The organism is Aeoliella straminimaris, assembly GCF_024054565.1.
In the GTDB taxonomy this organism is placed as follows: Bacteria; Planctomycetota; Planctomycetia; order Pirellulales; family Lacipirellulaceae; genus Aeoliella; species Aeoliella straminimaris.
On the sequence record NZ_JAMXLR010000043.1, the window covers coordinates 1 to 92,500 of the forward strand.

The 92,500-nt window shown below is 61.5% G+C and carries 68 protein-coding genes and 1 tRNA gene (1 of these 69 cut by a window edge); 22 read left to right on the forward strand and 47 right to left on the reverse strand.

The window, feature by feature from the left end; all coding sequences use genetic code 11:
- Positions 1-191: 191 nt before the first annotated feature.
- Together NG895_RS13030 and NG895_RS13035 are read left to right on the forward strand one after the other, a co-directional pair.
- Entirely contained in the window at positions 192-1,214 is a 1,023-nt protein-coding gene (locus NG895_RS13030) for a TauD/TfdA family dioxygenase (protein ID WP_252852943.1), read from the forward strand.
- A gap of 103 nt (positions 1,215-1,317) precedes the next feature.
- On the forward strand, positions 1,318-2,754 hold the full coding sequence (locus tag NG895_RS13035) for an excinuclease ABC subunit UvrC (protein ID WP_425267229.1): 1,437 nt from the start codon (positions 1,318-1,320) through the stop codon (positions 2,752-2,754).
- 8 nt (positions 2,755-2,762) lie between these two features.
- Here the strand turns inward: NG895_RS13035 and NG895_RS30605 are convergent, their stop codons facing one another.
- A complete protein-coding gene (locus NG895_RS30605) occupies positions 2,763-4,754 on the reverse strand; it encodes a BPL-N domain-containing protein (protein ID WP_252852945.1) in 1,992 nt (663 codons plus the stop codon).
- Between the two features lie 413 nt (positions 4,755-5,167).
- On the opposite strand from NG895_RS30605, the gene NG895_RS13045 reads away from it, so the two are divergent.
- Positions 5,168-5,662, forward strand: a complete 495-nt coding sequence (locus NG895_RS13045; RefSeq protein ID WP_252852946.1) for a division/cell wall cluster transcriptional repressor MraZ — start codon at positions 5,168-5,170, stop codon at positions 5,660-5,662.
- A 165-nt stretch (positions 5,663-5,827) separates the two neighbouring features.
- On the opposite strand, the gene NG895_RS13050 is transcribed toward NG895_RS13045, so the two are convergent.
- The 3 genes from NG895_RS13050 to NG895_RS13060 are packed head-to-tail and all read right to left on the reverse strand — an operon-like array spanning position 5,828 to position 9,173.
- Positions 5,828-7,000 carry a leucine-rich repeat domain-containing protein gene (locus NG895_RS13050; RefSeq protein ID WP_252852947.1) on the reverse strand — a complete coding sequence of 391 codons (1,173 nt, stop codon included), beginning with the start codon at positions 6,998-7,000 and terminating at the stop codon, positions 5,828-5,830.
- Positions 7,001-7,025: 25 nt separating this feature from the next.
- Entirely contained in the window at positions 7,026-7,469 is a 444-nt protein-coding gene (locus tag NG895_RS13055; protein WP_252852948.1) for a DUF1844 domain-containing protein, read from the reverse strand.
- Between the two features lie 9 nt (positions 7,470-7,478).
- On the reverse strand, positions 7,479-9,173 hold the full coding sequence (locus tag NG895_RS13060) for a CTP synthase (RefSeq protein WP_252852949.1): 1,695 nt from the start codon (positions 9,171-9,173) through the stop codon (positions 7,479-7,481).
- Positions 9,174-9,389: 216 nt separating this feature from the next.
- On the opposite strand from NG895_RS13060, the gene NG895_RS13065 reads away from it, so the two are divergent.
- Positions 9,390-11,432 (forward strand): acyltransferase family protein, encoded by a 2,043-nt coding sequence (locus NG895_RS13065; RefSeq protein ID WP_252852950.1) that lies wholly within the window; start codon positions 9,390-9,392, stop codon positions 11,430-11,432.
- A gap of 153 nt (positions 11,433-11,585) precedes the next feature.
- On the forward strand, positions 11,586-12,437 hold the full coding sequence (locus tag NG895_RS13070; protein ID WP_252852951.1) for a DUF3472 domain-containing protein: 852 nt from the start codon (positions 11,586-11,588) through the stop codon (positions 12,435-12,437).
- 34 nt (positions 12,438-12,471) lie between these two features.
- On the opposite strand, the gene NG895_RS13075 is transcribed toward NG895_RS13070, so the two are convergent.
- From NG895_RS13075 to rpsP, 6 genes are all read right to left on the reverse strand, one after another.
- Entirely contained in the window at positions 12,472-13,695 is a 1,224-nt protein-coding gene (locus NG895_RS13075) for a DUF1444 domain-containing protein (protein WP_252852952.1), read from the reverse strand.
- 143 nt (positions 13,696-13,838) lie between these two features.
- Positions 13,839-14,261, reverse strand: a complete 423-nt coding sequence (locus NG895_RS13080; RefSeq protein WP_252852953.1) for a YraN family protein — start codon at positions 14,259-14,261, stop codon at positions 13,839-13,841.
- A gap of 5 nt (positions 14,262-14,266) precedes the next feature.
- Positions 14,267-15,733, reverse strand: a complete 1,467-nt coding sequence (locus tag NG895_RS13085; RefSeq protein ID WP_252852954.1) for a Gfo/Idh/MocA family protein — start codon at positions 15,731-15,733, stop codon at positions 14,267-14,269.
- 198 nt (positions 15,734-15,931) lie between these two features.
- Complete coding sequence (rplS, locus tag NG895_RS13090) at positions 15,932-16,294, reverse strand: 50S ribosomal protein L19 (protein ID WP_252852955.1); 363 nt, start codon at positions 16,292-16,294, stop codon at positions 15,932-15,934.
- 48 nt (positions 16,295-16,342) lie between these two features.
- Positions 16,343-17,077: a tRNA (guanosine(37)-N1)-methyltransferase TrmD gene (trmD, locus tag NG895_RS13095; RefSeq protein WP_252852956.1), complete on the reverse strand. Its 735-nt coding sequence runs from the start codon at positions 17,075-17,077 to the stop codon at positions 16,343-16,345.
- Between the two features lie 9 nt (positions 17,078-17,086).
- Entirely contained in the window at positions 17,087-17,503 is a 417-nt protein-coding gene (gene rpsP, locus NG895_RS13100) for a 30S ribosomal protein S16 (RefSeq protein ID WP_425267230.1), read from the reverse strand.
- Positions 17,504-18,108: 605 nt separating this feature from the next.
- Between rpsP and NG895_RS13105 the strand changes: the two genes are divergently transcribed.
- Positions 18,109-18,768, forward strand: coding sequence for a PilZ domain-containing protein (locus tag NG895_RS13105; protein WP_252852958.1), 660 nt, complete (start codon positions 18,109-18,111; stop codon positions 18,766-18,768).
- Positions 18,769-18,845: 77 nt separating this feature from the next.
- Here NG895_RS13105 and NG895_RS13110 read toward each other — a convergent pair whose 3' ends face one another.
- From NG895_RS13110 to NG895_RS13140, 7 genes are all read right to left on the reverse strand, one after another.
- A complete protein-coding gene (locus NG895_RS13110; protein WP_252852959.1) occupies positions 18,846-19,205 on the reverse strand; it encodes a hypothetical protein in 360 nt (119 codons plus the stop codon).
- Positions 19,206-19,350: 145 nt separating this feature from the next.
- A complete protein-coding gene (locus NG895_RS13115) occupies positions 19,351-20,274 on the reverse strand; it encodes a TRAFAC clade GTPase domain-containing protein (RefSeq protein WP_252852960.1) in 924 nt (307 codons plus the stop codon).
- A 125-nt stretch (positions 20,275-20,399) separates the two neighbouring features.
- Positions 20,400-21,722 carry a formylglycine-generating enzyme family protein gene (locus tag NG895_RS13120; RefSeq protein WP_252852961.1) on the reverse strand — a complete coding sequence of 441 codons (1,323 nt, stop codon included), beginning with the start codon at positions 21,720-21,722 and terminating at the stop codon, positions 20,400-20,402.
- Positions 21,723-21,766: 44 nt separating this feature from the next.
- On the reverse strand, positions 21,767-22,297 hold the full coding sequence (locus NG895_RS13125) for a hypothetical protein (RefSeq protein ID WP_252852962.1): 531 nt from the start codon (positions 22,295-22,297) through the stop codon (positions 21,767-21,769).
- Positions 22,298-22,475: 178 nt separating this feature from the next.
- A complete protein-coding gene (carA, locus tag NG895_RS13130) occupies positions 22,476-23,594 on the reverse strand; it encodes a glutamine-hydrolyzing carbamoyl-phosphate synthase small subunit (RefSeq protein ID WP_252852963.1) in 1,119 nt (372 codons plus the stop codon).
- 142 nt (positions 23,595-23,736) lie between these two features.
- Complete coding sequence (locus NG895_RS13135) at positions 23,737-24,096, reverse strand: hypothetical protein (protein WP_252852964.1); 360 nt, start codon at positions 24,094-24,096, stop codon at positions 23,737-23,739.
- A 52-nt stretch (positions 24,097-24,148) separates the two neighbouring features.
- Positions 24,149-25,378 carry an aminotransferase class I/II-fold pyridoxal phosphate-dependent enzyme gene (locus NG895_RS13140; RefSeq protein WP_252852965.1) on the reverse strand — a complete coding sequence of 410 codons (1,230 nt, stop codon included), beginning with the start codon at positions 25,376-25,378 and terminating at the stop codon, positions 24,149-24,151.
- 585 nt (positions 25,379-25,963) lie between these two features.
- On the opposite strand from NG895_RS13140, the gene NG895_RS13145 reads away from it, so the two are divergent.
- Positions 25,964-26,983: an exo-alpha-sialidase gene (locus NG895_RS13145; protein ID WP_252852966.1), complete on the forward strand. Its 1,020-nt coding sequence runs from the start codon at positions 25,964-25,966 to the stop codon at positions 26,981-26,983.
- 162 nt (positions 26,984-27,145) lie between these two features.
- Here NG895_RS13145 and NG895_RS13150 read toward each other — a convergent pair whose 3' ends face one another.
- From NG895_RS13150 to NG895_RS13235, 18 genes are all read right to left on the reverse strand, one after another.
- On the reverse strand, positions 27,146-27,571 hold the full coding sequence (locus NG895_RS13150) for a hypothetical protein (protein WP_252852967.1): 426 nt from the start codon (positions 27,569-27,571) through the stop codon (positions 27,146-27,148).
- A 275-nt stretch (positions 27,572-27,846) separates the two neighbouring features.
- A complete protein-coding gene (gene aspS / locus NG895_RS13155) occupies positions 27,847-29,619 on the reverse strand; it encodes an aspartate--tRNA ligase (protein ID WP_252852968.1) in 1,773 nt (590 codons plus the stop codon).
- Between the two features lie 107 nt (positions 29,620-29,726).
- Positions 29,727-30,770, reverse strand: coding sequence for an NAD-dependent epimerase/dehydratase family protein (locus NG895_RS13160; protein WP_252852969.1), 1,044 nt, complete (start codon positions 30,768-30,770; stop codon positions 29,727-29,729).
- Positions 30,771-30,998: 228 nt separating this feature from the next.
- Positions 30,999-31,532, reverse strand: a complete 534-nt coding sequence (locus tag NG895_RS13165; protein ID WP_261360902.1) for an REP-associated tyrosine transposase — start codon at positions 31,530-31,532, stop codon at positions 30,999-31,001.
- A gap of 200 nt (positions 31,533-31,732) precedes the next feature.
- Positions 31,733-33,427: a fatty acid CoA ligase family protein gene (locus tag NG895_RS13170; RefSeq protein WP_252852971.1), complete on the reverse strand. Its 1,695-nt coding sequence runs from the start codon at positions 33,425-33,427 to the stop codon at positions 31,733-31,735.
- Positions 33,428-33,531: 104 nt separating this feature from the next.
- Positions 33,532-35,280, reverse strand: coding sequence for a flotillin family protein (locus NG895_RS13175; RefSeq protein WP_252852972.1), 1,749 nt, complete (start codon positions 35,278-35,280; stop codon positions 33,532-33,534).
- Positions 35,281-35,329: 49 nt separating this feature from the next.
- The gene (locus NG895_RS13180; RefSeq protein WP_252852973.1) at positions 35,330-35,920 is read right to left on the reverse strand and encodes a hypothetical protein; all 591 of its coding nucleotides are present in this window, start codon (positions 35,918-35,920) and stop codon (positions 35,330-35,332) included.
- A 201-nt stretch (positions 35,921-36,121) separates the two neighbouring features.
- Positions 36,122-37,012 carry an ATP-grasp domain-containing protein gene (locus tag NG895_RS13185; protein ID WP_252852974.1) on the reverse strand — a complete coding sequence of 297 codons (891 nt, stop codon included), beginning with the start codon at positions 37,010-37,012 and terminating at the stop codon, positions 36,122-36,124.
- A 296-nt stretch (positions 37,013-37,308) separates the two neighbouring features.
- Complete coding sequence (locus NG895_RS13190) at positions 37,309-38,226, reverse strand: SIMPL domain-containing protein (RefSeq protein WP_252852975.1); 918 nt, start codon at positions 38,224-38,226, stop codon at positions 37,309-37,311.
- Positions 38,227-38,296: 70 nt separating this feature from the next.
- Positions 38,297-41,818 (reverse strand): HEAT repeat domain-containing protein, encoded by a 3,522-nt coding sequence (locus NG895_RS13195; RefSeq protein WP_252852976.1) that lies wholly within the window; start codon positions 41,816-41,818, stop codon positions 38,297-38,299.
- 3 nt (positions 41,819-41,821) lie between these two features.
- Complete coding sequence (locus NG895_RS13200; RefSeq protein WP_252852977.1) at positions 41,822-43,138, reverse strand: multiheme c-type cytochrome; 1,317 nt, start codon at positions 43,136-43,138, stop codon at positions 41,822-41,824.
- 60 nt (positions 43,139-43,198) lie between these two features.
- Positions 43,199-43,945, reverse strand: coding sequence for a DUF4159 domain-containing protein (locus NG895_RS13205; protein WP_252852978.1), 747 nt, complete (start codon positions 43,943-43,945; stop codon positions 43,199-43,201).
- Positions 43,946-43,974: 29 nt separating this feature from the next.
- Positions 43,975-46,770: a coiled-coil domain-containing protein gene (locus tag NG895_RS13210; RefSeq protein ID WP_252852979.1), complete on the reverse strand. Its 2,796-nt coding sequence runs from the start codon at positions 46,768-46,770 to the stop codon at positions 43,975-43,977.
- A gap of 24 nt (positions 46,771-46,794) precedes the next feature.
- Entirely contained in the window at positions 46,795-49,062 is a 2,268-nt protein-coding gene (locus NG895_RS13215; protein WP_252852980.1) for a vWA domain-containing protein, read from the reverse strand.
- Between the two features lie 10 nt (positions 49,063-49,072).
- On the reverse strand, positions 49,073-51,154 hold the full coding sequence (locus NG895_RS13220; protein WP_252852981.1) for a vWA domain-containing protein: 2,082 nt from the start codon (positions 51,152-51,154) through the stop codon (positions 49,073-49,075).
- 3 nt (positions 51,155-51,157) lie between these two features.
- Positions 51,158-52,060 carry a DUF58 domain-containing protein gene (locus NG895_RS13225; protein WP_252852982.1) on the reverse strand — a complete coding sequence of 301 codons (903 nt, stop codon included), beginning with the start codon at positions 52,058-52,060 and terminating at the stop codon, positions 51,158-51,160.
- On the reverse strand, positions 52,057-53,061 hold the full coding sequence (locus tag NG895_RS13230; RefSeq protein WP_252852983.1) for an AAA family ATPase: 1,005 nt from the start codon (positions 53,059-53,061) through the stop codon (positions 52,057-52,059). Before NG895_RS13230 ends, NG895_RS13225 begins: the two co-directional genes overlap by 4 nt.
- A gap of 274 nt (positions 53,062-53,335) precedes the next feature.
- A complete protein-coding gene (locus NG895_RS13235; protein ID WP_252852984.1) occupies positions 53,336-54,808 on the reverse strand; it encodes an arylsulfatase in 1,473 nt (490 codons plus the stop codon).
- A 258-nt stretch (positions 54,809-55,066) separates the two neighbouring features.
- Between NG895_RS13235 and NG895_RS13240 the strand changes: the two genes are divergently transcribed.
- From NG895_RS13240 to NG895_RS13275, 8 genes are all read left to right on the forward strand, one after another.
- Complete coding sequence (locus tag NG895_RS13240) at positions 55,067-56,143, forward strand: ABC transporter ATP-binding protein (protein WP_252852985.1); 1,077 nt, start codon at positions 55,067-55,069, stop codon at positions 56,141-56,143.
- Between the two features lie 426 nt (positions 56,144-56,569).
- Positions 56,570-57,577: an AAA family ATPase gene (locus tag NG895_RS13245; protein WP_252852986.1), complete on the forward strand. Its 1,008-nt coding sequence runs from the start codon at positions 56,570-56,572 to the stop codon at positions 57,575-57,577.
- Between the two features lie 70 nt (positions 57,578-57,647).
- A complete protein-coding gene (locus tag NG895_RS13250) occupies positions 57,648-58,508 on the forward strand; it encodes a DUF58 domain-containing protein (RefSeq protein ID WP_252852987.1) in 861 nt (286 codons plus the stop codon).
- Positions 58,505-59,356 carry a hypothetical protein gene (locus NG895_RS13255; RefSeq protein ID WP_252852988.1) on the forward strand — a complete coding sequence of 284 codons (852 nt, stop codon included), beginning with the start codon at positions 58,505-58,507 and terminating at the stop codon, positions 59,354-59,356. Before NG895_RS13250 ends, NG895_RS13255 begins: the two co-directional genes overlap by 4 nt.
- Positions 59,353-60,273 carry a vWA domain-containing protein gene (locus tag NG895_RS13260; protein ID WP_252852989.1) on the forward strand — a complete coding sequence of 307 codons (921 nt, stop codon included), beginning with the start codon at positions 59,353-59,355 and terminating at the stop codon, positions 60,271-60,273. The genes NG895_RS13255 and NG895_RS13260 overlap by 4 nt, the downstream gene beginning before the upstream one ends.
- Positions 60,267-61,301 (forward strand): VWA domain-containing protein, encoded by a 1,035-nt coding sequence (locus NG895_RS13265; protein WP_252852990.1) that lies wholly within the window; start codon positions 60,267-60,269, stop codon positions 61,299-61,301. The genes NG895_RS13260 and NG895_RS13265 overlap by 7 nt, the downstream gene beginning before the upstream one ends.
- A gap of 49 nt (positions 61,302-61,350) precedes the next feature.
- Positions 61,351-62,076 (forward strand): hypothetical protein, encoded by a 726-nt coding sequence (locus tag NG895_RS13270; RefSeq protein WP_252852991.1) that lies wholly within the window; start codon positions 61,351-61,353, stop codon positions 62,074-62,076.
- A gap of 127 nt (positions 62,077-62,203) precedes the next feature.
- Entirely contained in the window at positions 62,204-66,547 is a 4,344-nt protein-coding gene (locus NG895_RS13275; protein ID WP_252852992.1) for a hypothetical protein, read from the forward strand.
- Between the two features lie 176 nt (positions 66,548-66,723).
- Here the strand turns inward: NG895_RS13275 and NG895_RS13280 are convergent, their stop codons facing one another.
- The 3 genes from NG895_RS13280 to NG895_RS13290 are packed head-to-tail and all read right to left on the reverse strand — an operon-like array spanning position 66,724 to position 70,659.
- A complete protein-coding gene (locus tag NG895_RS13280) occupies positions 66,724-67,137 on the reverse strand; it encodes a hypothetical protein (protein WP_252852993.1) in 414 nt (137 codons plus the stop codon).
- A 1-nt stretch (position 67,138) separates the two neighbouring features.
- Positions 67,139-68,029, reverse strand: a complete 891-nt coding sequence (locus NG895_RS30610; protein ID WP_252852994.1) for an MBOAT family protein — start codon at positions 68,027-68,029, stop codon at positions 67,139-67,141.
- 50 nt (positions 68,030-68,079) lie between these two features.
- Positions 68,080-70,659, reverse strand: coding sequence for a hypothetical protein (locus NG895_RS13290; protein ID WP_252852995.1), 2,580 nt, complete (start codon positions 70,657-70,659; stop codon positions 68,080-68,082).
- A 518-nt stretch (positions 70,660-71,177) separates the two neighbouring features.
- On the opposite strand from NG895_RS13290, the gene topA reads away from it, so the two are divergent.
- Positions 71,178-73,943, forward strand: a complete 2,766-nt coding sequence (topA, locus tag NG895_RS13295; protein WP_252852996.1) for a type I DNA topoisomerase — start codon at positions 71,178-71,180, stop codon at positions 73,941-73,943.
- A 909-nt stretch (positions 73,944-74,852) separates the two neighbouring features.
- Here the strand turns inward: topA and acpS are convergent.
- Genes acpS through NG895_RS13310 form a run of 3 tightly spaced genes read right to left on the reverse strand, consistent with a single transcriptional unit; the run spans position 74,853 to position 76,937 of the window.
- Positions 74,853-75,236 (reverse strand): holo-ACP synthase, encoded by a 384-nt coding sequence (gene acpS / locus NG895_RS13300; RefSeq protein WP_252852997.1) that lies wholly within the window; start codon positions 75,234-75,236, stop codon positions 74,853-74,855.
- Between the two features lie 18 nt (positions 75,237-75,254).
- Complete coding sequence (locus tag NG895_RS13305; protein ID WP_252852998.1) at positions 75,255-75,752, reverse strand: hypothetical protein; 498 nt, start codon at positions 75,750-75,752, stop codon at positions 75,255-75,257.
- 18 nt (positions 75,753-75,770) lie between these two features.
- Entirely contained in the window at positions 75,771-76,937 is a 1,167-nt protein-coding gene (locus NG895_RS13310; RefSeq protein ID WP_252853044.1) for a trans-sulfuration enzyme family protein, read from the reverse strand.
- A gap of 484 nt (positions 76,938-77,421) precedes the next feature.
- On the opposite strand from NG895_RS13310, the gene NG895_RS13315 reads away from it, so the two are divergent.
- Together NG895_RS13315 and NG895_RS13320 are read left to right on the forward strand one after the other, a co-directional pair.
- Positions 77,422-78,021: a glycine zipper domain-containing protein gene (locus NG895_RS13315; RefSeq protein ID WP_252852999.1), complete on the forward strand. Its 600-nt coding sequence runs from the start codon at positions 77,422-77,424 to the stop codon at positions 78,019-78,021.
- Positions 78,022-78,287: 266 nt separating this feature from the next.
- Positions 78,288-78,701, forward strand: coding sequence for a hypothetical protein (locus NG895_RS13320; protein WP_252853000.1), 414 nt, complete (start codon positions 78,288-78,290; stop codon positions 78,699-78,701).
- Here the strand turns inward: NG895_RS13320 and NG895_RS13325 are convergent.
- Genes NG895_RS13325 through NG895_RS13335 form a run of 3 tightly spaced genes read right to left on the reverse strand, consistent with a single transcriptional unit; the run spans position 78,698 to position 83,261 of the window.
- Positions 78,698-79,504, reverse strand: coding sequence for a fumarylacetoacetate hydrolase family protein (locus tag NG895_RS13325; protein ID WP_252853001.1), 807 nt, complete (start codon positions 79,502-79,504; stop codon positions 78,698-78,700). The two genes, NG895_RS13320 and NG895_RS13325, sit on opposite strands and share 4 nt — an antisense overlap.
- 25 nt (positions 79,505-79,529) lie before the next feature.
- Positions 79,530-81,200: a hydantoinase B/oxoprolinase family protein gene (locus NG895_RS13330; RefSeq protein ID WP_252853002.1), complete on the reverse strand. Its 1,671-nt coding sequence runs from the start codon at positions 81,198-81,200 to the stop codon at positions 79,530-79,532.
- A 39-nt stretch (positions 81,201-81,239) separates the two neighbouring features.
- On the reverse strand, positions 81,240-83,261 hold the full coding sequence (locus NG895_RS13335; protein WP_252853003.1) for a hydantoinase/oxoprolinase family protein: 2,022 nt from the start codon (positions 83,259-83,261) through the stop codon (positions 81,240-81,242).
- Between the two features lie 93 nt (positions 83,262-83,354).
- On the opposite strand from NG895_RS13335, the gene NG895_RS13340 reads away from it, so the two are divergent.
- Positions 83,355-84,512 (forward strand): M20/M25/M40 family metallo-hydrolase, encoded by a 1,158-nt coding sequence (locus NG895_RS13340; RefSeq protein WP_252853004.1) that lies wholly within the window; start codon positions 83,355-83,357, stop codon positions 84,510-84,512.
- Positions 84,513-84,599: 87 nt separating this feature from the next.
- On the opposite strand, the gene NG895_RS13345 is transcribed toward NG895_RS13340, so the two are convergent.
- The 3 genes from NG895_RS13345 to NG895_RS13355 form a co-directional block, all read right to left on the reverse strand.
- A tRNA-Leu gene (locus NG895_RS13345) sits at positions 84,600-84,683 on the reverse strand.
- Positions 84,684-84,838: 155 nt separating this feature from the next.
- Positions 84,839-85,165, reverse strand: a complete 327-nt coding sequence (locus NG895_RS13350) for a rhodanese-like domain-containing protein (protein WP_252853005.1) — start codon at positions 85,163-85,165, stop codon at positions 84,839-84,841.
- A 212-nt stretch (positions 85,166-85,377) separates the two neighbouring features.
- Positions 85,378-86,541, reverse strand: a complete 1,164-nt coding sequence (locus tag NG895_RS13355) for a DUF1559 domain-containing protein (protein WP_261360933.1) — start codon at positions 86,539-86,541, stop codon at positions 85,378-85,380.
- Positions 86,542-87,014: 473 nt separating this feature from the next.
- On the opposite strand from NG895_RS13355, the gene NG895_RS13365 reads away from it, so the two are divergent.
- The 3 genes in view from NG895_RS13365 to NG895_RS13375 are tightly spaced (at most 51 nt apart) and all read left to right on the forward strand, a layout consistent with a single transcriptional unit that may run on beyond the window.
- Positions 87,015-90,350: a PD-(D/E)XK nuclease family protein gene (locus NG895_RS13365; RefSeq protein ID WP_252853006.1), complete on the forward strand. Its 3,336-nt coding sequence runs from the start codon at positions 87,015-87,017 to the stop codon at positions 90,348-90,350.
- Complete coding sequence (locus NG895_RS13370) at positions 90,347-90,493, forward strand: hypothetical protein (RefSeq protein ID WP_252853007.1); 147 nt, start codon at positions 90,347-90,349, stop codon at positions 90,491-90,493. Before NG895_RS13365 ends, NG895_RS13370 begins: the two co-directional genes overlap by 4 nt.
- A gap of 51 nt (positions 90,494-90,544) precedes the next feature.
- On the forward strand, positions 90,545-92,500 hold the 5' portion of the coding sequence (locus tag NG895_RS13375; RefSeq protein ID WP_252853008.1) for a UvrD-helicase domain-containing protein. The gene runs 1,524 nt beyond the window's last position; only the first 1,956 of its 3,480 coding nucleotides appear in the window; the start codon lies at positions 90,545-90,547; the stop codon falls past the right edge of the window.

Sequence of the window (92,500 nt, forward strand, 5' to 3'; positions counted from 1 at the left end):
CGGCGCTCCTCCCCGTACGGCGCTCCGCCAACAAAACAACAACCGCAAAGTGACAAGTGGGGATGCCTCTTTGTGCTGGCAGTTCTCCTTGGTCCTATCGTGGCTAATATATTCTATAGCCTATGGAGGTAGCCCTTCGATGCGGGCGGTCAGGTTGCCAAACAAGGTTCGGTTGGCGAAACTTGTTTACTATGAGCAATTCAACACTCCGTCCCATCGAAATCGACGCCGCCTGGAAGGGCGACGAGCTACTCGACCGTCCAGAGTGGGACTATCGATTCACGTCCGAAGAAATCGACGAGCTGCTGACGGCCGCCCGTCAGATGCAGATCCGGGAGGACACCACGGAGGTGGTGCCCGACCGGATTGGACTGCCGCGGCTTGCCCCGCGACTCGAGCAGATTCAAGAGTTGCTCGAGCAGGGAGCGGGAGCGGTCCGCATTACAGGTTTTCCGGGCGAAGACGTCAGCCTCGATTGCGCTCGCTGTGCGTTTTGGGCCGTGTCTCGCCATATCGGCACGCCCGTCTCGCAAAGCGCGAATGGCGAGAAGATCTTCAGCGTTCGAGATGCCGGGTTCGCAAGCGACGATAAACGGGCCCGCGGTCCCAATACACGCAAGCCACTCAGCTTTCATACGGATCGTTGCGACGTGATTGGCTTTCACTGTTACCGCCAGGCCCAGTCCGGCGGCGAGAACCAACTCGTCAGTTCCGTGGCGATCTACAATCACCTGCTGAACCAACGCCCCGACCTGGTGGAAGTGCTGATGCAGCCTTATTGGTACCAGCGGCACAACGTCGATACCGGCAATGCGATGGCTTTTTGCGAGCAACCCATCTTTTCGATCCACGAGGGCTACTTTGCTGCAAGTCTGATGCGAGTCCTGATCGACAGGGCGTACGCCAGCGGCGAAACGCCCGAGATGACTCCCCTGCAGCGCGAAGCACTCGATACGATTCAGCAGGTCGCCGAGTCGCCCGAGTTCCATTGCACCTTCCGGCAGGAGCCGGGTGAGATGTTGTTCTTGAACAACTTCGTGACGCTGCATCGCCGCACCGCCTTCACCGATTACAGCGAGCCCGATCGCAAACGCCACCTGCTGCGCATTTGGCTCTCAGTGCCCAACTCGCGGCCCTTGGATCCTAGGTTTGCCGCCAACTACGGGGCAACGGCCGCAGGTGCCATTCGTGGCGGAATGAAACCCGCTAGCTAACCGCAATGCGTAAGACCGTGCGGAAGCGCCACAACGCCACGCTCCTCTAGCCTCTCAGCCGCCCTCCGCCTAAGGTTAACAGGGATAGCTGTAACCTGGACGACTGAACATGGCGGACAACCCTACTGGCGAACCTTCTGCAAATGAAGCGGCTGACGGCGGGCTCATCGAGTCGACCCCGGCCGGCGATACCGGTGCGCCTGCAGTGGAGTTGCCCAAGTCGCAGGCGGAATTCTTTGCCCGGGCGGCGGACAAGGTTCGCAGCAAGTTCCCCACCACGCCGGGTGTCTACCTGTTCCAGGACCAGCAGGGGCGGGTCATCTACATCGGCAAGGCGAAAAATCTCAAGGCCCGGGCCGGCAGCTATTTCCTGCAGGCGGCCGCCGACGAGCGCCGCACCGCTCAGCTGGTCCGCGAGGCGTACGACATCGACTTCCTGGAAGCCGAAAGCGAGGTCGACGCCCTGCTGATGGAAGCCCGGCTGATCAAGGACATCCAGCCGAAGTTCAACCAGGAACTCCGCGACGACAAGACGTTCCCATACCTGCAGGTGACCACGCACGAAGACTTCCCCCGCGTCGAAATCACCCGCGAGCCGAAGTCGTCGGGCGTGAAGCTGTACGGACCATTTACCAACGTCAGCAGCTTGCGGGGTGCCCTGCAGGTACTGCAACGGGTGTTCAAGTTCCGCACCTGCTCGCTCGACATCGACGACGGCGACGAGCGGTGGCGCTGGTTCCGCCCTTGCCTGCTGGCGTCGATCGATCAATGCACCGCGCCGTGCAACCTGCGGATCAGCAAGGAAGAGTACCGCAAAGACATCAAGCGCCTGCGGATGTTCCTGGACGGCAACCGCAAGTCGCTGGTCAAAGAGATGCAGAAGGAAATGCAGCAGGCCAGCAGTGAATTGAAGTTCGAGAAGGCAGCCCGACTGCGCGATGAGATTCAACTGCTCGAACGCGTGAAGGAACGGGGCGACCTGGAGCAGCACGAACAACCTGAAGTGTTCTACATCGATCCCAAGAAGGGTCTCACCGGGCTGAGAAAGATACTGGGTCTGGCTGAGACCCCGCGAACCATCGAGGGGGTCGACATCGCTCACCTGGGCGGCAGCGAGACGGTCGCCAGTTTGGTGCAGTTCATCGACGGCCTGCCGTTCAAGCCGGGCTATCGGCGGTTCCGCATTCGCGAAGTCCAGGGCATCGACGACTATGCCAGCATCCGCGAAGTGGTCGCCCGTCGTTTTCGTGGGTTGCAGGAAGCCGAGCAAGTCTTTCCCGACATCCTGCTGATCGATGGCGGCAAAGGCCAACTCGGCCGCGGTATGGAGGCGTTTCGCTCGCTTGGCATCGAGCCGCCCACGGTGTTGTCGCTGGCCAAGAAGGAAGAGCTGATCTACGTGGCCGGCCGCGACGAGCCTTTGCGTCTCAGCCGCCATGCCTACGCGCTGCGGCTGTTGCAATACGTCCGCGACGAGTCGCACCGCTTCGCCCAGCACTATCACCACCTGCTCCGCCGCAAGCGGACGCTGGGCGAATAACTGCTCGATTACTCGCCGCCGGCCTGCACGCCCGTGCCGCTGGCCCACCGCACGCCTGCCGCGATCAGATGGTTGGGGCCATCGAGCTTCTCGGGGTGAGGGCTGTAGCAGATCACGCGGCCTTCGCCATGCATCGAGCGAACAATGGCGTGCGTGTGGGGCATCACCTCGGCCACCGCGCCCCGTTTGCCAATGCCACTCTGGTAGCTCGCCAGCACCTCATAAGCAGGCAGTTCCGCATCCAGCCCGCGAACCAGCAGTGGCCCCTGTGCATAGTGAACTTCGGCCGCGGGATTGGGATGCGTGAGAGCCTCCTGCCCCGACTGGGTGAGCCCCAGGTGCACGGTGCCGGTACCTCGATCCCAGTGGGTGCGGTCCCAGACCCGGGCGTTCAAGATGCCCAGCGACCAGGAATAGTGCGTGGTTGCCAGGTAGGAGCCAGCACAGATGCCGACGTACCCCCCGCCCGCTTGGACGAACTCTCGCACCCGGCTAAGCCCAGCATCCTGCAGGTGGCTCGACTGCGAACTCGCACTCCCGCCCGGCATGATCAGCACATCGAATCGCTTTAACACGCCGGAACGAATCTGCTCGGGCGTGACCCGTTCGGCGGCGAAACCACTCTTTTGAGTGAGAATCCGCAACAGGTTTTTCGGTCCATTGGCCGAACCATCGCTGTGGTCGTAAATCGCAACGCGGGCCAGGTCCGACTTGGCCGCGTTGTCGTAGGCCACCAGCTTGCCTTCGGTGGCTGTGAGCTTGGCTTGCTCGATCTCGGCGAGCATGGCTTGATAGCAGGCGTCGGCCAGCTCGCTATGCAGCGCATCGACCTGCGAGTCGTCCACTTGCGAGTCGGCCCACTCCTCGCGGGCTGCGGAAACTCTCTGCAGGTGCTTGGCCTCCAGCGGAAGCACATCCTGCCAGACGTCGGCCAGCCCTTGGGTGCGGATCTGCCCTGGCTGTCGCGCGCGATTGATGTCGTACAGCGTACGGGGCAGTTCGCAAAGCTCCGCTCCTTTGGCACCTTCCAACGGATCGGCCACCACCGACTGCGTGGGAAAACAGGGCACCGCGATCGATAGCTTGGGATCGCCCAGCATCACCCACATGGTCGTCAGGCGAGGGTCCTCGCCAGGGCGGACACCATGAAACACGGCGGCCGACACCGTTTTGTTGTGACTGATCGAGGTCCGATTGCAGATGGCGGGCGGCATCTCGCTGGCGTCGCTATTCAGCGACCCGGGCACAGCCGCGCCGGTGTCGTCCATCAGGTCGCGAGTGAATCGCTGCACGACAGTCTGCGTGTCGAGCTTGCCAGCTCCACAACTGGCCAGCAACTCGCTAGCTCGCACGTAGCGTTTGCCGGCGGTAAGTGCGCCGACGCTCTCCACCGCAGGACAGGCGGGCAGGTCGTGGGCCGTGGTGGCGAAATTGGTGCGGACGATGTAGCCGTCCGGGGCAATCTGGGCGTCGTTGGCATCGAACATCTTATAGGTGCGGGCCCCTACTTCGAACATGACCGCGCCACCGGCGGCGTCGATTACGCCAAAATTACCGCGGGTCTTGCGGCCCGTCTTATTGGTGGCTTCCAGCAACCGCTGCACGTCCTCGACTTTGGCGCACGTGAGCAGAGCCTGCTTGATGAAGCCACCGTTGCCAGGTCCCTTACGCGGCTTCGGTCCTTGGAGGAGATCCCTGCTCAGCGAATTCTCGATGCAAAGTCCCGCTTCGTTGACCCCCATCCAAGCCGCCGCACGCTTGCCGGCATCCGCCACCGCCACGGCCCGATAGCGACCCTCGCTCAGCAGGGCAACTTCGTTGCGTGGCTTGTCGGCACAGTCGCGGTTTTTCCACAGAATCGGACGCCCGTCGACGGTCGCGCGACCACTGATGACGGCCGTGGTACACGCCAGCAAGTCGGCGCAACCCGCCCAACAACTGAGGACTAGCAACGTAGCGGCACACCAGTAACGCGCCGCGCGGATTGAGCGTGGGAACACTTGGATCTTCCTTGCGTTGAGGTCCATGCTGCTCCGCGTCGGGAGGCCGTGGGGCAGTTGGTCCGTTGGGAAGGGTGCCTGTCTGGGCCACTGGGGTGGGAACTACAGTCTACCAGATGTTGGGGAGTCACCAGGAATACTAAAAATGCAGCGAATGGTCGAATTGTACAGGCTGCGAAACGGCGGGGTTTCCTGCCCACACAGCCCCTCAAGCGGCCAAATCCGTGGGAAACGTGCCCTAAGTGCTTGCATTCACCCCACCGACCGTTATGATTGGTGGCAGCACGTGGGAATCGTGCCCCAGCGGGCCAAGATTCCCGCATTGCGACTGGGAAATCCGCCCACCAAGGCAACGAAAGGAGTCGAACTCACAACGCGTGGCCGCCGGACGGTTAGCACGCACGATTACTGCCATGCCGTCTGTCGAAGGTCTCTTACTCGGTGAAGTCGCCCGCACGCTCGACGACCGTTTTCGGTTGTCGCTGCCCAACGAGCTGGTGAGTGGCTTGGTTGAGAGTGAGACGAAGAATGCCACCTGCCTGCTGGCCAAGGAACGCCCGGGCTGCTTGAGCCTGTGGAATCTCGACCGTTGGCAGAAGCATCTCGACGACGGTGTTGCGCTGGTGAAAAGCAAGATCGAAGCCGGCAAGCTCGACGGTCGCGTGGCCGAAGTGCAGCAGCTCGGAAGACTGCTGTCGACGCGCCACCGCGAAATCCCGCTCGCCGGGCGTGGCCGACTGGTCATCCCCGAGGGCTTTCGCGAGTTCCTGGGAGTGGAGGCCGGCGGCAACGTGATGCTGGTAGGAGCCGCCGTGTGCGTCGAGATCTGGAATCCCGACCACTGGTCCACCGCCATTGGCGACCAGATGCCGACGTTCCGCGAATTGTTCGATCAACTGTCCAGTTAACCCACCCCCAGTTAACCCACATCAAGAACCACCCTCGCCGAGCTTGTCTCGGCAATAACCACGCCCAGTTATCCTTAGCGTGACGCGTTGTTACCCCGTCCGTTGTCACCCGGCGCGGGATGCAAGTCGCCGTGTAACGCAATCGCGAAGAGAGCTGGGCGTGGTTTATTCTTGCGCGTTCTGCCCCTCCAACTGCAGCTGCATCTCGCGATAGCTCGCAAACATCTGCTGGTGGTTTTGAATCATGCTCAGGGCTATCGCACGCGAGCGATTGCCCACCTGACTCCAGCTATTTCTATCGATCCCCAGTCGCTGTTCACGAACCAGAAGATTGGCCGCCGGGTGTACTTGAAAAAATTGGTCGACTGCCAACTCACTATCTAATTGGTGGAAATTCACACCAAGGCCGGTCAATCGCGGCAATTTAGCATCGCCGGAGATTGCACTGAGCGTTATGCGTGTCCCGGCGATGTTCAAGAAAGTCAGCTTCGAAAGAGCCAGGACGTGGGGTATTCCTGCATTGGTCACCAGAGTCGAACTCAGATCCAGATGCGATAACGACTCGGCCGCGGCCAGTTCTACGAGCCACTCGTCGCTGATCGCAGTGCGACTCAGATTGAGCTGCTCGAGCCGAGTATTTTCAGCCACGGCGCGCAGCCCGGCTCGCGTAAGCGACGTCGAGTTGAGGTCCAGCTTCTTGAGCCGAGTAAAGGAGGTGGGCTTGGCCAAGCGGGCAAAACCTGTCCCATCCATCAGGCAGCCCTGCAGGCGGAGATGCTCGAGCGCAGGCAGCGAACCTAGCACCTGCAACGTCGAATCGTCCAGGCCCGCGTGAGCGAGCGAGAAACTTTGTAGCCGAGGCAGGCGTTGGAGGCAGACCAGATCTCTGGAACCAAGGTTTGCGCCACTAATCTCGATGGCCCGCAAGGTTTTTATTCGACACAGAGTCTCCAATCCCTGCCCACCAAACTGCGCGACGCGGACCGCGACTCTTTCGATATGGCGATTCTGGACCAGCTTGCCGGCATCTGCATCGGCAAACGCACCTGTCAATTCGACTTCTCGCAGTTGCGGCAGGCGGCGGATCCAATGGAACTCGCCCGGAACCGAGGCAAACGTGACGCGATCGAAGTAGTGCGGCCCCAATCGCTCGCGGAGCCAGGGGTAGCCGGTGCTCTCTTCGATCTTCACCCAGCCGCCAGCGGCTTCGATGGCAGCGACGGCCCGTTGCTGGTCAACAGCACTGCGATGCCAGATGGCGAACATGGCCACCACCAGGCACAGTAACGTGATCAGGACGGCGGCCGTGCGGAGCGAGAATCGCGGCACCAGTCGCATGGCATCCGTTCCTGCGTGGGGGGGACTAGCCTTCCGTTGACCCTGGGTTGGTAGGCGGCGGACCCGCCGAGCTTTTCGGCATCTGCACGAACGCCATCTTCAACGTGTGCAGCAATTCGCCCACGCCTGCGGTTTCCTCGTCCGACACATTGCCTTTAGTCAGCTCGCACAGCATTTCGATGGTGTCGATCAGGTACTTGGCCTGATTGCGGCGGGGCGTCACCTCGCCGGTCAGCGGGTGCGGCATCTGTCCCAGGGCCATCATGGCCTCGGTGGCCAGCGTGGAAATGAGCACCGTAAACGAGGCCGGCGGCATGGGCGGGTCGACATCGCTCGCGGCGCCGGCCGGCTGTTCCGCGGGAGCTTCGCCCGCTGGCGGATGTTCACTGGCTGCTTTGGCGGCTTCGCGTTCGGCCTCGACCTGCGACTTCCAGTCCTCGTCGATAATGATCTTTTTTTCTTCAGACATCGTTACAAATCACGAATTGGTGGGCTGGGTCACGTCGCTCGATGGTGGAGCGGCGGCGTTCTGGCTAGCCGCTTTCTTTTCGCGGCGTTGCCGACGATGGTCCACCGCCGCGGCGATGAAGCCTGCGAACAGCGGTTGGGCAGCGATCGGCTTGCTCTTGAACTCGGGATGGTACTGCACGGCCAGGAACCAGGGATGATCGGGAATCTCGATCACCTCCACCAACTCCCCGTCGGGACTGGTGCCGCTGATCGAGAAGCCATGAGACGCAAACTGCTGGCGGTAGGCGTTGTTGAACTCGTAGCGGTGACGATGCCGCTCGGAGATCTCCTGCTCGCCGTAACACTCGGCGGCCTTCGAACCCTCGGCCAGCACGGTAGGCTGAGCCCCTAACCGCATGGTGCCTCCCTTGTCGGTTACCGAACGCTGTTCGTCGAGCAAGCAAATCACCGGGTGGTCGGTATCCTTGTCGAACTCGGTGCTGTGGGCGTTCTCCAAGCCACACACGTTGCGGGCGAACTCGACCACGGCGCACTGCATGCCGAGGCAAATGCCGAAGAACGGAATCCCGCGTTCGCGAGCATAGCGAATGGCCTCGACCTTGCCCTCGATGCCCCGCTCGCCGAAGCCCCCCGGCACCAGCACGGCGTCGCAGCCGCTCAACAGACGTTCAGGCCCTTCGGCCTCGACCTCTTCGCTGCGAATCCGCGAGATCCGCACCCGCGCCATGTTGGCGATGCCGGCGTGATCGAGGGCTTCGTAGATTGACTTGTAGGCGTCGGCATGTTCGGCGTACTTGCCCACCACGGCCACGTGGATTTCGTGATCGGGATGACGGAGCCGATGCAGCAGCTCGCGCCAGTCGTCGAGGTTGGGCTCGCCGGTCTTCAAACCGAGCCGGTCGCAGATCAATCCATCGAGCTTGTTGTCCACCAGGCTCAGCGGCACCTCGTAGATGGAAAAGTCCTTATCGCGTTCCTCGATCACCGCACCGGGCGGGACGTTGCAGAACAGGGCGATCTTCTCGCAGTCCTCGCGGCTAATTGGTTGTTCGGTGCGGCAGATCAGCACGTCCGGCTGGATACCGATCTCGCGCAGTTGGTTCACCGAGTGCTGCGTGGGCTTGGTCTTCAGCTCCTTGGCCGCCTTCAGGTAGGGCACCAGCGTCAGATGGATGTACAGGCAGTTTTCCTTGCCAACGTCGATAGGGAACTGACGAATGGCTTCCAAAAACGGCAGGCTCTCGATGTCGCCCACCGTGCCACCGATCTCGGTGATCACCACGTCGGCCGCGGGCTCGTCCCCTTTTGCCTCGCCGACGCGGGCGATGACGCTCTTGATCTCGTTGGTGATGTGCGGAATCACCTGGACGGTCTTGCCCAGGAACTCGCCCCGACGCTCCTTATTGATGACCTCCAGATAGATTTGTCCGGTGGTGTAGTTCGAGTAGCGATTGAGTCGGCTATCGGTAAACCGCTCGTAGTGGCCCAGGTCGAGGTCGGTCTCGCTGCCGTCGTCCAGCACATAGACCTCGCCGTGCTGGTAGGGGCTCATCGTGCCGGGGTCGACATTGATGTAAGGATCGAGCTTCTGCATGCGGACGCGAAGCCCGCGTTTTTCCAGCAGCATACCAATCGAAGCACTGGTCAGGCCTTTGCCCAACGAGCTAACCACACCACCAGTAACAAATATATGCTTGGTCATCGGCCGAGTGCCTTCCTGGCGAGGGGGAGAATTGGAACGCCTGCTAGCAACAGATTCTAAACCGAAAACCCTCGATTGCCGAGGGGTTTTGTCCGCAAGCGGTGGCAGCGGTTTTTTGTTGCGGATACCTGTTGGCGTTGTCGGGTGGCAGCCCCACTGATATGCTTCGCCCCCCTGGTTTTCGGAGACACTCGTCGACACTCGGGTGGGCAAGGCATGGACGCAAAGTTGACAAAACAGCACTGCTATCGACCCGATATCGACGGACTGCGGGCCGTGGCGGTGCTGCTGGTCATGCTATTTCACGCGGGCCTCGGCTTCGCCGGCGGCTTTGTCGGCGTGGACGTCTTTTTTGTGATTTCGGGCTTTCTGATCACCGGAATCATCGTTCGCGAGCTCGATGCGGGCACTTTCCAGTTCACCAAATTCTGGGGACGCCGCATGCGACGGATCCTGCCAGCGGCCTCGCTGGTGGTAGTGGCCGCGCTGGTGGCCGGTTACCTGCTGCTGATACCACGCGATTTTTACGCCTTGGCCCAATCGGCATTCGCCCAACAGGGCATGGCGGCCAACGTCTACTTTTGCCTGGCGACCGACTACTTCGACGGCCGGTCGGACGAATTCCCCCTGCTGCACATGTGGTCGCTGGCCGTCGAGGAACAGTTTTATCTGATTTTCCCCTTCCTGCTGGTGGGACTGCACCGTTTCGGCAAGAAAGTGATGCTGGCGGCCGGCGGCCTGCTGATGCTGCTCAGCTTCGTGTACGCCATCGTCGAGATGCGAATTTCTCCCACCTCGGGGTTCTTCTTGCTACCAGGCCGGGCCTGGGAGTTCCTGCTGGGGGGTCTGCTGGCCGTTGTTCCAGTCCCCACAGCGACCGCCGCCAACCCCACGGCCAAGCCAGGTTTGCGCTGGGAGCTATTGAGCCTGGTGGGACTGTTGAGCATCGTGGTCTGTGCCGTCGGGTACGACATGAACACCGAGTTCCCCGGCATCACAGCACTTCCCCCCTGCTTGGGCGCTGCGGCTCTGATCTACGCAAACACAGGGCGGCTGACGTTCATCGGAAGTTGCCTGTCGTTCCGCCCCATGGTGGCGGTGGGGCTGGTGTCGTATTCGCTCTACCTGTGGCACTGGCCGGTGCTGGCCTTCCTGCGGATCGAATCGCACGGCGAGATGCCCCTGGCCACTCGCGTGGGCGGCCTCGCTTTGGGCTGCTTGCTCGCCGTATTGGCTTGGCGACTGGTGGAGCAGCCCGTGCGCGTGGGCTTCAGCCGAGCGCGGTTTTATCCCACTCTGGCGACGGCCGTCGCCTCGGTGGTGGTGATTGCGGGCACGGCGCTGGTGATCCTGCTGCAACATGGTCTGCCCGGTCGATTGCCCGACGCGGCCGCCCGCCTGGCTGCCGACCAGCGCGTCGACAAGCACTACATAGGTCAGGTCGACGCCGTGGCGCAAGGCGATTTGCCGCTGCTGGGAAATTCAACCGACGAGTCGCTTGAGCCACATTTCGTCGTCTGGGGCGACAGTCATGCCTTGGCCCTGGCAGAAATGTTCGACGCGCTCGCCGAGCAACATCACCTGAGCGGCCGCATGGCGGCCCGGGCGGGGAACCCTGGCCTGCTTGGCGTGTCGATGCCGTTGGCAAAGCGAAGAAACCAATCGCACCGCCTCGGCGACTGGAATCACGAAGTGCTCGACTACATCGATCGCCACGCGGTGAAGCACGTGGTGCTGGTATCGCGCTGGACCGATTACATTCATGGCAATATCGATGGGCGCAATCGATCACTCATTACCGATGCGGCGGCCGACGAAGTCACGGCCGAATCGGCCCGACAGGTGTTGGCGCGGTCGCTGAACGAAACGGTCGACCAGCTCTGCCGCCGTGGCGCACGGGTCTACATCGTCAAGCAGGTGCCGAGCCTCGGTTTCGATCCCGAACGCGAAGCGGGGCTGGCCAAGTGGCGGGGCGACTCGCTGCCGCTCGGCCCATCCCTGGCAGAACACGAGAACTTCCGCCGCGAGGCCAACCGGATTATCGATCAGGTGGTCGCCGCGCACGACGCCGCGATCGCCCTCGATCCCAGCTCCTCTTTCTTCGAGGGCCAGCAACGGGTTGCGATTGCCGACGAGCATGGCGTCTTCTTTTCCGATGCGACGCATGTGTCCGCCTATGGAGCGAGCAAATTTGTCACCGCAGAGCTCGACCGCGTGTTTGTCGAGATGGCCTCGGCAGAAACCCGAATTCTGCGCTGAATCGGCCATTCGCTGACCACAAGGCATCCGTCGGTCGCGGCTACGCCCTGGAGCGGGTTTGCCGCCAATGCCACTGGGCGTGACAAAATCCCATGGTCGCGCGCCTGGGGGCCAACTAAATTGTGTCTTTTTCATCCCCCTCAGGAAGCCACAATGAAGCTGCACTGTATTGCTGTAATGGTACTTTTGTCCTTCGCCGCCGGTGTGGCTGGCGCAAGCGAGCGGCTGACTGGCATTGCCTGTCGTTCTGTGCACCTGCAGTACCCGGGCCCCGAGTCGGTGCTGTTTTACAACGAGATGACGGTCAAGAAATCGGCACCGGGCAGCTACTTCATGGCCTGCGGCTTTGGCGGCGGGTATTTCGGTATTCAGCAATTGGCCGACGATCGCAAGCTGGTTCTCTTCTCGGTATGGGAACCGGGCAATCAGAACGATCCCAACGTCACGCCGGAGGATCGCCGGGTGAAGGAACTGGGCCACGGCGAGGGAGTGCGCGTCAAGCGTTTTGGCGGTGAGGGCACCGGTGGCCAGTCGTTTTATGACTTCGACTGGAAGCTCGGCACCACCTACCGGTTTGTGGTCACCGCGCGGGTGGACGAAGGTCGCACCATCTACACGGGTTACTTCCACATTCCCGAACAGGAGCGTTGGCAACAGATGGCTGTGTTTTCCACGCCCACCAACGGCCGCCTGCTTCGTGGTTACAACTCGTTTGTGGAGGACTTCCGGCGGAACCGAGATTCCACCACGCACACGCGAAAAGCAGCGTACGGCAATGGCTGGGTGCAAACGGCCGAGGGCGACTGGCATCCGCTAGCCACCGCCAAGTTTACGGCCGACTCGAACCGATCGACCAACATCGACGCGGGCCTGGCCGATGGTCGGTATTTCCTGGCCACTGGTGGCGACATCTCCAACGAGGGAGTGCCGCTGTGGAAGAATGTCGATGCACCGGAGTCGGAGGCCAAACCACCGCAAAACCTGCCCAAGCAGGCAGCCGAGTAGGTTGCACCGCGAGCGTGCCGAGCGGCCGCCGAGTTCAACCCGGGCCCATCCAGTCGGGTGTGCCCAGATCCTCGAGCACTTGCTGGTCGGGAAATCCGTCGACACGGTACCTTGCCGGGTAGCAATCCTCGGCAGTCATCAGGTGGCCGGCCACCCGCTCCACTTCCTCCCACCTGGCGGCCGCCGCCAGATGTTTGGGCATGCCATTTTCGTCGGACGCCATGAACATGATGTAGTCCACCCGCGGTAATCGCGCCGGCATGGCCGCCGGCCAAATGGTATAGCTCCGCACGACGCCATCTTCGCCCTGCATGGCCGAGTAGCGCGAGAGAAAGGTGCTTTCGTCGCCGGCCTCGGCTCGCTTGCGGAACAATTCTTCCTGCCGCTCGTAGTCGGCCATGACGCCCTGCACGCGCAACAACTCGAATGCCGATCGCAACGGATGGTCCGGCTCAGGCAGCCACGGCGACCACAATCCCTGCGACAAACGGAACGCGGCGCTACTGATGCGGCGTTCGTGCTCCAGCCCTTGCTGGGCCATGGCGACCATCGTCTCCAGGGCTTCGCCGTTATCCTCGCCTGTTACCAGCAGCAGTTCGCGGTTGGGCACCATGGCAACCGGTGCTCCGCGGACGTCGAGCATTTCGATGACGTCGGTCAGCAAAATTCGCGCCGCGTCGTGGCTGTCGCCACTGGAGAAAACATACAGCTCGCCCATCTGGGCACACTGCTGAGTCATTTCGCGGAGGTTCTGCCGAGCCACCTCGATTACCTCGAACAGGGTGACGTCCCACGCCGCCAGGTCTTCCTCGCTCAGCGAGCGGATGGATGTCGGCATGTCGTACACCGGGGCGATCGCCAGGCACTCGGCAAATTCGCTGTAGATCAGCCCTTCGGCCAGAGACAGTTGGTCGGAGCAGAGCGGAATATCGACTTCGAAGTAGCTGCGGTCCCGCACGGTGACCAGCACATCGGCCTTGGCGTCGTCGAATGCCTTGGGCAGTTCGAACTGCGAAGTAAACCACGTGCTCAGAAACACCCGCACCACGTTTTCGCGGTCTTCTTCGCTCGCCCGTTCGTACTCGGCGAAGGCGTTGCCCAGATAGAACGTCTGGTCGTCCTCGTCGCGGCACAGAGTGAACGATTCCGCATCGTACGATACTTGCCGAGTTTCGCCTCCCTGCTTCAAACGGTCGAGAAGCATCTCGGCAAACTTGTCTTGGGGAGTCTTGGCGCCAAAGGCGTCCAGCAGTCCCATGCGCGGTCTCCTTGGATGTAGTGCTGCTAACTCCCGTCAGCTTACACGAAATCCGCCTCTGCGCCACGCGAGCGCGAAGTTGCCGTGAAAAGGGCGGGCGCCATCCAGACCGCAGCGGGAAGATGCGTCCCCGACAGGTGGCCTCAACGAAAGAACTGCCCCTGCCCCTCGGGCTCGAAGGCACTGGGCACGTGCAACAACTGCGGCTCTTTGGCATTCTCTGGCCAAACCAGAGCCACCACGTCGAATCGAACGGAATACTCCAGCAGCCCGTGATGCTTGAGAAACGCCAGGGCGGTTCGCACGATCCGCCGCTGCTTCTCCTCGTCCACCGCCGCCGCGGCGTCGGCCAGGCTGTGGGCGCGTCGCGTTTTGACTTCGACAAACACAATGGTTTCGCCCTGCACAGCCACTAGATCGAGTTCGCCGTAGCGGGTCCGCTGGCCGCCAGCGACGATCTTGTAGCCTTGCCGGCGGAGCCAGCGAGCGACGTACCGCTCGCCACGCTGGCCGAGCGGCTGCGGCGTGGGCCGCAGCCGCTTGATCCAGCTGGTGAGCGCTGACATGGGCGTCAAACCTCCGAGACGGAGGGGACTTCGAAGCCTGGATTCGTCGGATCCTTGAGCAGGATGTTCGCTTCGTCGGCGCGGTCGCCTACGAATACTTCCTTGGTGGCATCGAACTCGAGCCACGGGCCGACGTTGTAGTTGGCCGAGTCGGTCAGACCACCATCCTTCTTCATCATTTCGTGAAGTTTGAGGAAGTGCTCGGCCGCATCGGCATTGTCGCCAAACTTCACGGCCTTCTCGTTGAACGGCACTTCCTCGCCCAGGCGGTAGCTGTCGTTGATGATGTGACCCACCACACAGGAGTAGTGGGCGTCCTCGACGCCACCGTTGACCAACGTGGGATCGTTCGCCTTGATGGCCGTGATGAAGCTGGCCCAATTTCCGCCGGGGGTAACTTTGCCCCTGGGCAACGACAGCGATTCAAACTTGTCGCTACCTGGCCGCTTGATCTTGTAGCGACCTTCGCCAACGATCACGCTACCATCTTCCAGGTAGTACTCGTTGGTCACCTTCGTCTTGTAATTCTCGTGTTCCCAGTTGCGAACATTGAACATCATGTACTGGCCGTTGGGATACTCGGCCACGCCAAACATGGTGTTGGGCGTTTCGCCTTGGTCGTCCCAGCCGAAGCGACCGCCGATGGCCATCGCCCGGGCCGGATGCGTCTGGTCGGGATCTAGCGCCCAGCGGGCGACATCCAGTTGATGCGTGCCCTGGTTGTTCAGTTCGCCATTGCCGGTCTTCCAGAACCAGTGCCAGTTGTAGTGCACCAGATTTTCGTGATAGGCGTCCAGCACCGCGGGGCCTTTCCACAAGGTCCAGTCGAGATTACTCGGCGGCGACTTGGGATCCTTGAAACCAATGCCACGCCGCGGCTTGCAGGCGTAGCCGTAGGCAATCTTCAAGCGAGGCAGGGTTCCGTTGTGCAGCGCTTCGTGCAGGCCGGCGATCCCCGCATCGCTACGACGCTGGGTGCCATGCTGAATGACGACCTTGTGCTTCTTCTGGGCCTCGACCACCACGCGACCTTCGGCGATGTCGTGGCTCATCGGCTTTTCGACGTACACGTGCTTGCCGTGCTGGGCAGCCCAGATGGTCATCAGCGAGTGCCAATGGTTGGGCGTGGCGATGCTGATGGCGTCGATGCTGGGATCTTCCAGCACCTTGCGGATGTCGGTCTCCGTCCGGCACTTGTGCTTGCCACCGGTCGCCTTGTCGACGTGCGACATCCGCTGCGACAGCACGTTCTGATCGGGGTCGACAATGCAGGCAATCTCCACGTCATCGCGACGGCCAAAACCATCGATATGGGCTTTGCCGCGGCTGTTGACGCCCACAATAGCCATGCGGACACGTTCGTTGGCACCTTTGACCTGGCCCGAAGCATGGGTGCCGGTGATCAGCAGGGACGCCCCTACTGCGGAACTGGTCTGTAAGAATTGACGCCGCGAAGTAGACCGCTTAGTCATCTGACGGATATCCTTGAGCAAGGTGAGAAAATGGCGGGGAGAAGCCGACAGTATAACGTCGACACCGGCAATAAGACAAATTTGCCGGCGCTATACTTCTATAGAGGTAACGCCCTCTGGGGGCTCAATCTACCTATTTTTCCCGACAACACCTTGAGATATCCGAAATATGCGAACTAGCACGAAGGGATTTCGGAGTTACTTGCTCGCGTCCCGGCGACGCTCCTTCAAGCGGACCGCCTTGCCGACACGGTCGCGGAGGAAGTACAGCTTGGCGCGGCGGACCACACCCGATCGCTTCACTTCCACCTTGGCGATACGGGGCGAGTGCAACGGGAACTTCCGCTCCACACCCTCGTTGTTCACGATGCGGCGGACGGTGAACATCTCGCGACTGCCCGAACCGCTGCGGGCAATGACCACGCCGGTGAAGACCTGAATGCGTTCTTTGTCGCCTTCGAGAATCTTGGTGTGCACGTCGACGGTGTCGCCGATTTCGAACTCGGGCACCTCGGTCTTGAGGCTGGTTTGCTCGACCAAATCAAGAATTTGTTGGCTCATGACTTTGTACCCTCGAAATATCTCGTTTATCTTTTTGTGCCGACGATCTCAGTTGCCGTCGGCGCTGTTGCCAGGATTGTCGCTTGGTTTGTCACCGTTGCCCGGCAGCAAATCGGCACGTCGTTGCCGCGTTCGCTCCAGGCTGTTTTGCTTGCGCCACTCGGCGATCTCGGGATGATTGCCGCTCAGTAGCACTTCGGGCACCGCGTGGCCGCGGTACTCGCGTGGTCGGGTGTATTGGGCGAACTCCAACAGGCGGTTTTCGCTGCTGAACGAGTCCTGCTTATTGCTTTGCTCGTCTCCCAGCACGCCCGGCACCAATCGCACCACAGCGTCGACTACCACCATTGCGGCCACTTCGCCTCCGTTGAGCACGAAATCGCCAATCGAAAGTTCGTCCGGCTGAAGGATATCGACCACCCGCTGATCGAATCCCTCGTATCTGCCACACAGCAGCACCAGTCGCTGCTCGTTGCTGTATTCTTCCGCCACTCGCTGATCGAACCGCCTGCCGCTGGGGGTGAGCATAATCACTCGGCCGGGCGAGGAGTCCATCTGCTGAACGGCTTCGACGCACTCGACTACCGGTTCGGGCGACAGCACCATTCCAGGTCCGCCACCAAAGGGTCGATCGTCGACGTTCTTGTGTTTTCCTTTGGCCCAGTCGCGAATGTTGTGAACTTCGACGCTCACCAGTCCGCGCTCGATGGCCAGGTTCAACAAGCTTTGGCTGAGGTAGCCCGGAAACATCTCCGGAAACAGCGTCAGCACGTCGAACCGCATGGCGTGGGTTTACTCCGCCGCCTTTTCCTCGGTTGCTTCTTCGGTCTTGGCCTCTTCACCACCTTCGGCCGGGGCCTCTTCGGCAGGGGCTTCTTCAGCAGGAGCTTCCGCGGCCTTGGCGGCCGCTTCTTCAGCGGCGATCTCTTCGGCCGTCTTCTGCTTGGCTACCGGCTCGCCACGTTCGGGCACGGCTTTGGGCTGGGCCAATTTTTCCATGGCTGCCGAGTTCGCCTCGGCGTGGGTTCCATTGGTGCCGTACTTCTTGATCAGCACGGCGACCTTCTCCGACGGCTGGGCACCGACCCCCAACCAGTAGTCAACTCGCTCGCCATTGAGCTTCACGCGAGCGTCCGTGTCCAAGACCATCGGATCGTAAGTGCCGAGTTCTTCCAGCACCTTACCGTCGCGCGGGGCGCGCTTGTCCATCGCGCAAATGCGGTAAAACGGGCGATGGGTACGTCCCATCTGTTTCATGCGAATGCGAACTGACACCTTTTGGCTCTCCAGCTAGTGAATCTGGCTTAACAGGGAATCGCATATTATTGTGGGGCGGCTACCACATTTGCAAGGGCTCGGTACCGCCCGAATCGCAGGAAATTGAGATTTCCAATTGCACCGGTGGCGAGGACCGCCGCCCGCCTGGAGTAGATCGCCCATCTTGCCCCGACTGAGCAAGCGGCACTCTCGAATCGCATCCGATGGCACCCTCGGACATCCGCAGTCCGTCTTCCCAGCGAAGATGAGCTGCGGCTACCGCAGATTAACCGCAACGCCCGCGTTCCCCCAGCTACAGAGGGGTTATCCCTGCTGCACAGCCGCTACCAACCAACTGTTGGGCAGGGCCCCACCCGTCGGATCTCCGCAAAAGGCACGCTGCAGTCGACACAACCGTTCACGCCTTCTAGCGAAGTGAAGCGTCGGCGAAGCTCGCCGGCGGAAAGCTCGCGCTTTACCACCACCTCCGAGCTAAATTTTCACCGTCCGGGGGGACTGATCTGTAACGTGTTACCCTGAGCCTACGGGAATCCCGCATGTCAAGCTTCCTTTCGAATGAAGAAGCCATTTCCCTGCTGTTGAAGAACGCCAACGCCCCGGCGAGCAGCTACTCGCCAATGATCGGTCGATGTCGGAACTGCAGCCGCGAGTTGCAGTGGGCGGCCCCGAGCGTCAAAGCATGGGCATCGGCCGTGCCCTGCCCTGAATGCAGCCAGTACTACTTTACAGAAGGGCGGTCGACGCATCCGCCGACGTTGCTTCCGGAGTTCATGGCGGGCGAATCGGAAGGCAATCTGTCCGACTGGCTAACCAAGCTGCAACTGGTGCGTACCGAACAGCCGGGTGCCGTCCTGTTGGTTCGGCAGGTGGTTGGCAGCCACCGGCAGGTAGACGAACGTCGGGAACACATCCGCTTCGAAGTCGACAATGGCGTGGTGGGAATTCCGCTGGACGAACAAGGGCGCCCCACCGAAATGGCGGTCGATGTCACCCTGATGAATCTGTCGATCTCGGGCATGCAGCTAGCCGCCGTCGGGCGCTGGAACGCACCGTTAATCGCCGTAGACTTTGCCAAGCTGGGCCTCCCTGGAGCTCAATTGATCGCTCGGGTGGTCTGGCAAGCGACTCAGCACGCCACGAGCCGGTTGGGCTGCAAGTTCCTGATGGGCCCGAAAGCTCAACTACCGCTGGAATAGCGGCTGCCTGGGTAGCGAACGATTCGCGGCGGACCGACGCCACCAGCCAGACCGTTCCCCCCAAGGATCAAAGCGCACTATTCGTCGGCCATCAAACCGAGGACCTCCAGCGCCGCAAAGGCCCGCGTGAGGGACTGCTCGGGACTGGAGCGGGTGGCATCCCATACCATCAGGGCTCGCTTGGCATACTGTGCTTGGCTCTCTTCGACCAGCGGTGCCGCCACTTCGCGCTGCACAGTTCGCCAGAGTTGTCGCGAGCGATCCAGCGCGGCGGGGTCGCCGTCGAGTGCGGCAAAGATGGTGTTGTCCAACTCTTCGAGTTGATCCAAATCTACCGAATCGAGTTCCACTCCCTCGGCACACGACGATACCGCTCCGTAGGCGACAGGCCTGGACGGTTGGTTCAATCGACGTTTGCGGGAGCAAGAACGGTTCATCGCGGAGATCGGAAAGCTAGAGTCGAGGGAAGTGGGTGACGCGGCAGAAATGGCCGACCCGTCACGCTGCCACAGCAGAAAAGACGCTGATCAGCGACACCAGGTTCACAGCAATCTACCAACCACGCGGTTCACCGCGATGCGGTTAGGGCATCTGCTCGACGAGCCAGGCAAAGGGCTCCAAGATGCCGGCCGGCTCGACCCGCAGGGGGACCCGGCAGCGGCGGCCGCCCACGAGTTTGTACCCCGTGGCACCGGTAACCGAGGCAGCAAACACCTTGGTCATGGGGAATCGCCGGCGACAATCCTGCCATAAGGAACTGGCATGATTCTCCGCAAACGTCATCGGATCGTCCGCACAGGCGGGCGTCGTATCGGCCTTGGAGAAGATCATGGCCAGTGGCAAATTCTTGGCAGAATTCGTCCAGTGCTTCTTCTTGCGGTCCTTCTTGTTGCACTCGTCAATTAACGAGAGCATCTTCAAGGCGATGTAATCGTCGTCGTGTTCGCCGGACTGCAACCGCTGGGCATCGGCCATCACCATCACGGCCGAGCACTTGCCCAAAATCGCCCGAATGGCCGGGAAGCTTCCCGGCTGCTCGAGTTCCTCGACGAAAGCGTCGCCTGAGAAGTCGGCGAACGCCACATCGCTACGTCGACGACGCCGGCCGCACTCCACACGACAATGCACCCAGCAAGTAAGCTCGGGGTCGCGGGGCGTTTTGTCCGGATACCACCCGGCCGCCAGGGCAGTAGTGGTGGCTTGTTGCAGCGAGATCGATCGCGGCCCCAGCAGCGTGGTTCGCAGCGATGCCGACTCGCGCATCAGCATATCCATCAGCATGCCCAGGTAGCTGGTCTTACCCGTGTTCGCGGCACCAATGCAGGCAATCAGGTGGGCCGGGCGTTTGACCTCCTGGTTGATGCGAGCAATGGACAGCGGCGCCGCACAGTTGTGGCACACCTCGGCCGACACCCGATTTTCGTGCTGGCAGATAGCACACTCCAACGGTGCTGCCTGCCCCGCCAGCAGGTACGTGTCCAAGGGAAGTCGAGTGAGTGTGGCCATGGTCTTCTGGGGGCTAGGGGCCTGGGTCCAGGGTTGCGACAATCGCCCAAGTGCGAATGGCTGTCGAACACAAGCCTGTGGTGATTTGTAGTGGTTTATAAGTCAGTCGCTTAACCTTGATTGGTTCATTCTTCAATTGCCGCGGGTGGTTCTTCGCTCGACTCGGTATCGTTCAGTTCCTGGTCGGCAATCACGTCGAACGACAGGGCCAGGCGAAAACCAATGTTGTTTCGGCGGGCCAGGGGGCGTTCGCCACTGCGGAAGTGGCACGTGGCCTGGTTCTCGAAATAGGTATTGAAGGCACCGCCGTGCAACACCTGCATCGAGTGACCGTCGTTCGAACTGGTCGCATCCCGGCTGGTTGCATCCAGCGACGAGGAAGTCCATTCCCATACGTTACCAATCAGTTGATAGACGCTGCCCAGCGATGCCCCGAGTTCGAACGAGTCGACAGGCACGGGACCTCGTCCGCCACTGGCCCACAGCGCGGCTTTGCGCGATTCGAAGGTGTCGCCCCACGGATAACGGCGTTGCGATACCCGACCGGGCGAAGTCTCGACGGGCCACGCCCCCGCCTTGGTCCACTCGGCGTCGGTCGGCAGACGTTTTCCGACCCAGCGAGCGTAGGCACAGGCTTCGTACCAACTGATGCCAACTACCGGAAGCTGTTCGGCACCTTCGAGGTGCTGCCCATTGTGCCAACCCGCGGGAGCCGGAACGCCGGTACGGTCGACGAACTCGAACAGAGCGGGCAACGCCTCTTCGGGCCATAGCTGAAATTGCTCGTAGCCACAGTCGTCGACGAAGTGCTGATATTGCTCGTTGGTCACACAGAATCGGTCGAGATAGCAGCCCTCGATGTGTACCAGGCCCACGCAGTCGGCCGACACGGGAGCACTGCCCCAGTTGGCCCGTTCGGCGTATTCGCCCAGTAGCACGCGTCCGGCGGGGACCACGGACATCTGGTCGTCCAAAACCGCCAGTACTTCTGCTAGTTCTTCATCCGATAGCTGCGATGCAGTTTCGTGCCGCAGCAGCAGGGAGTAGCGTCCCTGGTCGATCATGGTCTGCACCAGATCGGAGGTGGCAGTTGGCTTGCGCATTGCCTTGCGAGCACGGTGCTCGGCCGGCGATTCGTGGCGCGGCGGCTCGGGCGAATCGGGATCGGATCCGGGAACCTCGGCATGCCGGCGACGAGTGATCTCGGCGCGCACTTGCGATGGCAGTTGCGCCCCTCGCCGCGACACCAGTTGATGCACTTTGGCCGCCGCGGCCACCCCCACGCTACGCCACAAGGCGCACAGCGCCACGGCGCCGATGGCCATCATGGCAACGTTGCGATAAAGGACTCCCAGCAGGAAGGTGCTGACGGCCGCCACCGGCAGCGCGATGGATACCCATCGCCGCCACGATGGTACCAAGGTCTCTTGTTGCAGGGTGACTTGCATGGCTGTTGTCGCAAGAGAAAGGGAGGAAGGCTAGGATTCCGTAGTTACCGCGAACGTCGAGCGGCTTGCTGCTGACGCAGCTTCTGGAATTGCTTGGCCACGGCGCTCACCGAAGGGTCAAGAAACTCCGCACTCGACTTGGTCTTACTACTACGGCTTGAGTACTGCTCCGTATCGGTGACTGCCGCGCTGGCCACGACGACAGGATCTTCCATTTCGCTCAAACGTTGACGCAAATCGTCCAACTCGGCCCGCGCTTGATCCAACTCGGCGGTCATCGCCAGGTCGGTCGCTTGTTGCTTTACCAGTTCCTTGCGCCGCTCTTCCAATTCGCAGCGATTTTGTTCGATGTCCTCTGCCTTCGACGTCAGTTCGACCTCCCACTGCTGCAGTTGCTCCTCATACGCTTGCAGGCTCGCAAGCGATTCGGATATCTGTGCAGCATATTCCTCCTGTTCATGACTCCAGGCGTCCATGCACCTGCGGATGATGTCGTCGGGCTCGGGCACAGTTGACTCACTGGGCACCTTGGGCATCCCATCGCTCACACGGAACTTGCCGCGCTCGCAATCCAATGCGTGAGTGCCGTTTGTAGGAAAAGGTAACTGTCGACTTCCGGCCGCAGGAGCCTGACCGACTCAACCGGCGACGACAGGAGGGAAAAGGGTGCGGCTCGAGGTGTACTTCACGCGCACATCGGGCAACATCAGAAGACTAGGTTACGATTTGCCCACAGGCAAATCTTCTCCCCTATCACTTGGACATCGAGTCGTAAAAGCGCTCGAACAGATAGTGGCTATCGTGCGGGCCGCTGGAGGCTTCCGGGTGGTATTGCACCGAAAATGCCGGAAGTTCGCGATGCCGGACGCCCTCGACCGTGCCGTCGTTCAGGCTACGGTGTGTGATTTCCAGCGAGTCGGGCAGAGTCGACTCGTCCACGGCGAAGCCATGGTTTTGGGAAGTGATTTCCACTTTTTCGGTCAGCAGGTCGTGCACCGGCTGATTCGCACCGCGGTGGCCGAACTTCATCTTGAACGTCTTCGCACCACAGGCCAGCGACAGCAGCTGATGCCCCAGGCAGATGCCGAACACCGGCTTCTTGTCCAACAGGTCGCGGATCGTATTGATGGCGTACTCGATCGGCTCGGGGTCGCCAGGTCCGTTGGAAAGGAATACTCCGTCCGGATCGAGTTCAAGGATTTGCGCGGCATTGTACCCGCCCGGCACTACCGTCACGCGGCAGCCCATGTCCACCAGGTGGCGGGGGATGTTCCACTTCATGCCAAAGTCCATCGCCACGACATGCGGACTGTCGGCATTCGCTTCGCGAGCGTCCGACTCCAGCTTGGTCCAGGTGCTCAGCGGCTCGCTCCACTGCTTGGCCTCGGTGGCGGCCACTTCCTGTACCAGATCGCGGCCCACCAGGCCGGGGCTGGCCTTGGCCTTCTCGACCAGGCTGGCGTCGTCCATATCGACGGTCGACAGCACGCCCCGCATCGAGCCCTGCGATCGTAGTCTCCGCACCAGCGCCCTGGTGTCGATCGACTCGATGGCCACGATGCCGTGCTCTTCGAGGTACTCGCTCAGGCTCCGTTCGCAGCGAAAGTTGCTTTGGGTGCGGCTGTGCTCGCGAACGATGAACCCCGCCAAATGCGGTTTGGCGCTCTCCACGTCCTCGGCATTAACCCCGTAATTGCCGATCTGCGGGTAGGTCATCGTGACGATCTGCCCGCGGTAGCTGGGGTCCGTGAGAATCTCCTGGTACCCGGTCATCGACGTGTTGAAGCACACCTCGCCATCGACCTCGCCGTCGGCTCCAACCGAAGTGCCGGTGAAAACGGTTCCATCTTCCAGAGCGAGTTTGGCAGTCATGGCAGGCGAGCGGACGCCGTCAGGCGTCTGGTGGGTTTAAATCGGGATTCAAGCGTTGCCGCAATGGTACGCGAGTAGGCGGCCCGTATTCAAGCCGCCAAAAGTGCCGGAGAGCCACGCCTCGGCCGGTCTGGGTGGCTGCTCAGCCGTAGAACCAATGGTCGACATAGCGACCCAGGTGCATGCCGATGACGATCATCCAGATTACCGAAATTGCAATCTGCCACCGCCCCAGCAGGGCCGGAAGGATTGCCGGCCAAAATAATAACGTGAGCAATACGCCGTAGGGCAAAAACTGCCTCCAAGCTGCCAAAGGGATTTCCGGCTCGCGCCGCTCACGAGTATCCGATCGAGCCCCGCGAATCAATCCAGACGCCATGGCGCCCCCATAGACCGTGGGCCCGAACGCCCCAACCAAGCCAGCCGCCGACACCAGTGCCACGACGCTCAGCACCGTTAGTGCTACGTATAGCCCCGTCCAGATCAGGTCGACGTAGCTCATAGGGTTCTCCCTTTGGTTAGTGTCTGCCCCCCCGGCCGAGATGGAAGATAGACTACGCCTCCGCCACGACTTCCTCCTGCTTACCCCACTCCTCTTCCGCCTCCTTCAAGCACTGTTTGATTTGCCGCACGGCTTGCTTCAGGCGGTTTTCGTTTTCAACCAGGCTCATCCGCAGGAAGCCTTCGCCGGCGGGGCCGAAGCCGCTGCCGGGGCTTACGGCCACGTTGCCCTTCTCCAGCAGCATCATGGCGAAGTCCATGGTGCTCATGCGGCTCTTCCAGGGCTCGGGGATCGGCTGCCAGACGAACATACCGGCCTTCGGTACGTTGGCTTCCCAGCCCATTCGCGCCAGGCCATCGCACAGCGTGTCGCGGCGGCTTTGGTAGATCAGCGATTGCTCCTCCACGGCTGCATCGGTATGGCGCAGGGCCACAATAGCGGCAATCTGGATGGCCTGGAACATGCCGTAGTCGTAGTAGCCCTTGATGGTGCCCAGGGCGTTGATCATCTCGCGGTTGCCGCAGCAATAGCCCACCCGCCAGCCGGCCATGTTGTAGCCTTTGCTCATGGTGGTGAACTCGACGCCCACGTCGCTCGCTCCCTTCGAAGCCAGGAAGCTGGGCGGGTGATAGCCGTCGAACGCCACGTCGGCGTAGGCGAAGTCGCTGATCACCATCAGGTTGTACTTCTTGGCCAGCTTCACCACCTCGTCGTAGAACGCCTGCTCCACCACCACACTCGATGGGTTGTGAGGATAGCACAGGATCAGCAGCTTCGGCCGCGGGTAGAGCGTTTCGCAGGTGTAGGCAATGTCGCTCAGGAACTTCTCGCTGTTGGCCACCGGCAGCGTGATCACGTTGCCCGAGGCGAGCGCCACCCCGTACACGTGCACCGGAAAGTAGGGTGCGGGCACAATGGCCGTATCGCCGGGGCCCATCATCGCCAGGCACATGTGGCTGAAGCCCTCTTTCGAGCCCAGGCACACCATCACCTCATCCGTGGGGTCGAGGCGGACGCCATACTTCTTGAAGTACTTGGCCCCCACCTCGCGGCGCAGGTTGGCAATGCCGTTCGACTTGCTGTAGCGATGGTTCCGCGGATCGCGGGCCGCCTCGGCCAGCTTCTCGATCACCATCGCCTGCGGCGGATCGCTGGGATTGCCCATCCCGAGCTCGATCACGTCGTCGCCGGCCGTGCGTTTGTCGTAGATCATCTTGTTGATCCGACCGAACAGGTACGGCGGCAATCGCGTCACACGCTGGGCAACTTGAATTTGGGACATCGCTGGGAAGGGGTCAGGATTCAGGGGTCGGGATTCGGGGGTCGGGGGTCAGGTTCGAAGGACCGGCAACTCCAAACGCTGGTTCACAATAGCCGATGAGCTACGCCTCGTCGGAAACAAGCCTCCCGCGGAACATCAGTTATCGGCAGTTTTGTCGCACTGTTTTGTCGCACTTTCGCGCAATAACGATTCACTGCGACAAAACTCCTTGCTCGATTCAACTGCGACATTTCGTAAGTCGTTTCTTCGTCGCAACTTGCGGCACCGACTTTGGGTTTTGTCGCAGGAGTTGTTGTACTCGGTTCACCGCAGGTGCGACAAAACCCTTTTTCCCGCGGCATTACCATGGACAGACCGCTCCGCATTCCTGGTTGTAGCCGACCGGGTGTAAGAATTCTATTGGAAACCGGCCCGGTGGAGGAGGATCCAGGTCCGCAGAATCGCCAGTTTTGCTCGCCTAATGCCTAAGCGTCTCGCAGACGAGCGACGGCCTTGTCTTTTGCTCTTTCGAAGTGGCCACGTCCGGTCGCGGGATGAGTTACAATTTCGGTCCCCCCGGTCGATGAGTCCACCGAGAGACTTCTGATGTGCAAGACACCCGTGTGCTTCCTAGCTGGGCTGTTGATCTCGTCGAGCGTCGCCTTGGCCAACGAGACGCAGCAAGAACCCGTTGTTGTCACTTTGATCGGCGCCGAGCGTATCTGGGATCAAGCGCCGCACAACGCCTTTACCGACCTGATCGAATGGCGGGGCCAGCTCGTCTGTGCGTTTCGCGAAGGCCGGCAACACGTTTCGTCCGATGGGGCCATTCGGGTGCTCACCTCCAAGGACGGGCATGACTGGCAATCGGCTGCTCGGCTCGAGCTCGCAGGCTACGATCTCCGCGACGCCAGCTTGTCGGTTATGCCCGATGGCCGGCTAATGATTCTGGGGGGTGCCGCACCTCGCAAGGCCGATGGGGAGTCGGCCCCCACCGGATCGTTCACCGCCACCGCCACCAAACGCGACGAGTGGAGCACACCAGAGATTGTGGTCCAGCCGGGGCGTTGGCTATGGCGCGTCACCTGGCGTGATGATACCGCTTGGGGCGTCGAATACCCAGCGTCTGTGGGGCAACCGTTCACCAGCTTAGTGACCCTCAAGGGGGACAATCACGTCCAGACGCAAGTCGAACGTTTGTTCGGCAAAGGACACCCTAATGAGGCAACGATCCGCTTTGACTCCGACGGGACGATGGTCTGTTTGCAGCGACGCGACGGGGTGGCGGACGATCGTACGGCGTATCTCGGCACCAGCCTTCCACCTTACACCGACTGGAAATGGCGCGACCTGGGGGCCTACGTCGGTGGCCCCAACCTCATCCAGACCGAGGCGGGCCACTGGCTGACCGCTGGCCGCATGTACGTCGATGGCAAGCCAAAGACCGTGATCGGCCGACTGGATGTCGATGAGGCCAAGCTGACCAAGCTCTGCGAGCTACCCAGCGGTGGCGACTGCAGCTATCCCGGCCTGGTATTCGACGACAACCGCCTGCTGGTGAGCTACTACTCCTCGCACCAAGGCAAAGCGGCGATCTATCTGGCCAAGTTGCGGGTGGAGGAGTAGCCGCGCTGAAACACCCGCACCTAGCCACGCAGAACTGGTGGTTGAATCGACCTAGGCTCCCCCTACCACCAAGCGGTTCCAGCATTCAGCCCAGACGGCTACGCTGGGTGCCTGGGGGCGAGCTCCGCGAGGTGCCAAAATTCTCACACTGCAGTGGTCGCCTCAGTCCGGCACTCGCTCCCAGAGAAAGTCCATCCCATTGAGCAGCGAATTCGCTGTAACCGTGTCCTCGTCCTCAAAGGTAAGCTCGAAAGCATGGTCGTAGTTGCTACTTAGCAAGGTTCGCGCCACCTCTTCGTACCAGGGATCCGGAAAGTGAATCCGGTTGTCCTCCATGTACCATTTCCCGCCCCCCACCTCTCCATCGATCACCTCTCGCCGACCAGAGGTAAGCGTGAGATTCCAAGCATGCTCCTGTTGGTTCTCGTCGGTGTAGCTTAACCGCCAGGTACCCACGAGCTGCCGTTCGATGCCCATCGCCGGCCGCCAGTGCCACCAGGCGACGGTGCCGATAGCGATCACCACCACCAGTAGGGCGAGGCGGAGCCCCCACCAGAACAGGCCGCGGCGTTCTCGCTGGGTGGTCATGAGATTGCTTTATAGGCGCGAGAGGAGTCTCCACGGTTAGTCATAATACCGCGAAACCGAAGGCCGCACCTACCGCGAAGCGGTTACGGCATTTAGCCCAGGGTTGCTGCTACGCCGCTACCCTGGGGAAGAGGTGGTTTATCGATCAACTACCCAGCGTAGCGGCTCACGCCCGGGCACTGGGCTGAAAGACAGAACGCCTTCGGCGTAAGCCGACTCGAGGGCTCGTGGAACTCGACCCCAGGCACCCGAATGCTCCCCGGAGATCGCAGCGTCTACAAGTCCAGCTTGATCCCCAGCTCCCGCAGCTGCTTGGTGTCGACCGTGCCGGGGGCTTCGGTCATCAGGTCGGTGGCTTTCTGCGTCTTGGGGAAGGCGATTACGTCGCGAATGTTGTCGAGGCCACCGAACAGCATCACCACGCGGTCGAGGCCCAGGGCCAGGCCGCCGTGCGGTGGGGCACCGTAGGCCAAGGCATCGAGCAAGAACCCGAAGCGGTCGCGGGCCGTTTCTTCGTCGATGCCCAGCAGGCCGAACACCTTGCTCTGCGTTTCGGGATCGTGGATACGAATGGTGCCGCCGCCCGCTTCGTGGCCGTTGATGATCAGGTCGTAGGCCTTGGCGCGGCACTTGTGCGGGTCGCTCTCCAGCAGATGCAGGTCCTCGTCCAGCGGTGCGGTGAACGGGTGATGCGTGGCGAACCAACGCTTCTCGTCGTCGTCGTACTCGAACATGGGGAAGTCGACCACCCAGCTGAAGTTCATCGCCTTGGGGTCGTACAGCTTCATCTCTTTGCCGATCTTCGTGCGCAGGGCGTGCAGCACCTGGCAACTGGCTTGCCAACCGTCGGCCGAGAACAGTATCAGGTCGCCCGGCTCGGCGTCGAGTCGCTCGGCGAACTTCACCAGCACTTCGTCGCTGAAGAACTTGGCAATCGTCGAGCCGAGTTTGCCGTCGTCTTCGCAGCGGAACCACGCCAGGCCCTTCGCGCCATAGCCTTTGACGAACTCGGTGAGCCCATCGATGCCGCGGCGGCTGTAAGTGTCGGTGCCCTTTTTGGCGTTGATCGCCCGGACGAAGCCCCCCCCGTCCGCGACGCTCTTGAATACACCAAAGTCGCTTTCGGCCGCCAGGTCGGTGCAGTCGACGATCTCCATGCCAAACCGCAAGTCGGGCGCATCATGCCCGAACCGCCGCATCGCCTCTTCGTACGTCATGCGGGGCAGGGGCAACTCGAGTTCAATGTTCAAAACGTCCTTGGCCAGCTTCTGCATCAGCCCGTCGACCATGCCGATCACGTCTTCGGCGTCGACAAAGCTCATTTCGAGGTCCACCTGCGTGAACTCGGGCTGACGGTCGGCCCGCAGGTCCTCGTCGCGGAAGCAGCGGGCGATTTGAATGTAGCGGTCGTAGCCGGCGATCATCAGGATCTGCTTGTAGAGCTGCGGCGACTGCGGCAACGCGTAGAAGCTGCCGTTGTGCACGCGGCTCGGCACCAGGTAGTCGCGAGCTCCTTCGGGCGTGCTGCGGCCGAGGATCGGCGTCTCGACGTCAATGAAGTCGTGCTCCTCGAAGTAGTCGCGCATCCGCTTGGTAATCCGGTCGCGGAGGAGCATCGTCTTCTGCATCGCGGAACGGCGAAGGTCCAAGTACCTGTGCTTCAGCCGCAGGTCCTCGCCCGGCAGTTCGGTGATCTTCTCCGACGGCGAAACGTCGGGCGTCTTCGACTTGTTGAGCAACTGAAAACTCGTGACCTGCAGCTCGATATCGCCGGTGGGCAGCTTTTCGTTGGCTTTGCCTTCCAGCCGGGGCGCGACAATGCCGGTGACCTGAATGACGTACTCGTTTCGCAGCGACTTGCTCTCTTCGATCAGTTCGGGCGTCGTGTGCGGCGGGTTGAAGACCACTTGGGTGATGCCGTACCGGTCTCGCAGGTCCGCAAACAGTCCGCCCCCGTGGTCGCGGTAGCTATCGACCCAGCCACATAGGGTGACTTCTTTGCCGGTGTCGGAGGAGCGAAGTTCGCCGCAGGTATGAGAACGGAGCATTTGGGAATCCGGAGTTCGGAATGTGGAATTCGGAATGAGCGGGCAGATAGCCGCAGGGAATTGAGCGTAACCAAACTGGCGATTGTAGTTGCAGTTGGGAAGAGCGGCTAGGCGACCGTCGACTCCGCATTCCGCAATCCGCCTTCGGCAATCCAATTTCCCAGCCGCTGCATGCCTTCGGCCATGGAGACCCGCGGCTCGTAGCCCAAATCGCGGCGGGCGGCCGAGATGTCGAAATAGTGGTCGGTCGACAGTTGCAGGGCCACAAACCGCATCATACGAGGTTCGGCGTCCCACCGGCGGGCGGCCCAATGCGTGGCTTCGAGCCCTGCGCCCACCCAGTAGGCGGCCCCCCGCGAGATCTGCTTCTCCACGGGTGGCAGCCCGGCCAGGGCCAGGATCTGGTCGACCCAGTCCCAGCAGTTCACCGGTTCGCCCTGGCTCAAAAAGTAGGGTTTACCGGCCACCGGCGAGTCGGCGAGCGCCAGCGAGTCGGCCGCCAACAAATGGGCCTCCGCAGCATTCTCGACATAAATCGAGTCAACCAGGTTCGTTCCTGTGCCCACCCGGCGAAGTTGTCCCGCGTGGGCACGCTGGACCAACCGGGCGACCAAATGATGATCCCGAGGTCCCCACACCAGGTGCGGCCGCAGGGCGCAGGTCCGCAGGATGCCGTTGTTGGCCACGTGCTCGCCATTGGCCGCTAGCACCATTTGCTCAGCAATGGCTTTGGAATGCGGATAGTGCGACAGCCAGCGATCGGGGTACGGCGCCGACTCGTCGACGCCCTTTTGATCGGCACCGGCAAACGTCACACTGGGACTGCTGGTGAACACCAACCGCTCGACGCCCAGTTGCTTGCAGGCACTCAGAATATTGAGTGTGCCATGAATGTTCGCCCGGAAATACTGAAACCACTTGCCCCACACGCCGACCTTGCCGGCGGGGTGGATCACGCAGTCGACACCCTCGCACGCCTTGGTAACGGTGGCCAGATCGGCCAGGTCGCCCTGGACCATCTCGACACCCTGCTCCACGAGCTCCGGATAATCCCCGCGCGCCAGTCCCCGCACCGAGTCCCCCCGGGCGATAAGCTGTTCGACGATGTACCGACCGAGGAAACCTCCCGGGCCGGTGACGAGGACTTTCATAAGGGGGAAGGCGGAAGGAGGAAGGCGGACATCGTTGTGTAACGGTTTTCAGTGCATACCGCAGCCGAGGATCTACGTGTCGTCGGTAGCATGGGGGAACGCTAATCTACGCTAATCGACGCTGATTTGATAAGTGTCGATTCGGAGACTAGCGTTCGCTGTCCAATTGCTGCCTCGTTCCCACGCTCCGCGTGGGAACACGATAGTCGGCCGCTCTGCGGCCATGGACTACCAGTCCGACCTCACATCAATCAACCCAGCCACCCCAGCATAATTACGTGCGCTCGAATATCGCCAGTGAATCGGATCGTCCACGTAGCCCCTTTTTACCGGATTGTTGTGGATGTACTCGATCTTCTGCTGCATCATTTCGTCGCTAGAGATCTGCTTGGGCTTGATCCCTTCCTGCCAAAGCTGGAATTCACGGTCGGTCTTATGGGCCGACTTTCGAAAAGCTAGTTGCTTGAGCAATGTCTGCGCATTGGCCTGCTTTAGCAGGTCGATAAGATTTCTGGCTGTGTACGATTTGAAATCTCCGACTTCTTTGGCCAAATCATCGCTTGACGCAATAAAATGCAGATGATTTTCGAGTACTACGTAAGCAAACAGCTGCATGCGATGGTTAGCTTGGAGGTAGGACCATGAGTCCAAGACCACCTGCACCGCCTCGGGACGTGTGAACACAGGCAACCAGTCGACGATCGTACAAGTCAAGAAATGGGGATACGCCGAATCGTGAATCTTGTACCGAGTGCGCGTCATGTGCCGTCCCCCATATGCCCCTCACCTCGTTCCCACGCTCTGCGTGGTAACGCAATATCCGGCCGCTCTGCGGCGATGGGGTCTATCATAATTGCAGTTACTTTCCTGGTGGCTCTTCCACGACCGCAGAGCGGTCATCCAGTCTGTTCCCACGCAGAGCGTGGGAACGAGATTGAATCTGATAAGTGTCGATTCGGAGACTAGCGTTCCTTCTTCAGTTGCTTCGCCGCCCACTTGGCTAGCTGCTCGCGGTTGATTTTGGCGTTGTGGCGGATGTCGGTGGGGAGAAGTGAATGTTCTAGAATGTGCTCAATGTGTTTCAGATGCGGATCCTCGGACAAGTACTTGCGAATTTCGCTCCTGACGATCTTCCAAGATGCCCGTCTGACCTTGATGCCCGGAGGCGCCGGTGGTCGCTCGATCACAATCGCGGCCCGTTGGGCTTCCCGTGGTCCAATACCAATCAATGCCGACCTGCCAACGTAGCGGTACGTATTCACCACCTGCTCCACACACTCCGTAAACAACGTCCCCTCGCTGGTCACCACCCGCTGGCTTTTCCGCCCGCAGTACCAGAAGCGGTTTTGCTCGTCGAGGTAACCGACGTCGCCGATGCGGTGCCAGACGGAGTCGCCATCCGTGATTTTTGCAAGTTCGTTATGCGTCGCGGAGGTTGGAAACCTCGACTCCCGTCGAGGGCTATTAGGGGTTAAGTATTCCCGCGAAACCTGCGGTCCTCGCACGATGAGCTCGCCGACTTTGCCTTGGGAAAGTTCCTCGGTTTCTTCAATCTTCGCGATCGGCTCGTCGGTAATCTTGATCACTCGCCACTCCACGCTATCGACCTTGCGACCGACGCAAACGCCCGCGCCGGTGCGAGTCTTCTCGGCGGTGTCATTGAGTATCTCCTGGGCTTCGATCGTCGAGACCGGCAGGCTCTCGGTGGCGCCGTAAGGCGTATGCAATTCTGCGCCGGGGCAGACGTGCGTGAGGGTCCGCTCGATGACTTCCGCGCCGACTGGCGCGCCGCAGCTGAAGACCTTTTTGAGCGTCGGGATCGACTCGCCCGTCTGCTGGCAGTGACGGCTCAGCAGGTCCCATACCGCGGGCGAGGCAAACGACTGGGTGACTTGGCACTGGTTGGCGGCCGCGAGTAGCTTCTTCGGGTCCGCACTCGCCGGGCGGCTGAAGTCCATCTCCGGCAGCACCGTGGTGATGCCCATCGCGACGTTGAACAACCCAAACAGCGGGAAGCAGGCGAGGTCCACGCCGCCCGCTTCCAGACCGTACATCCGCTGGATCTCGGCCAATTGTGTGGTGAAGGTCTCGTGCCGGTACACGACGCCCTTCGGCGGGCCGGTGCTGCCCGAAGTGAATACGATCGCCGCGGGATCGTCGGCCGATGTGTGGGGTAAGTCCACGTTCGATCTTTGGCCGAGTTCATATAGCTTGGTAAGTGGCTTACCCAGCGGTAACCACGTGGGGCCTACGTTCACATTGAGCTTCGCCTTGGGAAACTCCCTGCGTTTCACCAGTCGCAATGCGTGCCCCAATGGAATCGCCACAAAGCCTTCCGGTTCGGTCGAGGCCAAACAGCGGACGATGTTTTTGCGCCCTAGTCCCGAGTCGACCAGCACCATCGTGGCGCCGCTGCGCAAGAGGGCGAACACGAGCGTCACGAATTCGATACTCGGCTTTACCAATAGCGCGATCCGCGTGCCCGGCTGGACGCCGAGTTCGATAAGCCCCCGGGCCAGGATGCTGGCTTGCTCGTCCAGTTCCGCGGCGGTGATCGACCGTCCCGCGCCCCACGCTTCGACCAGGGCTTTCCGCTCCGGCGCAGCGGTGGCCGCCTGGTGCAGGGCATCGGCGACGTTCACGCGGGGCTTTTCCATCGGACCATTGTGTTCGGAGAGGCGAGACAATGGTAGGCACCAACAAAAGAGCCCCCGCCAGACTTGGCGGGGGCTCGGGAGCGGTTCTCAAGTTTTCTGGCCCGTTAGCTGCGTGGCGGCAGGTCCTGTTCGTCGTCGCTCGGCGCGTCGCCCGCAGCATCGATCGGAGCCATCGCGCCGTTCGAGGTAGCTTTCACCGGCTCGTCGCGGCCGGTAGAGCCTTCGCCGGCCAGCTTGGCCAGGGCATCGGGGATTTCGACGCCGCCGATGTCTTTCATCACTTGCAGCATCGGAGGCAACGTGCCGGCCATGCCGTGCAGGAAGTCGGCAGTACTGCTGCGGCCGTTGCTGCCCTTGCCGTTCTCCCACACCACGACCTTGTCGAACTTGATGTTGCTGATCGCCTTGGCGCTGGACTCGGCCAGGTTGTCCAGGTGCTCCAGCATCATCAACTGGAAGGCTTCCTTCGCGCCACCGCAGGCGGCGACAATTTGCTTCAAACCTTCACCCTTCTTGGCCAGGATCTCGTACTGGCCGCGGGCTTCGGCTTCCAGCTTGGCGTAGATGGCGGACGCTTCACCTTCGGCTTCCAGGCGGCGCTTCTCGGCTTCGGCCTCGGCCTCGACTACCTTGCGAGCCTTCTCGGCTTTGGCAGGTGCTTCCAGTTCGGCACGCTTCTCGGCCTCGACGCGCTCGGCTTCGGCCAGCGCGGCCTTGGCCATCGCACGGTTTTGAATCTCAATGACCGCCGCCTCGGCTTCGCGTTTGCGGGCTTCACCCTTTTCGTAGGCTTCGGCCCTTTCGACCAACAGAATGGCTTGCGATTGGGCAATCTTGGCCTCGGCGATGTTTTCGCCATCCACGGCCGAGGCGTTGGCGTTGGCCACGGCGATACGCTTTTCCTGATCGGCTTGCTTGACCTGCACTTCGCGTTGGTACTCGGCCGTGCGTTCACCAACGGTTTGCTCCTTGAGCATGTTGGCCACCTCGACCGCACGGTCGCGCTCGGCCGCCTTCTCGCCGATGGTCTGCTCTTTTTCGAGCTCGGCGATACGGACCAACTGCTCTCGCATGGCTTCGCGGGTACCGATCTCGCGGAGCTTCTGGGCGTTGGCCACCTCGACGTCCTTTTCGCGTTCGGCGTTGGCGACGCGGATTTCACCCTTACGCTGCTCGTCGGCCACGTCACCACGGGCTTGCTGGATGGCTTCGCTGGCCGCCTTCTGACCGATGGCATCGATGAAGCCCGACTCGTCGGTGATGTCGGTGATGTTCACGTTGATCAGCACCAGGCCGATCTTCTTGAGCTCCGGCTCGACCGAGTTCTGTATATGAGTGAGGAAAGTATCGCGGTCGCGGTTGATGTCCTCAATCAACATCGAGGCGATCACCTGACGAAGCTGACCAAAGATAATCTCCTCGGCCTGCTTGCGAATCTCCTGCGTGGAGAGCCCGAGCAGGCGAATCGAGGCATTGTTCATCACCGCTGGCTCCGTGCCAACAGCGACGGTAAACACGCTGGGCACGTTGACGCGGATGTTCTCACTCGAGAGTGCCCCGCGGAGCGGAATTTCGATCTGGATTGGCTCCAGGCTCAAGTACTCGTACGACTGGATCACCGGCCATACGAACGAACCGCCACCGTGCACCGTCTTCGAGGTGGTGCCCTCGCGCCCCGTACCGGCACCGTAGACCACCAACACTTGATTACTGCTACAACGCTTGTAGAGCGACTTCACGAAAGCAAAACCCATCAGCATGAGGGCTGCGATCGCAAAGAGCATCAGGACGACAAATACCGCGAACGGCACGTTGTACCCGAATAAATTGACAGCTATCACAGGCTGAATCATCACTTTTATCCCCTTATTGAATTGAGCAAATCGGCGGCGCCGATCAGTTCTAGATCTGCCGTGCTACGCGGAGCGTTTCGCTATTTACCACTTCTGTTACCATTACGTTCTCGCCCGTTGGAATTGGCTGCTCGTCATCCGTGACGGCCAGGTACTCCACGGTTCGACCCTGCATATCAACGTGTACTTTCCCGGCTCCAGAGTCAGCCTCCGGTATTCTCAGATACACAATCGCGGGTAAGCCGACGGCGTTCTGTACGCGTTGCGTTCCGCTGGACTGAAGACGTAGCAGTTGCTTGAACATCCAATACACGGCGTACATAGCGCCAAACCCTGCAGCAGCGGCCAACACCAACGATATGGGGGGTGACAAATCGGCCGACCTGGCCGTTAGTCCGACCAGACCGAAGAAGGTCGCAGCGGCGGCCAGAGTTCGTATCGATACGATCTCGAAAAACCAGAAGCTTTCGCCGTGGTGATGACCATCGCCATCACCGTCGCCGTCGAAGTCCAGGCCTGCATCCGCACCACCGTCGTCAAAGTCGCCACCTTCCTCGCCACCCAGAAAGGTAAGAAGCAACTGCAGACCAAGCACAAGCCCACCGGCGACTGCGACGTAAAAGTAAAAGTGTTCCAACATGGCTATGCCTTTTTCGAAATCTACGGTTACAGAATCATGCGTTCTGTTGTGAGGAGTTCGTCGGGATTCCGCCAATCTTGGCGAAAATCGCACCCGAGGATTGTGCCGCTGGTAACGGTTTTGCCGCAGGTTGTGGGCAATTACGGACAAGGTGTAGCCGCTTGGCTACGGGGGAGCTCTGATTTCACCCGCCACCTCCTTTCAGTCCACCAGCGACTCGAGCCACTGCAGCACTAAGCCCGATACGTCCACTTTGGTGGCCCGGCCCAGCGCTCGCCAGCCCGGCACGGCGTTTACCTCGATGGCGAACAGTCGGCCGTCGCGGGCGGGCAGTAAGTCTACGCCAGCAAGCGGCGCACCGACCGCCTGGGCGGCGAGGTGGGCCATTTGCAGTTCGTTCTCGGTTGCCTGATAAGCCTCGGCCCGGGCGCCGCGACTGACGTTGGTCCGCCAGTCGAGTTGGTTACGCCTTCGCATAGCTAGCGGCTTATCACCTACCAACATTACGCGAATATCGTAGCCTTCGTGTTCAATAAATTCTTGCAGGTAGATCACGCCGCCCAGTTGCTCGACCAGCTTGAACGCCCGCAGCGCGAAGGATTCGTCGGCGATCCGCGTGATGCCCCGCCCTTCCCCGCCGAACAGAGGTTTGAGCACCACGTCGCCACCGAGTTCGCCGAAGGCCTGCATGGCGGCGTCGGCCGTCTGGCAGACATGCGTCCTCGGCACGAGCAGCCCGGCTCGGGCCAGGCGGCTGGTGGTGAGGTACTTGTCGACCGCCGCCTCGATAGCCTTGGGGGGATTGATGACGAGTGTGCCGGCCGCCTCGATGCTAGCCAGGGCGTCCATGCGAAACACTACCTGCTCGAGCGTGCCCGGCGGCATGGTGCGTACCAGCACGCAATCGGCAGCGGACAGCGAACTGGCGGATACCTGGGACCGGAAGCCGCTGAATACCGAGATCTCGCCGCCACCGACCGCCGACTCGATATTGCTGAACGGCGCCGGCACCACCATATGCCGATGGCCGGCCGCCCGCTGGAGGTCGCGGAGATACCAGCTTTCGGCAGATCCCAGAAAGACGATGTGCATGGCGAGCGCCACGAAGGAAGCAAGCGAAATCAGCCGGCGCAAACGGTCGCACCAACAACCGCCATTAGATCAACTTGCCCCAGGATTGCCATCACCCCAGGGCATGCGCACTGCGCAACCGGCGAGGCGAACCCCATTCCGGTGGAATAGGTCATGCCACAAGAGCGAAATAGGGGGGAGAAGCGCCCACGGCCGACGGCTTGCTGCCCGGCAGTCGATCCTGGTCAGCTTTTGGCGCCCGCGTGGCCCTGTGGACTTGGGGGGCTGCAGGTCACGTGGGCGCTATTTTTCAGGCGTTACTTGATGGCGAACGTCGCCATGACACTGGCGCTGAGCGAAAGCCCATCGGGCGTGGTGGCGATCACTTCGTTTTCATTGGGCTGCTCACTGGTGGAAACGCCAGTGTAAGCTTGCATGTACCGCATGTATTGGTATTCGAAACCACTGGACGAATCACCAGGCCCGGACGCCAGGGACTGAAGTGGTCCCAACTCGACGCCGGCCGCGGTGGCCAGCATCTCGGCCTGCGATTTGGCCTTCGCAAACGCTTTGGCCATCGCCTGCTGCCGGGCTTCGTCCGATACTTGGGCCACGTACAAAAAGGTCGGCTTGCCAGGCGTTTCCGACTCGCCGCCGTAGATGTTGCCCATCATCTGCTGCATCTCGGCCTGCATCTCTTCCTCCTCGGGCGTCATTTGTTTGGGTTCGTTGAGCCCCGCCAGATCGGCTTCGACCACTTTGTCCTTCAACTGGCTGACGAAGACCAGCAGCTCTTGGTTGTCTTCCTGCTCCAAGGACCATTCAGCGGTGACGTTACAAACAAAGGTGACGCTCTTGACCGGCTTCAATCCCTCGGGCACGCGTCCCACGCTGCGCATCTGCATCATGGCCATCTGTTGCATCTGCTGCTGCATGTCCGAGCCCTCCGCGGGAAACGTGGCATCCGTTACCTTGATCGAGTCGGCCGTAGCGCCCAACGATTCGAGCTGCAGGCGAGCCGCCTCCTGGCGGTCGGCCAATTTCTGCAGGGCCTCTTCGGCCGTGCCGGCCTTCTCCGTCAATTGAACGCGCATCCGCAGGATCGTTGGCTTCTGTTTTTCGGTAGCCGAGCCGCTGCCAACGATCGCTCGTTGCTCCGTCTCTTGGGCGTAAGTCGCTGCTGAGAACAGCAGCGAGAGGGCGAAAATCATCGACGGGGCGAACCTGTGTAGCATCAGATACTCCAAAGTTGTTAATTGCATAGCTTGAAAATGTCCGTGTACAGACCGTGCCGACCGCAACCGATCACTGCAGTTGATCCATGCCCCGTTCGTTGCGAATTTCCTTGCGGAGTTCCAGAACCTCGGGAACGCTCATGATGCGGATCGTCCAATAGAAATCCGCCACCTGGTAATCTTCCAGTCCTTGATAAATGTCCCGCAGCAACTGGGTGTGGTCGGCATTGTTCAGTACAGCGATCGCCCGATAGGCGAGCTTGTCGAGTTCTTCCGAAGGTTCGCTGTTGGCTCGGTAGTCGAGCAGCGGCTCCAGTCCCTTGGCATCTTCGAACAGTGTGAGCAAATAGCCGGCGTAGGCCGCCATCTCGGGATCGTCGGCGTCCAACAGTGGCCGCACGTGCTTCGACTCGAGCCGGAATGGCGGCGCAGGCACAATGGGCTGCCCGGTGTTCGAGTAGATGGTGGTCGATGGCCGCTGGACGAACAGCCCGGTGGCCGGCAACTCGGTCATGGCGTCGGCTCCCATTGCCAGAAACCGCAGCGCCACTCGGCGACGATGGTCGTCGTCGCCCGTTAGCGCGGCAATGGCGGCCTTGTTGCTTTGGTTGCGACTGCCGACCAGCAGGGAGATCTGGAAAGCGTCGCTCCGCAATGCCGCGTCGGCCGACTCATCTTCCATCAACCGCTCGGCCCCCTCGCGGGCCGCATCGGGGGCAAACTGGATCAGCATGTTGATCGCAGTTAGTCGCTTGATCGCGGTCCCTTCGTCAATGTGAGCCGAAATCTTCTCGGCCAGCTCGTCGCGGTGCCGGGCGGGCAGACTGTCGGTGTCGTAGTAGCGATTGCCCAGGTACCCCTGCATGATGGCCCGCTGGGTGGTGTCCGCCGTTTCGGACGAAGCATCTTCGCGGTCGAGCAACTGCCAGTACAGCTCGGTGGCCCGGGGATCCCGCATCTTGGAGAGCTGGTCGAGCACGTTCGCACGCAGCGTGTCGACATCTGCCAGTTCGTACAGCTTGAGAAACACGTCCGCGCGGTCTTCCCACACCAACCACCGTAGTACGGCGGATGCCTCGCGCAGGCGTTTGGGATCGTTGGCTGCCTCGGCCAGCAACACCGGCACCGCTTCGGCCGACTCGCCCAGCGGCACCAAAGCCAGGGCGGCCGCCGTGCGCTGCTCGGCATCGTCCGACTCCATCATTTCGCGAAGCGGCTGGCGGAGTTGCTCGGTCCATTCGGGCCGGTTCTCGCCGGTGTATACCCCGCGAAGCCATTCGTCGACCGGGTTGGGACGCTCGGGTTGCTCTTGTTCGTCGGCTGACGTTTCTGCTTCTTGCCGACCGGGCTCGGGCGGTTGCTGGTTGTTAGCAGGGGACACCGCGGGCGCCTCGCTGGACTGCTGGTCCTCCTGCCACAGGGGCTGGGCCTGGTCGTCGCTGGACGCTTCCGTCGCTTCGGCGGCGGCGGGTGCTTCCTCTGCTGTATCCTCAGCGTCAGTATCCTCAGCGTCGGTCTCATCCGCATCTGGCAATTCTGCCGGCGGGGCAGGTTCGCTTCCGAAGAAACTACCAAATAGCCTCGAGATGATCCCGCCACGGGGAGCGGGTGCTTCGGGGACGATCAAGTCTGCTTCCCCAAACGGATTCTCGCCCGAGGGCGGTACACCAAACAGATCGGCTTCTCCGGAAAACGTGACCTCCACCACCGTGCCCGGCCGATCGGTGTCCAGCAGTCCCATCATCGCGGTGGTTCCGGCCAAACGGACCTCGCCGGCCGGGTCGCTGATGGCGGCGATCAATTCGTCTTCGATGCCCTCGTCAGTAGTCGCACACAAACCACGAATGGCGGCAGCACGCACCTTGGGATCGTCGCTCTTGAAGAACCGCTGCAGGTGTGGCACCGCCGCCTCGCGCATTTGCGAGCCGCGGGCCAGCATCTGCACAATCTGCGAAGCGAGTGCCGGGTGTTTCATGGCCGCTTCGACCAAGGGCTCGACGGCCTCCTTGCTGTTGACTTTCTGGAGCGACTCCAGCGCCTTGCTCACCACAAACGCGTCGGGGTCCTTAATCGTTTCGAGCAACGCGAGTTGGGCCTGGCGGGTGCCGTCGTCCGACTGCACGCCGGGGCCATAGATGTAGTTGTTTTTCAGCGTCTTGCCGATCGCTTCGGCCGCCTCGGCACGAACTTGCCAACTATCGTGCTTTAGCAGCTTGATCAAGGTTGGGCGGGCTTGCTTGGCACTGGTCTCGCGGAAATAGCGAATGGCGTGCACCAGCAGGTTCGGGTCGTGCTCCTGCTCGACGTAGTCCATTACCCGCTTCAGCATGGTGGTCGACCCATCCTCGGCCAGTTGTTTGAGCACCGCCGCGCGGACGTTGGGCTCGGGATCGCTGAGCAACGAGGCGAGTGCCTCGGTCGCCTGCTCACCTTCCAGCTTGCGAAGGCCGCGGAGACTGATCTCCCGCACCAATGGATCGGCATCGCTGAATAGTTCCAACAACAGGGCTTCGTTGTCGGCTGTGCCCATCTGGGCGATCTCTTCGGCGGCCTGATGCCGGATGCTGGCGTCCGCGTCGGCGAGTCGCTCCAGGCCCCCCGGCCAATCGAGCACCAGTCGCCCAGGGGCGGCCAGCCGATACCGCAGAGCCACGAGCCGCTGGCGGGTCTCGTCGGTTTCCGCCGTGGTGAGTTGCTCCAGCACCTCGGGCAGGGCGCCGCTGCCCAGCCGGGCGATGCGTTCGCGAATGGCAATCACCTCGTCGGGCGGGACCGTGAGCATTCGCTGAATGTCGTTGCGAAGGGTCTCCAGCTCCTGGTTGGTCAGGGTCCGTGCCACGCCAGGCGTCAGCCGCGCGTCGATGGTCGTCATCCACTGGGTCACCTCGTCCAACTGCTCGTCGGAGAGCGTCTCGGGCATCCAAGGATCGATCGAACCAAGCGGGGCCTGCCATTCGCTCATCAGCTCGAAGGCAGCCAACCGCTCCGCGAGGCTGCCATCGCGAAGCGTCTTGATCACGGCGCCGGCCGATGCCTTGGGGTACGGCAACAATCGCTGGATGGCCGCTTCGCGGAGCGAAGCGTCACGAGCGTCAAACTGCCGCACCACCCGCACCACTTCCAGCACGGTGGGCTCGTCGTCCGACATCAGCGCCGCGTCGACCGTGATGTCCAACGAATCGCGGGCCTGCTTCAGCCAGTTGCGGAGCGGCTCGGCTTCCAGAAACCCGTCTTGCGAGGCGACGAGCCGGCCATGCGGAGTGAGCACTCGCAGGGCGGGCACGGCGCTAATGTTCAGCTTGGTGGCCAGTTCGGGCTGGTCGTCGATGTCGATTTCCAGCAGCGTGACCGTCGCCAAGTCTTCCTGCACCTCGGGCTTGGCAATCTCGACATCCAGCAGCTTGCACCACGCACACCACGGCGCACCAGCACGCACCAGGATCGGTTGCTGCTCGGCCAGCGCTTGTTTGGTCGCCTGGTCGTAATCGGCAAGCCACTCGAGCGGCGCATCTTCCGCTACGGCAACGCCCGCCATCGCGGCGATCGCCAGGAATCCGAACATCCGATTGCGCAAGTGGAAGTCCCTCTTCATCGTTCACTCCGATAGAGCGGTTGCCGGCTGGGTTCCGTGGACAATTTTCTGCCAGTACTCGCCGTAGTTGAACCGGGGACTGTTCTCCCGGTCGTGACACGTGATGCACTGGTTCTTGGATTGCTCGGCGTAGGCAGTTTTGACGTGTGGCGACTCGACATGAGCCAACGACGGCCCGTGGCAACTTTCGCAACCCACGTTCACCAGATCCGGCGTCGCCGAACGCGACACAAACCCGCCCGGCAGGCCGTAGCCCGTGGTATGGCATTGCTGGCAGTAAGAGTCGACCTCCGCGCCGGTGGCGGTAAGCGTGGCCCAGGCGTGGGCGTGCTTGCTGTTTTGCCAGAGCTGGCAGTCCTGTTGGTGGCACTTCTCACAACTCGCATCGCCGGCAACACGAAACCCCTCAGGCGGAGCGAGCGGCAGGTTGTCGACGAAGCTGGTCTCCGCGGGCGTAAGATCGCGGGCGTCGAGTTTCACGTAGTACGCGTCGAGGTTGTCTTTTTGTTCCGCGTCGTCGCCGTAGGCCTGGTCGAGTTCGACGATCTTCCCGTCCCACGACTTCGAGTCGCCCATCGGCGCGTCGAGCACCGCGATGAACTTGCCCTTGTTCGTCGCCGAGGCTACCAGGGTTGGCCCGCGATGCGTGGGCAACACGCTTTGACCGGTCGGCCCTCCCAATACCAAATCGGCCTCGGGCAGGTTGTCCGCCAGGTCCAGCAACTGCGGTTCGGGCAGGTAGGCGAGCACCACCAGCGTGTCGTACTTGCCCGCCAGCGCTTGAATTGTCCCACGTACCGCCTGCAGTGGTGGATCGACGGTGATTTTGTCCGTCGCGTAGTCGGGCGAGACGACTCCCACGATGGCGAACGTCCTGCCCGCCCGCTCGATGGAGACTGCTGGGTTCGCGATCTGGCCGCCATCGGCTAGCCGAGCGTTGCACGAAACCAGCGGCACACGGGTGCGGGCGGCCACTTTGGCCAGATATTCGGCACCAAAAGCCAGCTCTGCCCCGCCCAGATTGTGCGCGGCGACGGCGAGCAACTTCTCGCCGTCGAGTATGGCCTCGAACTTCAGCCGGTCGTACTCCGCGTCGCCACTAGCGGCGCCGCCGGCGTCGACATACAGCACTTCGCCTTGCTCCTTCAGATCGGCAATAAATGTTCCCCGTCGCAGCAGGCCACCCGACTGATTGGCGGTGCAGCCGCAGGGCACGATCCACCCCGCGGTGTCGCCACTGGCGACCAGGGTGAGCTTCGCAGGTGTGTTGCTGCTGGGCTGGCAGCCAACGCAGTTACACAGGCACCAGGCTAGTGCCAAGAGCAGCGAAGTCGTGCGTGGAGAGCGAATAAGGCGCAAGGGGTCAGCAACCGCTAGAGTCTAGAACATCAAGGTGTACGCCAGGATGTTGACGTTCACTTCCATGGCGTTGGTGATTTCGTTGCCGCCACAACAGCAGCAACCTTGCGTGTGAGCGGTGTCGTTCAAACCGTCCTGCGAGTATGCCACGCCCAATCGACCTGCGATCTCGATGCCCTCGATCGGCCGCGGCTCGCCATGCTTGGCTTTCAGCTCGCTGATGTCGGTAGCGGTGTGGTAAATGGCGTGGCTCATATCGAGCGGGCGGAGCGGGTGCTCGGGAAAGATGGTGGCCATCTCGCGGCGGAACGCCCGATCCCATTCCTGCGACGAACAACCGGACGAAGCCAGCAAAAAGCCGCCCCGCTCGATGTAACGACGCAGGTTCTGCCGCTCCTCTTCGGGCAGCGTGAAGTCGCCCTCGCCGGTCATGATCACCAGCGGGTAGCCATAAATCTCGCTGCTACTGAGCTTCACCGCCGAGAACCGCCGACTGGTAGAGATGGACGTTTTTTTCTCCGCCTCGATCAGGAAGTGATCGGCAAAGCACTGGCTGCTTTTCACGCCGGCGTACACCAGGTTGGCCACCTGCACCACGCTGTCGGGCTCGCCGCCCACCTGCCGGTGGTCGGGAATCTGCTGGACCTTGGAGGTGTTCTCCTCCGGCTTCTTGTCCTCGCCCGCGGCATGATGCACCCGCGCAAGTGCCACCAGAGCGAAGGCTATCGCCAGCCCAACTCGAGTTGTGAGTCGATTTCGAGTGCGCATGTCGCGTCCCTTTCGTTGGTTTGTGGCGTTCATTGCTGGTTCAGCTCCTCGGCCAACTCCTGCAGGTAGCGACCCACCCGGCGGCGATAGCGGAGCGGCACCGAGCCCTGGCTGCTGCTGGCCGCTTCGGAAGTAACGTTCATGTCTACCCGGCTGGGATCACGGCCGTTGCCGCCAATGCCGTAGCCGCTGCCATCGCCCTGGCCGTTGGCCGCGGCGTTGCGAGTGCCTTGGCCCTGGCTCATGCCCGCCTGGCCCAGACTCTGCATGCCGCCATACATTCCAACGTTGGCGCCACCGCGACGAGCGCTGTAGCCCCCGCCGCTGCCACCGGCGCCCTGGCCAAAACCACTGCCGACGCCGCCCAAACCGGCTTCGCCTAGCAGTTGCTGTAGCGTGTTGCCCATCTTGCTGCCGAGCGTCGGATTGAACGACAGGCCTCCTTTGCATTGCCCCCCCATCCCCTTGCACTGTCCCAGCAGGCTTTCGAGGATGTCGGCCGCTTCGGTGGCCTTGGCGAGGGCCTGGTCGCCATTGAATTCCAGCAATCCCACCTCGGCGTCGAGCATCGCTTCGGTGGCGCCACTCTCCAGCACCGCCGAAGCGAACTTCAGAGCCGTGTCGCGGAGCTTATCGAGTCGCTCGTCACTGGGCAGCCGCTCGGCGCGCAGCTCGATGTCGGCCACCAATTCGTCGAGCTCTTCGCGAATTTGGCGCTGCTCGCCTTCCAGATCGCGCATGCGGGACTTCATGGCAGGATCGTCGGGCGAATCGAGGCCTTTGAGCACCGCCATCCGCTCGGCCAGGTCTCGTTGCCGCTGGACGAGCATGATGAACTTCGCTTCGTCTTCGAGCAGAGGGTAGACCTTCGAGAGCAAATCGAGTGGCAGACTCGCCTGCTGGTCGAACTGCTGGCGGCTTTCGCTGAGTTGGTTCGCCATCTTCTGCATTTCCTCGGAGGCCTCCGAGTTGGTGGCCGGCTTCTTCTTGGCGAGCGACTGGGCGGCTTCGGCGGCCTTGGCCAGGGCTTCGGCGGCCTTCTTCAGCTCGTCGGTCAGTGCCTCGTCCAGGTCGTAGGGCAGCAATTGCTCGGCCGCCTTTTCGACCGCTTCGGCTTCCTTGCCCATCTGGTCGGCCAGCTCATTCAGTTTGTCGCGAATCTCGTCCGCCAGCTCCGAATCGGGCGGCAGGTCGGCCAGTTGCTCTTCGAGCTCCTTGATCTCTTCGGCCATCTTCTCCATTCGCCGCGCGGCCTGCTGGTATTTGGAGGTCAACACCTCCAACCCCTGCTGCTGCCGCACCATCCGCTCGAACTCCTCTTGCGAAATGATCCGCACCGTGGCCACCGGGCTTTCGCTCGCTTTGGCACCGGCCGGATCGTTGTCTTCGACGCGGGCAAACACTTTGATCTCGTCGCCGGGTTGCAGACGATAGTCGGGCAGCGGCAAATACACCACCTCATGCAACCGGCGGGGCGGCAGCTGTTCGATGTTGAACTCCAGCGGCAACGGACGCGAGTTGTTCAGGCTGCGGTATAGCTGCAGGCGCGCGACTCCGTAGTCATCTTCGGCCGCGATCTCGATCGGCAAGTTGATGTTCGGTGTAGCGAGCGACATCTCGCGGGGTTGCAGCATCCGCACGAACGGCTTTTGATCCTCCAGCAGCGTGATCGTCCCCGCAAACGGTTCGAGCGACTCCTGATGCTCGTTGTCGGCAACCGTTACCACAAACCGGCCGCTATGCATGATGGTAAAAGAGCCCGTTACCTCGTTATCCCCTGCAGCCACTGGCTTCAGGTCCACCATCTGCGCACCCTGCTCGGTGACGACTTCCACTCTGCCGGCCGACAGCGGGCGATTGCTCTTGGCCCACAGTTGGACTTCGGCCCCCGCCAGGCCCGACAGGCCACCTTCGGGTAGCGGCCCCTGATACATGGCCTGCCGGGCGTACTCGGGTTGCGTAACCTGAAAGCGGACCGCCTCGATGTTCGGTACCGTGATCACTTCGATCTGGAAGCGTTTGCTGCGTGCTCCTTCGGCGCGGACAAAGTAGCTGCTGGGCTCGGTAATGCGCGACAGCGCGGCTCGCCACTTGCCGTCGCCCTCGGGGAACATGGGCACTTCGTCCTGCTGGCCGTCGGTCTCGAGCACCAGCGTGGCTTGCTCGACCGGTTTGCCGGCCAGCGAAGCGCGAACGTCGAGCCCCTGTCCGTAGATCACCTCGGTGTTGCCGGGCGTGACTTCGAACTCCAGGCGGGAGAATGGCGGCACGTCCGCGTAAGGACTGGCGAAACGGTGCCACTGCGTGATAGCCAGCGTCGGCAGGCAAAGGCCAAGTATCAGGACGATGCCACCGAGCGAAAACAACACCGCGGCCGCACGTTTAGCCGGATCGGCCGGCACGGCAGACGAAGTTGGCACCTTCGCTCCGAGCACCGCCGCGCGGCTCACGGCCATTTGACTCAGTCCCGCGCTCAGCGAATGCGAACCAGCCACAGCGGGCGTGCGAGAGAGTTCCCAACCGCTCAGCACCATGCCCCCCAGACCACCAGCCGTGTCCAATTGACGGGCGGCATATTCGTCGTTGGTGTGCTTCCAGGTTCGCCAGACGAGCAGTCCCAGCGCCCCCAAACCAACGATGCTGGCTACCATCATGGCAGCGATGCGGACTTGGGGAGCGAGCTCCCACACCAGATCGAGCCACATGGCTACCAGCAACAGACCGGCAGCGGCCACGATCGCCCAGCAACAAGCGGCCGTACCATCGATCCACCACTGCCGCTGACGAACACGCATTAACAGCGAGCTGACGCCGACGTTTTCCATGTCCCTACCCTCCCGGTTCGTTTGCTAGACAAGGCCGGCTCGACGCCTGAACCCCCAGCTTACCGCCCATACTCCCAGCACGCAAACAAGCACCCACCAACGATCCCAGGCGGGCACGCGCTCGACTCGCGTGGGAAAATTGTCCTCGAGTTGCTGCTGCAGTTTTGCGGCCAGGGCGGCACGATCGCCTGGTTCGATTACTTCGCCACCGCTGCCCTGCGCGATCATCCGCATCATGTCTGGCCGCGCCGCAATGCTCAGCCGCTCGGATAAATTGCCTTTCACGTCAAACGCCGTGGTGGCGCCCGATTCATCCCCCGGAGATCCTACTACTTTTGCCTGATAGCGCCCTTCTGGCAGTTGACCAAACACCACGCGGAACTGCCCCGGCGTATCGCCGGCTGGCGAGGTGGGAAACCGCTGAGGTTGGTCCAGCGCGTCGCCCGACAGTTCGACCTCGAGCGGCTCGCCCGCCTGGGTTTCACGCACCAACAGTGTGGCCGTGGCACGCTCCGTGGGATCGAACGTCACCTTGTCGCTCCGCACGGCGCGGGTCTCGTTGGGGAGCAGACCGGTGCTCGAAACCAACCAGCGAACCAGGCTCCGCCACAAGTGGCCGTACACGTCGTCGCGATCTTGATGCTCCACCGGCAGGAAGGCCCATCGCCACATGCCAGCCCCTTCGACCACCACCACCCGGCCCGAACCAATCGGCTGGTAGGTGATCACCGGCTCGGTGGCCGACGACGAACCGGCCGCCGAGGCCAGCACCACGGCCAAGGGTTTTGGGCTCTCGGGATGCGCCATCGTGGCGAGCGACGGCAACGATTGCAGGCCGCCACCGGTGGCTGGCAGCCATGCCATGCCCTGTCCCGACTCGGTGAGTTCAACGCGGAACCGCTGCTCGGTAGCAGGGGACCAGCGAACCGGCATCAAACCGCCAAGCCGCTCGCTGAGCACCGAAGCAGGTGGCCCCCGCATGCAAACCATCGCCCCTCCTTCCTCGGCCAGCCACCGCTTCACTTGTTCGATGCGATTGTCGTTCAGATAGACCTCGGCATCGCGTCCCAGCACGACCACCTGAAAACCATCGAGCCAATCGGGATCGGCGAAAAGTGGATCGACGCTGTCGAGCACGTCCCAGGTCTGCTCGCGGGTCGTCGCCGTGGCGTCGCCCTCGGCGGTATCAGTTTCCTCACCTGCGGTGTTCGCCGAAGCGGCCGATGTATTGTGGATTTCCCGCCGGATGAACCGATCGTCGCCCACGCGGACGATGCTCGTCAGGTCGATCGCCTGATCGCTGGCCAGCATCCGCAGCAGGAACTTCGAATCCCAGTACGGCTTGCCCTCCAGCACCAGCACGCGGACCGGTTCGTCCACCACTCGCACCAACAGCGTGGTGCTGTTGTTGAGCGTGGTGACTTCGTTGGGGTGCTCGCTTACTTTGACTTCGAAGCGATAGAGTCCTGCGTCGGCCTGCTGCACCTCGAGCGTCGCTTCGGCGGTACCGTCAGGCTGAAGGGCGACTTCTTGCTCCTCGATCGTTTCGCCATCGAGCACCAGCGAAACCGTCACGCGGTCGGTGAGCCTGCCCCGCTGGCGGAGCGTCACTTCGACCGGCAGCGTCTGCCCAGCAAAGGCCATTTCCTGCGGCAGGGCGAGCGACACTTCGAGGTCATCGACATTGGCCTGGCCGCCGATGGTCTGGGTGTAGATCGGTGCGGCCATCGCCCGAGCCTTTTCGACGCTGGCCCGAACACGATTCGCGCCGCCGCCCGCGTTGTGGATGCCATCGGACAGCAACAGAATCGCCTGGCCCTGCGGACGTTCGTCGAGCGAGTCTTCGATGGCGGTCGCCAGGTTCGTGGCATCCGCGTCAAGGTTCTGCCCATCGAACTGCTCGAGTTCGATGGTGTCGCTGCCGCCGTCGAAAGCCCGGACGCGCAACTCAAAACGGCTCTCCAGGTCGTCGGCCACTTCGTTGGCGACCTGCACCGCTTGCCGGTAACGTGTCTGCTCGCCCTCGGTAGTTGCCATGCTGGCCGAGCGATCGACCAGTATCGTTAGCAACGGCTTGCCAGCCGGCGGAGGAAGTTCTTTTACCCAGGTGGGGTTGAGCAACATGATCATCGGCAACGCCGCGGCCAAAGACATCAACGTCACGATACCTCGCCGGGCGGACTTCGTTGCCCGCTTACGAAGCACGAAGGCGTACGCCACGATGGCGGCCAGCACTGCCAGCAGCAGTGGAAACCAGAGGGCCAGCGGGATGTACGGATCGACGGTCAGCATGCGTAAAAGTTCAACTCTTAAAGGCAATCAACGTGGCGACTTCTCCCACCATGCACACGGCGCAGGCCACCAGCAGCCAGGTCCATAAGGTGTCCTGCTCGGGATCGGCCGAGCCCACCGCGCGGAAGTGGCTGGCCCTTCCACCGGAGAGACGTTCGGTCAGCACGTCAGGGGCCAGGCTTTCCAGCGAACTTTCTTCGGCATCCGCCGCCACGGGCAGGGCGAACACGGTTTCGTCGCCGCGGACCACGCGGTACACGCCCGGCTGCTCAGGCGACGTCCACCGCCACACCACACCGCCGGTGTCGGTGGTGAGTTCGCCTACTTCGTCCTCTTCACCGGTTTGGCCAGCGGGAGTCTTGATGGTGAGTTCCTCGACCACCGTGGCCGCGCTCGGAAGCCGCACTACCAAAGGCTCGCCGGGCGTGGCGCGGACTCGCATGTCGCGGCCTTCGAGCAGTCGTTGCACCAACTGGTCGAGCAGCGGGACGAACGCCGCACTGGTGGGCAGGTTCGAACGCGCCAGGTCGGCGTTCAGCACGGCCAGTTTGCCGGCGTCGGAAGAAGTGAGCACCAGGCAGGCCGTTCCATCGCTGTAGGTGGCCAGCAGGTCGTCGTCCAGCGAGTTTTCGATCCGCCGCGACGTGAGCCCGCCCCCGAACCGCAGCGGCTCGGTCATCGATTTGACGCTCTCGCCAAACACGCGAAACGGCACGTCGCCCGCGCGATAGCTGGCCAGGAACAACCCACTGCGGGCCGTGGCCTGCGAGGGCGGCGTGAACTGCACCGGCATCTGCAACCCGCCGCCCAGTTTGTCGACCAATAGCTGCAGGTTCGTGGCGTCGATTGGCTCGCTGGCCACGTACAGCATGCCCCGCCCACGCCGCAACAGTCCACCGAGATAGCCAATGTCTTCGTCTTCGATCTTGCCGGGATGGTCGATCACCAGGAGATCCGCCAGGCCCAACTCGGTGCGATCGAGATCTGCGGGATCAAACCGCGTGCCGGCCAGGGGTTCGAGTGCTTTCTCGAGGAAATAGCCAGCACTCGGCCGACGATTGCGTGCCTCGCGAGAGATCAACGCGTAGGTCGGCGCGCGGCGGACCTCGGTGGCCAGGCCCCGCGTATTGTCAGCGGCCAGGGCATCTTCCACGCCCAGCAGGCGGGCCTCGCCGATCTGCCAGCCGGCGCTTGGCAAACGAATCACCTGCGTGAGTGTGGTGCGAGTGCCCGGAGGACAGGTGCCCTTCAGCTGGAAAGCCGCGTCGGCAATGGTCACCTCGACCGTCACGGGGCGGGGCGTCTCGGAGTAATTGCCCACCACGACCTCGAGTTCCCCGTCGCCGCCCGCGGCACCGAAGCTCCGCACCTGCGCGTCGAGGATGCCGAGGTTGACCGGAGTCTGGCCGGCGGTGGCCGACTCGAGTTGGATGTTGGTCCGCTCGGGCAGGATGGAGAAATCGGCCCGTGCCCAGTTCGAACGCTGAAAGTCGCTCACCACGACCAGTTCCAGTCGCTGCGAACTCCCTTCGGCGTAGGGGGCGAGTAGCTCGGCCGCCCGCTCGATGGCCTGGTTGATGTCGAGTCGATCTCCCTGCACTTCGGCTTTGGAAAGTTCGTCGCGCAGCACGTCGAAATTCTGGCTCAACCGTTCGAATACCGCACTGGGCGTCGCGCCGGCGAAGACAAGGTTTGCCCGCAGGCCCGGTTTGTAACGCAAATAGTTCTGGGCGGCCGAGCGGGCACGCTCCATGCGCGCCACCCCACCATCCATGGCCGCCATGCTTTGACTTACGTCGAGCACCACCACACGGGCCGCGGCTCCTGAGGTGGCATCGGACACCAATGGTTGCTCGCCAAAACGGGGGCGTGCAATCGCCAGAGCCACCAGCGCCACGGCGGCGGTCCGCAGAGCGAGCACCAAAAAGTCTCGCAAACGATGACGGGCCTGGCGCTGCTTGAGCGACTGGCGGACGAACTTCAGCGTCGAGAGCGGCATCCGCACCGGGCGGGCTTTGGTGAGCCAATGCACGGCCACCGGCAACCCAATTGCCAGCACACCAAGCCCGATTGCCCAGGGATGCAGGAACATGCCTCAGCCCGCCCTTTCCATCAGAAAACCTTGCAGCACCTGCAAGTAGGGCACGGCGGTCGACGCCAGGCGGTAGTCGCAACCGTCGGCCAGCGCCAGGCGGCGGACGACACTCATGTGCTCGGCAAAATGTTTCTGGTACTCGGTGCGAATATCGGCCGGCGTGCAGGCGATCACGGCGTCGTCTTCCATGCCCTCGAACCGGAAGGCCGCCCCCATTGGCAAGCGTTCCTCGTCGGGGTGCACCAGGTGCAGCACCACCACTTCCCAGCCGCGCTGACGGTAGAGCCGTAGCGCGGCGAACACGTCCTCCACGTCGTCCATCAGGAAGTCGCTCAACAGCATCAACACACCGCGGTTCTTCGAGCGTTCGAACAACCGGCGGAGCGATTCGGCCATCACCGTCGAGGGCTGCGGCTGAAGCTTCGCGATGGCTTCCTGCATCACCGCTACGTTGGTCGCCGCCGAGCTGGGCGGGCAGTATTCGCCGAGATCTTCGCCCAGGACGGCCACGCCCACCTGATCCTGCCCCTGCGTGATGAGGTGCGTCAGCGCGGTCGACAGGTACTGCATGTACTCGAGCTTCGATGCCTGGCCATCGAAGCCGCCGAACCCCATCGAGCCGCTGCCATCGAGGGCCAGCGTGCAGAGCAGGTTGGTTTCGTCCTGGTGCAGGCGCACGAACGCTTTACCGGTGCGAGCGAACACCTTCCAATCCAAGCGGCGGAGGTCCTCGCCGCCGGTGTACTCGCGGAAATCGACGAACTCGCCGGCCCCCCCTTGCTGGCGCGAACGATGCCGGCCGCTGTACGCCCCGTCGATGCGACGGCGGGTCGTGAAGCGGAGCTGCGCCAGCGGTGCCAGCGCGCGCAAATCGAGATATGGACTAGCTGTAGCCGGAGTCATGCCGAGACTTCGTTGAGCAGTTGGTCGATGACCTCCTGCGACGTGATCGAGTCGCCGATTGCACGGTGGTTCACAATCACACGATGCCGCAGGATGGGATGAGCGACCGCGCGGACATCTTCGGTGGTGGGCGTGGTTCGGCCTTCGAGCAATGCCCGGGCTTTGGCCGCCAGCACCAGGTTTTGCGACCCCCGCGGCCCTGCGCCCCAGGAGAGGTACTCCTTGGAAATGCCGGCAGCGCGAGCATCGTCGGGGCGGCTCGCACCGCACAGCGCCACCGCGTAGGCCGACACGTTCGGCGGCAACGGCGTAGCGTACACCAGTTCCTGCAACTGCAGGAACATCTCCTTATCGAGCGCCGAGGTGGGCATTTTCGTCGGCCCTGCGGTGGTCATGGCGACCACTTGCTGCTCCTGCTCGGGCGTGGGATAGCCCACACGAATTTCCATCATAAAGCGGTCGAGCTGGGCCTCGGGCAGCGGATAGGTGCCTTCTTGTTCGATGGGGTTCTGCGTGGCGATCACCAGGAACGGCGTCGGCAAGTCATATGTGTGGCCACCCACCGTCACGTGGCGTTCGGCCATGGCTTCCAGCAGGGCCGATTGCGTCTTCGGCGCGGCGCGGTTGATCTCGTCGGCCAGCACCAGGTTGGCAAACACGGGACCTTCGCGGAACACCATCCGCGGATCACCATCGTCGCTGCGGCCCAATAGCTCGTAGCCGGTAATGTCCGATGGCATCAGGTCGGGCGTAAATTGAACGCGGGCGAACTTCCAATCGAAGGCCGACGCCAGGGCTTTCACCATCAGCGTCTTGGCCAACCCCGGCACACCCACCAGCAGTGCATGCGATCCGGTCAAAGCACAAACCAGCAGTTCGTCGATGGTATCGTTCTGCCCCACAATCACCTTGTGCAGGCTTTCGCGAATCGACCCCACACGACCGGTAAATTCCTCCACTCGCTCGGCGGCGAGCGTAACCTCGTCAGATGCAACAGACATCAATCAGGCCTACTTTTCTTCTTGTTCGGGCAAAAAAGCGACAATTCGGCCAGCAGCGCACACCGGCACCCCACTAGTAGACGTTTATACGTCCGCCAGAGTTCAACCAGCAAGCATAAAAGCTGCACAGAACACGCAGAAATAACGGATTCGCCCTAGCGTCATCCCTTAGAAAGCCGCGTAGTCCAGCACAGAGCTGTTCGCAGCCATCACGCGAATCTTTTGCACCTAGCCCTGCGGGCGTGGGATTTTCACGCAGAAACCTTGGCTACTGCTACTCGGCCGACTTCTTCGCATTGCGGCGGCGTGTAAGGGGAAACATCTCGGACTCGGTGCGGTCGCTCTTCAGCAGCTCTTTCATCCGGGCGACCCGCTGGGGGTGTTGCTTGGCGACGTTGTTTGCTTCGGCGGGATCATTCTGCAAATCATATAGTTCGAGCTTCGTATTGCCACGCTTCGTATTCCGAACAACTCCCTTCCAGTCGCCCATGCGGATGGCCTGTTGGCCCCCGTAGCCGGGAAACTCCCATATTAAGTAGTCGCGATCGGCCACTTGCCCGTCGCCGGTCATGGCAGGCAGGATGCTCACGCCATTGGCGTCCTGAGGGCAATCCGCCCCCACCACTTCGCACACCGTGGGCATCAGGTCCCAGAACGCGGACACGGCATCCGACTCGGTGTCTGGCTTGATGTGCCCGGGCCAGCGAGCGACCAGCGGTACGCGAATGCCCCCTTCGTAGATTGAACCCTTCAAGCCTCGCAGGCCGCCGGCCGAATGGAAGAACTCCGAATCCGACCCACCAAGGCGTTCGTACGTCGGGCCATTGTCGCTGGTGAAGATAATCAGCGTATCCTCGGCCAGGCCCAGTTCATCCACCAGGTCGACGACCTGACCGACAGCCTTGTCCAAGTGAGTAACCATCGCCGCGTAGCCCGCGTGCGGCGCCGGATGCTTCAAATACCCATGATGCTCGTAGGGCGTCTCGTCAATCTTGCCTTCGTACTCGGCCAGCGAAGACTCCGGCACCTGAATCGATAGATGCGGGATGATCACCGGCAGGTACAGGAAGAACGGTTGGTCCTGCTTCTCTCGGATAAACTGCAACGCTTCGCGGGTGAACTCGTCCTGCGAGAAAGTCTCGCCAGTCAGGCTTTTGCCATCGTTGCCGGGATACTCGACCCTCTCCCCATTTCGCCAGAGGAAGCTTGGATAATGGTTGTGGGCGTGGCGTTGGCAATTGTAGCCGAAGAACAAGTCGAAGCCCTGCGAATTGGGATCGCCCGACGTGCCGAAATGGCCCAACCCCCATTTGCCCATGGCGGCCGTAGCGTAGCCGCATTGCTTCAGCACCTCGGCCAAAGTGACTTCCTCTGCCGGAATGGGCTGCTGCCCAGGAAACTCGAAGCCGTACTTGGCCTTCAGCGCCGAATCGGGCTTGTAGTCGCCGTTGTCGCGGATGTAGGCATGCGCGGGCGACTTGCCGGTCATCAGCACGCATCGCGAAGGGGCGCACACCGGCGAGCCACTGTAAAAATCAGTAAAACGAACCCCGTCAGCGGCTAACTCGTCGATGCGAGGCGTGCGAATGATTTGCTGCCCGTAGCAGCCAAGTTCGCCGTAGCCCAGGTCGTCGGCAACGATGAGAATAATGTTGGGCGTGTCCGAGCGATCGGCCGCAGGTACTGGGGCTGCGAGGCCAATGGTCAGCACGGTGGACGCCACAATTGCGAGCTTGGTCAGGTGCATGATCGTGTTGTCTGCTATTCTGGAGGGCGAAGACTGACCTCAACTCTAACTGCCCCAGAAGGCGACGTAAACGATCGGTAAAGCGCACTTCCGCTCTCGGCAAGCCATCCCGAAGGTTGGAAGCATCGAAAAGTACCGTGACGTTGGCCCGCCGCCCTCCTGCACACCTCACTCACTTACCCAAACTCTCGGCACCCGACACCACTAGGTCCCTGAAGGGATCCGCTCGCTAGTTTGGTTCAAAATCGATTGACTTCCGTGGCCAGCGTTTCTTTGCACAACGTGAACAAAATTTACCCCGGTGGTATCCATGCAGTGCATGACTTCGATCTCGAGGTTGCGGATGGCGAGTTCGTGGTGTTGGTGGGTCCCAGCGGTTGTGGCAAGAGTACCACGCTGCGGATGATTGCCGGATTGGAGGACGTAACCTCCGGCGACATCAGCATCGGTGAGCGCCGGGTGAACGCGGTGCCGCCGGGCGATCGCGACATCGCCATGGTATTCCAGAACTACGCTCTTTATCCGCACATGACGGTGCGGCAGAACATGGCGTTTGGCCTGAAGATGCGTCGAACGCCGAAAGCCGAGGTCGAGCGTCGCGTCGCCGAGGCCGCTCAAATGCTGGGCGTCGAAGCAATGCTCGATCGTCGGCCTCGCGAACTCTCGGGAGGTCAACGACAACGCGTAGCGGTTGGGCGGGCCATTGTCCGCAACCCGGCCGTGTTCCTGTTCGACGAACCGCTCTCGAATCTCGATGCCAAGCTGCGGGCTCAGATGCGAACCGAACTGGCGGCACTGCACGAGCGACTGCAGGCCACCATGATCTACGTGACGCACGATCAGGTGGAGGCCATGACCTTGGGCGACCGACTGGTGCTGATGAAGGACGGCGTCGTGCAACAGATCGGCGCCCCGCTGGAAGTGTACCAGTACCCGACCAATCAATTTGTGGCCACATTTATCGGCAGTCCCCCGATGAATCTGCTAAAAGGCAATGTCAAAGGTGGGATATTCCATGGCGTCGATCAACACGCCACTTGGCGGCTGAGTGCTGCCGACGATGGCCCCGTGGTGTTGGGGGTCCGTCCCGAAGACTTGTTGCCTGCCGAGGGCGACCAATCTGTGCTGGCCACGGTCACCCCGGAATTGATCGAAAACCTCGGGCATGAGGTGTTGGTGCACTTTTCGCTCGCCGGTGAGAGGCTCGTTGCTCGCATTCCCTTTGGCCACGCTACGGGCATCGGCCAGCAATTGCCACTCACCGTACGTGCAGGTAGCGTGCGGCTATTCGGCGACGACGAGATGGGCAATGCGCTGGGTTCCTCGACCAATTAGCGCTTTTCTTGGAACCGGGCAGTCAGCCCTCGCGTCCAACCCATTCGGCAGCGCGCACCTAGGGCGCGAGCATGACATCGCCCCCAAAGCTGCGTTGAATCGAAGGCGTTTTGCGTATTTGACATGTCTCGATTCGATGAGTTCCGGTCTGTGGCGAGCCATCTTAACGAGATACCGCTGGGTGCCATCGCGCAGAGGCTGACATACCTTTGACTAAATGGCGACTTCGCGTGAACACTTTGCCGCGATCGAACGTACACATTCCGGCAATTGTCCGGGGGGATCCGGAATTCGTTGTGACCGGCCATCGCATCGTTTAGAATCGAAGTTCGGTGGCCTGCCGGGGGAGCGTGATACATTCGCCCTGCCGCGAGGCCACCGGCGGAGAAGTGGAACCTGTTTGACAAAGCTAGAAAGAGGCAGCGTATGTCGACTGTCGCCTGCGACACGCAGTCAGAGTCATTGGACGATACCATCGCCTTCATCGACGCCATCCGCGAGCGGGTGGGACGAGTGGTGGTAGGACAAGACGTGGTGGTCGAGCGTTTGCTGATCGCTCTTTTCACCAGCGGGCATATCCTACTGCAAGGCGTGCCCGGCATTGCCAAGACGCTGCTGGCTTCGACGCTGTCCAAAGCCATTCATCTGCAGTTCAGTCGCATTCAGTTCACCATCGACCTGCTGCCTTCCGACATTCTTGGTTCCGAGATTCTGGATCAGCAATCGGGCACCTTTCGTACGCATCAGGGTCCGATTTTTACTAACCTGTTGCTGGCCGACGAAATCAACCGCGCCGCCCCCAAGGTGCAGAGCGCGATGCTCGAGGCCATGCAGGAACGCAAGGTCACCATCGGCAATACCGCCTATCCGCTGCCGACGCCGTTCCTGGTGATTGCCACGCAGAACCCGGTGGAACAGTCGGGCACGTTCGAACTGCCCGAGGCGCAGCTCGACCGCTTCATGCTGCTGCACCGCCTGACCTATCCAGAACCAGAACACGAACGAGAAATCCTGCGTCGCAACATGTCGCTCGGTATCCGCCGCGAAGGGGACGGCGCCGTGGCCCGCAGCGAGTTCGACGCCATTGGCGACGAACCGGTGGGCGACGCCGATATGCTGGTCGAAGCGATGCACGCCGTACACGCCGTGCACGTCAGTGGCACCTTCCTGGAACACGTCATCGAGATTGTCGACCGCACCCGGCACCACCCCGACCTGGAACTCGGCTGCAGCCCTCGGGCCGGCATCGCCATGATCAAGGCGGCTCGCGCCCGGGCGCTGATTCATGGTCGCAATTACGTGACCCCCGAAGATCTCTATAGCCTGGCCGAAGACGTCATCCTGCATCGCATCCGTCCCAACTACGAAGCCCTGGCCGAAGGCCGCACCGCTTCGACGGCCCTAGAAGAAATCCTCAGCGAAGTTTCCGCCTGACGCTCCCCTCGTTTCGTTTTCCTCACGGGTTCGTACATCTTACGGACCATTGCACTACCAGGAACGGCACTTGGAAGCCACGCTGCTAGACATTGAACCTCTGGACTCGCGGCAGTTCGTCATTGCGGTCAAGCGACTGGCGACCAGCTTGAGCTACGGCAACGACCGTTCGCCGTTCCTGGGTTCGGGGCTGGAGTACGCTCAGAGCCGGCCGTATCAGTTTGGCGATCCGATTCGCAGCATCGACTGGCGGGTGACGGCGCGGGCAGGCAAGGTGTTTGTCAAGGAATACGAAGCCCCCAAGCGGCTGCCCTGCTATCTGCTGGTCGACACGTCGGCCTCGATGACGGTAAGCAGCCAATCGCCTAGCAAGTATTGGATGGCCGTGCACATCGCCGGCGGCATCGCGTTCGCTTGCCTGGATCGGGCCAGTCCGGTGGGTGTGGTGGGAGTCGGCGGTCGCAAACTCCGCATCGAGCCCAGCCTGTCGAAGACACAAGTGATGCAGTGGTTCCACCACCTGCGACACTATCGCTACGACGAACCCACCACACTCGGTTTGCGGATTGCGCAACTGGTTCCACGCCTCTCGGGCACCTCGCTAGTGATCGTCTTGAGCGACCTGCACGATCCGTGGGCGGTGCCGGCGCTGAAGCAACTTTCCGAGAAACACGACGTCGCCGTGCTGCAGCTGCAGGACCCGGCCGAGCGCGGCGTCCGCCGGGCCGGTTTCGTTCGCGCCGGCGAAGCCGAGACCGGCAAGCAGTTTGCCACCCGCTCGAGCCGCCATTGGGTATCGCACCATCAGGCGGCCCAGCAGCTCAAGCGGAGCGGTATCGACCACCTGGTTCTGCCCACCGATCGGCCGTTCGTCCATCACCTGCGGAATTTCTTCCGCGCTCGCGATCTTCTGGGAAGGGGCGCACGATGAACCGGCTCGCCACGAAGTTCTGCTGCCCGCTGCTGGTTGCCTTATTTGCCGTCGCGCCCACGTACGCTGCGGACGAAGGGGCATCATCCTCCACTTCGGTTGGCATGCCTGCGACCATCGAGGAACTGGTGTTGCCCGGCCCGGCACTGGAAGTCAAACCGCTGGAAGACCGCGATGCACCTTTCGTGCTGCGACTGATCGAGTCGTACCCGCATGGCAGTTCGCGGCGCTACACGTTTGAGTACTATGCGCTAGAGCCGGGCGATTACAATCTGACCGACTATTTGCGGCCGGCGGAAGCCGCCGAGGCGACCGAGTTGCCCGAAGTGTTGGTGTCCGTCCAACCGCTGTTGCCTCCCGGCCAGATGCAACCCAACGCCCTGCAATCGTCGAAATTACCAAGGGTGGGCGGCTACTGGGTGTGGGTTACCTTGGGCACGATTCTGTGGTTGGTGGCCGGTTATGCCATCCTGTTTCTGGGACGCAAGAAATCCGCCGAATCCACAGCCGCCGAAGAGGCCCGGCCCAAAACATTGGCCGACCGCTTGCGTCCCACCGTGGAGGCCGCCGTCGCTGGCGAGCTGTCCCAGCCTGAGCTGGCGGAATTGGAACGCGTGCTGTTTGCATTCTGGCGACATCGCCTGGGACTCGACGAGGCACCCGCTGCCGAAGCCATGCGGGAGGTGCTCGCCCATCCCGAAGGGGGCCAGCTGCTAAGGCAACTCGAGGCCTGGCTGCACCACCCCGACGCCGGCAGCGACGTGGACGTTGCGGCCCTGCTGGCGCCGTACCGAGATCTTCCCGCTGATGCGATGGCCGAACCGTCGCAGGAGGCCGTGGGCGCATGAGTTTCCGCCTGTACTGGCCATTGATCGTCCTGCTGCTGGTCGTGCCAGTAGTCATCCTGCTTTGGCAATGGCGTCGCCAGGGCCGCAGTGTCGTGATGCCGTTCGACCATGGCCGCGAAGGAACGGGCTTCTGGCTGCGACTGCTACTGAACTCGGCCAGTTCGCTGCCGGCGCTAGTGCTGGTCGTAGTGATCTTGATCCTCGCGGGGCCAACCCGCCTGAAGGAACCCGAGGTGCATCGCCAGCTAACGAACATCGAATTCTGCGTCGACGTCTCCGGCAGCATGGGAGCGACCATGGGCGAGGGGACTCGTTACGACGCTTCAATGCAGGCGATCGACGAGTTTCTCGAAGCCCGACAAGGTGACGCGTTTGGCCTCACTTTCTTCGGCAACTCGGTCATGCACTGGGTGCCGATTACGACGGACGCCACGGCGATTCGCTTTGCTCCGCCATTCATGGCGCCACACGTGGCTCCGCCGGCCTTTGGCGGCACGGAAATCGGCAAGGCGCTGCTCGCTTGTCAGCGGCGATTGGTCGAAACCGACAATGGCGATCGCATGATCTTGCTGGTCTCGGATGGTTTCAGCTCCGACTTGAGCGGCGGTAAGGACATGGAGATCGCCAACCAGCTCAAAGGCAATAACATCGTGGTGTACGCCATTCACGTGGCCGAAAACGAGGTGCCCGATCAAATCATCAACATCACGTCCTACACCGGTGGCGAAGCGTTCGCCGCCGGCGACGTGGATGGGCTGGCGTCGGTGTTTACGCGCATCGACGACATGCAGCAGGCCGAGATGGAACGCACGGCCGCCGACGCGGTCGACTACTACACGCCCTACGCGATGGTGGGTCTGTCGCTGGTAGGACTGAGCCTTATTTGTTCCCTGGGACTTCGCTATACGCCATGGTAGCCGAACTTGCAGCAGCGATTGCTCTGGTGGTCGCCCTGGCGGCCGAAGCGTTGCAATGGCAACGCACCAAGCGGATCGCGCAGTTGGCCTTCGGCCCGTACACGACACCGCGGGCGTGGGTCCGTTGTGCACCCTTCATCACTGCTTTGTCCGTTGCCGCGTTGGTCTGGGGTCTTACTACCCTTATGCTGGTGGAGCCCAAGACTCACACCACCACGACCATCGCCGATGGCGAACTGAAACACCTGGTGCTGGTGCTCGACGTCTCGCCCAGCATGTTCCTGGTCGACGCCGGCCCCGACGGACAGCAAAGCCGACGGCAGCGTGTCCACTCGCTGATGACCTCATACTTCGAACGGGTGCAGTTGCCGAATTACCGCACGTCGATCGTGGCCGTATACAACGGGGCGAAACCCGTGGTGATCGACACCAAGGATCGCGAAGTCATCAACAACATCCTGGAAGACTTGCCGCTGCACTTCGCGTTCAATGCGGGCAAGACCGACCTGTTCGCTGGTCTGGGCGAGGCGGCCGGCATCGTAAAAGACTTCCCGCCCAAGTCCACGACGCTGATGCTGCTAAGCGATGGCGACAGCGTACCCGCCACGGGCATGCCGGAGATGCCTCCCTCGGTGGAGCACGTGGTGGTGGTTGGCGTTGGCGATCCGGTAACCGGCAAGTTCCTTAACGGAAGTCAAAGCAGGCAAGATGCGTCCACCTTGCGGCAGATAGCCCTCCGTCTGGGTGGTGTCTACCACGATGGCAACGAAAAGCACTTGAGCACCGATCTGATTCGCTCGATTGCCTCCAGCGAGTCGAAAAGCGTGTTCGAGAAACTCAGTCGGCGTGAATTCGCCTTGCTCGCCTGTGGAATCGGTGCCGTGCTCTATGCGGTGCTGCCACTGCTTTTGCACTATTTCGGTACCGCGTGGCGGCCGGGTGTCTTGGAATCGACCACCCGCGGCGTAAATTCGACGTCGCGAGTTGGACGGAAAGTTCATCGACGCGCGCCAGCTGCCTCCCTATAATCACGAGAACTCGCCCGGCACGACCTGTCCCTGGAAAAGGAGATCACTTATGCGACTCGCCTTGCTGCTTGCCTGGATTGCCATACCCGTGGCATTCGGCTTCTATCACTATGGTCCCGGCCAGGACGCCGCGGAAAACGCACAGGCGGGAGCCGACCTGCGGCTTGCTTCCTATCAATCGAGTCAGGAAGACTGGGCCGGCGTCGAAGCCTCCTGCAGTGCAGCGTTGGCCTCGTTGAAGTCGGACGATCCCGAGGTCGCGCAGCGCATTCGCTTGGAGCGAGCCAAGGCGCGGCTCATGGCCGAGCAACTGCCTGCGGCCTACGACGACCTGACTTCGCTGCTGAACGAATTGGAAGCGAGCGAGGAGCCCAATGCCGAGTTATTGGAACAGACCCGCGCCGCCATGGCGTCGGCCGAGTACTACGTGACCTGGCTGATGCGTCTGGAAGGCGAGCCGCGCGAAAAGTGGGAACTGGAGATCGAAGCAGCGCGTCAGAAGTACCGCCTGTTGGCCGAACAAGCCGTCGACGCTGGCGACCAGCAGGCGGCCGAACAGTACACCGAAGACCTGGAGGCGACCATCCGCCTGGCCCGCATGGACCTGAGCGACCTGGAAGCGCTCGACCTGCCGTGCCAGTGCAAGGGGTGCTGCAGTGGCGAGTGCAACTGCAAATGCAAGAAGCCGGGCAAGAAGCCGACCCAAGGCAAGAAGAAGGCCAAGGACGCGCGGGGTGCAAGCTCCGGCCCCCCTGCCGATGGCATTGGCTCGTAGTGCCCGGCACCGAGCCAACCCAAACCATCTGAATACCTGAAATGATGCGCAACGCCAAGGACGAACTGAACCCCCGTCCTTGGCGTTGTGATTACACGTCTTCTCATTGGCAAAGAAGAGCAAAACGATGAATCGACCCGTAGCTGGACTGGCGATCGCCTTGGCAATGTTGGCGGCAGGCACTCCCAGCCACATGGCGTGGGCGCAAGTTTCCGCAGCACTTCCCGCAAGGGCACGGGTAATTCGAGTCCAGCCACAGCCGTCGAACGCTCTGTTCGTCGAAGAAGTGGCGGCAGAAGGCCTGTTTGGCGCACCCTCCGAGACTGCAGAGGCAACCGCAGCGCCGGCGGCAGAATCGGAATCCACCTCGGCAGAGGACGCGCAGAAGAAGGCCAAGGAAGCCCAAGAAAAACAGCAGCGGCTGAAGAAAATCAAGAAGCTGCAATTCGACCGCCGCCCCTCCACGGTCCTGCTCGTTTGGAAACAGTTCGAGTTGGAGAAGTCCAAGGAGGCTCAAGAGGCTCAGGAAGCAGCGGCCAAGGAAGCCGAAGAAGCTAAAGCCGAGGAAGCGACGTCAGCCGAGACCACGCCAGCCGAAGCGAATGACGAGTCAGAGGAACCCACCGCGTCCGAAGCACCGGCCGCGGAAGAGAAACCGGCAGCGAAACAAGCCGGCGAGGCACCTTCGGCCGAGTCTGCATCCGCCGCAGAATCGAAGAGTGACGCGGAGGACTCGTCCGCAGAAGTGAAAGCGGAAGCCTCCCAAAGCAAAGCGTCGGACGACACCGAGCAGTCCGAAGAGGCCGCCAACGCAGCCAAGGATGCGACGGAAGAGGGCAAAGATCAAGCGACGGAAGCCACGAAGACCGTCGCCGACGACAAAACAGCCACCGAGGAGAAGTCGCAACAAGCGTCGAAAGAGGAGCCGGCCAAGGAAGTATCAGGCGAGGAGCCATCCGACGAAGAGAAAACACAGGACGCCAAGGAAGGCAAACCCGAAGCAACGGAAAAGAAGCCGGAAGAGCAAGGCCCTAACTACGACAAGCAGCTCGCCGATCTGCGGCGCGATGTCACATTGAGCCGCTGGCCGCAGGTGAAAGAATTCCTGGAGAGCCAGCCAGAAGACGAAGCGAAGATCATCTTCAAGCAGATACTAGCCACACTGGCTAAGACCGGATCGCAACCGGCGATGGCGGTCGCGCCCAATGGGCAGAACATTGTGATGCCCGTGCCCAATCAGCGAGGCAGTCAACCGGAAGTCAACGTGATGACGGCCGACGATCTGCTGGCCATCGCCAGGCTTGCTCCTGCCGAGTTGGAAGACGCCGACCTCAGCATGCTGTCTCGCTTGATTAGCGTGTACCAGGCGAACGGCTATCTGCTGGACGACTTGATCGAGCGTTTCGGCGACGAGGTACAACTGGCCGAAGACGACCGCCCCTTCAGTCCCTCGCAGGCAGCCGAACTGCTCATCCAGTCAGGTCATACGCTGAAGGCCAAGGACTTTTTGCCAACGGTTGAAGATGCTGTCGAACAGCAGCAGCACAAAGAGCTGATTCAACTCTCGAAATACTACTATGCACTGTATCGCCAGGACCACCGCATCGAAGACCTGGAAAAGGCATGGCAAACCGTGCAGGAGATTCTGTCGGCCGATGAGGTGGAAAACGCTCAGCAACAGCAGGCGTTGCTGCGCGCGGTCGACTTGGCTCCGCAGGTCCGCGAAACCCTGGGGCAACAATGGCTGGGACAAGCCTTCAAGGACGCCAACGAACGAACTATCGAAATCCTGTCGACCATTGGCAATCAGGCCGCCACCGGATTGCAGACCAAGATGCACGATGCCACGAAGCGGCTGGAACTGCTGCGGCTGCAGTCCACGGCCATCGAGGCCCTGGTCGAGTCGTCGCCTGAAGTCGCCGACAACTGGCGGGATAAATTGACGCTGCTGGCTAACGTGTGGTTACGCGAGGCACAGGTTTCCTTTCAGTACGACACCTCCACCACGCTTCGTCCGGCCATGCAGCGCGATATGTACGGCAACATCTTCTACTACAACAGTCGCCAATCCGTGTCTCGCAGCAGCAACCAGCCAGAGCCGATTCCCGTCCACGAGATCTTGAAGGTCAAACCGAGCGAACTCTGGATGAAGTACGTCGACGAAGGCCTGCAACCGCAAATGGAAAAGCAATTGGCTCAACTGTTGCTGAAGGTGAACGAAGAGGACGAGGCCTTCCCGTATATCGAACGCCTGGCCGCCACGCACCCACAGGTGGCAGACAGCCTGGTGAGTGATTTCCTTCGCATCTGGACCGACAACCATGACCCGAATAGCAGTCGCAACCGCTCGAGCAGTTACATGTACATGTACGGTTACGAGCGTCGGGCCGAGAGCATTCCGCTCACACGGTCCAAGCAGCAACGGAACCTCGAGGAGTTGTCGGCCCTGGTAAAACGTCTGAATGCCCTGCCCTTGGAGGATGTGGACGAACAGCAACTGGTGCGGGCCTTCACGACGTGCCACAGTTCGGCCGAAGTGTATCAACTGGACGCCATCACCAAGGTGTTCGGCCCGTTGGAGTCGCTGGAACCCAAAACCTTGGCAGCGCTCGGACAGCAGATGCGGACCAATTTGGTGGGCATGTGGAGACTGCCGGCGACGCAGAACGACGCTAAGACCAAACGCAAGCAGAAAGACATCGCGGCGGAGGTCGAGCGTGGATACAAGGTGGCAGTGGCGGTTGTCGAAGGCGGACTCGCCAAGCATCCCGACGATTGGTCGTTGGTACTCGCCCGGGCTTCGCTGCTGCACGATGCCAACGACTATCGCCGCACGATTTCTCCCGATTCGAAGTTCGTCGATCGGCAGGAAAATGCCTTCGGCGACTTCCAGAAGGCGGCCGAACTTTACTCCAGCACCGTGGGCGATATCCGTGAAGACCAGGAGACCACTAAGCCGTTCGAGGTATGGTACTACGCCAGCATGGGAGCCTGCGATCCGGAGCGGATCGAACAAGGCAAACCGAAAGACCCCAAGCAACTGGCGCTGATTCGCGAAGGCATTCAGTCGCTGCCGGGTGCGGCTGCCGAACGTCACATGAGCCGCTTCGCCAACACCCTGTTCACCCGCATGAGCGCCGTGAAGCCCGCCCTGAAGTATCACTACCTTGAAAGCGGTCTATCGATTGTCGGCAATAACGAGCAAGCGATTGAGGCCCGCCGGGTGTTCGACTACTACTCCGACCTGGTGACCGAGATCACCCTTGAGAGCAAGATCGACGGCAGCGACGTCGTTGGGCACGACAAGCCATTCGGCGTATTCGTCAACCTGGTACACACGCGCGAGATCGAACGTGAATCGGGCGGCTTCGCACGATATCTGCAGAACCAAAACAATGGCAATCGCTACTACTATAACTATGGCCGGCCGCTGGAGAACTACCGCGACAAGTTCGAAGAGCAAGTCGTATCGGCGGTGGGCGATCAGTTCGAAGTGCTCTCCGTCACTTTCCAGGCAGAGGACGTGAACTCCCGTTCGCTGCCCGACTACGGCTGGCGGTACACGCCGTACGCCTACGTACTGATGAAGGCCAAAGGGCCGGAGGTCGACAAGTTGCCAGCGTTTCAGCTCGACCTCGATTTCCTCGATACGTCCGGCCACGTCGTGCTGCCGATCGCTTCGTCTCCGCTACCGCTTGACGCGAGCGGCACGCAGGAGAAACCCCGGCCCGCGGACCACATCGCGATTACCCAAACCCTAGATGAGCGGCAGGCCGCCGAAGGCGAGCTGGTACTCGAAGTGAAAGCCTCCTCTCAAGGCTTGGTGCCTGATCTCGATAACCTGCTGGAGCTCGATCCCAGCGAGTTCGAGGTGGTGGAGGTCGAAGACGAAGGACTCTCTGTCTCGCGGTTCGATCCCGACAGCCCCAAGAATGTGATCCTCTCGGAGCGATCATGGATGGTGACGATGCACGCCAAAGAGGGCTTGGAAACACCACCGGTCACGTTTGAATTTGCCGAGCCCAAGATGGAGATCACCGAAGCGATCTACCAACGGTACGACGACGCCGACCTTTTGGCGGTCGAACCGGTGATCGGACTCGAGGCCCAGTACGCTTCGAGCGACTCCTCTCCCTGGTGGTGGCTGGCAGGAGCGGGAGCCGTGTTGCTATTGATCGTGGGTATCGGCATCGCCCTTGCTCAGAGCCGGCCCGAGGTGGTGACAGAAGACGAGTTCGCTGTACCCGATCGGATCACGCCCTTCACGGTGCTTGGCTTGCTCGATCGCATCGAATCTCGCAACGGCATCGACGACAAGCGGCGCACCGAACTGCGTCAATCGCGGGCCGATATCGAGCGTTACTACTTCGAGGAGGAGGACGCTCCCGAGCCTAACCTCGAAGAGATTGCCAGAAGTTGGTCTCGCCAGGCCAAACCCAGCACGAGCAGCAACGGCCACCATCGCGCGTAGCGCGCACGGCCTCTTCATCTGCCGCGGCGCGTGGAGTGCAGAGGAGTGCCTACTATCTCTCGGCGTGACTGGGGATGGCAGCTTGTGGAACGACCCCCTGTTCAACTTGGTGGTATTCAGCAAGGTGGGCCTGTGGCAACGCCAAGGTCGTGATCACCGCGAGCGGCGCCAGGAGCTCATGAAGCAGGAGCGAAAGTTGCCCAGGCGAAGATCGCAGTGAAGGCCACGAACAGCATCGTGAGCAGATGGTAGCCGGCGACCAGCCACCACTTGGTCAAAAACGGCTTGGCATCCAGCACTGCCTGCAATGCCAGGCGGATGCCCCAGAAGGCCGCAGCATAGCCACACACGGCGCGCGCCAGTGGCGTGCCGCTGGCTAACTGGTCGTGGCACGCAATGCTGATCAGTCCAAGCGACACGATCCCCAGGACCACGTAGCCGCCATAGACCCAGTACATTTGCCGGTGGAGCTTCGACAAACTGGCAAACTCGTGCTTCCAATCAAGCTGCAGTGGCACCAGCGCGCTGGCCGCCAGGACAGAGAGTTGTCCGAAACCGGCCAGCAGGATGAGCGTTGAAAGTGTTGGCATGCTACAGAGCTCCCACGGCTGCCATGAACGGCAGCACGATATTACGAACAAAAGGCGCTGGGAACAACAAGCCCGCTGGCGCTACCAGTACCACCACGGTGCCTAGCCAACCGATCACGCCGCGGTCGAGCCCCCTGGTTCGGCCCAGGCGAGAGCGTTGCAGCAGCATGCCCAGCGGCTGGATAAAAAAGTACAACGTGGGGCCACCGTAGCCACCGGCAGCGGGGAGCGTAATCACAGCATCGTGCACCAGTCCACTAAACAGAAAGCCGGCAAACAATCCGCGGCGGGGCCCCACGACCCGGGTTAGCGGGCGGAATAAGAATCGGTAGGCCAGGTCGCGAAAAGCAGTGTTCCAGCGTCGGCCCCAGAACTCGCTGAGCGACGTGCTGGCAATGGGCCAAACCATCAGTGGTGCTGCCGCGACGCCTTGGGTGCGCCACCAGCAGGAAAGCAGATGGAACAAGCCAAAGTGCAGGGTGAACACAATGCCGATCATGCCGACCCAGCCCAGCAGCAGATCGCGATCACTGGGCACCACATGGGGGGATAAGAAGAAACATGCCAGGCCGGCGAGCATTTTGCTGCCGGCAAATAGCCACTCACCGGCAGTGGGACGATCCGCAGCATCGGCCGCACCGTAAAGAAACGCCGGCGTATCGAGGCCTGGCCAAGCGAGCAGGTACGCCAAGTGCCGCCAAGCTGGCACGCCAACAGCGGGGGTTCGCCGCCAGGTAAGCCACTTGAATCCGGCGTACAGCAACAAGGCCAGCAGCCACATCACCGCCCAGCGCGGCAACGTGTCGGGCACGATGAACCAGGCGAGCGGCGGTAACACCACCACCGGCAGCCAACCTCGCCAGACGGGAAGTGGTGTCGCTGCGAGGTGCACAGTGAGTTAGCGAGTGGAAGTCCAAAGCCTGAACGCGAACAGTATTGCCGTTAGTCCTTCTTTTTGCCGCCGGACTCTTTCTTCTCTTCGGCTTTTGCTTCTTCTTCGTCCTCTGCTGCTTCCTCCTCGGTCTCCTCCGCGTCCGAACGCTTCCACTTCAAATCGAGGTTGTCGAGCACCGCGTTAATAGCCTCTTGCCGGCTCTGCTGGGCATTTCCACTCAGGAAGTACCGGCGTCCGGGCCAGAAGTTGGCATCCGCCAGGAAGTTAGTTCGCAGTTGGTCCTCCGATTCGACCTGATCGGCAAGACGCACCACATAGATGATCGACTTGTCGAAATTCGGCTGAGCCGCCACTTCGCCTTCTTTGAGTTTGAAGACGTCGTCGAGGAATGTTGGCCCCACATCCTCGAGCCCCTCGGGCTGCGAAAGCCGGTAGGTGGGCATCATGGTGGTTGGCGCGATATCGCCCAAGGTAAGTTGAGTGAAGGTGGGCGTTGTGGTGACTTTCACGTCGGGCTGATCGACAAAGAACTCTGCGAGGGTCAAACCAGATTCCTGGGCTTCCTTCGCCGTTTCCTTGGCTCGCTCCAGGGCAATTTCGGCAGCCTTCTCACGTTTCCAGGCGGCGGCCACCTCGTCCTTGATCTCTTCGAACTTGGGCTGGCGCGACTCTTCCTCGCCGGTCTTCATGACCAGGTAGCGGTCGCCAAAGCGGCCAACCACCGAGGTGAGAATCGGCTCGTACAGGTCCGCATCCTCTCGGAACATCAGGTTCGCCACGGGCTGTTCCTGCTGGTTCACCGTCTTGCCAACTTCGGTGTCGTACAATTGGTAGATGTCCAGATAACCCGTCTTCTCGAACTCGAGATTCAGTTCCTCGGCGATGGGGGCCAAGTTGCGAAGTTCGGCCGGCGGCTCCGGAGCTTCTTTGCCCGCGGCTTCTGCATCGAGCTTGGCGCTCAGGTACTTGCTATAAGCGGGAATCAGACGGGTCACCACCTGCTGCATGGTGGCGTCGATCTCTTCGAAGAATTTCTGCTCGGCCAGCGTCTGACGAATTTTGTCGGCCACTTCTTCCAATGGCTGGTAGGTGACTTCTTCGGTCTCCTCTACCTCATCGGTCATCTCTTCCGCGGGTTCGGAAGCAGCCGTTTCATCGCTGTCCTCCTCCGAGTCGCTCGCAGCAGGCTCTGAATCGGCTGCGGGAGCATCTTCGCCGGCGGGCTCCGAAGTATCGGACTCACTTGCCTCTGGCTGGTACGAAGCCAAGCGGAAAGGACTCGCGGGGCGGGTGGCCGATTGCTCATCGGCCGGTGCGTCGCCCTCAGCGGGAGTTTCTTCTGCCGGCTGGTCCGCAGCAGGTTCTTCAGTGGCGGGCGTTTCGGCAGCAGGCTCTTCCGCCGGCTCGGTATTCTCGGCGGTCGCTGGTTCCTCGGTGGAGGGCTCCTCGGTTGGAGTCTCCTCAGATGGGGTCTCTTCGGTAGAGGGCTCTTCAGCCGGCGTCTCTTCGGTCGCCGGTTGCTCGGCGGCCGGCTCCTCGCTCATTTCTTCCGTAGTCGCTTCTTCCGTCTCGGCTGCCGGCTCCTCGGAAGCTTCTGCCGACTCGTCGCCTGGCTGATCGTCGGGCGTCGTCTGTTCGTCCATCACGTCTTCGAAGCTCGCCTCGACGAACAGCAGGTCCTTGTTCGCTTCGTAGTACTCGGCGACTTCTTCGTCCGTGACTTGCTGCTCATACTTCTCGATGAACTCGTCGTAGTTGGCCCGCAGGTACTGCAGCGACACCTTTGGCGGAATCATGAAACCCGGTGTCGGGCTGGGCAGTTCGACGTTCATCACGCGGCGTGGCAACGAATAGTATTCTTTGTACTCGTTGTAATAGTCGCGAAGTTCTTTGTCTGTGGGCTGGGGCACGTCCAGCATCACCGATTCGGGATCGATGGCGGCGGCTTCCACCTTCGCCCGGTCGTTGGTCTGCTTCCATTCTTCCCAGCGGTTCACGGGCATTTCCGCGGCAAACATGCTGTGGCCGGTATGCCCGGCTCCGTAGGATCGCAAGGCCGCCTCGGCCAGCAATTCCTCCCGCAGGGACGAGTAGATCAATTCTTCGGGAATGGGGGGGCCGGCCTGATTCATCATGGCCAGCACCTCGTACATCTCGTTGCTGCCCAACTGTCCCATGCCCAGTTCGTTGATATAGTCGAGAACGGCATTATCGGAGATAACGATGCCCATATCGCGGGCACGATCGGCCAGGATATGGGTGCGGACAACGACTTCCTCGAGTGTCTCGGTGTCCCAGTTCTCGCCGATCAGCCCGATGGGCGTAACGCGGGCCTGGCGGTAGGGCATGTCCGATGTTTGGGCCATCATCTGCCCATATTGGGCGACCCGGCGGACGAAAGAATTTACCAACTGGCGATGGTAAATCAGTCGATCGAGCTCGCCCTCGGTCAGTTTTCCGCCATCCCAGGTGACGGCCGTCGCCTTGGGGCTGCGCCCTGTGGCGGCATTTTCTTCGCGACTGCGCATCCACTGTGTCAGTGGATCTGCGACGGTGAAGGCCAACATCAAGATAACGCCGCCCACCACGATGAAGGTCTTCTGGTAGCGACGGAAGAACCGAAACATTGCGAATATCCTGTAAACTTAAGCTGGCCCCCTCGGCAGCGAGGGGCGAGAACCCTTGACAGTTTGGCCGGCCAGTCCTAATGGTTGGACAAGGCCGAACCGCAAAAAGCAAGCTATCGATTCTATGGCAGATCGACGTAAATGCAATCCCAGTCAGCAGTAGGGAAGACGAGGTAACCCGCTGCCAACAGTGCCAAGGGGTTTGCTGGCCACCAACTGGCAAACTTGCCCCAGGGGCCGGAAATTGGCCATTGTTGGCTCGACCCCCACTCGCCGTACGACCCCTATTCGCCGCAAACTACACGCCCCACGACTCCTTCATACAGTTGCAATGGACTGAATGACGAACAAGCGAGATACCGGAGTCGGGGCAGGCCGAGCGAAATAGAGTAGTGCTTTGTTGGGTTTTGCATTAGCTTTGGCTTGCCAGCTTCGCGCCGACAGGCACACCCCTCCCCGTGGGAGGGGGGAAACAACAGACGGACCAGAGACGATATTCATAGGCATCGAGCATCTTTATGGGCAAAAAAAAGGCAGCCGGCGGACAACACGCACTGGTGATCGTCGAATCCCCAGCCAAGGCGAAGACCATCGGAAAATACCTGGGGCCTGGGTTCACGGTCGAAGCCAGCATTGGCCACGTCCGCGATCTGCCGCAGGGTGCCAAGCAAATTCCCGCCAAGTACAAGGGCGAGCCCTGGGCTAACCTCGGCGTGAACGTCGAAAAGGACTTCGAGCCCATCTACGTGGTGCCGCCGGGCAAGAGTAAGCACATCAAGATGCTGAAGGACAAGCTCAAGGACTCCACCGAGCTGTACCTGGCGACAGACGAAGACCGCGAAGGAGAGGCCATCAGTTGGCACCTGCTGGAGTTGCTGAAGCCGAAGGTACCGGTCCGCCGCCTGGTATTCCACGAAATCACCAAGGACGCCATCCAAGCCGCCCTGGCTTCGCCCCGCGAAGTGGACGATGGCCTCGTTCGGGCACAGGAAACGCGGCGAATCCTCGACCGCCTGTACGGCTACGAAGTGTCACCGCTGTTGTGGAGAAAAGTACGCCCCAAATTGTCCGCTGGCCGGGTGCAAAGTGTCGCCGTGCGTCTGATCGTCGAGCGTGAACGCGATCGCATGGCGTTCGTCTCCAGCAACTGGTGGGACCTCTTGGGGCTTTTTGCCAACGCCAAGAAGGAAACGCTGGAAGCGACTCTGGTATCGGTTGAAGGAAAGAAAATTCCGGCCGGTAAGGATTTCGATCCAGCCACTGGCAAGCTCAAGAATCCCGACCTTCGGCTGCTGAGCGACAAGGAGGCCCAGGAGTTGGCCGACCGCATTCGCAGCGGCGAGTTCACCGTAACCAAGGTTGAAGACAAGCCTTACACCACCAAGCCCTACGCGCCGTTTACCACCAGTACGCTGCAACAGGAAGCCAACCGCAAAATGGGCTTCACTGCTCGCCGCACGATGGGGGCTGCACAGAGCCTGTACGAAAATGGTCACATCACTTACATGCGTACCGACAGCACCAACCTGGCGTCGGTGGCCGTGGAGGACGCACGGAAGCTGATTGTCGATGAGTACGGTAAGGATTACCTGCCCGACAGTCCGCGAACTTACGCTGGCAAGGTAAAGAATGCCCAGGAGGCGCACGAAGCAATCCGGCCGGCCGGTCATCCCTTCCAACTGCCGGGCAACATCAAGAGTCAACTGAATGCCGACGAGGCGAAGATTTTCGACCTTATCTGGAAGCGAACCATCGCCAGCCAGATGCAGGACGCCCGCGGCCGGCGCATCGCTATCACCATCGAAGGTGGCGGCTGCACCTTCCAGGTAAGCGGAAAAACCATCGATTTCCCCGGCTACTTGCGGGCCTACGTAGAAGGCTCGGACGACCCCAGTGCTGAACTGGCCGACCAGGAAAAGGTCCTGCCATCGGTAGAGGTTGGCGAGAAATTGCAGTGCCAGGAACTGTCGGCCAAGGAGCACAACACGCTGCCGCCCAGTCGGTTCAGCGAAGCGGCCCTGACCAAGGCGCTCGAAGAACGCGGCATCGGCCGCCCGAGCACCTATGCCTCGATTATCGATACGATCCAGGCCCGCAACTATGTGTTCAAAAAGGGCAACGCCCTGGTTCCCACGTGGATTGCGTTCTCCGTGACCAAGCTGCTGGAAGACCATCTATCGCGACTGGTGGATTACCAATTTACCGCTCAGATGGAAGACGACCTGGATGCCATCAGCCGTGGTGAGCGGAAGTACATCGAGTACTTGGAATCGTTCTACTTTGGCAATGGCTCCCCCGGCCTCAAAAAACAGCTGGAACACAAGGTCGACGAAATCGACGCCCGCGGCATCAGCCGCATCCTGATTGGCAAGGCCGACGATGGCGAGGAGGTGTACGTCCGCGTCGGTCGCTACTCACCGTTTGTGGAGAAGGGCGAAACCACTGCATCGCTTCCAGAGGACCTGCCTCCTGATGAAGTGACGATGGAGAAGTCGCTGGAGTTGCTCGCACAAGCCGAGAAGGCGGACGAGCCGCTTGGCACGTGCCCCGAAACGGGCAAGCCGGTTTACATGAAAATCGGCCGCTTCGGTCCGTACATCATGCGTGGCCACCCCGACGACGAAGAGAAGCCAAAGAACGCCGGTCTTTTGAAAGGCATGACCCCCGATGACGTGGATTTCGAAACGGCGCTCAAGCTGCTTTCCTTGCCGCGAGAACTAGGCGAGTACCATCCGCCTGCTCCTGCAGAGTCCGAAAAGAAGGAAGACGGCGAAAAAGACGAAAAAGACAAGAAGGACGATAAAAAAGAAGCCAAAGGTGGCAAGGTCATGGCCTACAACGGCCGCTACGGACCTTACGTGAAGTGCGGCAGCGAAACCCGCTCGCTGCCGGCCGACATCTCGCCGCTGGACGTGACGCTCGAGCAAGCCATTGAGCTACTGAAAACGCCGAAGACTCGCGGCCGTGGCGCAGCGAAGAAAGAGCCGATCAAAATATTCGACGGTGAATCGCCCGTCACCGGGATGAAGGTGCAGTTACTGGACGGCCGCTACGGTCCCTACGTAACCGACGGCGAAACAAACGCCTCGCTGCCGAAGGGTACCAGCCCGGAAGAACTCGACTTCAACGAGGCATTGAACCTGCTCGCCGCTCGTGCCGCTGCTGGTGGATCGAAGAAAAAGAAGACCACCAAGAAGAAAGCGGCCAAAAAGAAAACAACCAAGAAGAAAACTTCTAAGGCCGCGAAAAAGGGAACGACCAAGCGGACAACGAAGAAATCGTAGTTCTCAAAAGCGAGCGGGGCCCGTCAGGGCCCTGGTAGTGTGAGGATCCAAGAACTGGATTCATCAAGCGGCTGACCTTAGTTCGCACCACTAGCTTCCTTCTGTTTGGATAACGATTCAGCAGAGATAACGACCAGGGCCCTTACGGGCCCCGCTCACTCGCGTGGTTGACATGCGTTCACTGTTCGTTATACTGCGTAGCATGGGTCTTCTACTCAATCGCACCTGGTTGGTCTCTTCAACAACTTACGGGACGTGGCTACCGGGGGATCGACGCTCTTTCGTTGGTCCAGTCGACGGTGACCTTGGCTACGAAATCCACAACATTCCAGGTACGCCCTGCGACGGCCCAAACGAGCGATTGGCAAAGTGGTCTTATAGCCAACTCAAGGGAGCACCGATCTATCTTGATGGGGCCCAGGCGGAAGCAATCCTTGGCCAGTTCCGTGAGACTTGCTGCTATCGGCAGTGGAGGTTGCTGTGTGCTTCGGTAATGGCAAATCACTTCCATGCTGTTCTGACTGTGCCTGGTGATCCACCTGCGGAAAAGCTGCTCGGCGATCTAAAGGGCTACGGAAGTCGAGCACTGAACAGAATTTGGGGGAAACCCGAAAGCGGAACTTGGTGGACCGAGTCTGGTTCGCGGCGGAGGAAGCAAACCGAGCGGCAAATTCTCAGTGCCGTGCGGTATGTCTGGAACCAGAAAAGCTGGTTGTCGCGGTACGTCGATCCAGATGTCCCCATCGATTGGCTTCAAACGACGACTAGGCCAAGTGGCGAGCGGGGCCCGTAAAGGCCCTGGTAGTGTAAAAAATCCAACACTACATCCATCAAGCGGCTGACCTTGGTTCGCACCAGTCGATACCTTCCGCTTGGAAACCGATTTGGCAGAGATATCGACCAGGGCCCTTACTCTCCCTCGGCAATCGCGTAGGCAATCGCGTGCGACCTGGCGTGCGAGATGCTGATGTGCACTCGGCGGATGCCTTGGGCTTCGGCAACCTCGCGTGCGCCGGCGTGCAGTTCGATGGTTGGCGCGCCGCTGTTGAGGTTTACCACTTCTACATCACGCCAGCCAATGCCGCGGCGCCAGCCCGTGCCGAGCGACTTCAGCACGGCTTCCTTGGCCGCCCAGCGACCTGCATAATGCTGTGTGGCCGCCTTGCGGGTGCTGCAGTAGTTGATCTCTTGCTCGGTATAGACCCGGCTGATGAACAACTCGCCGTGCCGCTCGATCATGTTGGCAATTCGCAAGCACTCGGTGATGTCGGTTCCAATACCGATGATCTGCATGGGAGGCACGAACTGGGGTTAGTTGGGCGTGGCATGGCCGGCGGGCGAGCGCCGCCGGCGACTAAGTTCGACGATAGCTACAGCCGCAACGGTCAACAAGCAGGCATCCAGTGTCCACAGCAGAATCGCATGGCTCGTGGCCTCCGATTGCATGTACTCGAGGAAACCTTGTTCGGTCCAACCGGGACGAAACATTTCGACCGCCGGTTGTCGGGCGGCCGCCGCTTTTCGGGCAGCCAAGGCCGAACGATAGAGCCACAGATGCTGAACCACCACGGCCACCACGGAGGCCAACAGGGCAGCAGGCCAGCGTGGGCGGTGGCTGCCGAGCATCGCCGTGGTGCCCACCAACAGCACGCTGAGCAATGCGCCGGCGGCCAGTGACTGCAGGCCAACCAGGAATACGCCAGCCGACTGCGGCATCGCAGCAATCACCCCCACGCACCCACCGGCCACGACGGCCGCGGCCACAAGCAATAGCTTACCTACGGGAGTGGAGGTTTGGGGCTGATCCATCCCTCGATTGTGGGCCGACTAAACGGTGCTGTCGAGCGCCTGAGCCAGATCGGCGATCAGATCTTCGGCATCCTCGATACCGCACGACATGCGGATCATGTTATCGGGAATACCGAACTTCTTCCGATCCTCGGGAGCGTAATTGAAGTAGCTCATCACCATAGGCTGCTCGATGAGCGATTCGACGCCGCCCAAGCTGGGAGCGATGCGCGGAATAGTGACCGAGTCGATTACGTCGGCCGTGGTCCGCCAATCGGCGTCTTTCAGCAGGAATGTAATCAGGCCACCAAAGCCCCGCATCGTACGCTTGGCAACCTCGTAGTCGCGGTGCGATTCGAGTCCAGGATAGTAGACCTTCTCGACGCGCGAATGGCCGTCGAGGAACTGGGCCACTTTCAACCCATTCTCGTTGTGGCGGGCCATACGCAGTTCGAACGTTTTGAGTCCGCGAAGCAATAGGTACACGTTCTGCGGGCCGTTGATCGCTCCCATGATGCCGCGCAGGTTGCGAACCGGCTCCATTTTTTCTTTGCTACCAGCCACCATGCCGGCCAACAGGTCGTTGTGCCCACCTAGGTACTTGGTCGCGGAGTGCAGCACGTAGTCGACCCCTGTCTCAATGGGGCGGAGGTTGTAGGGCGTGGCCAGCGTGGCGTCGATCAAGGTTTCGACGCCGCTGCGGCGACCCAGATCGGCAAAGCGATCGAGGTCCACCACGCTCATGTGTGGATTGGTAGGCGATTCGCTAATCAACATCCGCGTGTTAGGCGTGATGGCTGCCTCCATGGCGTCATAGTCGCAGGCAGGCACCTGGATGGTCTTGACACCAAATCGCGCCATGTGCTTGGCACAAAACTCACGGCTGCGATGGTAACACTCGTCGAAGAAAATCACCTCGTCGCCCGAGTTAAGCTTCGCCATCAGCAATCCGACCAGCGCCGCCATGCCGCTGGAGAACAGCACGGAGTCTTCGGCTCCTTCGAGCGCGGCCATCTTGCGTTCGGCCACGCGTTCGCCTGGGTTGCCGTAGCGACCGTACTCTTCGCGGGGCTGCTCTTGTTCGATGTAGTCGATTACCGACTGGGTGTCGCGAAAGGTGTAGGTCGACGCACAGAAGATCGGATCGGTAATAGAATCCCCTGGCTTCTGACGCTGCTCCCCCGCGTGAACCGCCACCGTGGACATACGGCGACCGCTGTCGGAAGTGTACCGGGAACCTCGGCCCCGTGAGTCGGATGAAGGATCGGAAGTGGATTCGGGAATTTCCAAGCTACTACTCATCACAGGCCTTCGATAGCGAAAATGGTCCGGCCTGCGGGAGGCGGCGCTACCGCGCACAAAAAAACCGCAGACCAATTCGTTCACTTGGTATCTGCGGCATGATGCTCGTTGTGTTGGCACGCGTAACACCGGCGTGGGGCCAGCTGTCGCGTGGGCACTTTAGCAGTTATTCGGCTGCAAGCGGCCACAAATCCCAGTGTGCTTTAAGGGTACCTCCTCGGGCTAGCTAAATCAAGCGCTTCGCCGGACTCGTTTGGCGAAAAACGCCCCATGCAATCTTCATTCCGGCAAACCGTACGGACCGTGTCGAGCTTGACGGCCCCGCGGGCGTCTGCGATCCTCCGCGGCCCCTGCATCCTGAATGGATAGCACCTGCGTGAGGTTTCCGATGTCAACGTCCAGAATTCGAGTTATCGCCCATAGCTGCTTGCTGCTGGTCCTGGCAGCCGGGTGCCAAAGCCCGTACTACGCCGATCGGGGGGCCGCTGCTGGCGGCTTGCTGGGTGCGGGAACAGGCGCCCTAATTGGCAGTCAAACCGGAAACGCTGGCGGTGGAGCTATCATCGGTGCCGGCCTGGGAGCTCTGGCCGGCAACGTGTTTGGCGCCCAACTCGACGAAGTAGCGGCACAGAACCGTGCTGCTATTGCCCCCCAATTGGGACGTCAGGTAACGCCCGGCGCGGCGACTGTGCAGGAAGTGGTCGCCATGCACCAGGCAGGAGTCGACCCGCAATTGATGACCAACTATGTCACCTCATCGGGCGTGGCGCAGCCCATCTCGGTGGACGATGTGATCTACCTGCATCAGCAGGGCGTCCCGGCGCCAGTTATTCAAGCGATGCAAACTCCCACTGCGCCCACCACGATGGTTGCCGCCCCGCCTGGTCCAGTGATCGTGGAAGAAGTCTATCCCTATGGTCCGCCCGTGTACTGCGAGCCTCGGGTGTGCAGCCCTCGAGTCGGGTTTGGCATCTCGATTCGCAACTAGCGATTCTACTGGGCGCCGAGAGCCATTCGAATCCGGACTTGGCAGACCTTTCCGCATCAGCGCGTTTCCCATCCGCAAATGCTCAATCGGCGCCACCGGCACAATCCTCTCAAGCCGATCCCGTGGGTTTATCGGCCAGGAGAAATCCAGCTGCGAACTCATGGTTTAGCGGGTACGGGTAACCTAAGTTTACCTCAAGGGCGGACAATTTTTTCGGCCCAGGCAGTTCCCACGAATCACAGCAGTTCAGCACAAGAAGCTACATCATGCAGTTCGGAATGTACCTGTACCACAACGGTGTTATCACCGCTGAGCAGCTAGTTGCCGCCATGGCATTGCAGGACGAGTGTCGCGTGCCCCTGGGGGTATTGGCCATGGAATCGGGCAAGCTGGCCGTACGCGACGTGCTGAGCATTCTGCGGGTACAAAGCGATCTGCCGAACGACCGTTTCGGCGACATTGCCATCGACCTGGGCCTACTGAACAAGCGGGACCTGGCCGAGTTGCTGATGCTGCAGTCGGATCGACGGCTACCTTTGGGAGAGTGCCTGGTTGAACTAGGACACATGACCGAGGAGCAAGCCGCGGAACAACTCAGTGCCTATCGCCGCGATCGCGAGCGGGGCGGCGCCTCGAGGGTGCAGCACGTGCCCCGCTGTGCGGTAACACCGGCCACCTAGAGCGATTCTTCCACCACCGGGTTGGTGAGCTCTCCAATTCCCTCGATCTCGACGGTCACCGTATCGCCGGGCTGCAAGAAGACCGGCGGCTGACGTGCGAACCCCACGCCGTGCGGCGTGCCTGTGAAGATCAGCGTTCCCGGAAGCAGTCGCGTGCTGGAACTGAGGAACTCAATCAGCGTGGGAACGTCGAAGATCATGTCGTCGGTGTTCCAGTCCTGCATCACCTCGTCGTTCAGCACGGTGCGTATAGACAGGCTGTTGGGATTCGGAATTTCGTCGGCGGTCACCAGCACGGGGCCCAATGGTGCAAAAGTGTCGAACGTTTTGCCTCGCACCCATTGGCCTCCGCCGCCGTTGCGCTGCCAATCGCGAGCGCTGACGTCGTTGCCGCAGGTGTAGCCGAGCACGTAGTCGAGTGCGGAGTCGCGCGAGACGTTCTTACACTCCCGGCCGATTACCACCACGAGTTCGCACTCGTAATCCACGCGGTCGCTCCGCAATTTGCGAGGCAGCAGAATGGGATCGCCCGGGTTCTGTGCCGCGGCGGTCGACTTCATGAACACCACGGGGTTCTCAGGGATGCCCTTACCGCCTTCCTCAGCGTGCTTGGCGTAGTTGAGCCCAATGCAAAAGATATCGCGCGGCACGAGTGGCGCCAGTCGCTTCGCTACGTCCGCTGCCTCGCCCGTATCGCTAAGCTCGCCAAACAGCTCGCCTGCTAAACGCGTGACACTGCCGTCTGGATGCTCAGCGCCAAGCTGAACGCTGCCCGTGGTGTCGCTGTAGCGGAGGATTCTCATGGTGTACTGCTCCTCAAATGAGAGTCTACTGGTCTAGTCCATACACGCTGGCTGCTCGCTGGGGCGAGATCAAACCCTCGGCCACTTCGGCCGCCAGCAATTCTCGGTCACGCTGGTGAGGATCGCCCCAACCGCCACCGCCGGGCGTTTCGATGCGAAGTCGTTCCCCTCGCACAAGGGTGGTCACCACCTTGGTGGGCAGCAACTCGCGCGTGCCATCCAGTCGGATGACGTAACACATCGCCCCGGCAGCGTGGTGTTCGTTCTCCAAGCCCCAAGGTGTGAACCGCCGCCGATCGGCGCCAATCGACACGGTGAGCCGGTCGGCGTGAGAGCGAATCTCGCGCACCAGCGCGCAGCCGCCGCGAAACCGCCCTGCCCCTTCGGTATCGGGCAGCAGCGCGTACTCGGTGACTTCCAATGGGTAGGCTTGCTCGATCACCTCGATCGGCGTGTTCAGTGTGTTGGTCAAGTGCGTATGCACAGCGTCGCCACCATCGGCATCGTGCAGCGCACCTTGCCCGCCGGCCAAGGTTTCGACGTAGTTGAAATACTCGCCGGTGCGAGGGTCGATGCCCCCCAGGTTTACGAGGTTCATCTCGCCACTGCAGGCGGCGCACACCCGCTCAGGAGCCACTTGGTAAAACGCGCCGAACAAGGCGTCGACCACCCGTTGGTCGGTCAAGATGTTGGCGTTGCCCACCGCCGCGGGAAATCGTGCTTGCAGCACCGACCCCTCCAACACCTTCACCTTCAGCGCGCGATAGGCCCCAGCCGAGGTAGGCAGATCGGGATCAATCACGGCTTTGGCGGCGTAATACAAGCACGAGGCAGCCGCCGAAGCCCGGCAGTTCAGCGGGCCGCGGACCTGCGGGCTCGAACGCGAGAAGTCGGCCAGCAACTCTTCGCCTGCGATCGTCAGGTCGACCGCTATGCGAACGGGCTCGTCGCTGAAACCATCGTCGTCCAGGAAATCGTCGAACGAGTACACGCCATCCGCCAGGCGACCAATGCCATCCCGCATCACCCGTTCGGCGTGATCGAGCACGTGCTGGGCGTATTCCAGGGCCAATTCTGTCGAACTGATCGCGCAGAGCTCTGCCACCCGACGTTCGGCCGTACGACCTGCCGCGTACTGGGCCAACAAGTCGCCGCGGACCTCGTGGCGGGTGCGGGCGTTCTGTTCGATCAGCCGCAGGATCACTTCGTCCACCTGGCCGAGGCGGAACACCGGCGTCGGCGGAATCTGTAATCCCTCCTGGTAAATCTCTTCCACGCCCAAAGGCATGCTACCCGGAGCGTATCCACCAAGGTCGATGTGATGGGCCGTGGTCGCCGCCACCGCTATGGGGCGGCCATCGACGTAGACGGGCGACACCATCGACACGTCGGGCAGGTGCCCTGGTCCTTCGGGGTACGGCAGGTTGGTGATCACCGCGTCGCCCGGTTCGAGTGTCTCAAGCGGATACTCGGCCAGCACCGCGCGAATCACCGCCGGCAGGATTCCCAGGTGCAGCGGCGTGCCCACTTCGGCCTGGGCAACGATCTCGCCGGAGGGCAAGGCCACGGCCGCCGAACAGTCGCGGCGATCCTTGATGTTGGGCGAATAGGCCGTCCGCACCATGGCCGCGCACGCCTCCTCGGCAATGCTTCGCCAGCGGTGACGCATCACTTCGAGCAGTACGGGATCAAACATGACGGGGTGGGCGTTGGAGGTTGTGAGTGGAAAGTTGCCCTACGATGGCGCGGGAGCGGTCAGCACGAGTTCGCCGGTCGCCAGCGTCTGGCCCGACCAACCGGGAGGTGTTACGGTCGTGGTATCGTCTTGCTCTATGACAGCGGGACCTTCGATCACCGAACCAGCGCCGAGGTCTTCGCGACGATAGATTCCCGTGTCGATATGATTGCCAGCGAAATAAACCGGGCGACGATGCACTGACTTTGGCACCGCAACCGAGGCCGCAAGACCAGCCTGCTCGGCGTGAGTGGTGGGTACGGTCACACTCACCCATAGACTGGCCAACTGAACCGCATGTTCGCCGCGGGCGAAACCATACAGTTGCTCGTGCGCACTCGAGAAGCTTTGGGCCAATTTCGCTGCGTCGGCCTTGAGATCGAACGCTACGGCAATCTCCTCCGTCTGCCCCAGATAGCGCAGCCCAAGCGACCACGTCGCCTGGGCCTGGTCGTCGGCAGCAAGGCTTTGGGCCGCATCCTGCTCCATGCCGCGGACCTGTTCGGCGACATCCGCGAGGTCGGCGTCGGCCAACAACTCGATCCGCGACTGCATGCGATCCTCACGCAAGTCGCACGACAGCAAGCCTTCGGCCGAGAACACGCCAGGCGTGCGGGGCACGACCACCGTGCGAACTCCCAACTCGCAGGCGAGTTCCGCCGCGTGCAGCGGACCGGCGCCGCCGTAGGCGCAGATGGCGTAATCGCGGGGATCGATGCCTCGCTGCACGGTGATCTGGCGGATGGCGGCCGTCATCGAGGCATTCACCACCCGCAGCACCCCGGCGGCTGCCTCCTCGACCGATAGCCCGAGCGGCTTCGCCAGGTGGGTCTCGAACGCCTTCCGCGCCGCTGCCAGGTCGAGTTGCATCCCCCCCGCCAGACGCGAGTCGCTCGTCAGTCGGCCCAGCACCAGGTTGGCGTCGGTCACGGTGGGCAGATCGCCTCCCCGGCCATAGCAAGCTGGACCAGGCACAGCGCCGGCCGACTGGGGGCCAACGCGGAGCGATCCACCGGTGTCCACCCAGGCGATGCTGCCGCCGCCGGCGCCGATGGTCGACAGATCCAACATCGGTGTTCGTAGCGGATGGCCGGCGATCTCGGTATCGCGGGCGTGGCTCTCCTGTCCGGCTGTTACAACAGCCACATCGAAACTGGTGCCACCCATGTCGGCGGCAATCAAATTCTGGTGGGGCGTCCGATGGGCCAGATCGACGCAAGCCATCACTCCGCCCGCCGGGCCGGACAGTACCGTCTCCACGCACTTCTCGGCTACGGCGGCGGCCGGTCCTACGCCGCCGCTCGATTTCATCACCATCACGTCGGCCCGTACGCCCTCGGACTCCAAACGCTGGGTGAGCCGTGTCAGGTACTCGTGCATCACCGGCTGCACAAAGGCGTTGACGGCCGTCGTGCTGAGCCGTTCGTACTCGCCCGGCACGGCAGCCATGGTATGCGACATCGTGACTCCCACACTGGGTAACCGCTCGGCGATTCGCCGGGCGGTGGCCAACTCGTGCGCGGGATTCACATGGCTGAACAGCAGCCCCACGGCCACCGACTCGACTCCCAGCGACTCGAGTTGGTCGATCACCCGTTCGAGCTCTTCAAGATCGAGTGGCGCACGGATCTTCCCCTCGGCATCCACTCGCTCGGATACCTCCAGGCGGAGGTGCCGGGGAATCAGCGGCGGAGTGCGGCGGGCGCGAAGATCGTACAGCGCGGGGCGGTTCTGCCGGGCGATGGCCAACAGGTCGCGAAAGCCGGCGGTCGTGACCAAGGCAGTTCGTGCCCCGCGGCGTTCCAGCAGAGCATTGGTGGCCACCGTGGTGCCATGCACCAGCCGGGCCACATCCGACTTGCCGAGCTGCTGCAGCGCCCGCACCACACCGCTGGCGATAGCCTCCGACGGGTCCTCGCGGGTGCTGGGCACCTTCAGTCGAACCGACTTGCCGTTGGCGCAATCGTCGGCCACCACGTCCGTAAACGTGCCTCCCGTGTCGACGCCAATGCGAATGGTCATAGCTGTTGCGGTTCTCGCTGCCGTTGCGCTTTTCCCCACAACACGATACAATGCAACGCTCTGGTCCTCCATCCGCCTCCCGCCCTATCCCCTATGATCGCCACCCCGCAATCTTGCCAGGAACTGCTCGCCCACATGGTCGGTTTCGATACCGTCGTGGCCTATCATTCGGGAGTCGCTGAGGCCGAACGCAAGCTGTCGGACTACTTGGCTGGGCTGGCCACGGCCTGGGGATTTACGGTTCGCGAGCTTCCCATCGAGGGCGCCTGCGGCAATCTACTGATCGAGCATTGCATCGATCCGACGTTGCCGTGGTTGATGTTCGACTCGCATATGGACACCGTGGGCGTCGAGGGAATGACCATCGACCCCTTCGGTGGCGAAATACGTGACGGCCGACTGTACGGCCGCGGGGCTTGCGACACCAAGGGCACCGGAGCGGCCATGCTGTGGGCATTGCGCGAATACGCCGCCGGCAGCCAGAAACCTCGTAACATTGCCGTCCTGTTCTCGGTGGGCGAGGAACACGTGCAAACTGGCGCCCGGGCATTTGTCGAGCAGCACCTAGCACTGCTCGACTGGACCCCAGCCGGCGTGGTGGCGGGCGAGCCGACCCAAATGCAAGTGTTGGGCGCCACTGGCGGCTTCGTCCGCTGGAAGATGACCACGCTGGGGCAGGCGTGCCACTCCAGCAAGCCCGACCGAGGACACAACGCCATCTACGATATGGCCCGCCTGGTTACGGCGCTCGAAGACGATTACATCGGCAAGATCCGGGCCACCCATCCACTGGTCGGCAATGCCTCGGCGGCCATTACCGTGATCAACGGGGGCAAGCAGGTAAACGTGGTGCCCGCCGAAGCGACCATCACGTTCGATCGACGGCTGGTGCCAGGCGAGGACGGCCAACGGGAACTCAACGCCGTGCAGGCACTGGCCGCCCAGGTTGCCGCCAGCCGTCCGGGCATGCAGGTAACGCATCACCAATTCGAATCCGCCCCGCCGATGGGCACCGTGGATGGCGGCCAATTCGCCAACCAAGCCGTCACGGCTCTGGAGGGCGTCGGCATCAGCAGCGAGGTGGCGGGCGAGCCATTTACCACCAACGGCAATCACTTCGCGGCCGCGGGCATACCAACCATCGTCGTTGGTCCCGGCGACATCGCCCAGGCGCATACGCCCGACGAGTGGGTGTCTCTGGAAGAGCTGGACCGCGGCATTGCAGGCTACGCGGCGATCATGAAGAGCTGAAAAAGCGGGGCGGGGATCGAGGGGCTAGGGAAAAGGGGAGCGAAGTCTCTCGTCTCTAGCCCCTCGATCCCCGCCCCGCTCTTTGAGTACCGCCGAGAGGAGTCGAACCTCCACCCTCTTGCGAGGACATGGACCTGAACCATGCGCGTCTGCCAATTCCGCCACGGCGGTGTACTCTGAAGTCTTAACACCTTGCCAAATCATCGGCCGATTGACAAGGGGACCTGCAAGGTAGTTCCTTACCATGCAGTGAGCCGTACGACGGGCCTCGGGTAATCTCTACCATAACCGCCGCTGGCGCGGATGGCTCACCATGGGCCGAACGCTCAATATCTGGCCAACTGAGGGTCGATTTCCAGCGACCACCGGTCGATGCCCCCGGCCATGCTCTGGGTCTGGTCAAATCCTTGCCCCCGGAGCCAGTTTGCTACTTGTGCGCTACGCGCCCCATGGTGGCAGTAGACCACGATGTGCTGCTGCTCGCGGCCGGCCAGTTCGCCAATCCGAGAGGCAATCTCGCTCATCGGCAGCAGCGCGGCCCCGTCGATGCGTACCAGGTCCCACTCGTGCTGTTCACGACAGTCCAACAGAAGAGGAAGTTCACCCGCGTCCAGCATCCGCTTGGTATCGGCTACAGAGATTTCGAGATTCATGTTCAGCGGAAGACATGGGGTTCGTGGAGAAATGACGTGCAATCGGGCGGCTCGTAACCCGAGCCGTTTCCCCAAGTGTACTTGGACGAAGTCCTCCCGACAGGGTCGTCTTGCCCGCCGAAAGGGCTCTGGCTGCCGAATGCACAAAAAAACCGCCGCAGCACTCGTTCGAGCACTACGGCGGTGTGTACTTCAGCAATGTGCGAATAGGATCAGTTGTTGGTGATCACTTCGCGGCCGGCACGGGTCACCAGGTGCAAGTATGCACTGGGATCGATGCCTTCCTGCACGCCTTCGGCGTGACCATCCAGGTAGCCACAAATCACGACACCCGAGTGATTCGAGCTGGGGCCCCAGCTACGCTGGGCAGTGACACCGCCGTGAGGCCAAGTCTTCAACCAAAAAAGATCGCCATTGGTGGGATTTTCCTGCGACTTGTCGGTACCCTTGTTGAGTCCAATGGGGGTACCTGGGGCAACATACCACTTGTTGATGTTCGCACCTGCAGTGGTCTGCCTGGTGGGAACAACACCTTCCGGCCAATTGGCTACCACGTAGCTGGCCACACCGCTGTACCACGAGGTATTATTCTGCTCGCGCGATTCACAGATCACCACCGTATTCGAGGTGCCATCGGACACCGAGGCGAAGTTTAGACCCTTCTTTGTGATCTTCGCCGAATTACCGCTTCCAATCTGGCCTGGAAATACCAAAGTGCCATTACCACAGTACGACTTATTGTTGCAGTCGGTCGAGGAAGTAGTACCTGGGGCACTCGTCTGCAGATGCACTGCACCAGAAGTTGGCTTCACAGCGTAGTGCGTCGCTGCCATGGCGACATAGTTGCCAACAGCCGTATCGTCACCGAGCAACTCCGAAGTCTCTTCGCCTGGGTAGCTGGGGCAGATGGCCGTATCGAGCTGAATCTGTTGGAAGTTGTAGTTGGGGTAAGCGGCTTTGGTGCCAGAGAAAGCCGCAGCCTGCAGCTTGTTGGTCTGCTGGCCCAACTGGTTGTAGATGGTGGTGCCTTCCATAAACGGCAAGCACTGGACCAGCCAGCTATAACCATCGCCATACTGGCTGTCGGTGTTCGGCGGAGTTGCCTGCCCGTTGCCAGACTGGCCAGCCGTCGCCGAGGCCGTGTGAATCGGCGCGGTCGACGCCATCGGCAGGTATTGCTTGGTGTCGTGGTGGTTTTGCAGCGCCAGCAGCAGTTGCTTGTTGTTGTTCAAGCACGAGTTTCGGCGGGCAGCTTCACGGGCGGCCTGCACAGCGGGTAGCAACAAGGCTACCAAAATGCCGATGATGGCAATCACCACCAGCAGTTCGACGAGCGTGAAACCACGCCCGCGTCGCACATCGAGTTGCGACTTCATAGTGAACCTCCTCAACTGAAAATAAAAAAAATAAAAATGAGAGATATAAGATCCAGCGCCATCCGGACACTGGGTCCCTCACATTGATTCGCACCACGAGGGTGCGTTGATTCCGCCTGAATAGTGCTCGCTAGCCGGTTCCGGTGACGCAGCGAGATCTCGATTCGGAAAAGAGGACGCCATTCGGAATCGAAACTGCTCTAATATAAGGACTTAAAGGCCATGCTGTCAATTAGTTGGATGCGCAAACCATTGGCAGTTTTCAGCCATTCCGGACGGCTGTCAGGTGGCCCAACGCCATGGTACCCGGGGGCCGCCATTGGGGGGTATTGAGCAAAGCTGTCGGCCACCACGGACGAATCGCACATCGCCGCTGGTGGCGTAGCGCATTGACTCGTAACACCTTACGGCGAAAATGGCGGCACCCGAACGCTTGGTTCCCCGCCCCGAGTCGACTGCTTCGAGGCCCCTCGTTGACCGCATCCCAGCTTTCCTCATCCACAATCACTGCCTTGGTTGGCCCGGCCAACTCGGGCAAGACGGCTCGGCTCGCACAGCGGTTTGCCGAATTCCTTCAGGAGTCCCGTCGTGACGGGGGGGTTCCTCGTGCCCTGTGGCTGTCGCCTCACCGTTTAGCCGCCGAGTCGGTGCGTCGCCGACTAGTGGCTTGTGGCATCGATGCGGCCCTGGAGCCAGGCGTCCGCACGATGGGTCGCTTTGCCGAGTCGATCGTATCGCTCGACATCGAATGCCCGGCTGTTTTGCCCGGCACAGCCACCCGCTGGATGCTGGAGAAGGCCCTGTCCCAGTTGGCGTCGTCGGGCGAGTTGACTGTCATGGCCCAAGTGGCCGAGAGGCCAGGCCTGGCGGACGCCATCGAGCAGATGATCGGAGAACTCAAGGTCCGCGGCATCACCGCCCAGCGATTCGCGAATTGGACCCGACGGCGCCAATTGCGCGACCGGGAGTTGTCGACCGTCTACTCGCGATATCAGTCGCTGCTCGACCAGAGCAACTCGGCCGATCGGTTCGACCTCACCCGCCTGGCGGTCGAGAGCCTACAACGTACCAAAGGCCTGCACCGCTGGAACCTGATAGTGGTCGACGGCTTCGCAAGCCTGGCCTACTACGAACGGCAACTGGTTCTGGAGGTCGCCCGCCGTGCCGACGAAACCTGGATCGCCCTGTCGACGGCCGACTCTCAGGGTAGAACCGAACTCACCACCACCGCCGTTCGAACGCTCGAATGGCTCGAGGCCGAGTGGCCGCAACTCGAAACGATCGAAATCGAGCCCCAACAGCCATCGCGAACGGCCAGCCTTGCCCATCTTTCCGAAAACATCTTCCGCATGGCCGCGGCGGATGACACGACCGAATTTGCCTCGGACGGCGTGGAGGTGGTCGCGGCGGCCGACCTGTACGACGAGGTCGTCTCCATCGCCCGGCGGGTGAAATCGCTGCTGGTCACCGGCATTGCCGCGGCCGATGTGGTGGTGGCCACTGCATCGCTCGACGCCCATCGTCATCGCATCGAGGAAGTGTTCACCACGTTCGGCATCCCGGTGTCGATCGCCCGGCCCAAATTGGTGGGCGACGAACCGGCCATGCGGACGCTGCTGGGGCTGTTGGAACTGGTGCAGGAAGACTGGCCGTTCCGCAGGGTGGTCGCCACGCTCGCTTCGCGGGGGCTCAAGGCACTCGAAGGCCAGCCAACCGACCAGCGGTGGCGCACCGCCCGCGCGGCGGCCGAGTGGCTGGTTCGCGAACTGCAAATCGCCGAAGGCCAGACACCGCTGCTCCGCGATGTCGAGCGGCTGGCAGCCGCGGCAGAAGAGCAACCATTCGACCGCAACAACGCCGCATTGCTGGCGGCCCCGTGCCTCGCGCTGCTATCGGAAGCGACTGGGAGTCTCCCCCGGCTCTCGTCTCCGCTGGGCTGGGTGGCCGCGTCGCAGTCGCTGGCCGAGCAGTTAGGCCTGGACCTGGAGCCAAGGGACTCTGCCGCCTGGAAGCAGGTGCGAGAGGCCGCGGCGTGGATCGAACGCGCGAGCCAACTCACTGGCGGCAACCGGGTGACTTGGTCGCTGGATGAGTGGATCGCCCAACTGCGTCAGTGGATGGCCACGGTGCCCAGCACCACCGCCGTGCGGGACGAAGGGTGCGTGCGTGTGATGGGCGCCGCGGCTCTAAGACACCTGGAAGTGCCACACCTGTTTGTCATGGGGCTAGACGAGGGTTCGTTCTCAACGGCCTCCGGTTCCGGCGGACTGTACAGCGAGCAGGAGTACGAAACGCTGGCCGCGGCCGATTCGCGAGGCGACGCCATCGAGGCCATTCCCAAGTACGAACGCACGATGCAGTTATTCTACGACGTGGTGCGGGCCGCCCGCCGGTCGCTGGTGTTCAGCTTTGCGGCCCTCGATGGATCAGGCCAGTCAGCGCCACCGAGTCCCATGCTCACCGAGGCCTGCCGCCCGTTCGGGCCGTCGATGCTGGCCAAGTTGGAGGCCACTCCGACCATCTCGGCCATTCCGCCTGAGGATCAGCTCCCAACATCGATGCGGGACTGGCGACTGCTGGGCGTCCATCAGGCGGCCCACAAGAATCCGGCCCTCTTGGGAGGCTTTCTCCGCAGTCCGTTGGCCGAACCGGCTGGGGCGGCACTCGCCGCGGCCCTCGTCACGGCTCACCATCGGGCGCGGGGCGACTCGTTTGGGGTCATGGAGGGCGTACTGGCCGGTACGGCCGTCCGCCGGTGGTTTGCCAAACGTTTTGACGACGATCACCAGTGGAGCACCAGCCAACTAGAGAACTACGCCATGTGTCCATACAAGTTCTTGCTGGGCAACGTGTTGAAAATTGCACCACTGGGCGACGCGGCACTCGAGATCGACTACGGCCGCCGTGGCAGCTTGCTGCATCGCGTGTTTGGCGAGCTGCATCAGCGTCTCGATGAGCTAGCCCACGATCGGCTGCCCTCGCAGCATGACGAACTGGAGTTTGCCTCGGTGCTGGAGGAAGCCATCGACGCGGCCAAGCAGGAACTCGCCAGCTACGGCATCGAAGGCGTGCTCGACGAACTGCTGGCTGCCGAAGTGGCCAAATGGTCCAAGAAATATCACGATCAGCATCGCAAGTACGACAATACCACGGTCCAGCTCGACGCACCTTTTCGGCCGGCCCACTTCGAGCTTCGATTCGGCAAAGCCAGCCGCCATGCGGATGACGACGAATCGCCGGACTCCACCGACAAGCCCTATCTGTTGGAACTGGGCGACGGCACCGCCATTAAGCTCGGCGGTCGGATCGACCGCGTTGATACGGGCGAATTGGGAGACCACCTGGTATTTCAGGTGATCGACTACAAATCGGCCTACAAGTTCACCATGCACGACGAAGAGGTCCGCGACGGCCGCAAGTTGCAGCCTCCGCTCTACGCCCTGGCCGCAGCCGAGATTTTGAGCACTGCCGAGCGCCCCGCGTTGCCGCTGCGGGTGGGCTACTGGGTGTTGCGTGCGGCCGGGTTTACGGACAAAACCACCCGCGAGCTGTACCACATTGCGGCCGGCGAGGTTCAGCCCACCGCTGAGTGGCAGGACCTGGAACCGGTGCTGCGGGCTCGAGTGCGGGACATCGTCGAAGGGGTCCGCCGCGGCGAATTCCCCATGTATAGCCCCGATGAAGACTGCACGAGCCACTGCGACTTCAGCCACGTGTGCCGGGTGCATCAGACGCGAAGCTTGAACAAGGTGTGGCCGCCGCCGGAGGAGGAAAATGACTCGGCTCCCAGCGAAGGAGCAGCGAAATGAAGTTTCCTTTGTACCGCCGTCGCATTCCACTGGTCGACATACGTAGCTACCAACGCCAGAAGGTGGAGGCCAGCCGGCCCGGTCCTCAAAAACACCAAGAGGCGAGCAACTTAATCACTCAAACCACGCTCTGGCGAGCGTAACCACCCATCCTTCGCTATCGCCGCCAGATGGTGCAAGCCATACATCTCGCCATGCCTGCCGAAATCCAATACACCGAACAGCAAGCCAGAGCAATTGAAGCTCATGAGGTATCGCTGTCGCTCGACGCGGGGGCCGGGTGCGGTAAGACCTTTGTGCTGACCGAGCGGTATCTCAAGGAGCTGGAGCGACACAATCACCATGAGCCTGCCACTCGCCTCAACGAGTTGGTAGCCATCACGTTTACCGATGCCGCGGCCCGGGAGCTTCGTACCCGCATCCGCCGCCTGGTGTACGATCGCATCGCCCAAACCGCGGGCGACGAGCGGGGGCGGTGGCTGGAACTGCAGCGGGCGATTGACGGTTGCCGCATCAGCACCATCCACTCGCTGTGCGGTAACTTGTTGCGCCAGCACGCTTTCGACGTAGGACTCGATCCGCTGTTTGCCACGCTCGATGGCCCGGCAGCGGCCGTGCTGGAGGCCGAGTCCATCGAAGACACGCTGCGCAAGCTGCTGACCGATCGCGATGCCGACGCCATGGCCATTGGCCGAGCTTGGAACGTGGATGGGGCGAAAGACCGCGTCCGCCGCATGGCCTCCTATTACCGCAAACCGGGCTTTCGTGAATGGCTCGAGCGTTCGCCCGAAGAACTGCTGGCGGCCTGGGGAGCGTACTACTCTGAAGAGCTGTGGACACCGCACCTGAGCGAACTGCGCCCCATGGCTGAAGCCCTGCTGGACCTGCTGGCCACCATTTCCCCCGAAACGGCCGAGCATTCCGCCACACTGGACACCATCTTCACGGGCCTGAACGGAGTGGTCGATGGCAGCGTCGATCCGCCACAGCTAATCGCAGCGCGCAAGGGCCTGGTTGCCAATCGCAAGCCGTTCAGCAAGTCCTGCTGGAATTCGGAATCTGACTTCGAACAGTTCAAGCACTGGGCAGTCACGTTTCGCCAGCGCGTCGATGGCTTCCCCACGCTCGACCTCAAGAGCCCCGCCGCCCACGAAGCTGCCGAGCTTGGCCTGGCCCTGGCGCGAGTCGCGGCCAAAGCGGCCCGTGCGTACGAAGAGGTAAAGCGTGAACACGGCGCCGTCGACTTCGAAGACCTGCTGGCACTAACCCACCGTTTGCTCACCGACCCCAAGCATCGCGAAGTGCAGCGCCAATTACAGGCCGGTATTTCGGTGCTGTTCGTCGACGAATTTCAAGACACCGACCGCATCCAGGTCGACATGGTCCGTTCGCTGGTGGGCGACATCGCCGGCATGGGCAAACTGTTTTTCGTCGGCGACGACAAGCAGTCCATTTACCGTTTCCGGGGCGCCGAACCCCGCGTATTCCGCGACCTGCAGGGCGAGATCGACCAAGCCTGGAGGCTGCCGCTGTCGCAGAATTTTCGCAGCCAGCCGGCGATTCTGAATTTCGTCAACACGTTATTCGGCCAGGTGTTCGAGCCGTATCAGGCGCTTGAGCCCAGTCGCCCACAAACAACGGCCGAACCAGCTATCGAGCTGTTATGGACCGACTTCCCGAGACCCGAATCCGGAAGCCAGGCGGGCCACGCGGCCCACTCCCGCAAGGCCGAAGCCCGCGCCGTGGCCGCGCGACTGCGTACGCTAGTCGATACGCAGGCACCAATCGTCGGCGACAAAACTGCCGCCGATGGTCGTCGCGCAGCGGAGTATGGCGACATCGCTATCTTGTTTCGCTCGCTTAGCGACATCGCCGCTTACGAGGAGGCCCTACGGGCCGAGGACATCCCCTACTACCTGGTCGGCGGTCACGCGTTTTACACCCAGCAGGAGATTTACGATGTCCTCCACCTGCTGCGAGTGGTGCTGAGCGAATGCGACGAATTGAGCCTGGCCGGAGTGCTTCGCAGCCCGTTTTTCGCCGTGGCCGACGAATCGCTGTTCTGGCTCATCCAAAAGGGCGGAAGCCTCGAGCGAGGTCTGTTCGGCGGTCTGCTGCCCTCAGAAATCGAAGGCGACGAACGAGACAAG

Bases quoted from the DNA above. Each gene is read 5' to 3' on its own strand.
- NG895_RS13315 (WP_252852999.1), top strand. From the start codon at position 77,422: ATGTCAACGTCCAGAATTCGAGTTATCGCCCATAGCTGCTTGCTGCTG.
- NG895_RS13105 (WP_252852958.1), top strand. From the start codon at position 18,109: ATGTCAAGCTTCCTTTCGAATGAAGAAGCCATTTCCCTGCTGTTGAAG.
- NG895_RS13140 (WP_252852965.1), bottom strand. From the start codon at position 25,378: ATGTCCCAAATTCAAGTTGCCCAGCGTGTGACGCGATTGCCGCCGTAC.
- NG895_RS13350 (WP_252853005.1), bottom strand. From the start codon at position 85,165: ATGAATCTCGAAATCTCTGTAGCCGATACCAAGCGGATGCTGGACGCG.
- acpS (WP_252852997.1), bottom strand. From the start codon at position 75,236: ATGCAGATCATCGGTATTGGAACCGACATCACCGAGTGCTTGCGAATT.
- NG895_RS13335 (WP_252853003.1), bottom strand. From the start codon at position 83,261: ATGACCATTCGCATTGGCGTCGACACGGGAGGCACGTTTACGGACGTG.
- NG895_RS13220 (WP_252852981.1), bottom strand. From the start codon at position 51,154: ATGTTCCTGCATCCCTGGGCAATCGGGCTTGGTGTGCTGGCAATTGGG.
- NG895_RS13185 (WP_252852974.1), bottom strand. From the start codon at position 37,012: ATGCACATCGTCTTTCTGGGATCTGCCGAAAGCTGGTATCTCCGCGAC.
- NG895_RS13060 (WP_252852949.1), bottom strand. From the start codon at position 9,173: ATGACCAAGCATATATTTGTTACTGGTGGTGTGGTTAGCTCGTTGGGC.
- NG895_RS13290 (WP_252852995.1), bottom strand. From the start codon at position 70,659: ATGTTTCGGTTCTTCCGTCGCTACCAGAAGACCTTCATCGTGGTGGGC.
- NG895_RS13075 (WP_252852952.1), bottom strand. From the start codon at position 13,695: ATGGGACTGCTGGACGCCTTTGGCGCCAAGACTCCCCAAGACAAGTTT.
- aspS (WP_252852968.1), bottom strand. From the start codon at position 29,619: ATGCTCCGTTCTCATACCTGCGGCGAACTTCGCTCCTCCGACACCGGC.
- NG895_RS13205 (WP_252852978.1), bottom strand. From the start codon at position 43,945: ATGCGCACTCGAAATCGACTCACAACTCGAGTTGGGCTGGCGATAGCC.
- NG895_RS13180 (WP_252852973.1), bottom strand. From the start codon at position 35,920: ATGTTGGAACACTTTTACTTTTACGTCGCAGTCGCCGGTGGGCTTGTG.
- NG895_RS13225 (WP_252852982.1), bottom strand. From the start codon at position 52,060: ATGACTCCGGCTACAGCTAGTCCATATCTCGATTTGCGCGCGCTGGCA.
- NG895_RS13280 (WP_252852993.1), bottom strand. From the start codon at position 67,137: ATGCCAACACTTTCAACGCTCATCCTGCTGGCCGGTTTCGGACAACTC.
- NG895_RS13050 (WP_252852947.1), bottom strand. From the start codon at position 7,000: ATGCGACTGGTGCCGCGATTCTCGCTCCGCACGGCCGCCGTCCTGATC.
- NG895_RS13070 (WP_252852951.1), top strand. From the start codon at position 11,586: ATGAAGCTGCACTGTATTGCTGTAATGGTACTTTTGTCCTTCGCCGCC.
- rpsP (WP_425267230.1), bottom strand. From the start codon at position 17,503: ATGGACAAGCGCGCCCCGCGCGACGGTAAGGTGCTGGAAGAACTCGGC.
- NG895_RS13145 (WP_252852966.1), top strand. From the start codon at position 25,964: ATGTGCAAGACACCCGTGTGCTTCCTAGCTGGGCTGTTGATCTCGTCG.
- NG895_RS13135 (WP_252852964.1), bottom strand. From the start codon at position 24,096: ATGAGCTACGTCGACCTGATCTGGACGGGGCTATACGTAGCACTAACG.
- NG895_RS13355 (WP_261360933.1), bottom strand. From the start codon at position 86,541: ATGAAGTCGCAACTCGATGTGCGACGCGGGCGTGGTTTCACGCTCGTC.
- NG895_RS13370 (WP_252853007.1), top strand. From the start codon at position 90,347: ATGAAGTTTCCTTTGTACCGCCGTCGCATTCCACTGGTCGACATACGT.
- NG895_RS13275 (WP_252852992.1), top strand. From the start codon at position 62,204: ATGAATCGACCCGTAGCTGGACTGGCGATCGCCTTGGCAATGTTGGCG.
- NG895_RS13055 (WP_252852948.1), bottom strand. From the start codon at position 7,469: ATGTCTGAAGAAAAAAAGATCATTATCGACGAGGACTGGAAGTCGCAG.
- NG895_RS13235 (WP_252852984.1), bottom strand. From the start codon at position 54,808: ATGCACCTGACCAAGCTCGCAATTGTGGCGTCCACCGTGCTGACCATT.
- NG895_RS13325 (WP_252853001.1), bottom strand. From the start codon at position 79,504: ATGAGAATCCTCCGCTACAGCGACACCACGGGCAGCGTTCAGCTTGGC.
- NG895_RS13165 (WP_261360902.1), bottom strand. From the start codon at position 31,532: ATGACGCGCACTCGGTACAAGATTCACGATTCGGCGTATCCCCATTTC.
- topA (WP_252852996.1), top strand. From the start codon at position 71,178: ATGGGCAAAAAAAAGGCAGCCGGCGGACAACACGCACTGGTGATCGTC.
- NG895_RS13245 (WP_252852986.1), top strand. From the start codon at position 56,570: ATGTCGACTGTCGCCTGCGACACGCAGTCAGAGTCATTGGACGATACC.
- NG895_RS13310 (WP_252853044.1), bottom strand. From the start codon at position 76,937: ATGTCCACGGTGGCGGTTCACGCGGGGGAGCAGCGTCAGAAGCCAGGG.
- NG895_RS13195 (WP_252852976.1), bottom strand. From the start codon at position 41,818: ATGAAGAGGGACTTCCACTTGCGCAATCGGATGTTCGGATTCCTGGCG.
- NG895_RS13260 (WP_252852989.1), top strand. From the start codon at position 59,353: ATGAGTTTCCGCCTGTACTGGCCATTGATCGTCCTGCTGCTGGTCGTG.
- NG895_RS13320 (WP_252853000.1), top strand. From the start codon at position 78,288: ATGCAGTTCGGAATGTACCTGTACCACAACGGTGTTATCACCGCTGAG.
- NG895_RS13045 (WP_252852946.1), top strand. From the start codon at position 5,168: ATGCCGTCTGTCGAAGGTCTCTTACTCGGTGAAGTCGCCCGCACGCTC.
- NG895_RS13255 (WP_252852988.1), top strand. From the start codon at position 58,505: ATGAACCGGCTCGCCACGAAGTTCTGCTGCCCGCTGCTGGTTGCCTTA.
- rplS (WP_252852955.1), bottom strand. From the start codon at position 16,294: ATGAGCCAACAAATTCTTGATTTGGTCGAGCAAACCAGCCTCAAGACC.
- NG895_RS13230 (WP_252852983.1), bottom strand. From the start codon at position 53,061: ATGTCTGTTGCATCTGACGAGGTTACGCTCGCCGCCGAGCGAGTGGAG.
- NG895_RS13215 (WP_252852980.1), bottom strand. From the start codon at position 49,062: ATGCTGACCGTCGATCCGTACATCCCGCTGGCCCTCTGGTTTCCACTG.
- NG895_RS13120 (WP_252852961.1), bottom strand. From the start codon at position 21,722: ATGCAAGTCACCCTGCAACAAGAGACCTTGGTACCATCGTGGCGGCGA.
- NG895_RS13340 (WP_252853004.1), top strand. From the start codon at position 83,355: ATGATCGCCACCCCGCAATCTTGCCAGGAACTGCTCGCCCACATGGTC.
- NG895_RS13150 (WP_252852967.1), bottom strand. From the start codon at position 27,571: ATGACCACCCAGCGAGAACGCCGCGGCCTGTTCTGGTGGGGGCTCCGC.
- NG895_RS13265 (WP_252852990.1), top strand. From the start codon at position 60,267: ATGGTAGCCGAACTTGCAGCAGCGATTGCTCTGGTGGTCGCCCTGGCG.
- NG895_RS13065 (WP_252852950.1), top strand. From the start codon at position 9,390: ATGGACGCAAAGTTGACAAAACAGCACTGCTATCGACCCGATATCGAC.
- NG895_RS13115 (WP_252852960.1), bottom strand. From the start codon at position 20,274: ATGGCCACACTCACTCGACTTCCCTTGGACACGTACCTGCTGGCGGGG.
- NG895_RS13305 (WP_252852998.1), bottom strand. From the start codon at position 75,752: ATGGATCAGCCCCAAACCTCCACTCCCGTAGGTAAGCTATTGCTTGTG.
- trmD (WP_252852956.1), bottom strand. From the start codon at position 17,077: ATGCGGTTCGACGTGCTGACGCTGTTTCCGGAGATGTTTCCGGGCTAC.
- NG895_RS13085 (WP_252852954.1), bottom strand. From the start codon at position 15,733: ATGACTAAGCGGTCTACTTCGCGGCGTCAATTCTTACAGACCAGTTCC.
- NG895_RS13110 (WP_252852959.1), bottom strand. From the start codon at position 19,205: ATGAACCGTTCTTGCTCCCGCAAACGTCGATTGAACCAACCGTCCAGG.
- NG895_RS13210 (WP_252852979.1), bottom strand. From the start codon at position 46,770: ATGGAAAACGTCGGCGTCAGCTCGCTGTTAATGCGTGTTCGTCAGCGG.
- NG895_RS13030 (WP_252852943.1), top strand. From the start codon at position 192: ATGAGCAATTCAACACTCCGTCCCATCGAAATCGACGCCGCCTGGAAG.
- carA (WP_252852963.1), bottom strand. From the start codon at position 23,594: ATGACTGCCAAACTCGCTCTGGAAGATGGAACCGTTTTCACCGGCACT.
- NG895_RS13330 (WP_252853002.1), bottom strand. From the start codon at position 81,200: ATGTTTGATCCCGTACTGCTCGAAGTGATGCGTCACCGCTGGCGAAGC.
- NG895_RS13170 (WP_252852971.1), bottom strand. From the start codon at position 33,427: ATGGAAAAGCCCCGCGTGAACGTCGCCGATGCCCTGCACCAGGCGGCC.
- NG895_RS13190 (WP_252852975.1), bottom strand. From the start codon at position 38,226: ATGCTACACAGGTTCGCCCCGTCGATGATTTTCGCCCTCTCGCTGCTG.
- NG895_RS13080 (WP_252852953.1), bottom strand. From the start codon at position 14,261: ATGTCAGCGCTCACCAGCTGGATCAAGCGGCTGCGGCCCACGCCGCAG.
- NG895_RS13160 (WP_252852969.1), bottom strand. From the start codon at position 30,770: ATGAAAGTCCTCGTCACCGGCCCGGGAGGTTTCCTCGGTCGGTACATC.
- NG895_RS13270 (WP_252852991.1), top strand. From the start codon at position 61,351: ATGCGACTCGCCTTGCTGCTTGCCTGGATTGCCATACCCGTGGCATTC.
- NG895_RS13175 (WP_252852972.1), bottom strand. From the start codon at position 35,280: ATGATTCAGCCTGTGATAGCTGTCAATTTATTCGGGTACAACGTGCCG.